This is a genomic window from Azospirillum melinis (assembly GCF_013340935.1).
In the GTDB taxonomy this organism is placed as follows: domain Bacteria; phylum Pseudomonadota; class Alphaproteobacteria; order Azospirillales; family Azospirillaceae; genus Azospirillum; species Azospirillum melinis.
This window is the reverse complement of the sequence record NZ_WHOS01000016.1, coordinates 1-111,022: the sequence shown is the minus strand read 5'-3', so window position 1 is coordinate 111,022 and position 111,022 is coordinate 1. Positions and strand designations below refer to the sequence as shown.

The following is a 111,022-nucleotide window of genomic DNA, read 5'->3' as shown; positions in this document are numbered from 1 at the left end:
GCCGCCCGATTCGCCGCTGGCGTTGCGCGCGCACCGCACCAACCTCGTCAATGTGCCGGCCGCCGCCCTGTGCGGCGAAGCCTACAATGACGAACCGCGGCGCCTGCGCATCGGCGCCACCCGCAGCGACCACGCTGCCCTGTTCGAAGCGCTGGACGAGTGCCGCGATGCGCCGACGGCCTCCGACATCTTCCAGCGCCATATGGCCGGAGTGTTCGGGGTGAATCCCGACTTCTCCGGGACCGAGGGGCGGGACGGCAAACGGCGCTTCCGTGCCAGCTACCTGCGCCTGCTGAAGGGCTGGATGTTCGACAGCAACCGGGCGGAGGGTGCGGTGCTGAAGGGCTGGGTGGAGAGCCGCTTCGGCCTGCTGCCGACCTTCCATGGCGAGCCGCTCCGCCGCTTCGCCTCCGATGCCTGGGCCGCCTATGGCGAGCAGAAGCAGTCGACCCGCTTCCACAACAACAACATCCACCTGCAGCTCGACCTTCTGTACGAGTTCTGCCAGTGGACGATCCGCCGCGGCTGGCCCGACGCGCCGATGCCCAACTGGGCCTCGCACATCCGCCTCTACCGCGGCGTCAACGATTTCGAGGAACACCACATCGTCGCCCGGCCGGACAAGCGCACCGCGGTGCTGCGGCTGAACAACCTGTGTTCCTTTTCCATCAACCGCGACATCGCCGGCCAGTTCGGCGACTACATCCTCGATGCGTGGGTGCCGCTGCCCAAGGTGATCTTCTTCCGCGACATCCTGCCGCGCTACCCTTTCCAGGGAGAAGGAGAATATCTGGTGATCGGCGGGGACTATCGCGTGGGTGTGTCGCTTCTCTGACAACCTCACGTCCGGCGGCGGCTTGCCTGCCGTTCGCGGGACGCACCAGGAAGGGACGGACCCTGTGCCCAACGGCATGACCGATCCGACGATACTGACGCCTGAAATCCGGTCCAGGGCGCTCGGCGCCTATCTCGGCCTCGCCTGCGGCGACGCGCTGGGAGCGACGGTGGAGTTCCTGACCAAGGGCGAGATCGCCCACCAGTATGGCGTCCACAAGCACATCAAGGGCGGCGGCTGGCTGAAGCTGGCGGCCGGACAGGTGACCGACGACACCGAGATGTCGCTCCATCTCGGCCGCGCCATCCTGTCCGGGCCGCAGTGGGAGGCCCGCCGCGCCGCCGAGGAGTTCGCCATCTGGCTGAAGTCGGTGCCGGTCGACGTCGGCGACACGACACGCCGCGGCATCCGCCGCTTCATCATGAATGGCACGCTGGAGGAGCCGGAGTCGGAATACCATGCCGGCAACGGGGCGGCGATGCGCAACCTGCCGGTGGCGCTGGCGACGCTGGGCGACGATGCCGCCTTTGAGCGCTGGTCGGTGGAACAGTCGCACATCACCCACTGCAACCAGCTGTCCGATTCCGCGGTGATCGCGCTGGGCCGGATGGTGCGGCGGCTGGTGCTGGGCGGTGGCATCGTCGCCGCGCGGGAGGAGGCGAACGCCCTGATCGCCAGGCATCGCCAGTTCAAGTTCGAACCCTACCGCGGCCTGTCGACCGCCTTCATCGTCGATACGGTGCAGACCGTCTTCCACTATTACTTCCAGACCGATTCGGTCGAATCCTGCGTGGTGGAGACGGTCAACCAGGGCGGCGACGCCGACACCACCGGCGCCATCGCCGGCATGCTGGCCGGCGCCACCTATGGCGTGGAGTCGATCCCGCCGCGCTGGCTGCGCAAGCTGGACCGCGAGGTCCATGACGAGATCTGTCAGCAAACCGACGCGCTGCTGGCCCGCGCGCCGCTGTTCGGAGGGAAATGACCATGGCCGACGTGATTTTCTTCGAAAAGCCCGGCTGCGGCGGCAATGCCCGGCAGAAGGCCCTGCTGGAGCAGGCCGGCCACCGCGTCATCGCCCGCGACCTGCTGAGCGAACCCTGGACGGCGGAGACGCTCCGCCCCTTTTTCGGCGACCGCCCGGTGGCCGACTGGTTCAACCGCGCCGCCCCGGCGGTGAAGAACGGCGAGGTGGCGCCGGAGAGCATGGACGAGGCCGAAGCGCTGGCCGCGATGGTCGAGCGTCCGCTGCTGATCCGCCGCCCGCTGATGCAGGTCGGCGACCGCCGCGACTGCGGGTTCGAGACCGACCTTGTCGATGCCTGGATCGGGCTGGGCGGCGGTGTTCCGGCACAGAAGATGGAGGGGTGCCTGCGCCCGGACATGCCGCCGTGCCCGAAACCATAAGGCCCGAAACCCTGACGTGCATGCCGCCTCCGGTCATGTCAGCGCGTGACCTTGCGCACGGCCTGTCGTAGCTTGTCGCTCCAAAAGGCGACGACAAGCGGCGGACGAGGACATCATGTGCGAACTCCTGGGCATGAGCGCCAACGTGCCCACGGATATCTGCTTCAGCTTCGCCGGCCTGATGCGCCGTGGCGGGCAGACCGGACCGCACCGCGACGGCTGGGGCATCGCCTTCTATGAGGGGAAGGGCTGCCGCACCTTCCACGACCCGGCCCCCAGCGCCGAGTCGGAGATCGCACGGCTGGTCAGCCGCTATTCGATCAAGTCCTGCACGGTGATCTCGCACATCCGCCGCGCCAACCGCGGCCGGGTGTCGCTGGAGAACACCCATCCCTTCACCCGCGAGCTGTGGGGGCGGATGTGGACCTTCGCCCACAATGGACAGTTGAAGGGTATCAAGGACCGCATCCTGACCTTCTACGAGCCGGTCGGCAGCACCGACAGCGAGCATGCCTTCTGCTGGCTGCTCGACCAGATCCGCATGCAGTATCCGGAGCCGCCGAAGACCACCGCCGGATTGATGAAGCTGATCCGCCATCTGGCCGCCGATCTGGGAACGCTCGGCGTCTTCAACATGCTGCTCAGCGACGGGCGGTATCTGTGGTGCCACTGCGCCACCAACCTCGCCTGGCTGACCCGCAAGGCGCCGTTCGGTGCCGCGACCCTGCTCGATGCCGACATGAGCGTCGATTTCTCCCAGGAGACGACGCCCAACGACGTGGTCACCGTCATCGCCACCCGTCCGCTGACCAGGGACGAGGCCTGGACGGTGATGCAGCCGGGCCAGATGGCGGTCTTCCGCAGCGGGGCGCTGGTGACGCGCTGATCCGGCCGGGCCCATTGTCGCTAGTCGGTCGATTGTTGCTTCGCCGGAGACGATCTATCGCGCAGAACCCGGCTTAACCGCTGGAAAAGTTAGGGGCATCTTGGGCGTCAGAACCCGGCCGGAGAAGACGGCCGCAACAACCAAGAGGCTCCTTCCGTCATGACCACGATCCTGCATGTCGACTCCAGCCCGCTCGGCACCTTCTCCGTCACCCGCCAGCTGACCGCCTCCATCGTCGAGGCTCTGGTGAAGGCCGACCCGGCCGCCACCGTCGTCACCCGCGACGTCGCCGCCAACCCGCCGGCCCATCTTGACGGCGAGCTGCTGCCGGTGCTCAAGCTCGGCGTTGTCGATGGGCTGAGCGAGCGTCAGCGCGAAGAGCTGGCCCTGACCAATGTCCTGCTCGACGAGTTCCTGGCGGCCGACGTCGTCGTGGTCGGCGCGCCGATGTACAACTTCTCCGTCCCGACGCAGCTGAAGGCCTGGATCGACCGCCTCGCCCAGGCCGGCCGCACCTTCCGCTACACCGAGAAGGGTCCCGAGGGTCTGGCCGGCGGCAAGCGCGTGATCGTGGCCTCGGGCCGTGGCGGCGTCTATTCGACCAACCCGGCGCTGGCCGGTCTGGACCACCAGGAGGCCTATCTGCGCTCGGTATTCGGCTTCTTCGGCATCACCGACGTGACCTTCATCCGCGCCGAGGGCGTGAGCATGGGTCAAGAAGCCAAGGACAAGGCGCTGGCCGCCGCGACTAAGGAAATCGAGAGCCTGCTGGCCGCTGCCTGAGGCTGGGTCCAAGACTGAGATGGGGGCGGGTATCGCACCCGCCCCCATGCGTTACTGGAACGCCACTTCCGCCAGGCTGCGCAGCTTGCGGGAGTGCAGCGTTTCCATCCCGTGCTCGCGCAGCAGTTCCATCGCCAGCACGCCGATCTTCAGATGCTGGTCGACCCGCTCGCGATAGAAGCGGTCGGCCATGCCCGGCAGCTTCAACTGCCCATGCATCGGCTTGTCCGACACGCACAGCAACGTCCCGTACGGCACGCGGAAGCGGAAGCCGTTGGCGGCGATCGTTGCGCTTTCCATGTCCAGCGCGATGGCGCGGCTCTGGCTGAACCGCATCAGCGGCTCGCGGTGGTCGCGCAGTTCCCAGTTCCGGTTGTCGATGGTCGCCACCGTGCCGGTGCGCATGATGCTCTTCAGGTCGAAACCCGACAGCCCGGTCACCCGCTCCACCGCCGTCTCCAGCGCGCGCTGAACCTCGGCCAGGGCCGGCACCGGCACCCACAAGGGCAGGTCGGCATCCAGCACATGGTCCTCGCGGACATAGCCGTGCGCCAGCACGTAATCGCCCAGCCGCTGGGTGTGCCGCAGCCCGGCGCAGTGGCCCAGCATCAGCCAGGCATGCGGGCGCAGCACCGCGATGTGGTCGGTGATCGTCTTGGCGTTCGACGGACCGACGCCGATGTTCACCAGCGTGATGCCGTTGCCGTCCGGCCGTTTCAGGTGGTAGGCCGGCATCTGCGGCATGCGCATCAGCCTGGCCGCCGGGGCATCCACCGTGCCGCCCAGATTCTGGTTGGTGGTGACGATGTCGCCCGGCTCGACGAAGCTGTCATACTGCGCACGGTAGGCCGCCAGATCGGCGTCGCCGGTCGGCTCCATGACCTCGCGCGACAGCCGGATGAACTCGTCGACATAGAACTGGTAGTTGGTGAACAGGACGAAGTTCTGGAAATGCTCCGGCGCGGTCGCCGTGTAATGGCGCAGCCGGTGCAGCGAGAAATCCACCCGGGGAGCGGTGAACAGAGCCAGCGGCTTCACCGCGTCCGGCCCGCCGTCAAAGGTGCCGTTGACGATGGTGTCGTCCATCCGCGCCAGATCGGGCAGGTCGAACAGGTCAGGCAGCTTGGTCAGCCGGTCGGGCGGCAGGTCGCCTTCCACATACATGCCGTTGGGAAAGGCGAAGTGGATCGGGATCGCCTCCTCGCTGACACCGACCTCCAGCGGGACGCCGTGGTTGCGCAGCAGAAGCGTGAACTGCTCCAGCAGATAGCGCTCGAACAGGTCGGGCCGCGTCACCGTGATGGAATGGACGCCGACCCCCTCGACGAAGCCGTAGGACAGCCGGGTATCGACTGCGGCCCCCGATACGGCGGTCAGCCGCACATAGGGGTAATAGGCCCGGTTCCGCCCGCCTTCCTCATCGCCCTGTGTATATGCGGCGAAACGGTCGCGCAGGTAGGCGGTGTTGCGCTCGTAAATGTCGCGCACGCAGGCCAGTGCTGCTTTGGCATCGGTGAAGCGCCCGGCCGAACCGGGCTGGAACGGGGCTTTATCAGTCATGTCGACAAAGATGGGGTACGAACGACCGGCTGGGAAGGCCGAATTTCGGCCAACCCCCGGTGCTTACCCATTCAGGCCGATGCAGAGCCATTCAGGCCCCGTCCGGAGAGGCCCCGCCGATCAGTCGGCGCTCAAGCCCATCAGCGATTTGGCGAAGGCATCGGCATCGAACGGGCGCAGGTCGTAGACGCCTTCGCCGACGCCGATGGCGTGGACGGGAATCTTGAACTTCTCGGCCAGCGAGACCAGGACGCCGCCGCGGGCGGAGCCGTCCAGCTTGGTCAGGATCAGGCCGTTGACGTTGACCATGTCGCGGAAGATCTCGACCTGGCTGTGCGCGTTCTGGCCGGTGGTGGCGTCCAGCGTCAGCAGGGTGGTGTGCGGTGCCGTCTCGTCCAGCTTCTTGATGACGCGGACGATCTTGCGCAGCTCCTCCATCAGGCCGGTCTTGTTCTGCAGCCGGCCGGCGGTGTCGATCAGCAGCACGTCGACGCCCTCGGCCTTCGCCCGCTCCAGCGCGTCATAGGCAAGTCCGGCGGCATCCGCCCCGGTGTCGCGGGCGACGACCGGGCAGCCGGTGCGCTCGCCCCAGATCTTCAACTGGCTGACCGCCGCGGCGCGGAAGGTGTCGCCGGCGGCCAGCATCACGCTCTTGCCTTCCGCCTTGAACTGGCGGGCCAGCTTGCCGATGGTCGTGGTCTTGCCGGTGCCGTTGACGCCGACGACCAGGATGACATGCGGCTTCAGCGCCGGGTCCAGCACCAGCGGCTTGGCGACGGGGGTGACGATCTTCGACACCTCGGCCGCCAGGGTGGTCTTGACCTCCTCCGGCGAGACCTCCTTGCCGAAACGGGTGCGCGCCAGCTCCGCCGTCACCTTCGCCGCGGTGGCCGGGCCGAGGTCGGCGGTGATCAGCAACTCCTCCAGCTCCTCCAGGGCCTCGTCGTCGAGCTTGCGCTTGGTGAAGATGCTGGTGATGCCGTCGGTCAGCTTGGACGAGGACTTGGACAGCCCTTCCTTCAGCTTGGCGAACCAGCCCTTCTTGGTCGGCGGCGCTTCCTCGGCGGCCACGACCGGGGTCGGGGTGGGAGCCGGTGCCGGCGGCAGTTCCGGAACGGGGTCCGGCTCCGGTGCCGGGGCAGGGGTGACCGGTGCCGGCGGTTCGACCGGTGCAGCGGGCGCCGTGACCGGCGGCGTCACCGGAATCGGTACGACCGGTACCGGCTGCGCGGGGCGCGGCTCGGCGGCCGGCGGGGCAGGCGCCAGTTCCGGCACCGGTTCGGTTTCCGGCCTGGGCGCAGGTGCGGCGGCAGGCGGCTCCGGCGTCTTTTCCGGCTCCGGCTCCGGCGCGGGGGTGGAAGACTCCAGAGCGACCGATTCGTTCTTTGCCGCCTCGTCCTTGGGCGCGGTCTCTTCGGGCTTCTTGCGGCCGAACCAGCGGAAAATCATGGAGTGTCCACTATAAGAGGGGTCAGAGCGGGGTGCCGGTCAGCACGCCGTCCTTGATGCCGGTGATGGCGGCGGGCACCAGCGAGCCGGGCGGGAGGATCCGGCCCAGGCGGATCGCGGCGAAATGCTCGGTGCGGCCCAGATCGTCCTTCTCCACCAGCACCGTGGCGGTACGGCCGACGAGGCCTGCCAGGGTGCGGGCCTCCGCCGCTTCGCCGACGGCGCGCAGGCGGGCGGCGCGTTCCTTGCGGACGGCGCCGTCGACCTGCGGCATGCGGGCGGCCGGCGTGCCGGGGCGCGGGCTGTAGGGGAAGACATGCAGCCAGGTCAGGCCGCATTCCTCCACCAGCCGCATGGTGTTCTCGAACATCTCCTCGGTCTCCGTCGGGAAACCGGCGATGAAGTCGGCGCCGAACACCACGTCGGGTCGGACCGAACGGACCCGCTCGCAGAAGGCGATTGAATCGGCGCGTCCGTGCCGGCGCTTCATCCGCTTCAGCACCATGTCGTCACCGGCCTGGAGCGACAGGTGCAGGTGCGGCATCAGGCGCGGCTCGTTCTCGATCAGGCGCCAGAGATCGTCGTCCATCTCGATGCAGTCGATGGAGGACAGGCGCAGCCGCGGCAGTTCCGGCACCAGCGCCAGCAGCCGACGCACCATCTGCCCCAACGACGGGGAGCCCGGCAGGTCGGGGCCATAGCTGGTGATGTCGACGCCCGACAGCACCACCTCGTTGTAGCCGGCCTTCACCAGCGCCTGGACCTGCTCGACGATGCCGCCGATGGGGACGGAGCGCGAGGGGCCGCGGCCATAGGGGATGATGCAGAAGGTGCAGCGGTGGTCGCAGCCCTGCTGGACCTGGACGAAGGCGCGGGCGCGGTCCTCGAACCCGCCGATCAGGTGGCCAGCGGTCTCCTTCACCGACATGATGTCGTTGACCAGAACCTTCTCGGCCGGCGGCAGGCCCCAGCTTTCCGGCTGGAGCTTTTCCTGGTTGCCCAGGACCTGATCGACCTCCGGCATCGCCGCGAAGCGCTGCGGGTCGATCTGCGCGGCACAGCCGGTGACGACGATGCGGGCGTCGGGCCGCTCGCGGCGCAGCTTGCGGATGGTCTGCCGCGCCTGCCGTTCGGCTTCCGACGTCACGGCGCAGGTGTTGACGATCACCACGTCGTCCAGCCCGGCGCTGCGCACATGGTTGCGCATCACCTCGGACTCGTAGGTGTTCAGGCGGCAGCCGAAGGTGACGATCTCAGGGCCATCGGTCTTCAGGACGACATCATCGGGCATGGCGAGTCCCTCCTACACCGGGCAGCGGCGCACCAGTAACCGACGAATATAGAACGGCAGGATCGAGATCGGCCCCGTTTGGCCAGACCACAGTCCCAAGCTCCGGGTCGACGCGAACCGCAGCGAAGGTCTCGGGTTCGCGCAGCACGGCAAACACTCCGGTGAAAGGAACCAGGGCGGACACGTCGACACTACCCTCCGCACCATCCTCGAATCGGAGGTGCAGGCGGTAGCCGTCGAGCGGCTTGGCGGCGACAATATCCTTCAGCATCGGTTCATTCCAGCGGAGCAATCTGAGTCAGAGGCGCATGCAGGCGTGCCAGTTCCCAGTCGTTCTTCAACTCTTCCCTATGTAGGGCAGCCCACTCCATGACAAGCCCCAAGGCTCTCGGGGAAAGTTCGCCTTCCATGATCCCAAGCGTTGTGATGTCGATTGCGGCTTTCTGGTTGCCATACCGCACATGGAAATGCGGAGGCGCGTGATCGTTGTAATACATGGCTATGATGATGCCGAAAAATCGGCAGATTTCAGGCATCGACCTGTCCGCCAGAAACCAGTTCAGCCGACAGGCGGCCGCTGAAGGCGAGCGCCACCGGGCCGGTCATCAGGACGCGGTCATCCTCGGTCCATTCGATGGTCAGGGTGCCGCCGTCCAGGATGATGTCGGCCTTGCGGTCGGTCAGGCCGCGGCGCACCGCGGCGACCAGCGTGGCGCAGGAGCCCGAGCCGCAGGCCTGGGTGATGCCGGCGCCGCGCTCCCACACCCGCATGCGGATGGCGGTGGGCGAGAGCACCTGGGCGAATTCGATGTTGGCCCGCTCGGGGAAGGCCGGGTGGTTCTCGAAAACCGGGCCGACCTCGTCCAGCGGCACCGCTTCGGCATCGTCGACGAAGAAGACGGCGTGCGGATTGCCCATGTTCACCGCAACCGGGGCAGCGAAACCGCCATGTTCGACCGTCTCGACCCGCAGCGTGTCGCTGGGTGCTGCCAGCGGTATCGCCGCCCAATCCAGGCGGGGCGCGCCCATGTCGACGGTGATGCGGCCATTGTCGGCACGGCTTGCATGCAGCAGACCCGCGGCGGTCTGGAAGCTGGCACGGTCGCGCCCGCTTTCCTCCATCAGCAGCCAGCCGACGCAGCGCGACGCGTTGCCGCAGGCCGCGGCCTCGCTGCCGTCGGCGTTGCGGATGCGCATGAAGGCGTCGGCGCCCGGCGCGTCGGTCTTCTCCAGTACAATAAACTGGTCGCACCCGACGCCCATCCGGCGGTCGGCGATGGCGCGCACCTCCGCGCCCGAGGGGCGGTAGGATTCGGAACGGGCGTCGATCACGACGAAGTCGTTGCCGAGGCCGTGCATCTTCAGGAATTCGCGGGTCATGGCCGCCGTTATATGGCGAGCCGCGGGGATAAGTCCATAAGGCGCCGCGCAAGGCAGAATCGCGGGCGCCGCCACAGGGCGAGGCTCTTTGCTACGCCCCCTTGAACACCAGATGCTTCGATGCCGCGAAGTTGAAGAACATGCCGGCGATGGACCCGGCGGCCACCGCCAGGAACGGGTGCTCGGCGACCGTCTGCACGCTCGATTCCAGCCCGACCGACACGCCGTAATTCACCACGCCGCCGATGGCGTTGGCGGCGATGAACTTGGCCCACTGGCGATGCAGCGGCTCGTCCACAGCACCGCGGAAGGTGAAGGCGCGGTTCAGCGCCCAGGTCGCCGTCGCCGCCGCGAAGAAGGACGGGACGCGGGCGGCGAAGAATTGCAGCCCCAGCGCCAGACCGGCGTAGAGCACGACCGTGTCTACGACCAGCCCGACGATGCCGACCGCGCCGAACTTGGCGAACTGCACCCCGAGCCGGCCGAGCCGGCTGTCCAGGAATTTCGCGACCGCTGCCATTACCGGCGCTCGTCTCCGCGCTCCGCCGCCAGCGGCCGGTGGTGGCCCGGTGCGCGCAGCGACAGGTAGCTCATGCGCTTGGCCTCGCGGCGGCCATGGGTGACGGTGTCGAGGATCAGGCCGCAGGTCAGGCTGAGGAATGCGAGCAGCATCAGCCCGGTGGCGAGCAGGGCGGTGGGGAAGCGCGGAACCAGCCCGGTCTGGAAATAGGTCGCGATCACCGGCACGCCCAGGATCACCGACAGAAGGGCCAGCAGCCCGAAGGCGGCGGAGAAGAAGGGCAGCGGCCGTTCCTCCTTCACCAGGATGATGATGGTGCGCAGGATGCGGATGCCGTCGCGGATGGTGTTCAGCTTGCTGTGCGATCCGGGCGGACGGTCCTTGTAGGGGGTCTTCACCTCGGCGATCGGCATGCGCAGCTCAAGCGCATGGACGGTCAGTTCCGTTTCGGTTTCGAAACCGCTGGCCAGCGCCGGGAATGATTTCACGAAGCGGCGGGAGAACACCCGGTAGCCGGACAGCATGTCGCCGATGCGGCTGCCGAAGATCTTGGCGACCATGCCGGTCAGCACGAGGTTGCCGAAGCGGTGGCCGGGGCGGTAGGCGGCGACGATCTCCGTCACCCGCGCGCCGTTGACCATGTCCAGCTGCTCGTCCCACAGGCGCTTGACCAGTTCCGGCGCACTGGCGGCGTGATAGGTGTCGTCGCCGTCGACAAGCACATAAACGTCCGCCTCGATGTCGGCGAACATGCGGCGCATGACGTTGCCCTTGCCCTGCAGCGGCTCGCTCCGGACCACGGCGCCCGCGGCCCGCGCGACCTCCACCGTCCTGTCCTTCGAGTTGTTGTCGTAGACATAGACGATGGCGTCCGGCAGGGCTGCGCGGAAGTCCTGCACCACCTTGCCGATCGCCGCCTCCTCGTTGTAGCAGGGGATCAGCACCGCGATGGTGGGAGCCGGGCCGACCGCCGCGGCCGCCGACGGCGTTCCGGAAGCGCCGGCATCCGGGGTAAGGGCGGGGCGGTCAATGGTCGATACGGTCATGGCGCTGGCTTCTGGCTGGAGGCGGGACAGATCGGGCTGTCAGCAGATCGGGCTGTCTGCGGCGATAAACAGCACAAACGCCGCGATTATTCCACTGTCTCCCTTTTGCCGCCCTCGCGGTCAACGGCGCATAGGTTCAGGGTCTCCCCCAGATTGTTGGGGATCGGCCGGCAGCGCTGCGGGTCGAGCCGCAGGCCGAGCAGCTCCGCGGCCTTCGCCGCGCCGGGCGTGTCGGGAATCGTGCTCAGCATCAGGAAGGGGCCGCGGTGGGAGGCCACCTTGTCCTTCAGGATGGCGAGATAGCCGTTGCCGACGGAATCCGGCTGCAGGAAGTTGGACTGGATGCGCACGAAGGTGACCCGCGCCGGGAAGGACGGGATGACGTGCGAAATGGCCCAATAGCCGGCCATCAGCACCATGGTGTCGTCCGGAGCCTCGATGGCCGGAACCTCGGCCTTGACCCAACTGTCCGCCCACGCGACCCGCCCCCAGTCTGCCGGCTGCACCGTCAGCTGCACCACGGCCAGCAGCGCCACCGCCAGCCCGATGCGCAGCCGGCGCGCCAGCGGCAGCAGCCCGACCGCCATCACCAGCGCCAGCGGCGCCAGCATCTCCAGCGGCACCAGATAGCGGTAGATGCAGAACATCACCACCCACAGCGCGTAGGTGACGGTTATCGCCGCCAGCAGGAACCGGGTCGCCGGCACGGCGGTCAGCCAGTCGTTCCGCTTCCCCAACATCCCCGTGGCGGCCGCGCAGACGCCTCCGACCGGGACCAGAACGAACAGCGCCAGCACCCGCAGGTCGAAGAACGGCACCTCTCCCACTGTCAGGGGAGAGACGGTGAAGACGAAGGGGAAGAACAGCCGCTGCCACAGGCCGGGCGGGAAGAAGCTGACATTGACATAGTCGGACAGCGCGGCGAAGGGCGACTTGAAGATGTGGTTCATGTGCGGGAAGACCGGGTTCCCATAATCGTGCCACAGATGCACCATCCAGACGCCGCCGCCCAGCGCCAGCCCGGCCAGCACGCCGATGCCGAAGAAGAAGGCCAGCCACAGCCGGCGCCACGGCCGGGCCGGCAGGGCCAGGAAGCCAAGGCACAGCCCGACCGCATAGATCACTGTCGGGTTCTTCAGCCCCATCGCCGCCCCGGCCAGCAGCCCGGCCGCCGCGACCCGCGCGAAGCTGGGGAGCGGCCGGCCATCGAGGATGCCGGGAAGGCTGCCGGCAATGACGGCCGCAGCACCCAGCACGCCGAGGCTGACCACATTGTCCTGGAAGGTGGTGCCGATCAGACCCAGCGTTCCGCCGCCCAGCCCGCCCGCGACAGCCAACGCCATGGCGATCAGCGTCCGTTTCAGGGCCGGAACGTTCCGGAGGGAAAATGATGCCAGCAGATACAGCAGCGACAGGTTGATGCCCTGAAGCGTCCCCCACAGAAATCCGGCCGCCCGCGCCGGCAGATGGGTCGCCAGCCAATAGAAGGGCACGTCCAGGAAGGGGCTGTAGAAGGTCGGCATCTGGGCTGCCAGCAGATCTCGCCCGATCCGCCCGGTCAGCATCGCATAGCCGTTGTACCAGTGGTAATTCCGCAGGTCCCAGTTCGCATCCATCCCGAAGGCCAGCGTCAGCAGCCCATAGGCCGGCGGCGCCAGCAGCAGGAAGGCGATGCCGATCAGGCGGGCGCTGCGGTCGTCGTCATGTGTCGGCATCGGATCGGGTGGGCCTTCGTTGGTTCGGGTGGGCGTTCGTTCAAGAGGGCAGGTCGGCTTGCCGGGAGATTTGGTAGGCGGGCGGGGCGTCCGCCGCAAGGGGTGGTCGACCATCCGCCGCCCGATGAACAGCAGGGGTCTCGGCGCTATTCCCGCCTTCGGCATCCCCCAGCGATCCGGGTGCCGGTTCCGGTGCTGCGTTCCGGTACCCGCAATCGGGCCTGACCGCGACAATCCGCAACCCTGCGCGCAACAATAGTGCGCGCCGATGCATTGGCGCATGCCTGTTCGCTCGTTGCGTGCCGGGAAAAGGGCAAGCTTCCTCTGGCAATGGCTTGTTCGGTCTGCTATTCACCACGCTCTGCATGCGCACGCTTGCGCTTTCTTGCGCGACAGGATTTCTGGCGATGGAAAAGTTCACGGTTCTCACCGGCGTTGCGGCGCCGCTGCCGATGATCAACGTCGATACCGACATGATCATCCCGAAGCAGTTCCTGAAGACCATCAAGCGGACGGGGCTTGGCAAGCATCTGTTCGACGAGATGCGTTACACCCCGGACGGGCAGGAGATCCCGGACTTCGTCCTGAACAAGCCGGCCTACCGCAAGTCCAGCATCATGGTGGCGGGCGACAATTTCGGCTGCGGCTCGTCGCGCGAGCATGCGCCGTGGGCGCTGGCCGATTTCGGCATCCGCTGCATCATCGCCCCCAGCTTCGCCGACATCTTCTACAACAACTGTTTCAAGAACGGCATCCTGCCGATCAAGTTGCCGAAGGAGCAGGTCGACCTGCTGCTCGACGACGCGTCGCGCGGGTCGAACGCCGTCATCACGGTCGACCTTGAGAAGCAGACCATCACCGGCCCGGATGGCGGCACCATCTCCTTCGAGCTGGACCCCTTCCGCAAGCATTGCCTGCTGAACGGCCTGGACGACATCGGCCTGACGCTTCAGCAGTCGGCCCATATCGACGGGTATGAGGGCAAGCAGCGCGCGGGCCAGCCGTGGATGTGGGGCTGAGCGCCTCCGTCTTCCCCCGATTCTCTTCAACTTCTGTCTTCTTGACGTCTGACATTTGGGAGTGCGCCCGCCATGGCCGCCAATAAGAAGCTTCTGTTCCTCCCCGGCGACGGTATCGGCCCGGAGGTGATGCGCCAGGTTCGCCGGGTCATCGACTGGATGGACCGCAAGCGCAAGATCACCTTCGACGTGTCCGAAGGGCTGGTCGGCGGCGCGGCCATCGACGCCCATGGCGTTCCGCTGTCCGATGCCACCCTGGCCGAGGCGCTGGCGGTGGACGCGGTGATGCTGGGTGCCGTCGGCGGTCCGAAGTGGGACAACCCGACCGACTACACCAAGCGTCCGGAAGCCGGCCTGCTGACCCTGCGCAAGGAACTGGGCCTGTTCGCCAACCTGCGCCCGGCGGTGGTGTTCGACGCGCTGGTCGACGCCTCGACCCTGAAGGCCGACGTCATCCGCGGGCTGGACATCCTGATCGTCCGCGAGCTGACCGGCGGCGTCTATTTCGGTGAGCCGCGCGGCATCACCGAGATCGGCGACGGCGAGCGCCGCGGCGTGAACACCCAGGTCTACACCACCTCGGAAATCCGCCGCGTCGCCCGCGTCGCGTTCGAACTGGCCCGCAAGCGTGGCAACAAGCTCTGCTCGATGGAAAAGGCGAACGTAATGGAGTCCGGCCTGCTGTGGCGGCAGGAAGTGACGAAGCTGCACGGGGAAGAGTTCCAGGATGTCGAGCTGAGCCACATGTATGCCGACAACGGCGCCATGCAGCTGCTGAAGAATCCGAAGCAGTTCGACGTGATCGTCACCGACAATCTGTTCGGCGACATCCTGTCGGACGAGGCGGCGATGATGACCGGTTCGCTCGGCATGCTGCCGTCGGCCTCGCTGGGTGCTCCGGATGCCAACGGCAACCGCAAGGCGCTCTACGAGCCGGTGCACGGGTCCGCCCCGGACATCGCCGGCCGCGATCTGGCCAACCCCTGCGCCACGCTGCTGTCCTTCGCGATGTGCCTGCGCTACTCGTTCAACCTGGACGAGGATGCCAAGCTGATCGAGCGGGCCATCCAGAACGTGCTGGGCGGCGGCATGCGCACGTCCGACATCATGGCTCCTGGCATGGCGCGCTGCTCCACCACCGTGATGGGCGACTCGATCCTGCGCGAGCTGGACAAGCTGGCCTCCTGATCAGTCACCCGGCAGCACTGCCGACAGCACTGAAAGAAAAAGCCCCCGTCCGCAAGGACGGGGGCTTTTTCGTCTGCACGATACCCAACTCTTCACTCTCCCCGGTCAGTCGCCTCCGGCCGGCCGGTCGGCCGTGCGGCCGCCATGGCTTGCCTGCCCGCCCTTGCGGCCGGCTTCGGCTGCCAGGGACGGGTTCTTGGAGAAGCTGCGCGAGGATGCGGGCACGCTGCGCCCGCCCTTGCGTCCCGCTTCCGCCGCGAGTTCCGGATTCTTTGAAAAGCTGCGTTTGTCGGCCGGTACGCTTTCACCGCCTTTGCTGGCGATCTGGCGTTGCCGATCCGGGTCCATCGACGCGAAGCCGCGGCCCGACGTACGATTGCTCTCTTTCGAGGCCATAACCAACCTCCGACTGTGCCTTGCTGAATCGACAACCAATCGGCCAGAGGGTGGTTCCCACTTCGACTTATAAAAACTGTCCTTATGGCCTGTAGAGTGAGGGCGCCGCTTTGCCGGAGCCTGCTTTCCGACCTATGGAAAGGTTGTGCTGAAGCATTCTTCCTGCACCTATGGACAGCGAATCAAGGAGTTTATCGCGCCTAAGATGATATGTGGCGAAACAATGCGGGCATAGGTGATGCAGAAAACAAGAAACAGCGCGAGATGTTATTTCCTAGTCTTGGAAATATAACTTTGAATCATGGAAGCCATTCTATGGCATTAAATTGCCGATTTGCGTGGATGGCACGTATATTTACGCAGAAATATCAAAATTTCTCCATCGCAATTATTTGGAAAATCCAAAAACTTGAAGAAATTTTTGGATTATCGATGACTATATTAAGAAAGTGGCAATGCATGCCGGAGCCTGATTAGGGATGCGACGGATTCGATGCCGGGCCGGCTCCATGTGGACAGGAGGGGAAAATGCCAACCGTGCTTGTGGTTGACGATGATCCCACTCTGCGTTTGACGTTGCGTCGCCTTCTCGAAAAAGCCGGGGTGGAGGTTGTCGAAGCCGAGGATGGACAGGAGGCCATGCGGCTGTTCCAGGCAAACCGGCCGGACCTGGTGATCTGCGATCTGGTGATGCCGTTTGCCGATGGTCTCCAGACCATCATGCGCATGCGGCGGCTGGCCCCTGCGGTTAAGATCATCGCCATTTCCGGTGGCGGACGCAGCAAGGCAATGGACCTGCTGGCGGTCGCCCGGCAAATGGGCGCCGATCATGCGTTGGCGAAGCCGATCGAACGCAGCCACATCGATCTTATCGTCGATTTCTGCGGCCGCGGGGCCGGTGGTCCCACGCCCCGCACCCTCTGACGCGCCGGGAGCGGCGGGAGGAGTTGCGATATCGTGTTGCGGACGATCGCCCCCATGCAGCGCCTGCTGCGCCGGTGGTTCAGCCAGGCCGGGGCATCCGGTTCTCCACCGACCGCTGCGGGCCGCCCCGGCGGTGCCGGCAAACCGTCACCGGCATCGCCGCTGGAGAACGGTGAGGAGCTGCGCGCTCTGGAACAGCGGCTGTGGCGGCTGCTGATGCAACCGGCGGTCGCCTCGACCGGCCGGGTTCACCTGCTCGATCTCGGCATGATGCGGGATCGCCTGGGATCCGGTTGGCTCGCTCTGCGCCCGCGGGTTCTGGTTGCCGCGGATGCGATCATCGACCGTTGTCTCGCCCGCAACGACATCCGCTTCAAAACAGCGAGCGACGATTTCATCCTTGTGTTCGCGACGCTCGACCGGCACGCCGCTGACCTGGTCTGCGCAAGGATCGCGCAGGAACTGCTGCAGCTTTTTCTCGGTGACGACCGGGCAGCCGACCTGCGGATCTCGACCGCCGTTGGTGTGGCGGATGGGCAAATTCAGTTCGAGCATGCTCTTGCCAAAGTTCTGCTGGCGGAAGCGCGGCCACGTCCGGATTCTGCGGCCGTCCGGTCGGCCGACGGTTCTCCGGTGATGTCCGGCCCAAACATTCACGCTGACGATGGTGACGGCAAGGTTCGGCCTGTCCTGCGCCAGTTGCAGCTCTCCCCCGAGGATGCCGGTCAGTTCAGCATCCGTTACCGGCCGGTCTGGGACATCGGCAAACTGGTCATCTCGACCTATATGGGCACGCCGGTACGCATCTTTCCGGACGGTTCCTTTCTGGAAGGGACGGCGGCGCTGAATTCCCTGACGGATCCCATGGAGCTGCTGCGGCTCGATGCGGATGCGCTGGTCGAATCCGTGGAAATCCTGAACGGGCTATTCCGCAACAGGTCGCGACTGATGATGTCGGTGCCTGTCTGCTTCGAAACGCTGGCGGCCCGCCGTACCCGGCTGCCCTTCCTGGAGATCTGCCAGTCGATTCCCGACTATCTGCGCCGCTTTCTCATCTTCGAGCTCCTGCGCTTCCCGCCTGGGGTGCCGACCGGGCGGCTCAACGAACTGCTGCATGAGGTCAGGCCCTATTGCCGTTGGACCTTCATGCGGATCGAGTTCAAGTCGCAGAGCCTTTCCGGACTTTCCGGCAACGGCCTGAGCGGGATCACCATGGCGATGCCGGCGGACCGCTCGGCCGAAGCCCGGCTGATGGAGGAGATGAACGGCATCGTCACCGCGGCGGAGCGCGCCGGCCTGATGATCTGCGTCGCCGGGTTGTCGACCACCAGCATGGTGGTGGCGGCGCGGGCATCGGGGGTCAGGCTGGTCGCCGGAAACCGCATCGGCCCGCTGCAAGACCGGCCGCGGTCGATGATCCGCTTCGACTGGCCCGACCTGTACCGCGATGGGGAGGACGGGTGAAACTGTCGGTCAGACGGTTCGGCCCGCCTCAGAGCGCGTCGATCGCCTCGGCAAGCGTCACCAGCCGGCGGGCGTTCTCGACATGCAGGTTCTCCACCAGCTTGCCGTCGACCAGCACCACGCCCTTGCCGGCGGCTGCCGCCTCCGCATGGGCGGCGATGATGCGGTGGGCCTGGGCGATCTCCTCGGCGTCAGGGGCGAAGGCGGCGTTGCAGGCGGCAATCGTCTTGGGATGGATCAGCGTCTTGCCGTCGAAGCCCAGCTCGCGCCCCTGCCGGCAGGAGGCGGCGAAGCCGTCGTCGTCGTTCAGGTCCAGATGCACGCCGTCCAGCACCGCCAGCCCATAAGCCCTGGCCGCCAGCAGGCACAGCCCCAGGCTGGTGATCATCGGCAGCCGCTGCGCCGTATGGGCGGCGTGCAGGTCTTTGGCGAGGTCCGATGTGCCGAGCACAAGCCCGCCGACGGTGGGGGACGCGCCGGCGATCTCCTTGGCGTTCAGGATGCCGAGCGGCGTTTCCATCATGCACCAGATGGTCTGTCCGGCCGGCGCCCCGGCTGCACGCAGCACCGCCTCGGCCTGCCGAACCGCGTCGGCGCTCTCCACCTTCGGCAGCAGCACAGCGTCGGCGCCGCTGGCCGCCGCCATGCGCAGATCGTCATAGCCCCAGGGCGTGTTCAGCCCGTTGACCCGCACGATCAGTTCCCGCCCGCCATAGCCGCCGGCGGCCAGCGCGCCGGCGATGGTGTCGCGCGCGGTCGCCTTGGCATCCGGGGCGACCGCATCCTCCAAATCCAGGATCAACCCGTCCGCCGGCAGGTTGCGCCCTTTCTCCAGGGCGCGGGCGTTCGAGCCCGGCATGTAGAGCACGCTGCGGCGGGGGCGGACTGTGGTGGCCATGGCGGTATCCCGGAAATGCGGATGATGGAATGGGCCAGCTTTAGCCGCGCGCCGTTCCCCTGTCCATGAGTCCTGTCCATGGGTCGACACCCGTGTGCCACACGGACGCAGCACTCCCGCTCGCGAGGTCCGGCGCATGGCAGCCATGCCGCGCCCCCCGCCCGTCGCCGCGGAGTCGGCGGCTTTACGCCCGGCGGAGCGTCGCTTACGCTTCTCCCATGAAAAGCGTCCTCACCATCCAATCGCACGTCGCCTATGGCTATGTCGGCAACCGCGCCGCGGTGTTTCCGCTGCAGCGGCTGGGGATCGATGCCACGGCGGTGAACACCGTCCAGTTCTCCAACCACACCGGCTACGGCGCCTGGACCGGGCAGGTCTTCACGGCGGAGCATATCGCCGACATCGTCGACGGCATCGCCGCCCGCGGCGTGCTGCCAGCGCAGGATGCGGTGTTGTCCGGCTATATGGGCGCCGTCGAGCTGGGGCAGGTCATCGTCGAGACGGCGGCGCGGGTGAAGGCCGCCAATCCCAAGGCGATCTACTGCTGCGATCCGGTGATGGGCGACGTCGGCCGCGGTTTCTTCGTGCGGCCCGGCCTGCCGGAGTTCATCCGCGACCATGCGGTTCCCGCCGCCGACCTGATGACGCCGAACCAGTTCGAGCTGGAATATCTGACCGACCGCAAGGTGGCGACGTTGGACGATGCGCTGGCTGCCACCGCGGCGTTGCGTGCCCGCGGGCCGCGGCTGGTCCTGGTCACCAGCCTGACCCGCAGCGATGCCGATCCCGACAGCATCGAGATGCTGGTGGACGGCGCCGACGGCGCCTGGCTGGTGTCGACGCCGCGCCTGACCTTCGACCCGCCGCCCAACGGGTCGGGCGACGCGGTGGCGGCGCTGTTCCTTGCCCATTACCTGACCGCCTTCGACCCGGCCGATGCGCTGGAAAAGGCGGCGGCGGCGATCTTCGCCATCTTCGAGACGACGCGGCGGATGGGCACGCGCGAGCTTCAGCTGATCGCGGCGCAGGACGAGTTCGTCAATCCGCCCCGGCGCTTCTCGGCAACGCGTTTGCGGTGAAACCGCCTCAGGCCGCGGGAACCGGGTTGCGGCTGCCGACTTGGCTGGGCTGTTCGATCACCCGCCCGGCCGGCAGCCGCACCGTCATCGTGGTGCCGGCGCCCGGCGTGCTGCGGCAGGTCAGCATGCCGCCATGCAGGTCGACGAAATTCTTCGAGATCGACAGGCCGAGCCCGGTGCCCTCGTACCGGCGGTTGGCGGCGTTCTCCGCCTGACGGAAGGGCTGGAACAGGTCGGCCATGAAGCCGGGCGGGATGCCGATCCCGGTGTCGGCGACCGCCAGCGCGAAGCCGCGATCCTGCTCCATCCCGGCCGTTATGGTGATGCTGCCGCCGCCGGGCGTGAATTTCACCGCATTGGACAGCAGGTTCAGGATCACCTGCTTGAAGGCACGGCGGTCGACCCACAGGGTGGCGATGGCGGCCGTCACCTCGTTGTGGATGGCGACTCCGCCGGAGGCCGCGCGGTCGCGCACCATCATCAGGCATTGGCCGACCGCCTCATGCACCTCCACCGCCTCCTCGCACAGCTCGAACTGGCCGGCTTCCAACTTCGACATGTCCAGCACGGCGTTGACGATGTCCAGCAGGTGCCGGCCGCTGTCGTGGATGTCGGTGATGCAGGACTTCTGCCGCTCGTTGACGGTGCCGAAGAACTCGCTGTCCAGCACCTCGGCAAAGCCGATGATGGCGTTCAGCGGGGTGCGCAGCTCATGGCTCATGTTGGCCAGGAATTCGCTCTTCGCCCGGTTCGCCAGTTCGGCTTGGGTCTTGGAGGCGATCAGTTCCGCCTCCTGCTGCTTGCGGCGCGTCATGTCGCGGATGACGCCGACATGGATGCGCGGTTCGTCCGGACGCACCGCACCGGTCCCGCCGCCCAGCCGCAGATCGCTGACGGTGAAGCCGACCGGAAAGGCATGGCCGTCGCGGCGCAGGGCGGTCAGGTCCCGGTCGTTGGCGCCGCCGCGCGCGTCGGGGATCAGTGCCTCGATCGGCTGGCCGATCATCTCCCGCTCGGGCACGGCGAACATCATCTCCGCCGCGCGGTTGAAGGTGACGATGCGCCCGGCGGTGTCGAAGGTCACCACGGCATCCAGCATGGAATCGAGGATGCCTCGGATCCGGCGCGAGGCGCGGGCCAGCCGGGCCTGATCCTCGTCCCGCCGGGCATGCTGGCGGACGACGAAGGCGGTCAGCAGGACGATGGCGATGGTCATCACCGTGCCGATGGAGGTCCAGGCCGCCGTGTCGCGCCGCCATTCGGCCAGCGCCGCCGCCACCGGCAGGGTCGCGACGATCACGAAGGGATAGCCCTGCACCCGCCGCACGCTGACCAGGCTGTCGGTGCTGCCCCCAGGTCCGGGTGCCGCGTTGCGTATGGTGGCCTCGTCATGGGTGGCAAGCGCAGTCCACACCGCCGGCCAGTCGGTCAGCCGGCCCGGTCCACCCTGACTTTCGCCCTGACTTTCGCTGCGGCCCTGCGGCCGCTCCAGCAGGATGGTTCCATCCCCCAGCGCCAGGATCACGCTGCCCTTGCGGTCGATATCCCGCGATTCCAGCGTCGCCGCCAGACGTGTCGGATCGACCATGGCGACCAGCACGCCGCGAAAGCCGCCGTCGGTATCCAGCCAGCGCCTGCTGAACGGGATGATCTGTGTGCCGGGCCGCACCCGGCTGGTGATGGCGGCGCTGACATGCAGGTCCTGGCCGCCGTCACGCGGCCCGGTGAAATAGGCGCGGTCGGACAACGGAACCGTCGGCAGCGGCAGTTCGGCCGAATGATGGAGGGCGAGGCCGTCGCCGTCGACCACCACCAGATCGGCCAATTCGGCGAAATTGTCGCGCCGCTGGCGCAAATGATCGTGGATCGCCGTGCTGCCGCGGCGGGGGCTGTCGGGAAGCGTGTCGAGCGCGAAGGACAGGTCGCGCAGCATCTGGTCCACCGCGAAGGCCGTCCGCAGCGTCTGCGATTCCAGCATGCGGGCAAGATCGCGGGTCGCACGCTCCCCGGCATCCAGCGCCTCGCGCCGGCCCTGGAGGATGCCGTAGCCGATCAGCATGTTCACCACCAGGATGAAGGCGAGGCCGGACGCGGTCATCAGGAAGCGGACCGATCCCAGCCGGCCACGCAACGCCCCCGCCAAACCGGCGGTGGAGCGGGGCGGCGGCGGGGAGGCGGACCCGGGAACAGGCATCGGCGTCGTGATTTCCAGTGGCGGTTGCGGCCGGACGGCCTGCCCTGCTTAGGGTCTGCCTGGTGCTTATTGAAGCGCCAGACAGACCCTAAGCTTTTGATTTTCCGTGTGATTCACGCTTCAAGCGATACCGCTTGAAACGATCACACTCTAATCGCGCCGACACCTTAAAGAAAGTGTAACCAGACGGAAATGCGGGGTTTTCCACTGCGCGCAGATGCCGCGCCGTTCATGCCCGGTGCTTTGAGCGTGGACGCCACTCTGCCATGCCCTGTTCGCCCTCCCGTCGGCGGTTGCCGTAGCCGGCGCCATCCGTTAGGTAAGGAGCCATCTTGGCAGCCGGATCGCGCATATCCCCATGACCGACGGACCGCTTTCGCTCTACCGCGTCCGCCGCGGCAGCGGCACTCTTCGCCCCGATCCCGACCAGGAACTGGCGGCGGAGAAGTTCCAAAGCCTGTATCAGGCGTTGAAGGGCTATCAGCCGCAGCCCGTCGGCGACGACAAGCCGGCAGGGGGTGGCTGGCTGGAGCGCTTCGGTCTGGGCCGCCGCCGCGCCGCGCCGCCGCCGCCGGACATCGCCTCCACCGCACCGCAGGGGCTGTACATCTACGGCAGCGTCGGCCGCGGCAAGTCGATGCTGATGGACCTGTTTTACGAGACCGCCCCGGTCGACAAGAAGCGGCGCGTCCATTTCCACGAATTCATGCTGGAGATCCACCAGCGCATCCACGACCACCGTCAATCCGGCAAAGGCAAGGGTGACGGCCCGGACGAGGCGCTGCCCGAACTGGCCCGCGCGCTGGCCGACGAGGCGTGGCTGCTCTGCTTCGACGAGTTCCACGTCACCAACATCGTCGACGCGATGATTTTGGGCCGGCTGTTCACCAACCTGTTCGATCTGGGCGTGGTGGTGGTGGCGACCTCCAACTGGCCGCCGGACATGCTGTACAAGGACGGTCTCCAGCGCGAGCTGTTCCTGCCCTTCATCGCCCTGCTGAAGGAAAAGCTCGACATCCTGTCGCTGGACGGCCCGACCGACTACCGGCTGGACCGGCTTAAGGGCGTGCCGATCTACCACCACCCGCTGGGTCCGGCCTCGGACGCCGCCCTTGCGAAAGCCTTCTCCGACCTGACCGGCGGTGCCGCGGGCGAGCCTTGCAGCCTCACGGTGCAGGGACGGCGGGTGGACATCGCGCGTGCCGCCAAATGCGTGGCCTGGGTCGATTTCTGGGACCTGTGCGGCAAGCCGCTGGGAGCGGCGGACTATCTGGCGATCGCCACCCATTTCCACACGGTGCTGATCGACCATGTGCCCACGATGAAGGACGAGCTGCGCAACGAGGCCAAGCGCTTCATGACGCTGATCGATGCGCTGTACGAGCACAAGGTCAACGTCGTCATCGCCGCGGAGGGGCCGCCCGAGCGCCTCTATCCGGAAGGTACCCACGCCTTCGAGTTCGAACGCACGGTCAGCCGCCTGATGGAGATGCAGAGCGAGGACTACCTACAAAGGCAGCATTTGACATAAGTGCGGGTTTCCATAAAGCCTGGAAGCTGTAGCCGACGGCTGCTTGTCCCGTGTTGGGCGGTCTGTTGCTGGGCTGGGCGCCGCCTTCGCGAAATAGGCCTATGACGTGGATTATTTTGGATCGGCGCCCTGTTCGTGTCGATTGAAAGTAATCCACGGCGGGGCATCCACGATGAAGACGCGTTTAGTTGTGCTCGGCTGCCTGCTGGCGGCCGGGTTGGCCGGTTGCACCCCAACTCCGAATTTACAGACAAGGACAACCACATTCATGCCGGCAACCGATGCCGGAAAACGCTGCGTCGCCCAATGCCAGCAGACGAAACAACTGTGCAACGCCGCGGTCGAATTGGGGTACCAGACCTGCATGGCCGAAGGGCTGACCCGTGCGCATGCGGCATATTACGAATACAAGAAAAATCTTCCCAAAGGCGCGAAGCATGAAAGGCGAATTGGGGACTTTGAAAGTGAAATTCATTGCTACCGATTGAGCAGCTGTTCCCAGGATTACGATGAGTGTTTTGTGAGCTGCGGCGGCCGCATGGAGATGCAGACCTACTGTGTCAGCAATTGCAAGCTGATGAAGCCGCCGCAGTCGGATGGGTCCAAGGTGGGGCCGGTCAGGGTGGTGCAATAGCCGCCGCCCGCCGCCGCAATTCTTCGAAGTCGCGCCCGGCGTGATGGGAGGAGCGGGTCAGCGGCGTCGCCGACACCATCAGGAACCCCTTCGCCCGCGCCACCGTGCCGTAGCGCTCGAACTCATCGGGGGTGACGTGGCGGGCGACAGGGTGATGGTTGGGGGTGGGGCGGAGATACTGGCCGATGGTCAGGAAATCGACGCCCGCCGCCCGCAAATCGTCCATCACCTGCAACACCTCCGCCGGCTCCTCGCCAAGCCCGACCATGATGCCGGACTTGGTGAAGATGCTTGGGTCGCGCTCCTTGACCCGCTCCAGCAGGCGGAGCGAGCCGTAATATCGGGCTCCCGGCCGCACATCCGCATAGAGCCGTGGCACGGTCTCCAGATTGTGGTTGTAGACGTCGGGGCGGGCATCGGCGACCGTCTCCACCGCCCCCGGCTTGTTGCGGAAATCGGGGGTCAGCACCTCCACCGTCGTGGTGGGGGCGGTCTCGCGCAGACGGCGGATGCAGCGGGCGAAATGCGCGGCCCCGCCGTCCGGCAGATCGTCGCGATCGACCGAGGTGATGACGACATGGGCGAGGCCAAGCTCGCCGACCGCCCCGGCCAACCGGTCGGGCTCGTGGGGATCGAGCGCGTCCGGCCGGCCGGTGGCGACGTTGCAGAAGGCGCAGGCCCGCGTGCACACGCTGCCCAGGATCATCACCGTCGCGTGCCGCTTGCTCCAGCATTCGCCGATGTTGGGGCAGGCGGCCTCCTCGCAGACCGTGTTCAGGCCGTGGCGGCGGACGAGCGACTGCGTGTCTCCGAAAGCCGTCCCGGCTGGCGCGCGGGCGCGGAGCCAGGCCGGCTTCTCGGCCCGGTGTTCCGGGCGAAGTGCATGCATCGCGGGAAGGGCCATCAGTGGACGAGCTCCGGCTGTTCGGCTGCCGCGTCGACCGCCTGCGGCTGCACGATGATCTTCACATTGCGGTCCTTGTGGGCGACCAGCTCCTCGAAGCCGCCGCTGACGATGTCGCTCAGGGTGATGCGGCCGGTGATCAGCGGCTGCACGTCGATGCGGCCGTCGGCGATGAAGCGGATGACGTCGGCGAACTCGCCATTGTAGGCCAGCGAGCCGATGACCTGCTTCTCGGTGGCGACGATCTCGAAGAAGTTGAAGGAACTCGGCTCCTCGAAGATGCCGACCAGCACCGCCTTGCCGGCCTTGCGGATCACGTCGATGGCGAGCTTGGCGGTGTCGCGATGGCCGATGCATTCGAACGACACGTCGGCGCCGTAGCCGCCGGTCAGCGCCTTGACCTCCGCCACCGCATCGCATTCCTTGGGGTCGAGCACGATGCTGGCGCCGACCTCCAGCGCCTTGGCCTTGCGGGCGGCGGACATCTCCAGCACGATGATCCGGCCGGCGCCCGCCGCCTTCGCGCACATGATGGTGCAGAGGCCGATGGTGCCGGCGCCGACCACCACCACCGTCTCGCCGACGACGCTGCCGGCCTTCTTCACCGCATGCATGCCGACCGCCAGCGGCTCGATCAAGGCGCCGGCCTCGGTCGGGAAGCCGTCGGGCAGCTTGTAGAGCAACTCGGCCGGGACGTTGACCAGACTGGCGAAGGCGCCGTTGTTCATCAGGCCGGTGAAGGCCAGCTTCTCGCAGATGTTGTACATGCCGTGCTTGCAGTAATAGCACTCGCCGCAATGCTGGCAGGCATCGGCCGCCACCCGGTCGCCGACGCTGAACCCGGTCACGCCCTCGCCGAGCGTCGCGATCTCGCCGCTGAATTCGTGGCCGAGGATGCACTGGCCCTTCAGGCCGGTCAGCGGGTGGGGGGTGTCGACGGGGATGAAGACCGGGCCGGCGACATACTCATGCAGGTCGGACCCGCAGATGCCGCACCAATGCACCTTGATCTGCACCCAGCCGGCGGGCGGGGCGCCCGGCAGCGGCACGTCCTCGACCCGGATGTCCTTGCGGCCATGCCAGACGGCGGCCTTCATCGAAGTGGCACTCATGGTGTTGTCCTCCGGTTTTATCGTTGTGGGCGAGCGGTCGGGACGGTCAGGCGAACACCATCCCGCCATCGACCAGAAGGGACTGGCCGGTCATGAAGTCGCTGTCGGACGAGGCGAGGAAGCGGGCGACACCGACCAGATCGTCGGGGCGCGACGGCCGGCCCAGCACGGCGCCGGCGGCGAACATGTCGAAGGCCTCGTTCTCCGACTTGGTGATGCCGGTGTCGCGGAAGCCCTGGTCGATGATCTTCCACATCTCGGTCGCCACCACGCCGGGGCAGATGGCGTTGGCGGTGATGCCGTCCTTGCCGAAGCCGCGGGCGGCGGCCTGGGTCAGGGCCACCACGGCGAATTTGCTGGCGGAGTAATGGGCCAGCGGCTCGTAGCCCTGCTTGCCGGCGATGGAGGCGGTGTTGACGATCTTGCCGCCGCCGCCCTGTTTCCGGAACGTCTTGATGGCTTCCTGCATGCCGATCAGCACGCCAAGCGCGTTGACGTCGTTGAGCGTGTGCCAGTCGTCCTCGGTGATGTCGAGGAAGGGCTTGGTCTGGGCGATGCCGGCATTGTTGAAGAGAACGTCGAGCCGGCCATGGGCCTTCACCGTCTCGTCGATCATGCGGCGGACGGCGGCGCGGTCGCGGACATCGACGGTGACGGCAATGGCGCTGCCACCGGCGGCACGGATGGCTTCGGCGACCTGTTGGGCGTCGGCCGCGTTGCGGTCGGCGATGGTCAGCTTGGCACCGTCGGCGGCCAGCGCGCGGGCGATGGTGGCGCCGATGCCGCGGCCGGCGCCGGTGACGATGATGCACTTGTCCTTGAGATCGGGCATGAACGGTCTCCTGCCGGCGCGCTGGCGGACAGCCTGCGCGCCGGTGGCGAAGGGTTCGGGAACCGGGGAAAGGGGCGGGGAGGGAGCTGGCCTCCTCAGTCCGCCTTGGCGATGTGGTCCTTCAGCAGCGCGTTCACTTTGCCGGCCGCCTCCATCTGCACCATGTGGCCGGCGCCGGGGATGACGGCGACCTGTGCCGTGTTCGCCAGCGCCTGGGCATGGTCGGCGGGGATGACGCGATCCTCCTCGCCCCACACCACCAGCGTCGGCGTCCTGGCATCGGCGATGCCGGAGGCGAGCACGCTGGCCTGCCGGCCCTCGGCGAACAGCGAGGCCGACAGCGCCCGCAGTGCCTCGTCCACGCCGTCCAGCCGCTTGTACTTCAGGAGGTCGTCAATCATCTGGCGGCTGACAAGGCCACGGTCGGCGAAGAGCGTCTCCAGGACCGGTTTCAGGTCGCGGCGCGATGTCGCACCGACGAAACCCTGGATGTAGCCGTGGTCGATCTGCTCGCCGAGACCGGCCGACGCGATCAGCGACAGCGACGCCACCCGCCCCGGCGCGTCGAGCGCCGTGCGCATCGACACCGCACCGCCCATCGAGTGGCCGACGAAATGGGCGCGCTCCACCCCGACCGTGTCGAGGAAGCCCAGCACCGCCTTCGACAGGCCGGACAGGCTGGGGTCGGCGATCTGCTTGTTCGACTGGCCGTGGCCGGGCAGGTCGAGCGCATAGACGGTGGCCTTCTCCGCCAGCGCGTCGATGGTGAACAGCCAGTTGTCGAGATCGCCGCCGAAGCCGTGGACCAGCAGGACGGTCGGCCCACTTTCACCCCGCTTGGCATAGCGGATGGTGCCGGCCGGGGTTTCGGCGGTGTGGTATTGCGGGCCGGCTTCGGCCTCGCCGTCGTCTTCGCTGGCCGGGACGGCATAGGAGTTGATGAAGGCGTCGATGTCGTCGTCCGGCACGTCGGGTTCGGCCAGCACGGCGATCAGCGCCTTGACCGGATAGACGGTGCCGGGTTCGCCCAGCACACGGCGCAGCACGCCGGTTTCGCCCGCCTCGACCACATTGGTGATCTTGTCGGTCTCGACCTCCAGCAGCTCATCGCCGATGGAGATGGTGGATCCCGGCCGCTTCAGCCAGCCGGTGACCTTGCCCTCCGACATGGACAGGCCCCATTTCGGCATGACGATGGGCTTGATGCGCTCGTTCAACATGGAACTCGGTCTCCTGGGAATGCTTTTTTGCTTGGCGCGCACCCCTCCCGTCACTCCCGCGCAGGCGGGAATGAGGGAGCGGGGCGGCTCGTGCGTGCTGTGTGGTGTGAAGCCGGTCTCTTACGCCGCGATCCGCGGCGATGCGCCCTTGGGCGACAGGGTGCGCTTGACGGCGCTGGCGATGCTGTCGGCGCTGGGGACATACAGATCCTCCAGCGACGGCGCGAAGGGCACCGGGGTGTGCGGCGCCGTCACCATCTGGATGCCGGCCTTCAGCGCGCCGAAGGCGTTCTGGCCGACGAAGGCTGCGATGTCGGTGGCGAGGTTGCAGCGCGGATGCGCCTCGTCCACCACCACCAGCCGGCCGGTGCGTTCCACGCTCTCGACGATGGTGTCCCAGTCGATGGGCGACAGGGTGCGCAGGTCGATGACTTCGGCCTCGGTGCCGTCCTTCGCCAGCGCCGCCGCCGCCTCCATCGCGCGGTGGACGGTCAGGCCGTAGCTGACGATGGTCACGTCGTCGCCGTCGCGCAGCACGTTCGCCTCGCCGAAGGGAATGGCGTAGCTCTCGGCCGGAACCTCGCATTCCAGGCCGTAGAGGTTCTTGTGCTCGCAGAAGATGACCGGATCGTTGTCGCGGATCGACTGGATCAGCAGGCCCTTGGCATCATAGGCGTTGCTGGGGCAGACCACCTTCAGCCCCGGAATGTGGGTGAACAGCGGGGTGAGCATCTGCGAATGCTGGGCGGCGGCGCGGAAGCCGGCGCCGACCATGCCGCGGATCACCACCGGCGTCTCCGCCTTGCCGCCGAACATGTAGCGGAACTTGGCGGCCTGGTTGAAGATCTGGTCGAAGCAGACGCCCATGAAGTCGAGGAACATCAGCTCGGCCACCGGGCGCAGCCCGCAGGCGGCAGCGCCGACGGCGGCACCGATATAGGCGGATTCCGACAGCGGCGTGTCCATCAGCCGGTCGCCATGCTTGGCGTACAGCCCCTTGGTGACGCCCAGCACGCCGCCCCAGGCGTCGTCCTCGCCCTGGGCGCCGGTGCCGCCGACGATGTCCTCGCCCATGACGATGACGGTGGGGTCGCGGCGCATCTCCAGGTCCAGGGCCTCGTTGATCGCCTGCTTCATGCTGATCTTGCGGGACATGTGTTTCCTCCGCGCGTTTCGCGTCTCTTGGATTGGGGTTGGCTCAGTAGGCGACGTAGACGTGGCCTCAGTAGGCGACGTAGACGTCGCGCAGCAGGTCGTCCGGCGTGGGCAGCGGGGCGGCCTTGGCGGCGCGCGTGGCGTCCTCGATCAGCGCGTTCACCTCGCGGTCGATGGCCTGCAGCTCGTCGCGGCCGATCACCCCGGCCTCGATCACGCGCTCCGACAGGATGGTCAGGCAGTCGCGGGACGCACGGATCGCCTCCAGCTCGCCCTTGGCGCGGTAGGTCTGGGCGTCGCCCTCGAAATGGCCGTAGAAACGGACCATGTTGCATTCCAGCAGGGCTGGGCCGCCGCCGTCGCGGGCGCGGCGGATGATCTCGCCGGCCGCCTCGTACACCGCGAAGAAGTCGGTGCCGTCCACCGTGACGCCCGGCATGCCGAAGCCGGTGGCGCGGTCGACATAGCTGTCGCAGGACACCGCCCATTCCATCGCGGTGGATTCGGCATAGCCGTTGTTCTCTACCACGAAGACCACCGGCAGGTTCCACACCGCGGCGAGGTTCAGGCTCTCCAGGAAGGTGCCCTGGTTGGAGGCGCCATCGCCGACGAAGGTGATGCCGACGCCGCGGTCGCCGCGCACCTTGGCCGCCAGTGCCGCCCCGCAGATCAACGGCGCGCCGGCGCCGAGGATGCCGTTGGCGCCCATCATGCCCTTGGACAGGTCGGCGATGTGCATCGACCCGCCCTTGCCCCGGCAGGCGCCGGTGCTGCGACCGTAGATCTCCGCCATCATCGCGTGGACATCGACGCCCTTGGCGATGCAGTGGCCGTGGCCGCGGTGGGTCGAGGCGATGCGGTCGTTGTCGTTCAGGTGCATCATGATGCCGGTGGCGCAGGCCTCCTCGCCGGCATAGAGGTGGACGAAGCCGGGGATGTCGCCCTTGGCGAAATCGACGTGCAGCCGCTCCTCGAACTCGCGGATCGTCCGCATGGTGCGGTAGGCCTTCAGCAGCTCGTCCTTGCCGAGGGGGAAGGGATTCTGGGCCATGAGGTGTTTTCTCCCTGATTGGTGTTTGATGATTAGAAGGCGGATGTGACGGGCACCGGGGTGCCGGTCAGCAGCCGGTTCTGGCCGGCGTGCCGCATCACTGCGGCGACGTTGACCGTGCGGAAGGCGTCGTCCCTGAGCGTCAGGGACAGACGGTCGCGTTCGGTGAAGGACAGCTCGCGTTCGCCATCCAGCGCGACCGAGCCGGCGGTGACCTCCGGCACGAAGGCCACGCCGGCCGGCATGCGGCGCCAGTCGGTGACGCCGACCCGGGCCATCATTCCCGGCGCGATGGGGGCGTTGAGGGTGGTGATGCCCTTGCGGCAGGTGCCATCCGGTGACAGCCGCACCATCAGACCGCCGCTCTCGTCGCGGTCGACGGGTTCCAGCAGGCCGGCGATGGCCGACATGCCGATCACCTCGGGGTCGGCGAAGGTGACGTAGAGTTCGCGGAAATTTTCGGTCCGCCACAGGGCGCGGGCGCCGATGTAGCGTTCCGTCACCAGGGCGACATCGACCAGAGCCATCTCGGTCACCGCGCCGCCGTTCGCCCCGCTGACGAGGGACACGTCGATGCGCTTGTTGGCGGCAAAGGCGATGTGCGGTGGCACCCGGCCGGTGACCGCCAGCCCGGTGGCGAGCCCGGTGATCGTCGGCTCACGGTGTTCGGGGAAGGCGTTGTTGGTCCCGGTGGAGATGCCGGCGATGGGCACCGTTCCGCATTCGGCCGCCACCGCCCGGTGGGTGCCGTCGCCGCCCAGCACCACCAGGGCCGACACGCCGGCCCGCCGCATCTCCGCGGTGGCGCGGTGGGTGTCGGCGACGGTGCCGGTGACCGGCATGGAGACGGTGTGGAGGGCGGGATAGATGTCCTCGCCGCGCGAGGCGCCACTCCCCCTGGCCCGCATCAGGCCGCGCTCGACATGGGCGCGGATGCCGCCATTCTCCGGCATCATCAGCACGTCGCGGACGCCGCAGGCGTGCAGCGCCGCCAGCACCCGCAGCAGGATGTTCGCCCGGTCGGCGATCTGCAGGCTGGTGGCGTTGGCGACGACCCGGCGGATGTCGCGGGCTGAAACCGGATTGGCGACGATGCCGACGACCGGAGCCAAGATGGCGTCTCCCCCTCAATGCGGCGCGCCGTTGATCGACACGCGGTTCGAGGGGGTAAAAGCAACCGCCGTGCCAGATGGTCAGTTCAGCGGATTTTCTTGATTTTCAACGGTTCAAGGCGATGCGGCGGGGTGGGGCGTTGCAACAGGTGTTGCAGGGACTGTTGCGCCGCCGGTGCAACAGGTGTGGCGCCTCTTGCGTGAGATCGCGGCCAACCTGTGGCGCCCTGGCATTCCACCCCTGCGCGGCGCCAGTCTTGCCAAGGGCTTGCCTGCCGCTTTAGCCTCCCTTGGTCATACCAATGAACCATCCGAATGACTCATCGACCGGGGAGGACAACACCCATGACCGTCATCGCCACCACCCAGCCGCGCGCGGCCCTGACCGAGGAGGCCCGGGCCGAGCTGTCGGCTCTGCTGGGCGACCGGTTCACCACCTCCCTGCCGGTGCGCGAGCATCACGGCAAGGACGAGTCCTATCACACGCCCTTCCCGCCGGACGGCGTCGCCTTCGCCAATTCGACCCAAGAGGTCAGCGCGATCGTGAAGATCTGCGCGAAGCACAAGCTGCCGATCATCCCCTTCGGCACCGGCACCTCGCTGGAGGGCGGCATCGCGGCGCTGGCCGGCGGCATCACCATCGACCTGTCGGGCATGCAGCAGATCCTGCGGGTCAGCCCGGAGGATCTGGACGTGACCGTCCAGGCCGGTGTGACCCGCAAGCAGCTGAACGAGCATCTGCGCGACACCGGCCTGTTCTTCCCCATCGATCCCGGTGCCAACGCCTCGCTGGGCGGCATGTCGGCGACCAGGGCCAGCGGCACCAACGCCGTGCGCTACGGCACGATGCGCGAGAATGTGCTGGGGCTGACCGTGGTGCTGGCCGACGGCCGCGTCATCAAGACCGGCGGGCGTGCGCGCAAGTCGGCGGCCGGCTATGACCTGACCCGGCTGTTCGTCGGCTCCGAAGGCACGCTCGGCATCATCACCGAGGTGACGCTGAAGCTCTACGGCATCCCGGAAGCCATTTCGTCCGCGGTCTGCGCCTTCCAGACCATCAAGGGCGCCGTCGACACGGTGATCCAGACCATCCAGGTCGGCGTGCCGGTCGCCCGCATCGAACTGCTGGACGAGGTGCAGATCGACGCCGTCAACAAATACTCCAAGCTCGACTACGCCGTCGCCCCGACCCTGTTCTTCGAATTCCACGGCACCGAGGCCGGGGTGAAGGAGCAGGCGGAGATGGTCGCCGCCATCGCCGCCGAGCATGGCGGGATGGAGTTTGCCTGGGCCACCCGGCCGGAGGACCGCTCGAAGCTGTGGCAGGCCCGGCACGACGCCTATTACGCGGCACTGGCCCTGCGTCCGGGGTCGAAGGGCTGGCCGACCGACGTCTGCGTGCCGATCTCGCGGCTTGCCGACTGCATTCTGGAGACCAAGCAGGATCTGGCGGTGTCCAACATGCTGGCCCCGATGGTCGGCCATGTCGGCGACGGCAACTTCCACCTCGTCTATGTCCTCGACCCGGAGAACCCGGCGGAGCTGGCGGAGGCGCAGCGCCTTGCCGACAAGATGGTGACCCGTGCGCTGGAGATGGGCGGCACCTGCACCGGCGAGCACGGCATCGGCTACGGCAAGATGGCCTTCCTGGAGCAGGAGACCGGCGAGGCCTTCGGCGTCATGGGCGACCTGAAGCGCGCCTTCGATCCGGACAATCTGCTGAACCCGGGCAAGGTGGTGCGGGTGTAAAAAACGAGGGAGGCCTCGAAAAGCGACGCCTCCCTTTAATACTACGCGGTCTGTTGAGCAATAAACAGGTCGCGAGCGACATTGCCGATGGTGTTGGTGGCAACGCCATCGACGGTGCCGCCTACAATTCCGCCAACCAGTGGTATGGCTTTTCCCAAATTTATGACGCCTGTGGAGCCGAATTTCGTAAGAAGGCGAAAGCCAACTGTTTTATTAATAGATATAATAACTTCCCTTGATATGCTTTGTATCATTTTCTGCGTTACTTTGGTCCCGACTTTAACGCCGATTTCTTTCAAAACCGGAAGTGCGGCATTCCCGCATAGTGCGGTGTAGACGAGCGTTTTGACCCGGTCGTCCTTGATATCGTGTCCGCCCAGATGAGCAAGAGCTGCGATCATTCTTACTTGAACATAGAGGACTGATGTAATATTGGCGGGAATTGCGACCGGGAGAGTCATCAATCCCCCAAGGCCGGTCACAAATCCGGATGTCGCGCATTTGGCTATCTGCCAGCGGATCAACGCATTGGCTTGATCATATAGAGTTCCATCCTGCTTGGCGTACTCCGCAGCCAATTCGACAGCGCTATCAAGTCCGGGAACACCGTTGACAGCTTTATCATAAGCCCAATCCAGGGCTTGATGGATCGTTGACTCAGTTAACGCCGCCATTCTCCATTCCTCTGTGTTCTGCCTTTCGGTTGTTAAAACAGATTGAACAGATATTCTTAACGAGTGGTTTCTGGGGTTGATGCACGAGAAAAGGGAAAACATCAGGCATGCCGCGAAGGTGCCGGGACAGCGCGGCGCCCGCCTACCGGAACTTCGGCCGCCGCCCCGCCTTCAGCGCCTGGACCGCCTGGTCCAGCGTCTGGAGGAACTGCGACTTGTCGCGCTGGCTCATCGGGGCGTTGCCGCCGCTGACCACGCCCATGTCGCGCAGATCCTGCATCAGGGCGCGGGTGGCGAGCGCCGAGCCGACGCTGTCGGGCGTGAAGGGGCGTCCGGTCGGGCCGATCACCACCGCGTTGCGTTTCACGCAGCGGTCGGCCAGCTGGATGTCCGCCGTCACCACGATGTCGGTCGGGCCTGCATGGTCGGCGATCCAGTTGTCGGCGGCGTCGAAGCCGTCGCTGACCACAACCAGTTCCGCCATGCACTCCGTCGGCAGGCGCAGCGGCGCATTGGCCACCAGCCAGACCTTGGAACCGGTGCGGCCGGCGACCTTGTAGACCTCGGCCTTGACCGGGCAGGCGTCGGCATCGACGTAGATTTCGACTTTGGGACTGACCAATCCTGTTCCTCCTGTCGCTGCCCGGCCCCCGCCGGGTGGCTCAACAAGGTTTCATGCAAGGCCCTTATGCGCTAAAACCAGTCCCTAGCGACAGGGTGCCGTAGAACCATCGGGATGGGGCGGCGCCAATTCTCACATTTTTTCGGAAGGTCGGAGCGGCGCATGGCGTCCTACCAGTATGTCTATGTCATGAAGGGCCTGACCAAGGTCTATCCTGGCGGCAAGAAGGTTCTCGACAACGTCTGGCTCTCGTTCCTGCCGGGTGTGAAGATCGGCGTGCTCGGCGTCAACGGTTCCGGTAAGTCGACCCTGATGAAGATCATGGCCGGGCTGGACAAGGACTACTCCGGCGAGGCTTGGTCGGCCGAGGGCGCCAAGGTCGGCTACCTGCCGCAGGAGCCGCAGCTCGACCCGACCAAGACCGTCCATGAGAACGTCATGGAGGCGCTGGGCGAGACCAAGGCGCTGCTCGACCGCTTCAACGAAGTGTCGAACCTGATGGCCGATCCGGACGCCGACTTCGACGCGCTGCTGGCCGAACAGGGCGAGTTGCAGGAGAAGATCGACGCCGCCGACGCCTGGGACATCGACCGCACGGTCGAGATCGCCATGGACGCGCTGCGCTGCCCGCCGGGCGACGCCGACGTGACCAAGCTGTCGGGCGGCGAGAAGCGCCGCATCGCGCTGTGCAAGCTGCTGCTGGAAAAGCCCGACCTGCTGCTGCTCGACGAACCGACCAACCATCTCGACGCCGAATCGGTCGCCTGGCTCCAGAAGCATCTGGAGGACTACAAGGGCACCGTCGTGCTGGTCACCCACGACCGCTACTTCCTCGACAGCGTCACCGGCTGGATCCTCGAACTCGACCGTGGGTCGGGGATTCCGTGGGAAGGCAACTACTCGTCCTGGCTGGAGCAGAAGCAGAAGCGTCTGGAGCAGGAAGGCCGCCAGGAGGAGTCGCGCCAGAAGCAGCTGGCCACCGAACTGGAGTGGATCCGACAGAGCCCGCGCGCCCGTCAGGCCAAGAGCAAGGCGCGCATCACCGCCTATGAGACCTTGCTGGCCGAAAGCGGCAAGGAACAGTCCGGCGAGACCCGGATCGTCATCCCGGTGCCGCCGCGCCTCGGCAACGTCGTCATCGAGGCGGAGAGCATCGCCAAGGGCTTCGGCGACCGCCTGCTGATCGACGGCCTGTCCTTCCGCCTGCCGCCGGGCGGCATCGTCGGCGTCATCGGCCCGAACGGCGCCGGCAAGACCACGCTGTTCCGCATGATCACCGGGCAGGACGGGCCGGATGCCGGCACCTTCCGCGTCGGCGACACGGTGAAGCTCGGCTATGTCGACCAGAGCCGCGACAGCCTCGACGCCAAGAAGACGGTGTGGGAGGAGATCTCCGACGGGCTGGATCTGGTCGAGCTGGGCAAGAAGACCATGCCCAGCCGCGCCTATGTCTCCAGCTTCAACTTCCGCGGTCCCGACCAGCAGAAGAAGGTCGGCCAGTTGTCGGGCGGTGAGCGCAACCGCGTCCACCTCGCCAAGATGCTGAAGTCCGGCGCCAACGTCCTGCTGCTCGACGAACCGACCAACGATCTGGACGTCGATACGCTGCGGGCGCTGGAAGACGCGTTGCAGAGCTTCGCCGGCTGCGCCGTGGTCATCAGCCACGACCGCTGGTTCCTTGACCGCATCGCCACCCACATCCTGGCCTTCGAGGGCGACAGCCACGTCGAATGGTTCGAAGGCAACTTCCAGGATTACGAGGTCGACAAGAAGCGCCGCCTGGGCGCCGATGCCGACCAGCCGCACCGCATCAAGTACAAGCCGCTGGTGCGCAGCTGACGGCTGGGAGGCTTCCTGCCGATTGAAAAAGGGCCGCCGGTCAGTCAGACCGGCGGCCCTTTTTTATCGATCCCGGTCAGGGTGGACTCAGTTGGCCCGTTTGACCGACAGCGGCGCTCCGACTTCGCCGGGATAAACGGCCAGCAGCCGCACCGGCTCGCTGCCCTCGTTGATGCCTTCGTGCCAGTCGGTGCGCTCCATATAGGCGTCGCCTTCCTTGTAGGTGGTGCTCTCGCCGTTCTCGCCGCGGATCGTCAGCTTGCCGCCGAGGATATAGACGAACAGCGGGATCTGGTGCGTATGCACGCCGGTCCGCACGCCGGGCGGGATTTCGGTGATCCTCGCGGTGATCTGCGGAGCCCCCTTCGGGTAGACGATCGGCGTGCCGTTGGAGTTCGTTTCCGTCTGCAACAGCGGGATCGAGCGTGGAGCTGCCAAAGCCGCCGGCTGGGCGGAAGCAGTCTGCGCCGCTGCCTGGGACGGCAATGCGAAGGACAGCAGGCAGGAACCGGTCAGAAGACCAGCGAACAAAATGACCGCCGGACGGCGGTGAGGATGGGCGAGGGACCGTGACATGCTGGTCAAGCTCTCCGGTGCGGGAAACGGGGGATGCCGAATGCCGGAATCCCATTGCCCATACACGATAGAGAGGTGCCGGATGTCACGAACTGCGCATTTGGTCGCATCCAATTTAAGAAAGACAACCTTTGCGCACCCTCGCCCGATTCGTGGCCGGAGCCGGCCGGATCAGCGGGTGATGTCGTCCGGCCGGTCGGTGCGGCGGTCGTGCCGCTTATCGTCTCGCGTGTCCTCGATCTCCACCTCGGTGCGGCGGACGGTGTCGCGGACGCTCTGGGCGCGTTCCTCGACATCCTTGCGGACCACGACGGTTTCGCGGACATGGGCGGTCTTGCTGACCACCGCTTCCTCGTCGGTCTCCGTCACCTCGATGGTGCGCTCGCGGAAGGCGTCGGCCGGAACCTCGCTGCTCCCCACCATGCCGCCGGGGCGGCGTTCGACGGTGACGGTCTCGTCGCGCAGGCGGACCTGCTCCTCGACCGGCGTCTCGACGACATAGCTGCGAACGCGGATGCCGCCGCGCTCGACACTGCGCTTGCCGATGTTGACCTGCTCCTCGACAATCGGGATCTGCTCTTCCCGCTCGGCGCTGCCGGTCCTGGTGCTGTCGGTGTTCACGTCGCGCATGGCGGCGGCGGCACCGGTCAGCCCGGACGCAGTGCCCGCTGTCGTGCCCGCTGTCGTGCTGCCGGTGGTGTCGATGGCGGTGCGGCCCGGCGAGTAACGCACACGCTCCTCCTCCGCCGACTGCTCGTCATAGTAATCGGCGGTCTCGTCGTAGCCGGTCCAGCCGGTTTCGCGATAGGCGCTGCCGCGCTCCTCGACATCCACCACATTGCCGCGCTCCAGCACGTCCATGGCGCGGTCGACATCCTCTTCCTCCAGCCGCAGCTTCAGCAGCGATCCGCCGCGGCGCACGCCTTCGGCATAGACCTGCGCATCCTGGTTCGGGATGCCCCAACTGGCCAGCCGGGTCAGCATGCCGCCGGATCCGGTGCCGGTCATGACGCCGCCGGACCCTATCGTGCCCATTCCCGCTCCGGCGCCCAGGCCGCTTTCCATGCCAAGCCCCGCGCCGGTGCCGGGCACCGTGTTGGGCGAGGCGACATAGCCGGTCGACAGGTCGCTGCGGGCCATGCCGCTCGCCGCGCCAATGGAACTGTCGCCGGTCAGGGTGCCGGCAGTGGTCCCGGTGGGGGAGCCGCTCAGATCTCTGTCGCCCCAGCCGCCGCTGGACAGGTCGCTGTGCGACAGGATTTCGATGACGCTGGACTCGAACCCGGCAGCCTGCAGATCGCGGGATGCCGTTTCCGCGTCGGATCGGTGGTCGTAGAGGGCAACGATGGTTTTGGTCATCGGTCTCACTCCTCGGGCGAAGTCTGATTGGGGGATCGGACGGGGGCGGGCGGGGTGGTCACACGCTCCACCACCGCGTCTTCGGAACGCAGGGTGACGGGCTGCTCGACCTCGACGGTCCGCCGGTTCTTGCGGATGTGCAGCTCTTCGCGGAGCACCAGGCGCCGCTCCACCACCAGCACCTCCTCCACCAGCGGGATCACCGTGACGTCTCCCTCCTGGCGGATGCCAGGGTGGGCGTCGATCTCGCGGTCGATGGGGACGCGGGTGACGGTGGCCTCCTCATGCTCCAACGCTTCGCGGACGATCTGCTCGCGTTCGGACACACGGGTGGTGACGCGGACGCGGCTTCGCTCCACCCGCTGCTTGCCGACGGTCACCGACTCGTCGTGCAGGGGAATGACCGCGTCGCCTTCATCGTTGAGCGGTCCGGTGAAGGGCGGTCTGTCGGCGGCCGTCATGGCGGCGGGCGCTACCCGGTCAGCGGAACAGGAGATAAAGGACGATCGCGACCACGATCAGGCCGATGATGATCCACATCCAGTTCATGCCCGAACTGCCGGCTGCACCGTCGGAGCCGTCATACACACCAACTTTCCTCGGCTTCTGCTCGTCTGCCATGGGAGCCTCCTTTCGGGTGTCGACCGGCGGGTTGTGCCCCCATCCGGCGTTGCTCCCTTCAAACAGGAGGTCCCTTGGATCGTTCCGCTCTCGTTTCGGGGAATCAACGATCCTGTGTAATCAAACTGTTTATCGGAGTGCCGGATGGCCGCCGGTTCAGCCCGCCATCTTCTGGTGTTCCAGGAAGGCGGTCTTCAGCAGTGCCTTCAGGTCGTCGCCATACTGGTGGAAGCGGACGGACAGCTGTCCGCGCTCCTCGTCGCGGTGCAGGACGACGAGGTTGGCGACGGCGGCGACCTCCTGCCGGTCGGCCAGCACGACGCGGGCCTGGAAGGTCTGGCCGCGCTGGTAGGGCTGGTTGACCGCCAGCAGGCACAGTCCGCCAACCGACCAGTTGCGGGCAGGGAAGCTGCCATGGTCGGTGTGGACGACCATGCCGGGGCGGACGAAGCGCTTCTGCCGCCGCCGTTCTTCCGGGGGAGGCGGGGGGAAGGGGCTGGAAGCGCCGGCGATATCGATGCCCGAGCGGTCGGTCAGCGCCTTGGTGAACACCGCGCCGCGCACGACCGCCGGTCCCATGGTGGAATCGCGCAGGTCGGCGTCGGAGAAGTCGGCGCCCTCGAAATTGGCCGGCCAGTCCCGGCCGCCGGCCAGCGGCACCGGCCGGGCATCGACCCCGTTCATCAGCGTGTGCGCCAGATAGGCGCGGCGCAGGGTGGCGCCGCGCAGCACGGCGTCGCGCAGGTCGGCCTCGTCGAGGTCGATGTAGGACAGCTCCGCCATCTCCAGGCTGGCCTTGGTCAGGCGGGCGCCGGGCAGGCGGCAGCGGCGCAGGCGGGCCGCCGCCAGCGTCCGTCCATGCAGGTCCGCCCCCGCCACCGACACGAGGTCGAGGTCGAGCCGAGCCCCCTCCGTCCCGCCGCTGTCGACCCAGCGCTCATGCCGTTCCACCAGCTCCAGGAACTCGGCGACCGGCATCGCGCTGTAGCTGGGGCGGACGATGGCGTCGGGCGGCAGGGCGAAGGGGATGAAGGTGCGGGTCAGGGTGGCGTGGTCCATCACCGTGTTGCCGAACACCGCCCCGTCCAGATTGGCGCCGCAGAAATCGGTGCCCATCAGCACGGCGGAGGTCAGCTCCGCGCCCGTCAGGTCGGCGTCGTTCAGATCGGCGCCGGTCAGGTCGCAGCCTGAGAAGTTGGCGCCGGCCAGGATCGACCGCTCCATCTTCGCTTCGGTCAGCCGGGTGGTGCCGGTGCCACGGGTGGAGGTCTGGCCGCCGTCCTGGCCGCCGCTGTCCACCAGCTCGCCGGCGCGGAAATCGGCACCGCGCAGGTTGGCATCGGTCAGCAGGGCACGGTGCAGGTTGGCGCCGCGCAGGTCGGCACCGGTCAGGACGGCACCGGTCAGGTTCACCGCCTCCATGTCGGCGCCGAACAGGTCGGCCTGCGACAGGTCCGACTTCACCATGCGGGTGTTGCTGAGGTTGGCCCCGGCCAGCTTGGCGCCGGCGAGCGACACGCGCTCCAGATTCAGCCGCGAGAGATCGCGGAAGCTGAGATCGGCGCGCCGACCGCTGGACGGCCGCTTCAGCCATGCCTGATGCGCCTGGATGATCGTCCGGAGTTCGTCGATCTCTTTCGGATCGCGTTCGGCCATGGCGTCGGGTTCCCGGGTCCAACCGTATGACGAAAGACAGCACTGTCGTCGCAACGATAGCCCGTTCGGACAGGCGCGTCACTGGTTCTGAAGGCTCTGGACCAAATCGCTCCAATGGACGTTCTGTTGCCGCAGCTCCATCCGGGGCGGACTCCCTGCAGGATGACCGACGTGGCCGGACCGAACCGTTCTCTCGATCTGCTGAACTTTTTCCTCGCCGACGTGCGGGATGGGCTTGGCCCTTATCTGGCAATCTATCTGCTGACCGTCCAGCATTGGAACGAGGCGGACATTGGGCTGGTGATGACGCTCGCCGGGCTGGCGGGGATCGCCGCACAGGTGCCGGCCGGGGCGCTGGTCGACGGCACCCGGTACAAGCGCGCGGTCGTCATCGTCGCAGCGCTCCTGGTGACGGTGGGGTCGCTGACCCTGCCCTGGCTGAACAGCTTCACCGTTGTCGCCGTGCTGCAATCGGCGGTGGGCGCCGCCGGGGCGGTCTTCCCGCCGGCCATCGCGGCGATCACGCTGGGGATGCTGGGGCCGCGCGCCTTCGTCCGCCGGGTCGGTCGCAACGAATCCTTCAACCATGCCGGCAACGCGGTGGCGGCCCTGCTGGCCGGTCTGGCGGCCTATGCCTTCGGACCCATCGCGGTGTTCTGGCTGATGACCGCGATGGCGCTGTGCAGCATCGCCGCGACGGCCGGCATCCCCGCCAACGCCATCGACCATGCCGTCGCCCGTGGACTTCATGGCGCGGACCATGGCGGCGACCGCGAGACGCCGTCCGGACTGCGCGTCATCCTGGGCTGCCGTCCGCTGCTGATCTTCGGCGGATGCGCCGCCCTCTTCCATTTCGCCAATGCGGCGATGCTGCCGCTGGTCGGCCAGAAGCTGGCGATGAAGGATCCGGCGCTGGGCACCAGCCTGATGTCGTTCTGCATCGTCGCCGCACAGCTGGTCATGGTGCCGATGGCGATGCTGGTGGGAGCCAGGGCCGACCGCTGGGGGCGCAAGCCGCTGCTGCTGGCCGCCTTCCTGGTCCTGCCCGTGCGCGGCATCCTCTACACCCTGTCGGACAACTCCGCCTGGCTGGTCGGCGTCCAGCTGCTGGACGGGGTCGGCGCCGGGCTGTTCGGCGCGCTGTTCCCGCTGGTGGTCGCCGACCTGACCGAGGGGACCGGGCGCTTCAATGTCAGCCAGGGCGCCATCGCCACCCTCCAGGGGATCGGCGCTTCGCTCAGCACCGCCGCCGCCGGACAGATGGTGGTGCGGGAGGGGTACAGTGCCGCCTTCCTGATGCTGGCCGGGGCCGCGGGCGTGGCCCTGCTGCTCGCGGCGCTGCTCCTGCCGGAAACCCGGAATGTCGGCACGGCGGAAGCCGGGGAGGACGACATGGCATCGGCCGACGCCGCGAAGGCCGCATCGGAGGCCTGACGCCCTGGCCTGAATCGGGAGCCTGAAACGACGAAACCCGGCTCCATGACGGGGCCGGGCTTCGCGGTAGCGGAGACTGCTGTGGACCGGTCAGCCGGTGCGGCCGACCTTCTGGCGCAGCGCCTGGATCAACCCGTCGACGCGGCCGCCATTCTGTTCGATCACGGAGGCGAATTCCTGCCGCTGGGTCACGCCCATGCTGACATTCTCCACCACCACGTCGATGATCTTGTAGTCGGCGCCGCCCTTGCGGACACGCCAGCTGACATTCACCGGCGGGCCGTTGGGCCGGACGATCTGCGTCGTCACCATGCTGTCGGCTTCACCGGCCGGGCTGACGCCGGTGATCTTGAACGTCTCGCCGGAATATTCGACGAAACGCTCGGCATAGGTGTTGACGATCAGCTGCTCGAACAGCTTCTGGTATTCGGCCCGCTGCGCCTCGTTGGCGCTGTTCCAGTAGCGGCCCAGCACCCAGCGGCCGATGTACGGCACGTCGAAGCCGGCGTACAGCAGCGTGCGGAAGCGCTGGATCGCCTGATCGCGCGACAGGCTCTTGTCCGAGAAGGTTGCGATGGCGTCGTTCCCCAGCTTCTGGATGAACGCGCTTGCCCCCTGGTCCGCGGTTTGCGCGGCTGCGGGAGAGATGAGAGAGTGCCCGGCCCAACCGCTCACCGCGAGCAGGGCAGCGGACGCGACAAACTGGCGGCGTGTCAGCATGATGGGGCGAAAAGTGGCTGTTGCTGGGGCTTTGTCAACGGTCATCTGGCCTTTGGGCTGCCGCCGGATGCTTTTGGAGGAGGCTTACGGTCCCGACTCCGACATCCATGGCGCCCGTCGGCCCGCCGCCGCGGCCGCCGCACCCGTCCCCGGAGGGCGGCGTGCGGCGGTCCCGATGGACGGGGCCAGGAGGCGTCAGAAACGGATCAGGGCTTCGGCGCGGTGGTGAAGTCCGGGAATTCCGGCGTCGTGCCGGCCTTGTTGTTGCTGATCGCCGCCCGGCGCTGCTGCTGGTACAGGCTGCGCACGGTGGCGTAGAAGTCCAGCGAGTTGCGGCGCAGGTCGTCGACCTCCTTCAGCACCTCCGACCGGCGGTCGACGGCGCTGACGATGCCGCGCGTCATATAGGCGCCCTTGTGGTCGTTGGCGTAGGCCCAGATGCGGATCGGGTCGCCCACGGTGTCGACGGCGTAGCCGGCGGTGTCGCGCAGGTTCGACGGACCCAGCAGCGGCAGGACCAGATACGGCCCGTCGCCAACACCCCACACCGCCAGCGTCTGGCCGAAATCCTCCGGCGCATTCGGGATGCCCGCCTGCGTCGCGACGTCGGCGATGCCGCCGGCGCCCAGGATGGTGTTGGTCAGGAAGCGGCCGGTGGCGTTGGTCGCCCCCTCCACATTGCCCTGCAGCAGGTTGTTGGCGATGTAGAGCGGCGACATCAGGTTGTCGATGAAGTTGTGGATGGCGTCGCGCACCGGATCGGGCACGACCCCCACATAGACCTCGGCCGCCGGGCGGATCACCAGCACGTCGGCCGCCTCGTTGGCGGCGAAGACGAAGCGGTTGGGAATCTCCAGCGGATCGCTGACCTGATAGGCCGCATCCGTAGCACCCGAGTCGCCCGGGTTGGTCGCGCAGGCCGTGGCCGTCAGGGCGAAGGCCACCACGGTGGCCGAACGGAGGAGGGAGCGGGAAAGGCTGGCCAGCTTCATGTGCGACGGCTCTTTATCTGTGGGCTCGACTCGGTGCGGATCGCCGCATTTCCTGTCCACAACCGAAGACCCCGATGGCTGGAGTCCTCAACCCTGGCAAGGTGGCTACGCGGTCGGGAGGAAGATTGGGCGAGATATCGCAGAATTTCCACCGTTTCCTGACCTAACACAGGCTTCGCCTTTTGACCAGCATGCGCCGGCATGTCGCCGGAGAGGCCGCGGCGACTGTGTCGGCTTTGCCGCAATGCGGCGGGAGAGCTTGCATCCTGCCGCTTTCCGCCGCGGACTGCCGGCACCTGGGCCGGCCGGCGTGGACCTGCCGCGGGCATTGGCCCAAGCGGCTGCGAAAAGCGGTTTACGACGCATAAAGATATCTTTATATCTGTATCCAGGCCGGCGAGGCGGGGTGTCCTAGCCGGCCGGCCCCTTTCCTGGCCCGAATCGGACGTGAGGCGATGGACGATCTGCTTGCGACGCTGAAGGCAGCGGCCGAAACGACGCGACTGCGGCTGCTGGCACTCTGCGCGCATGGTGAGCTGACGGTGACCGAACTGACCCAGATCCTGGGCCAGAGCCAGCCGCGTGTCTCGCGCCATCTGAAGCTTCTGTGCGACGCCGGCCTGCTCGACCGCTTCCGCGAGGGGACCTTCGCCTTCTACCGGCTGGCCGAGAAGGGGCAGTCGGCCGAACTGGCGCGCGTTCTGGTCGACGCCATCCCCGCGGACGACGTCACCCTCATCCTCGATCTGGAGCGGCTGGACGCCATCAAGCGGGCCCGCTCGGAAAGCGCCGCCGCCTATTTCCGTGAGAATGCCGCGCGCTGGCACGAAATCCGCTCCCTTCACGTTGCGGAAGGCGAGGTCGAGGCCGCTCTGCTGCGCCTGTTCCCGGACGAGGGGGTGGAGGAGCTGCTGGATATCGGCACCGGCACCGGACGGATGCTGGAGGTGCTCGCCGGGCGCGTCCATCGCGCGATCGGGGTAGACCAGTCGCGCGAGATGCTGGCCGTCGCCCGCAACCGGCTGGAGGAGGCTGGCCTGCGCCACTGCCATGTCCGGCAGGCCGATATGTACCAGCTGCCGTTCCCGTCCGGCTCCTTCGACGCCGCGGTGATCCATCAGGTGCTGCACTACACCGAATCGCCGGCCGGCGTGCTGGCCGAGGCGGCGCGGATCCTGCGCCCCGGCGGGCTGCTGCTGATCGTCGATTTCGCTCCCCACCATCTGGAAGCCCTGCGCGAGGAGCATGCGCACCGTCGCCTGGGCTTCTCCGACGCCGAGGTCGCCGGCTGGTGCCGCCAGTCAGGCCTCGACTGCGGCCCGGTGGTGCATCTGCCGGGCGACCCGCTCACCGTTTCCGTCTGGCCGGCCACCCGCCTCGCGGCCGGCGCCGCCATTTCCTTCCCGAAGACCGCCCACTCGCTCAGCGGAGTTCCGTCATGACCGCGCCCACCTCTGCGCTGCCGTCCATCAGCTTCGAGTTCTTCCCGCCCAAGTCGGAGAAGATGGAGCAGAGCCTGTGGCAGTCGATCCGGCGGCTGGCCCCGCTGTCGCCCAGCTTCGTGTCGGTGACCTACGGTGCCGGCGGATCGACGCGCGAGCGCACCCACGCCACCGTCTGCCGCATCCAGGACGAGACCGGCATACCGGCCGCCGCCCACTTCACCTGCGTCGGTGCCACCCGCGACGAGATCGACGCCATCGCCCGCACCTATTGGGATGCCGGCATCCGCCATCTGGTGGCGCTGCGCGGCGACCCGCCAGAGACCGCGGGCGGTGTCGGCGGGCGGTACGAGCCGTTCCCCGGCGGCTACGCCTATGCCGCCGATCTGGTGGCGGGGATGAAGCGCATCGCCGACTTCGAGATCTCGGTAGCGGCCTATCCGGAAAGCCATCCGGAGGCGCCGAATGCCCAGTTCGACCTGGACAACCTGAAGCGCAAGGTCGATGCCGGTGCCACCCGGGCCATCACTCAGTTCTTCTTCGACAATGACGCCTATTTCCGCTTCCTCGACCGCTGTGCGGCGGCCGGCATCCATGTGCCGATCGTCCCCGGCATCCTGCCGATCACCAACTTCGCCCGCGCGGTGGAGTTTGCCGGCAAGTGCGGTGCGTCGATGCCGGCGAAGCTGGCCGAGACCTTCGAGGGGCTGGACGACGATCCGGAAACCCGCCAGCTCGTCGCCGCGACGGTGGCGGCGGAACAGTGCCAGGCCTTGCAGGCGCAGGGCGTGAACGACTTCCATTTCTACACGCTGAACCGCTCCGACCTGACCATCGCCATCTGCCGCATGCTGGGCGTGAAGGCAAAGGCCGTTCCGGCTGCGGTGGCGGGGTAGGGCGCGACTGACACGGTTTCATGCTAGATTGGCCGCACATCCGCGGAAGAGGGGCATCGCGCCATGGACAGCCGGATCGGATACGACACGGACTTCCTCGCCTGGACCGAGGAGCAGGCGCGCCTGCTCCGCGAGGCGGCGCGCGAGCGCATCAACACGCCCATCGACTGGGAGAATGTCGCGGAGGAGATCGAAAGCATGGGCCGATCCGAATTGCGCGCGGTCGAAAGCGCGCTGGTCCGTGTGATCGAGCATCTGCTGAAGTTGGAATACTCCCCGGCGGCCGATCCGCGCAGCGACTGGAAGGTCTCCGTTCTCGAACACCGCGACCGCGTCGCACGTGACCTGTCGGCCAGTCCCAGCCTTCGCGGACGGATCGACACCGCCGACATCCACAAAACCGGCCGGAAGATCGCCGCTCTCGGTCTGGAGCGTGATGGCATGCGGCTGAGCGACCTTCCGATCGACTGCCCCTATTCGCTGGACCAGCTTCTCGACGAGGACTGGTGGCCTGCAAACCGCCACGACCTGACCTGACCCTGCCTTTTCTGCCCCGAACCCGCCAAATAACGGACAAGACGCATTCCCATGGCCCACATCCTCGACACCCTGCGTGACCGTGTTCTGCTTTGCGACGGCGGGTTCGGCAGCCGCATCCAGGCGCTCGACCTCGACGTCGAGAAGGATTACTGGGGGCACGAGAACTGCACCGACATCCTGCCCCTGTCGCGCCCGGACATCGTCCGCGACATCCACCGCGGCTATTTCGAAGCCGGCGCGGACATGGTGGAGACCGACACCTTCGGCGCCTCGCCGGTGACGCTGGGCGAGTTCGGCATCTCCGAGAAGGCCTTCGAGATCAACCAGCGCGCGGTCGAGCTGGCGCGCGAGGCGGCCGAAAGCTTCAAGGACGGCCAGCCGCGCTTCGTCATCGGCTCGATCGGGCCGGGCACCAAGCTGCCCAGCCTGGGCCACATCGCCTATCAGCCGGCGGAGGACAGCTTCTATGTCCAGGCCGCCGGCCTGATCGCCGGCGGTGCCGACGCCATCCTGGTCGAGACCTGCCAGGACCCCTTGCAGATCAAGGCCGCCGTCAACGGCATCAAGCGGGCCCGGCTGGAAGCGAATTCCGACACACCCGTCTTCGTCCAGGTGACGGTCGAGACCACCGGCACGCTGCTGGTCGGCACCGACATCGCGGCGGCGGCCACCGTCATCCAGGCGCTGGACGTGCCGCTGATGGGCCTCAACTGCGCCACCGGCCCGCTGGAGATGAGCGAACATGTGCGCTGGCTGTCGCAGAACTGGCCGGGCCTGATCTCGGTCCAGCCGAATGCCGGCCTGCCCGAACTGGTCGACGGCAAGACCCACTACCCGCTCCGCGCCGATGACTTCGCCCACTGGCTGGAGCGCTTCGTCGGCGAAGACGGGGTCAACCTCGTCGGCGGCTGCTGCGGCACCAACGTCCCGCACATCGCGGCGGCGAACCAGATGCTGCGCAAGCTGGCCCCGGCCGGCTCGTACCGTCCGGCGCCGAAGGGCCGCACCGTCCATTGGGTGCCGGCGGTGGCCTCGCTCTACTCCCAGGTGACACTGCGCCAGGAGAACGCCTTCTTTGCCATCGGCGAACGCTGCAACGCCAACGGCTCCAAGAAGTGGCGCGAGTTGCAGGAGAGGAACGACTGGGACGGCTGCGTCGAGATGGCGCGCGAGCAGGTCAAGGAGGGCAGCCACTCGCTCGACGTCTGCACCGCCTTCGTCGGCCGTGACGAGGTGGCGGAGATGAACGCGGTGATCTCCCGCTTTTCCGGTTCGGTGACGGCGCCGCTGGTGGTCGATTCGACCGAATACAAGGTGCTGGAACAGGCGCTGGCGCTCTATGGCGGCAAGGCGATCCTCAACTCCATCAACTTCGAGGATGGCGAGGAACCCGCGCGCAAGCGTCTGGCGCTCGCCAAGAAGTTCGGCGCCGCCGTCATCGCGCTGACCATCGATGAAGAGGGCATGGCGAAGACGCCGGACCGCAAGCTGGAGATCGCCAAGCGGCTCTACGATCTGGCGGTGAACGAGTACGGCCTCGCCCCGTCGGACCTGCTGTTCGACCCGCTCACCTTCACCATCGCCACCGGCAACGAGGATGACCGCAAGCTCGCCATCTGGACGCTGGAAGGCATCGAGGCGATTGCCCGCGAGATGCCCGGCTGCCAGATCATCCTCGGCCTGTCCAACGTCTCCTTCGGCCTGAACGCCGCGGCACGCCATGTGCTGAACTCGGTCTTCCTCGACCATGCGGTGAAGAAGGGGATGACGGGCGCCATCGTCCATGTCTCCAAGATCCTGCCGCTGCACCAGATCCCCGAGAAGGAGGTCAAGACCGCCGAGGATCTGATCTTCGACCGCCGCTCGGAAGGCTACGACCCGCTGCAGGCCTTCATCGCCCTGTTTGAAGGTCGAAAAGCGGCGGACGCGAAGAAGAAGGCCCGTGCCGAGACGGTCGAGGAGCGGCTGAAGGAGCGCATCGTCGACGGCGACCGCACCGGGCTGGAGGACGATCTGGCCGAGGCGATGAAGACCCACCCGCCGCTGGAGATCATCAACACCTACCTGCTCGACGGCATGAAGGTGGTGGGCGAGCTGTTCGGCGCCGGCAAGATGCAGCTTCCCTTCGTGCTGCAGTCGGCCGAGACGATGAAGGCCGCGGTGGCGTGGCTGGAGCCGCACATGGAGAAGATCGAGGGCCAGCAGAAGGGCACGCTGGTGCTCGCCACCGTCAAGGGCGACGTCCACGACATCGGCAAGAACCTTGTCGACATCATCCTGACCAACAACGGCTACAAGGTGGTCAATCTCGGCATCAAGCAGCCGGTGACCGCCATCATCCAGGCCGCCAAGGAGCACAAGGCGACCGCCATCGGCATGTCCGGCCTGCTGGTGAAGTCCACCGTGGTGATGCGCGAGAACCTGGAGGAGATGACCCGCGAGGGGCTGGAGGTTCCGGTCCTGCTCGGCGGCGCGGCGCTGACCCGCGCCTATGTCGAGGGCGACTGCGTGGCCTCCTACGGCTCGGGCCGCGTCGCCTATGCCGGCGACGCCTTCGACGGGCTGACCCTGATGGACAAGGTGGTGGAGGGCAGCTTCGACCAGCAGCTCGCCATCCAGCAGGCCAAGCGCGCCGGCAAGGCGACCAACCGCCGCCGCGTCCTGGGGCAGGCGACCAGTGCAGCCACCGGACCGGTGGACAAGGACGCCGTCCGCGCCCGCCGCCACCGGCTGGCCGAGGGCGTGCCGGTGCCGACCCCGCCCTTCTGGGGGCCGAAGCTGATCGACCATGTGCCGCTGAAGACTCTGGTCACCTACCTGAACGAGCGCATGCTCTATCAGCTGCAATGGGGCTACCGGAAGGACGGCAAGTCCTTCGAGGAGTTCAAGGAGTGGGCGAAGAAGGAGTTGCGGCCGGTGCTCGACCGCATTCTCCAGATCGCGGCGAAGGAGGAAATCCTGCGCCCGACCGCCGTCTACGGCTATTGGAAGGCGGCGGCCGACGGCAACGACGTCATCCTGTTCGAGGAGGACGGCACCACCGAGGCCGCGCGCTTCTCGCTGCCCCGCCAGGGCAAGGAGGATGGGGAGTGCATCGCCGACTTCCTGCGCGACGTGACCGATCCGGAGCGTGACGTGCTCGGCCTCCAGGTCGTCACCATGGGCCAGCATTGCGCCGAGGTGGCGCGCGAGTGGTTCGCCGAGAACCGCTACCAGGACTATCTCTACCTGCACGGCCTGTCGGTGGAGATGACCGAGGCGATGGCGGAATATGTCCACGCCCGCATCCGTGCGGAGCTGGGCTATGGCGCCGAGGACAGCCGCGACAAGGAGAAGCTGTTGCAGCAGTCCTACCGCGGCAGCCGCTACAGCTTCGGCTATCCGGCCTGCCCGAACCTGAAGGACCAGGAACAGCTGCTGAAGCTGCTCGGCGCCGACCGGATCGGTATCGAGATGTCGGACGAGGACCAGCTCCATCCGGAGCAGAGCACCTCGGCCATCGTCCTGCACCACCCGCGGGCCAAGTACTTCTCGGTGTAAGGCCCTCAGTTCATGGGATGATCCTCCGCCGCCCGTTCCGTGTTAGGATTGGCGGCGGAGGGTTCCAATGGCTGTGGTCGACACGCGGAACGACGAGAAGCTGCAAATCCTGCTCGACCGGATCGTCCCGGCCCTGGAGCCGGAAGCCGTCTACCTGTTCGGCAGTCGGGCGCGCGGCGACTTCGACGAGGACAGCGATTACGACCTGCTGGTGATCGTCCCGGACGATGCGCCGAAAGAACGGCGGTCGATCCGCTATGCCTATGCGTCCAAGATCGGCACCGGCATTCCCGCCGACATCATTCCTTGTACGCGCACCAATTACGAAGCGTCCAAGGACGTCGTGGGCACCTTGAGTTACGAGGTCAAGCGCTGGGGGCTCAGGGTCTATGGAGCGTAGGGAAGTCCAGGCATGGCTGGCTGTTGTGGAGCGCGACATGAAGGCGATCCGCAACAACCTCTATGGTCCCGAACCGGAATCTCAAATGGCGGCCTATCACTGCCAGCAGGCGGTCGAAAAGCTCGCCAAGACCCTGCTCGTGGCATCCGGCACGATGCCGCCGAAGTCCCACGACATCGATAGTCTGGTTGTCCGGCTTCCAACCGGGCATCCGATGGCACTGCGCATCGCCGCTCTGGCTCATCTCACCACCTTCATCAGCGCACCTCGTTATCCGGGAGCCGGCATCTTCGACGATCCTCTCCCGGACTTGCCGGTTTCGGAGGTCGCCGGTTGGCTGACGGAGATCGAGACGCTGCGAACCGACATCATCCGCTTTCTTGGAATGCCATGACCGCCGATGCCCCCGCCCCCCTGGCCCTCCACCGCGAAACCGTCCGCCCGGAGTGGATCGACTATAACGGGCACATGAACGTCGCCTATTACCTGCTGGCCTTCGACCATGCGACGGACGCCGTGCTGGACCGCTTCGGGATCGGCAAGGCTTATGTCACGGCGGAAAACCGGTCGGTCTTCGTCGTCGATGCCCACCTGACCTATGCCCGCGAAGTGACCGAAGGGACGCCGCTGCGGTTCGAATCGCTGCTGCTCGGCGCCGACGCCAAGCGGCTGCACCTGTTCCACGAAATGCGGCATGCCGAAGAGGGCTGGCTGGCGGCGACGGCCGAGTTCATGCTGCTGCACGTCGATCTCGGCACGCGGAAGACCGGCCCCTTCCCGCCGGCCGTCGCGGCGGCGCTGGCCGGACAGGCGGCTGCCCATACCGCCCTTCCCCGACCGCCGCAGGCGGGGCGTGCGGTTGCCCGGCTGGACGGTTCCCGAACCGCCGGATAACCGCAAGCCCTGCTTGCAGCGGCCCGGTGGTTGAGTTGAGCGGCGGTGCCCCCATCTATCGAGGGATGAGAACCGCACCCGTCCCACCGCTCCGCTTACGCGTCCGTTCCGGCAGTCTCGCCGCCGCTGCGGCCGTGCTGGCCGTCCTTTCCGTGGGCCCGGCGCTGGCCGATTGCACCGAGGCGGCGCAGCCGAAGGTCAATTGGCGCCGCTGCTCGCTGGAGGGGCAGACGCTGACCGGTGTCGATCTCAGCGGCGCCATGCTGCGCGATGCGACCTTTCAGCGCGCCAGCCTGGGCGAGGCGAAGCTGACCGATGCCGACGGTTACCGTGCCAAGTTCATCAGCGCCACCGCCCCCGGCGCGGTCTTCGACAAGGCCCGACTGATCGAGGCCGATTTCACCCGCGCCGACCTGACCGGCGCCAGCTTCCGCGAGGCCGACCTGCGCAATGCCAAGATGGTGGGGGCGTCGCTGGCGCGTGCCGACCTGACGGGAGCGAAGCTGTCCGGCACCGACCTGCGCCATGCCGACCTGTCGGGGGCACGCTGGACCGACGGCAAGCATATCTGCGCCGACAGCTCCGTCGGACAATGCAATTAATCGGATAGTGCACAACCAGAGCGGTTGTAACATCTCGTCTTGTTCCCAAAAACCTTCTTGCCGTAAGGGCTTGCGCCGCGTACCGTTCGAAACCGAATGATTTTTGGACGGACGGCGGTCGTGGCAACTGCGGAGGATTTCGAGCGTTCCAGCGGCCTTGCCGCGAAGGCCATGGAGCGGATGCTGTCCGACCGGCTGCCGGCCACCCCGGAGAACTTCACGCTTTGGTACGTCTATTACAGCGGCAACAACCCGGACCTGACCCGCGCCATCGATCTGGCGCGCCGCGATGGGCTGGCCGCCTCGCAGACGCTGTGCGATGAGCTGTACAAGCGCTTCTTCACCATGGACGCCGAAGCCCAGGCGATCCGTGAAACCTCCGACAAAGCCCGTTATGCCCTGGGGCGCATATTGGAGCAGCTGGGCAATGTCGGGTCAGAGACCGAGCGCTACGGCAACACCCTGTCCGGCTTCCGGGAGGAGCTGGACCAGCCGCTCAGCCTCCTGGAACTGCGCGCCATGGTCGCCGCCATCGCCGCGGAGACCAAGGAGATCGTCGACCGCCAGACGGCGCTCCAGCTGCAGCTTCAGGAATCGAGCCAGCAGCTGGCGGAGATGCGGGTCAGCCTGGACAGCGCGCGGCGCGAGGCGCTGACCGACGGGCTGACCGGCATCGGCAACCGCAAGGCCTTCGACCTGATGCTGGAGGAGGCGATGGAGGCGTCGGTGCGCGACGAGCAGCCGCTGTCGCTGCTGATGGTCGACATCGACCATTTCAAGAGCTTCAACGACACCCACGGCCATCTGGTCGGCGACCATGTGCTGAAGCTGGTCGCCCGCATGCTGACCGAATGCATCAAGGGCCGCGACACCGCCACCCGCTATGGCGGGGAGGAATTCGCGATCATCCTGCCGCGCACCAGCCTGGAGAACGCCACCAAGCTGGCGGAGCAGGTGAGGGCCTTCGTCGGTGGCCGCCAGATCGTGAACAAGGCGCGCAATGCCAATTACGGCACCGTCGCGTTGTCGGTCGGCGTCGCCCAGTTCCGCCCCGGCGAACCGGCCCTGACGCTGGTCCGCCGCGCCGATCAGGCGCTCTACGCTGCCAAGCGCAGCGGCCGCAACCGGGTGACGGCCGAGCCCGTCTGAGCAGGCCGGCCCGTTTACCCAGTCAGACGGCAAGCCTGCGCCGTACCTCCTCAGTCCCGCGCAGCAAATCCGCCACCAGTTCCCCCGCCGGTCGCCGCTGCGCCAGCGTCAGCCCCTGTCCGGCCCACAGCGACAGGAACTCCGCCCGGCCGGCCTTGCCGGCGGCGGTGCGCAGCGGGCGGGTCAGCGCGTTCTGCAAGGGGAAGGGCAGCACCGCCTCGGGCGCCCGCGGGTCCTCCACCGTCTCCATGAAGCGGTTGACGATGCCGCGTGCCGGCCGGCCGGAGAAGGCGCGGGTGATGCTGGTCTGGTCCTCGCGCGCCGCCAGGATGGCGGCCTTGTGCGCCTCGGGGATGCCGGCCTCCCCGGTGGTCAGGAACACCGTGCCCATCTGCACAGCGCAGGCGCCGAGCGCCAGCGCCGCGGCGATGCCACGCCCGTCCATGATGCCGCCCGACGCGATCACCGGCACGCCCACCGCATCGGCCACCTGCGGCACCAGCGCCATCGTGCCGACCAGATTGGCTGCCGGATCGCCGATGAAGCTGCCGCGATGTCCGCCGGCCTCGCTGCCCTGGGCGATCACCGCATCGACGCCGGCCCGCTCCAGGGCCACCGCCTCCGCCACCGTGGTCGCGGTGCCCAGCACCCGCATGCCGCGCGCCTTGGCCGCCGCCACGCTGTCGGCCGGCGGCAGCCCGAAGGTGACGCTGTAGAAGGCGGCTCCGCTGTCCAGCAGGGCGGCGACCTGCCGGTCGAACGTGTCGCCGCCGTAGGCGGGCTCCTCCGCCTCCGGCAGTCCGAGTTCGGCATGGAAGGGCCTTACGCGGGCCAACGCCTCGGCCATCATCGGAGCCGGTCCAGGGGCGGGCGTCGGCGCGAACAGGTTGATGCCGAAGGGCAGGGCGGTGCGCTGACGGATGGCGAGCGCCCGCTCGGCGATCTGCTCCCCGGTCAGATAGGCGGCGCCGACGAAGCCCAGCCCGCCGGCCTCGTTGACCGCCGCGACCAGGGCCGGCGTGTCGCCGCCTCCCGCCATCGGTGCCTGGATCACCGGCGACCGCAGCCCCAGCCGTTCAAGGGATTCCGTGAGAGAGGGCATGTCCGCCTCCGCTGTCTCGACAACGCAGGCGATGCTACGCCCCAGCGGACTTCACGACCAATGACTTGTTCTGAAGGAGGCATTCACTCCGGGTGATGGGTCGCTTGCGATCGGCCGGTGACCTGGACCGTATCAGTCCTTATCGTCTTCCGCCTTGTTCCATCCGACGATGCGGGCATTCCAGGCGTTGGCCGGAGTGGCCGTGCGCCCGAACTCCTGGCGGATGCGGCTGGCGTCTTCGACCACCTCCCGTGCCCGCTTCAGGAGGTCGTGATTCCGTCGCTTCAGCTGTTCGAAGTCCCACTTGTCCATTACCGAAGCCGTCATGTTGTCTATCGGTCATGTCCATAGGGTAGCGGCAGCATCCAACCCAGGTCTGTACGGTATCAGCCATAGGGGGAGGCCATGCCGTTGACGGCGATCCGTCTGTTGGACTCGGAATCGGCTGCATGCCGTACAGCCGGGGGCATCGCCATGGACAGTCGCAACTTCATCCTCCGCAGCCTCTCGCCGGCGGAAGAGGCTTTGGTTCGGCCTCATCTCGAGCCGATTACTCTGCCGCAGAAGATGACGGTTTTCCGGCCTGACGAGGATATCTCGCACGCCTATTTCATCGAGTGGGGATGTGCCTCGCTGATCAACATCCTGCCCGACGGCGACGCCGTCGAAGTCGGCACGATCGGCAACGAAGGGATGGTCGGCATCCCGGTCCTGCTGGAAGCGGACCGGATGCCATGCCATTGCGACATCCAGATTCCCGGCAACGGCTGGCGGATGCGGGCCGCGGCGTTGAGGAGCGCGGCAAACCAGAGCCAGAGCCTGCGCACCAAGCTCCTGCGCTTCACCCAGGCGCACTTCAATCAGGTCGCCCAGTCGGCGGCCTGCAACCGCCTTCACAGCATCGAGGAACGCTGCGCCCGCTGGCTGCTGATGTGCCGGGACCGGGTCGGCGACGAGTTCCCGCTGACCCAGGAGTATCTGGCCGTCATGCTCGGCGTCCGGCGGGCCGGCGTGACCGTCACGGCGCGACTGCTGCAGGGTGCCGGCCTGATTGCCTACACCCGTGGAAACATCAGGATCCTCGACCCGGCCGGGCTGGAGGAGGTCGCGTGCGACTGCTACCGGATCACCCGCGACGAATTCCGCCGTCTCATCCCCGGAGGGGACAGCTATCCCCTGGTCGACAGCAAGCCCCGTTCGCCCGGGTGAGGATGCTCCGGCGGTCCGCGCCGGGTCAGCTGTGCAGCCCCGGCGCCTCCTGCCCGGTGCGCTCGACATACTCGGTGTAGCCGCCGCCATACTGGTGGATGCCCTCCGGCGTCAGCTCCAGCACGCGGTTGGACAAGGCGGCCAGGAAATGACGGTCGTGCGACACGAACAGCATGGTGCCCTCATAGGCCGCCAGCGCCTGGATCAGCATCTGCTTGGTGTCGAGGTCCAGGTGGTTGGTGGGTTCGTCCAGCACCAGGAAGTTGGGCGGGTTGAACAGCATGATCGCCATCACCAGCCGGGCCTTCTCGCCGCCCGACAGCACCCGGCACCGCTTCTCCACATCGTCGCCGGAGAAGCCGAAGCAGCCGGCCAGCGCCCGCAGCGAGCCCTGGCTGGCCTGCGGGAAATGCGCCTCCAGCGATTCGAAGATGGTCTGGTCGCCGTCCAGCAGCTCCATGGCGTGCTGCGAGAAATAGCCCATCTTGACGCTGCCGCCGACGGTGACGGTGCCGCTGTCCGGCTCGGCCGCCCCGGCGATCAGCTTCAGCAGGGTCGATTTGCCGGCGCCGTTGACGCCCATGACGCACCAGCGCTCCTTGCGGCGGATGGTCAGGTCCAGCCCTTCATAGATGGACCGGCTGCCATAGCCCTTGTGGACGTTCTTCAGGACCGCCACGTCGTCGCCGGAGCGCGGGGCCGGCGGGAAATCGAAGGTCACGACCTGACGGCGCTTGGGCGGTTCGAAGCGTTCGATCTTGTCCAGCTTCTTCACCCGGCTCTGCACCTGGGAGGCGTGCGAGGCGCGGGCCTTGAAGCGCTCGATGAACTTCAGCTCCTTCGCCAGCATCGCCTGCTGGCGTTCGAACTGCGCCTCCTGCTGCTTCTCCTTCAGCGCCCGCTGCTTCTCGTAGAAGCCGTAGTCGCCGGAATAGCTGGTCAGCGTTCCGCCGTCGATCTCAATGATCTTGGTGACGATGCGGTTCATGAACTCGCGGTCGTGCGAGGTCATCAGCAGGGCGCCCTCGTAGCCCTTGAGGAAACCTTCCAGCCAGATCAGGCTTTCGATGTCCAGATGGTTGCTCGGCTCGTCAAGCAGCATGGCGTCGGGGCGCATCAGCAGGATGCGGGCCAGCGCCACGCGCATCTTCCAGCCGCCCGACAGGCCGCCGACGTCGCCGTCCATCATCTCCTGGCTGAAGCTGAGGCCCGCCAGCACCTCGCGCGCCCTGCCTTCCAGCTCATAGCCGCCCAGTTCGTCGAAGCGGGCCTGGACCTCGCCGTAGCGTTCGATGATGGCGTCCATCTCGTCGGCGCGGTCGGGGTCGGCCATGGCGGCTTCCAGCTCCGCCAGTTCGGCGGCGACGACGCTGACCGGCCCGGCGCCGTCCATCACCTCCGCCACGGCGGAGCGCCCGGACATCTCGCCGACATCCTGGTTGAAATAGCCGATGCTGACCTGCTTTTCGATCGCCACCTGACCGCCGTCCGGCTGCTCCTCGCCGGTGATCATGCGGAACAGGGTAGTCTTGCCGGCACCATTCGGACCGACCAGCCCGATCTTCTCCCCACGATTGAGCGCCGCGGAGGCCTCCAGGAACAGGATGCGGTGGCCGTTCTGCTTGCTGACGTTATCGAAGCGGATCATGGGGGGCAGGGGTCCTTGGGCGTGATGCGCGAAAGCGTGATGGCGGCCCCTTATGCCACAGGATCCGGAGAGGGGGGAGGGTTGATGGGGCAAGGTACGGCGTCGGCCGAAAAAGCGACGGGCGCGGTCTTTCCCCCGCGCCCGTCGTTTCACCCTATGGAGCCGACCCTCAGATCACGTAGGTCAGTTCCTTCTCCGACTTCAGGCTGTTCTTGCCCAAGGTCTCGTCGACATAGTCCAGCAGCTGGGCCAGCGCCTCGCTGCGGCTCAGCGCGTCGGTGTCGATCACCAGTTCGGGCTGGTCCGGCGCCTCGTAGGGAGCCGAGATGCCGGTGAACTCGGCGATCTCGCCGGCCCGCGCTTTCTTGTAGAGGCCCTTCGGGTCGCGCTCCTCGCAGGTGGCGAGGTTGGCGGCGACATGCACCTCGTGGAAGCGCTCGCCGCCGATCACCCGTGCCCGCGCCCGGTCAGCCTTCAGCGGCGAGATCAGCGAGGCGATCACCACCATGCCGGCGTCGGCGAACAGCTTGGCCGTCTCGGCCACCCGGCGGATGTTCTCCGCCCGGTCGTCGGCGGAGAAGCCCAGCCCGGCGTTCAGTCCGTTGCGGACATTGTCGCCGTCCAGCACGAAGGTCTGCCAGCCGCGGTCGAACAACGCCCGTTCCAGCGCCATCGCCAGCGTCGACTTGCCGGCGCCGGACAGGCCGGTCAGCCAGATGACGCCGCCCTTGTGGCCGTTGGCCTGGGCGCGCTCCTCCAGCGAGACGGTGTGCGACACCTCGGTGATGTTGGCCGCAGCACTGTCCTCGATCTCGACCACCAGGCAGCCGCCGACCACGTCGTTGCCGTCGATCAGCGCGCCGCGGCCGGTGCGCGGCAGGTCCGACGCCAGATCGAGCGCGATGGGCGAGCGGGAGCGCAGGACGACCTCCGCCACCTCGTTGCGGCGGACCGCCTTGCCGGGGGTGCTGGACAGATCCTCCACATTGATGACCGCCGTCACCTGCTCCACCGTCACCCGGTGCTCGGCGGTGGCGATCTTCAGCGTGTAGGTCTTGCCGACCACCAGCGGGTCCGATACCAGCCAGAACAGCCGCACGCTCAGCCGGTGGGCCAGGGTCGGGGCGTCGGACTGGTGGTGGGCGATGTGGCCGCGCTCCGCGAAGATGCGCTTGTCCAGCGTGATGCCGATGCTCTGCCCGGCCTGGGCCGACAGCACCGTCTCCGGATGGTTCCACGCCTCGATGCTGACCACCTTGGCGCTGGCGCCGGTGGGCGAGAAGTGCAGGGTGTCGCCGACGCGCAGGCGCCCACTCTCGATGCGGCCAGCCAGGATGCGTCGGTCGTCCGGCTTGTAGACGTCCTGGAGCGGGAAACGCAGCGGCTGGTCGGGCGAGGTCTGCTGCGGACGGAAGGCGTCCAGCTGCTCGATCACCGTCGGTCCCAGATACCAGTCGGCCTGCTTGCTGCGGGTGACGATGTTGTCGCCGTTGCGGGCGGACACCGGGATCACCGCCTTGGGCTGGAGGCCCAGCTCGGCCAGATAGTCCTTGATCTCCTGCGCCACCACCTCGTAGCGGCGGCTGGAGAACTCGACCTTGTCCATCTTGTTGACGACCACCGCGACCTGACGCACGCCCAGCAGGTGCAGCAGGAAGGCGTGGCGGCGCGACTGTTCCAGCGCGCCCTCGTCGGCGTCGATCACCAGCAATGCGGCGTCGGCCTGGGAGGCGCCGGTCACCATGTTCTTCAGGAACTCGGTGTGGCCCGGGGCGTCGATGATGACGTAGGGGCGCTGCTTCGTCTTGAAGTGGATCTGGGTGGTGTCGATGGTGATGCCCTGGTCGCGCTCGGCCTGCAGCGCGTCCATGACGAAGGCCCATTCGAACGGCATGCCGCGCTTGCGGCTCATCTCGCGGACCTGATCCACCTTGCCGTCCGGCAGGCTGCCGGTGTCGTTCAGCAGGCGGCCGATCAGCGTGGACTTGCCATGGTCGACATGGCCGACGATGACGATGCGGAGTTGAGAATGCGGCATCTTACATGTACCCCACGCTGCGCAGGCGCTCGAAGCTGTCTTCGGATTCGTTGTCCATCGCGCGGCCGGCGCGTTCCGGCACGCGGGTCACCTGAAGCTCGGCGATGATCTCGTCGATGGTCGACGCGGTGCTGTCGACCGGGAAGGTGATGTTCTTTTCGCCCAGCGAGCGGTAACGCTTGCCGTCCTTGGCGAAGTACAGCGGGACGATGGGAATCCCCTCGCGCTGGGAATAGCGCCAGATGTCCAGCTCGGTCCAGGCCAGCAGCGGGTGGATGCGGACATGGACGCCTTCGGGAAAGCGCGTCTTGTAATGGTCCCAGAATTCCGCCGGCTGGTCCTTCACGTCCCAGTCGCCTTCCAGCGAGCGCGGCGAGAACACGCGCTCCTTGGCGCGGGTCGCCTGCTCGTCGCGGCGGATGCCGACCATCACGCCTTGATAGGCATGGTCGCGCAGCAGGTTCTTGAGACCTTCCGTCTTGCGCGCGGCGGCACGGGTCAGCGGCGGCAGGGTCTGGTCCATCTCCTCCTCAGGCGGGCACTGCTCCACCTTGAGGTCGAGGTCCCATTCCTTGGTGATGCGGTCGCGGAACTCGTAGACCTCCGGCAGCTCCATGGCGGTGTCGAGCTGCACGACGGGGAAGGGGATGCGGCCGAAGAACGCCTTGCGGCAGAGCCACAGCAGCGCGTTGCTGTCCTTGCCGATCGACCAGAGCATCGCCAGCTTGTCGATGCGGTTGTAGGCTTCGCGCAGAATATAGATGCTCTGGTTTTCGAGCTGGTCGAGATCGGCGCTCATCGGGCGGTTCCAATCATGGTGTGTATGCCGCATTCGGTCTTGGCGCTGCCGGCCCAGCGGCCGGAACGCGGGTCGGCACCGGGCGCCACTCGCTCGGTGCAGGTGTAACAGCCGATGGACAGGTACCCGTCGGCTTCCAGCGGGTGGCGCGGCAGGTCGCGCCGGGTGAACTCTTCCTCCAGCCGGGCCTTGTCCCAGTTGGCCAGTGGGTTGACCTTCACGCGGCCGTTCTCCGCCTCGAACAGGGGCAGGGCGGCGCGGGTCGAGGACTGGAAGCGCTTGCGTCCCGTCACCCAGGCCTCCAGCCCGGCGGTGGCGAGCGCACGGTCCAGCGGCACCGTCTTGCGCAGATGGCAGCAGGCGTCGTAATCGCGGGTGAACAGCATGCCGTCCTTGTCGCCTGCGGCGAGGTCGTCGGCGGTCGGTCCGATCTCCCGCACATCCCTGAGGCCCAGCCGCTTCACCAGCTCGTCGCGGTAGCGCAGGGTCTCGCCGAACAGCTTGCCGGTATTCACAAACAGAACCGGGAAATCCGGCGTCGCCTCGGCGGCCAGCGCCAGCAGCACCGCGGACTCGGCCCCGAAGGACGACATCAACGCGATCCGCCCGCCGAACAGCTCATGCATGGCGGCCAGCAGCGGTGCGCCTTCCAGCGTGCCGTGGCTGTCGGTCAGATGCTTCACCCGTGTTTCCGCGTCCATCGTTGGCTGCCTTTCGCGGTGGCCTTTTAAGTCTACTAATTATGTAGGTTTAATGACTGTGTTTGCACATTAACACCGGCGGAAAACCCGTGCAACTTAAATACATTCTCTACTTGTTTAATAGGTTTGTGCTGCATTGCAAATCATTGTGTGAAATATGTTGATTGTCATGCGGCGGCCGGGCTAAATACCGCCATGCACAGGATCCCGGTCATAGGCGCCGCAGTCGCCAGCCCGATTTCGCCCGTTTCGGTGGGGCGGGCATGATTCCGCTGGCGCTCGACCCGGCGCGGGTGGCGATTGCGCTGGCCGGCGCCGGCCCGCTCGCGGTGCGCCGTCTGTCGCAGCTTCGCGAGGGCGGGGCGGATCCACAGGTCTTTTCACCGGAACCGGATGGGGAATTGGCGGCTCTCGCCGGCGACCGTCTGGTGCGGGCTCTGCCGGAGGCATCCGATCTCGACAGGGTCGGCGTGCTGTATGTGATGGGGCTGGGGGCGGAGACCGAGACGGCGCTGGCGGAGCTGGCGCGGCAGCGCCGGGTGCTGGTAAATGTCGAGGACGTCATCCCCTTGTGCGATTTCCACTCGCCCTCCGTGGTGCGGCGTGGCGATCTGGTGATGACGGTCTCCACCGGCGGCCGCAGCCCGACGCTCGCCAGCCTGCTGCGCCAGCGGCTGGAGGCCCTGTTCCCGGAGGACTGGGCGGAGCGGCTGCGCACCATCGCCGAGCTTCGCAACCGCCGCCGGGCGGAAGGGGCGTCGATGTCGGAGGTCGCCCGCGAAAGCCGCGAACTGATCGACCGGGAGAAGTGGCTGCCGTAACGGCCAGCCTCCCGCAGAACCTGTCGATGGCGAATTCACTGCCGGACCGCCGACGGTTCGGGTTAAGACACCAAACGCGTTCGAGAACGACCAGCCAGGAGAGCCAGATGTCGGCCAAGGATCGATCGAAGGAAGGATCGATGAAAGCCATCACCGCCAACCGCCTGCGCGACGGGGAAGTCGTGTTCCTGGGCGAGGGCGGCCGGTGGGTCGAGTCCTTCGCCGAGGCTGCGCTGTTCCAGCGCTCCGAGGCGGATGCCGTGCTGGCCGACGCCAAGGCGACGGCGGAGCGCGAGCAGTTCGGCGTCGACATCTACGCCTTCGAGGTGGTGGAGGAAGACGGCGTCCCGGTCCCGGCGACGATGCGCGAGCGCATCCGCACCGCCGGCCCGACCGTCCGTCTGGATCTGGGCAAGCAGGCCGCCTGAGTGGCTGTTCGAGTGAATGAACGTCGGCCGTTCCGGCGGCTCTGAGGGTTGATCGACATGAACCACATCGCGCCCGGCGCCCGTGCCGGCATCTACCATTACGACGAGATCGACCGGCAGTTCGTTGCCGAGCGCGTCGAGCAGTTCCGCAAACAGGTCGAGCGGCGGCTGTCCGGCGAGCTGACGGAGGAGGAGTTCAAGCCGGTCCGGCTGATGAACGGCCTCTATCTCCAGCTTCACGCCTACATGCTGCGCATCGCCGTGCCCTATGGCGTGATGTCGGCCACCCAGCTGCGCAAGCTGGCGGAGATCGGGCGCCGGTACGACCGCGGCTACGGCCACTTCACCACCCGCCAGAACCTGCAATACAACTGGATCAAGCTGGAGGACACCCCGGCCATCCTGCATGAGCTGGCCGAGGTCGACATGCACGCGCTGCAGACCAGCGGCAACTGCGTGCGCAACGTCACCACCGACCCCTTCGTCGGCGCCGCCAGGGACGAGGTGGTGGATGGCCGCGTCTATGCCGAGATCCTGCGGCAGTGGACGACGATGCACCCCGAGTTCACCTATCTGCCGCGCAAGTTCAAGATCGCCATCTCCGGCGCCGAGAGCGACCGCGCCGCGGTGCGCATCCACGACGTCGGCCTGCTGGCCCGTCGCAACGACAAGGGCGAAGCCGGCTTCTCCTTCTATGTCGGCGGCGGTCTCGGCCGTTCGCCCTTCGTCGGCAAGCTGGTGCGCGAGTGGGTGGCCGAGGAGGATTTCGTCGCCTATCTCGAAGCCATCCTGCGCGTTTACAACCAGTACGGACGCCGCGACAACATCTACAAGGCGCGCATCAAGATCCTGGTGCACGAGCTTGGGCTGGAGAAATTCACCCAGGAGGTCGAGGAGGAGTTCGCGCGGCTGCGCGGCCCCAAGTACCGCCTGGATCCGGAGATCGTCGAGGGTGTCCGCCAGCATTTCGCCCCGCCGCCCTTCGAGGAGCCGCCCGATCACTCCGAAGCGCTGGAGCGTGCCAAGGCGTCCGATCCGGCCTTCGCCAACTGGCTGGCGGTGAATGTCGCGGAGCACAAGGCGCCGGGCTATGCCATCGCCACCATCTCGCTGAAGCCGGCCGGCGGCATCCCCGGTGACGCCACCTGCGACCAGATGGACCTCGTCGCCGATCTGGCCGAGCGCCACAGCTTTGGCGAGCTGCGCGTCACCCATGTCCAGAACCTCGTCCTCGCCCATGTGAAGAAGGATGAGCTGTACGACCTGTGGAAGCAGCTCGACGCGGCGGAGCTGGGCAGCGCCAATGCCGGGCTGATCGGCGACATCATCGCCTGCCCGGGGCTGGATTACTGCGCGCTTGCCAATGCCCGCTCGATCCCGCTGGCGCAGGCGATCTCCGCCCGCTTTGCCGATCCGGTCCGCCAGCGCACCATCGGTGAACTGGGCATCAAGATCAGCGGCTGCATCAACGCCTGCGGCCATCACCATGTCGGCGCCATCGGCATCCTCGGCGTCGACAAGAAGGGCACCGAGTATTACCAGATCACCGTCGGCGGCGACCCGACGCTGACCACGGAAATCGGCGACATCCTCGGCCCGGCGGTGACCGAGACCGAAGCGGTGGACGCCATCGAGGCCATCGTCGACGTCTATCTCGCCAACCGCACGGGCGAGGGCGAGCGCTTCATCGACACGCTCCGCCGCGTCGGCCATGCCCCGTTCAAGGAGAGAATCTATGCCGCTGATTGAGAATGGGCGCATCGGCGAGGATGCCTGGAGCTTCATCCCCGATGGCGAGCCGGTCCCCAACGACCGCCCGGTCATCATCAGCTTCGAGCGCTGGCAGGCGGAGCGTGACAGCTTCGAGGGCCGCAACGCCCGGCTGGGCGTGCGGCTGAAGAGCGGCACGCTGGCGGGGGCCATCGCCGCCGACCTCGACCGCTTCTCCCTGGTGGCGCTGGAGTTCCCGAAGTTCCGCGACGGCCGCGGCTTCTCCACCGCGCGCGAGCTGCGGGAGCGCTACGGCTACACCGGCGAGATCCGCGCGGTCGGCCATGTCATTCCCGACCAGTATCTGTTCCTGGTCCGCACCGGCTTCACCTCGGTCGAGGCGCCGGAAGGCACCAACCCGGACAGCTGGGCCAATGCGCTGAAGGAGATCACCATCGCTTTCCAGCCCAGCCTGGACGACACCGCGCCGCTGTCGCTGCTGCGCCGCAAGCTGAAGGTGGGGTAGGGCGGCGGTTTTCATCCGCCCAGAACCGATGGAAAAGGCGCCGTCCCCGCCGGGACGGCGCCTTCCTGTTTTCAGAGGGGGGTGAACCAGGAACTCGACACGTCCTGGGCCATCACTCCGGAGAGGGTAACCGTCGACGCGTTGCCAAAGCCGGAAATGTTGAGAACAGCCTCGCCCTGGGCGTTGGCGCTCACCGTGTAGCTCTGGTAGTTGAGCAGTCCGATCCTGTCGCCCTCCGCGGCGTTGAAATCGCCCACGACGTCGTTGCCGCCGCTGCCGCCGAAGCTTACCGAGAAATCGAACAGGTCGGCGCCGGCCCCGCCTTGCAGCACGTCGTCACCGCCGCCGCCCCGCAGCCTGTCGTCACCGGTCCCACCGGACAGCGTGTCGTTGCCGGAACCGCCGGTCAGCACATCGTTGCCGTCCTCGCCGGCCATCGTCACTGCCGAGTAGGAGCTGGCCGCCGTCACGGTGTCATTGCCGACCCCGCCGATGACATGCTCGATCGAATTGGAGATATTCAGATCGACGCCCCCGGCATAGCGGACAATGACCGTGTCGTCGCCATCGCCGCCAAAAAGACGGGCCGCGGTCGGGGTATCGATATAGAAACTGTCGTTGCCGCCCTCGCCGAACAGCACATTGTCGCCGGCCCCGCCGATCAGGACATCATCCCCGTCACCGCCGTACAGACTGTCGTTGCCTGCTCCGCCGACCAGCACATCGTTCCCCGCACGGCCGAACAGAGTGTCGTTGCCGTCGCCGCCATCCAGCGTGTCGTCGCCATAATCTCCGAGCAGCGTGTCGTCGCCGAGTCCGCCAAACAGATATCCCATATGCTTGTCCCCCCACTTGCAAAACAGAGCGTTTCAAAAATTGTGACTGGTGGATGATAGACAATTTAACGGTCAGAGGAATCACAGATATCTACCACAGGGCGTGGTAACAAGTCGCAACCGGCCTTGTTAGAAAATTGCGGAAAGGGGTATTTGCCGGGAGGACCCCCACGGCAGGCGCAATGGGCCGGGCGAAAAGGGAATGACCCGAAAATGACTGTGGCGCCGAAGCCCGTCTGGACTTAGCGCCACATCGTACCGAACGTTCAAGCGATGGGGACGATTCTGCGTCCGCGGTCCGGCCGCTCACCAGTGGCGGAGCGGCCCGACGTCGACATGGACGAAGTTGCTGTCCGGATAGTAGCCGACCCCGCCGCCACGCAGGCTGAGCGCCGCCCGCTGGAGCTGGCGGGTCGACAGGCCCTGAACCCGCAGGTCGATTGCCATGCCGCGCATGTGATAGCTGTTCTGCGCCACGCCGCTGCCGTCGGCCTCGCGCAGCATCGCATTGGTCTCCGGCGAGCGGTAGCCCGAGACGATCTCGATCGGGCCGCGGCGGTTGATCTTGCGGCTCAGCGAGTGGACCAGATCGATCAGCTTCGGGTCCATCGCATGGACCGAATTGTTGTGGTGGTCGCGCAGAACGCGGTTCAGCGCCCGCATCGCGTCGCGGACATATTTGCCCCGCGACCAGTATTCGGCGCTGATGCGCTCGCCGGTGTGCAGGTTCACCAGGGACAGCACCCGCGGCGGAGCGCGGAGCGCCGCAGCTTCCGCCTCTTCGCTGGTGAGCAGCGTCCCGCCGGCTGAGGCGACCGCCGCCAGGCCGAGGCCGGCACGCAGAAGATGGCGGCGATCAAGATGACGGCGTTCGGTGGCGTGGCTCTCGCCGACGCTCGGGCGTGCGGTCGTGATCGACCGGGCGTCCGCATCCTTCATCATTCTTCCTTCATATCCCGTTTTTCCGCTCCGGCAGCCGGAATCCATCGTCTGGACCCGTCGTCCCGGTTACGGCCAAAGTCACACCCTGGCTAAGGTCAAGGCGTGCTGCGGTGCGTTTATCCGAAAGGTGGGACACTTTTAGGATGCCCGTGGCCTTTTCTGTCAAGCAACCATTGCTTAACCGATGCTGTTTTCTGGAGGAGTCGAGGGATTCCGCCGCCTCGCCCGGAACAGGGGCGGGAAGCCGAGTCGCGGCTGTTCGCGACCCGTTCGCAGCCGGTTCGATTACAGAACGGTAACCTGCACGACTCGGGACTGACGCGGTAAAGTCACGGCGGTGGACGTGTTGGGGCCTATGGCCGTTGCTATGGCCAAGCTTCCGTTTTTCCTATCCATCCCGGCTGGAATCCCCGTTTTTCCACCGATGCGCCATGTCGGCGGGCCGCCGAACCGCATCCTCCGAAAGAGGGTGCGCAAAAGGGGGATTCATTCAGCCTTCGGTAAGGAATGAACCGCATGATTGTCGCGATGTAACCATTTCACGGCGTCGAGTTGTCCGTGCCAACCGCCACCACCCCGACCGCTCAGTCCGTCTCCTTCTTTCGGCCCGACCAACTGGCCGAGGTGCTGGACCGGCATGCCCGCTGGATCAAGGGCCAGCCGGGCGGTGCCCGCGCCAACCTCGCCATGGCCGATCTGGAGGGGGTGGACCTGTCGCAGCGCGACCTGCGCGGCGCCCGTCTGGTCGGGGCGCGGCTGGCGCGCGGGCGGCTGAACGGAACCAATCTGGCCGGCGCCGACCTGTTCGGCGTCGATCTGCGCGATGCCGACATCAGCCGCGCCAACCTGATGCAGACCGACCTGCGCGGCGCCCGGCTGCGCGCGGCCGACTTCTCGAACGCCAATTTGAAGGGCGCCGACCTGCGCGCCGGCACGCTGGAACCGGGCGGCACCGCCCGTCGCGGCACCGGCCCCGATGCGCAGGACGCCGAAAGCGCCCGCCAGATCCACAAGGCGGCACTCGCCCGCCTCCAGAACGGCATGACGGCGGAGGGCGGCATTCCCACCGACCTCACCGGGGCGGTGCTGCGCGGCGCCAACCTGTCCGACGCCGACCTCAGCGGCGCCATGTTGCAGAACGCCGATCTGTCGGGGGCGGTGCTGACCGGGGCGGACCTGACCGGCGCCCGGCTGAACGGCGCCAACCTGTCGGGGGCGGCGCTGGACGGCACCCGCTTCGACAAGGCCGACATGGTCGGCACGCGGATGGCTGACTGCGACCTGTCCTCCACCCGCATCGCCACGGCGCAGATGACCCGCCCCATCGACAGCATGGGGTCGGAAATCCAGCGCGCCATCTTCGACCATGAGCGCTGGATCGACAGCTTCGGCCAGCGCGGCCAGCGGGCCGATCTGGACGGCGCCGACCTCAGCCGTGCCGATTTGCGCAATGTCAACCTCAGCGCCGCAAGCTTGCGCGGGGCCAACCTGTCGGCGGCGGCGCTGACCGGCGCGCGGCTGATGATGACCGATCTGTCGGGCGCCAATCTGGAGGGCGCCAACCTGATGGGCGCCGACCTGTCGGGCGCCAACCTCAGCTACGCCGTGCTGACCGGCGCCGACCTGACGCGGGTGCGGCTTGGGCCGGCAGCGATCAAGGACCCGTCTGGCCGCCCCACCGGCCGCTCCTGGGCCGCCAACCTGATGGGAGCCGACATGCGCGGCGCCCTGCTGGTCGGCACCTGTCTGGTGCAGGCGAACCTGTCCGACGCCAATCTCGACAGCGCCGACATGGACGGTGCCGACATGGCCGGCGCCAAGCTTCAGCGCGCCACGCTCCCCGGCCGTCCGCCCCGCCGGGGTTGAGGCGGAACTCCACATCCGATTAACCGTCCCGCTGCCTTTATCACGGCAGGATGATCGTCACCGTGGTGCCGGTGCCCGGCGTGCTGTCCAGCGTCAGGGTGCCGCCATGGGCCTCGACGAAGCGGCGGGCCAGCGGCAGGCCCAGGCCGGTGCCGGCCTCCGCCTTGGTCAGATAATTGTGGACCTGACGGAACGGCTCCATCGCGATCACCAGCTCATCCGCGGTCATGCCGACGCCGGTGTCAGCGATCACGATGACCGCACCGGTTCCGCCGGGTCCGGGCCTGGCCTCCACCCGCACCGCACCGCCCGACGGAGTGAATTTGATGGCATTGGACAGGACGTTCAGCACCGCCTGCCGCATGCGGACCCCATCCACGGTGACCTGAAGATCGGACGCGATGGCGCCGCTGGTCAGCACCACCCCCTTGCGCAGGGCCAGCGCCTCCATCAGCGACAGGCAATCCTCCAGCAGCTCGCCCAGCGCGACGCAGGCGGGGAACAGCTCCAGCCGTCCGGCCTCGATCTTCGCCATGTCCAGAAGCTCGTTCACCAGATCCAGCAGATGGCGGCCGGACTGGTGGATGGCGGTCAGATATTCGACATGCTTGGGCGGGGAGGGGCCGAAGATGCCGGACATCAGCGCCTCGGCGAAGCCGATGATCGCGTTCAGCGGGGTGCGCAGCTCGTGGCTCATGTTCGCCAGGAAATCGCTCTTGGCCCGGTTCGCCGCCTCGGCATGATCCTTTTCCGACTGCAGCCGGCGGCGCTGCTCGATCAGCACCGCCTCACGGGCGCGCCGCACCTCCTCCTCGGCACTGCGGCGGCGGCCGTAGGCGCGCGACACCAGCAGCGCCAGCATCAGCGTCGCCGCGCAGGCGGCAGCCGCTCCGCCGACCACCGTCATGCGGGTGGCGTTCAGCTTCTGCTGCACGATGGTCGACGGCACGCCCAGCACCACCGCCCAGCCGGTTTCGGATGAGCGGTGGATGACGGAGTGGACCTCGATCCCGTCCTTGGTCTGGCCGACGAACATGCGGTTGCTGCCGGTGCGGATCCGCGCCTCCAGCGACGCGTAGACCTTCTGGCCCAGATGGGCCGCCGCATCGCGTGAGCGGGCGGCGATCAGCATGGTCGGATCGATGACGGTGACCGTCCATTCCGGCGGGGTGTCGCGGGTCCTCAGGGCGCTGGACAGCCCCTCCAGCCCAAGTGCCAGGGACAGGACGTAGCGCACCCGGTCGTTCTGGCGGTCCGGGTCGAACTGGAGGATCGGTGCCCGCAGGATCAGCGACGGCCGGCCCGGCGGTCCGCCGGGCGGCAGCACGCCGCCGATGGTCGCGCGGCGGCTTTCGATGACATGGCGGGTGATCTCGTCCAGCCGGGGCGGCGGCAGCGGCTGGACGCCCAGCGGGTAATGGGTGTGGAAGACGAAGCGGCCGGTGTCGGCATCGACCATCCCCATCGCCAGCCAGCCGGGCTGGCTGTGGGTGGCGGTGGTGGTCTCCTGGTACAGGGTGGGCAGATCGTCGGCATTGGGCTGGAGCAGCGACGCCAGCAGTTCCAGCGGCCGCAGCTGGCTCGCCAGTTCACGGTCGACCGCCAACGACAACGACTGCGCCACCGATTGCAGCGCATCCTCCGTCTCCGCCCGGTCGCGGGCGTCGAGCTGCCAGACCATCACGGCGCCGAACAGCAGCAGCGGTGCCGTCACGGCCAAGCCGATGGCGAGGATGGAACTGGGTAACCGAAACCTCAACCGCTGATGCTCCAGTCCGCCGGGGAATACGACCACCGGAGTGGCGCGAACAGACTAGTACGGGACCGGCGGGGACTCCAGGCGCCTCCGTCGTCCCCTGGGTTTTCCCTTATCGGGAGAAGCAATCAGGCCGCACCCGTCAGCAGCCGCGTCAGCTCCACCGCCGTCTTCACCCGCATCTTCTCGAACACATGGCTGCGGTGGACCTCCACCGTGCGCATGCTGATGCCCAGCTCGTCGGCGATCACCTTGTTCAGGCGGCCGGCGACGACCAGCTCCATCACCTGCCGCTCGCGCTGGGTCAGGGTGGCCAGACGGGCGGCCAGCCCGGCCTGACCGGCTTCGCGCTCGCGCTGTTCGGCGTCGTAGGCCAGCGCGTCGATCACCCGGTCGACCAGCTCGTTGTCGTTGAAGGGCTTCTCCACGAAATCGCGGGCTCCCTTCTTCAGGGCGCCGACGGCGATGGGCACGTCGCCATGGCCGGTCAGGAAGATCACCGGCATGCGGCAGCCCTTGGACAGCAGCCGGTCGAACAGCTCCAGCCCGCTCATCCCCTCCATGCGGATGTCCAGCAGGAGGCAGCCGGCGGTGTCCGGCCGCCAGGACTCCAGGAAGGATTCGGCCGACGGCCAGCCCGCCACCGGGACGTTGCGCGACTGGAACAGCCAGCCGAGCGCGTCGCGGATGGCCTCGTCGTCGTCGACGATGTGGAGCGTGGTCATTCGGCAGCCTCGGCGGTGTGATCGGGATAGGGGCCGGCGGGATGTGGGCCGGTTGTCCGGTCCGGCGTGCGGGCATGGACGGGCAGGGTGAACAGGAAGCGCGTGCCGGCGGCGGTGGCCCCCGTTGTGTCTCCGTTTCCATCGTCCTCCGGCGCCACCGTCTCGAACCACAGCCGGCCGCGATGGTGCTCGACGATGGACCGGCAGATGTTCAGGCCCATGCCCATACCTTCGCGCTTGGTGGTGAAGAAAGGGGAAAACAGGCGGTCGGCCACGTCGGGGGCAACGCCGCAGCCATGGTCGCGGATCTCCGTCAGCAGCAGGCGGGCGCCATCCCTGCCCCCGTCCTTGCCGTCCCCGCCGCCGTCGCAATCGGTCTGGCGGACGGTGACCGTCAGGCGGCGGTCGGCGCGCGGGGTGCGGGCCATCGCCTCGATCCCGTTGCGCATCAGGTTCAGCACCACCTGTTGCAGCAGGATGCGGTCGCCGGTGACCGGCGGCAGATCGGCCGGGGCATCCAGTTCCACCCGCACGCCCAGCCTTGCGGCGTCGCTGCCGGCCAGCCCCACGCAATCCTCCAGCACCTCGGCCAGCGAACAGGGGGCGACCCTGGGATCGCGCTTGCGCACGAAGTCGTGGATGCGGCGCACCACCAGCCCGGCCCGCTTGGCCTGGGCGGCCAGCTTCTCCAGCGCCGCCGCCACCTCTTCCGTGTCGCAGCGGTCGGAGCGCAGCCGGTTCAGGCAGCCGGTGCAATAGCTGGCGATGGCCGACAGCGGCTGGTTCAGCTCATGCGCCAGGGTGGAGGCCATTTCACCCATGGTGATCAGGCGGGAGGTCTGTTGCAGCCGCTCCTGCTGCTGGCGTGCCAGTTCCTCGGCACGCTTGCGTTCGGTGATGTCGAGGACGGAGCCCATCCAGCCGGTCTGCCGCCCGTTGGCGTCGATCAGCGGCGCCTCGTAGATCAGCGCCTCGAACCGCTCGCCGTCGGCGCGCTGGAAGCGCATCTCCAGCCCGCTTTCCGGCGCCCGGCCGGCCAGCACGTCCTGGAAGGCGGCCTCGGCCCGGTCGATCTCCTCCGGCAGCCAATAGGGCGCCGGCGGGCCGCGCCCGATCAAATCTTCCGCGTCCAGCCCGACCATCCGGCAGAAGGCCGGGTTGACGTAGGTGATGCGCCCCTCCAGGTCGCGGGCGCGCATGCCAACGGTCAGGCTGTCCTCCATCGCCTTGCGGAAGGCATGCTCCTCGCGCAGCGCCTCCTCGGCGCGCAGGCGGCCGGCGATGTGCCGGCGCAGCGACCACAGGCTCCACAAGGCCGACCCGGTCAGCGCGAAGATCGCCGCCACCAGAACGGTGCGGGTGACGTTGGACTCGGTGGGGTAGGCGGTGGCGACCAGGGCCATCCCATGGCCGGGCGGATCGAACGGGATGAGGTGGCTGCGCGCTGGGTCGGGCGCCGGCCCTGCCATGGAGCCGGGCACCGACATGCGCGACTTCGATCCCAGCACCGTGCCGGTGGCGTCAATCACCTCCAGCTGGTAACGCTGGGCGAACCACCAGGGGACATGGTGGGTCAGCATCGCCTCGAAGGAGAAGACGCCGACCAGCGTGCCGGCGAAGGCGCCGTCGCGGAACAGCGGGAAGGCGGCGTCGAAGCCGCGGTCGGTGGCATCGATCCGGTAGGGCGCGCCATAGGCCCGCAGGCCGGAAGACCGCGCGATCCGCACCGCGTCGTCGCGGGCCATGCCCTCCGCGCCGGCCGGCTCCGATGTTGTGTCCGTTCCGCCGCTCCCCGGGAACGGCGGTTCTGCCAGCAGGGTACGGCCCTGGGGGTCGAGCCACAGCACCCGCTCGATCGCCGGATTGGTGTTCACCACCAGCCGGGCCATTGCGGCGAACTGCCGCAGGTCCAGCTCGGTCCGGCCTGCTTCGGTCCGGCTCAGCGTCTCCGCCAGCCTCTCCAGCTTGTCCTCGTCGGACGCAAGCTGGAAGTGCAGGTTCTGCTCCACCCACAGCGCATCCTTGATCAGCGCCAGCGCCTCCTCCTCCCGCTCGTTGCGCTGCAACAGCCACAGGAAGGCGCCCAGCAGCACCACGACCAGCGCCATCGCCACCACCGGCATGGCATGCGGCACCGCCCGCCCGATGCGGACGGCAGGACTGGAGTTGCGGGATGGCTTCGGCATCGGGGTGGACACGAAAGTATGGGGGCAGGGGATGGCTGGATCGCACGAAAGTGGAATAGGCCGACTCTGCGGATATCCACAATAGCCGCAATTCGTCCGATCATGAACAATGCGCAACAAGTACGGGGCCGAACAGTCAGCCCTGTCTACAATGAATACCAGAGGGGGACGCACCTATGAAACTCGTGAAGCTCCTGTGCGCGGCGGCGGTCGGCTGCATGATGTCGGCGCCGATGGCGATTTCGACGGCCTGGGCCCAGGACCAGATCGTGATCAAGTTCAGCCACGTCGTCGCGCCGGAGACGCCGAAGGGCAAGGGTGCCGAGAAGTTCAAGGAGCTGGCCGAGAAGCTGACCGCCGGCAAGGTGAAGATCGAGGTCTATCCCAACAGCCAGCTCTACAAGGACAAGGAAGAGCTTGAGGCGCTGCAGCTGGGTGCCGTGCAGATGCTGGCCCCGTCGCTGGCAAAGTTCGGCCCGCTGGGCGCCAAGGAATTCGAGGTCTTCGACCTGCCCTACATCTTCCCGAGCAAGGAAGTCCTCCAGCGCGTCACCAAGGGCGAGATCGGCAAGAGCCTGTTCAAGAAGCTGGAGTCCAAGGGCATCATCGGGCTGGCCTACTGGGACAACGGCTTCAAGATCATGAGCGCCAACAAGCCGCTCATCAAGCCGGAGGACGTGAAGGGCCTGAAGATGCGCATCCAGTCGTCCAAGGTGCTGGACGCCCAGATGCGTGCGCTGGGTGCCCTGCCGCAGGTGATGGCCTTCTCCGAAGTGTACCAGGCGCTGCAGACCGGCGTCGTCGACGGCACGGAGAACCCGCCGTCCAACATGTACACCCAGAAGATGCACGAGGTTCAGAAGAACGCCACCCTGACCGACCACGGCTATCTCGGCTATGCGGTCATCGTGAACAAGAAGTTCTGGGAAGGCCTGCCCGCCGACGTCCGCGGCAAGCTGGAAGAGGCGATGAAGGAGGCGACCGACTACGCCAACGACATCGCCCAGAACGAGAACGACGTGGCGCTGGCCCAGATGAAGGCGTCCGGCAAGACCGAGTTCCACACCCAGACCAAGGAAGAGCGCGAAGCCTGGATCAAGGCCCTGAAGCCGGTCCACAAGGACGCCGAATCCCGCGTCGGCAAGGACCTGATCGAAGCGATCTACAAGGAATCGGCCGCGGCCGGCTTCAAGATGTAATTTGAGGTCATCCATTCCCCTCTCCCGCCCCGGGAGAGGGGAGGGGCCCATGCAAAGCATGGGAAGGGTGAGGGGTGATCCAAGGATCAGGATCCATGTGCGGATCGCCCCTCACCCTCCCGCCTTCGGCGGGGCCCTCCCTCTCCCGGGACGGGAGAGGGTATCAAGTTACCGACCATCTCCGCCGACCGGGAGATTCCCCCGACATGCTTATGAAAATTCTCGACCGGCTTGAGGAGACGCTGATCGCGTCGCTCATGGCCGGGGCGACGCTCGTCATCTTCGCGTCCGTCGTCCACCGCTATTTCTCCGGCGTCCCCTACATCCAGGACTATGTGCTGCATTGGAACCTCGCCTGGGCGCAGGAGCTGTGCATCTACATGTTCGTGTGGATGGCCAAGTTCGGTGCCGCCTATGGCGTGCGCACCGGCATCCATGTGGGCGTCGACGTCATCATCAACCGGATGGAACCGCACCTGCGTGCCAAGTTCGTGCTGTTCGGGCTGGGCGCCGGCGCGCTGTTCACCTTCATCGTCGGGTCGCTCGGCGCGCGCTTCGTCTACCACATCTCCGAGACCGAGCAGGTGTCGGCCGATCTGGAATGGCCGATGTGGATCATCTATCTGGCGGTGCCGCTCGGCTCCTACCTGATGTGCTTCCGCTTCCTCCAGGTCGCCTGGACCTTCATCCGCACCGGTGAACTGCCCCACCACGACCATGCCCAGGTCGACGGCATCGACCCGGTCGAAGCCGCCAAGGAAGGAGGCCCGGCATGAACGCCGCCATCATCTTCGGGCTTCTGCTGGCCCTCATGCTCACCGGCATGCCGATCTCGATTTCGCTCGGCCTGACGGTTCTGTCCTTCCTGTTCTTCATGACCGACGTGCCGATCGACGCCGTCGCGCTCAAGCTGTTCACCGGCATCGAGAAGTTCGAGATCATGGCGATCCCGTTCTTCATCCTGGCCGGCAACTTCCTGACCCATGGCGGCGTCGCCCGCCGCATGATCAACTTCGCCACCTCGATGGTCGGCCACTGGCACGGCGGCCTCGGCCTTGCCGGCGTGATGGCCTGCGCGCTGTTCGCGGCGGTGTCGGGCTCCAGCCCGGCCACCGTGGTCGCCATCGGCTCGATCATCCTGCCGGCCATGGTGGCGCAGGGCTTCCCGAAGAATTTCGGCGCCGGCATCATCACCACCTCGGGCGCGCTCGGCATCCTGATCCCGCCGTCCATCGTGATGGTGATGTACTGCGTCGCCACCACCGGCCATCCGCAGGCCGCCTCCATCGGCCAGATGTTCATCGCCGGCGTGGTGCCCGGCATCCTGCTGGCCTGCTTCCTCGGCTTCACCACCTGGTACCGCGCCCGCAAGTTCGGCTATCCGCGCCTGCCCAAGGCCAGCTTTGCCCAGCGCATGCATGCCCTGCGCGAGAGCTTCTGGGGCCTGCTGCTGATCATCGTCGTTATGGGCGGCATCTACAGCGGCATCTTCACCCCGACCGAGGCGGCGGCGATGGCCGCGGTCTATGCCTTCTTCGTCGCGGTCTTCATCTACAAGGACATGCCGCTCCGCCGCGTGCCGAAGGTGCTGCTGGACAGCGCCAGCATGTCGGCGATGCTGCTCTACATCATCACCAACGCGGTGCTCTTCTCCTTCCTGATGACGTCGGAGCAGATCCCGCAGAACATGGCGGCCTGGATCCTCGACCAGAACATGGGCGTGTGGGTCTTCCTGCTGGTGGTGAACATCATCCTGCTGGCCGCCGGCAACTTCATGGAGCCGTCGTCCATCGTCCTGATCATGGCGCCGATCCTGTTCCCGGTCGCCATGAAGCTGGGCATCGACCCGGTGCATTTCGGCATCCTGATCATCGTGAACATGGAAGTCGGCATGTGCCACCCTCCGGTCGGCCTGAACCTCTACGTCGCCTCGGGCATCACCAAGATGGGCATCACCGAACTGACGGTGGCGGTGTGGCCGTGGTTGCTGACGATGCTGATCTTCCTCGGCCTCGTCACCTATGTCCCGGCGCTCACGCTGTGGTTCCCGCGCCTGCTCGGCTTCATGTAAAGCCGCAAGTCGTCAGGGGATTTCCTCGCTGAATCGGCAGGGGCCGCGAAGTCCGGACAAGGGACTTCGCGGCCCCGCTTTTTTGTACCCATACATTGTTGTGCGTTGAAGCGGGCGCGCGGCAGGGCCTAAACTTCCGTCCTCCCCCGCCGCCAGCCAGACCAGAGGTTAGCCTTGTCGGCCCAGTTCCTGCCCACCGCCTGTCCGCACGACTGCCCCAGCACCTGCGCGCTGGAGGTGGAACGCCTCGCCCCCGACCGCATCGGCAAGGTGCGCGGTGCCGCCGAGAACAGCTACACCGCCGGCGTCATCTGCGCCAAGGTCAGCCGCTATGCCGAGCGCGTGCATTCGCCGGACCGGCTGAAGACCCCGCTGCTGCGCACCGGTCCCAAGGGCTCCGGCCAGTGGACGGAAATTGGCTGGGACGAGGCGCTGGATCGCATCGCCGACGCCTTCCTGACCGCCGAGCGCACCTACGGCGCGGAAGCGGTCTGGCCCTATTTCTACGCCGGCACCATGGGTCTGGTGCAGCGCGGCGGCATCCAGCGCCTGCGCCATGCCAAGGGCTATTCGCGCCAGACCAGCACGGTGTGCGACACGCCGGCCAACATGGGCTGGCTCGCCGGCTATGGCGACATCCGCGGCGCCGACCCGCGCGAGATGGCGGAAAGCGACCTGATCGTCAACTGGGGCGGCAACCCGGTGGCGACCCAGGTCAATGTGATGACCCATGTCAGCCGCGCGCGCAAAGGCCGCGGCGCCAAGCTGGTCACCATCGACCCCTACCGCACCGGCACGGCCGAGGTCTCCGACCTGCACCTGATGCTGCGGCCGGGCACCGACGGGGCGCTGGCCTGCGCGGTGATGCATGTGCTGTTCCGAGACGGCCATGCCGACCGCGCCTATCTGGCCCGGCTGGCCGGCGACACCGCGGCGCTGGAGGCGCATCTCGCCACCCGCACGCCGGAATGGGCAGCATCCATCACCGGCCTGACCGTGGCCGAGATCGAGGAATTCGCCCGCCTCTACGGCACCACCAAGCGGTCCTATCTGCGCGTCGGCTACGGCCTGTCGCGCGCCCACAATGGGGCGGCGCAGGTCCATGCCGTGTCCTGCCTGCCGGTGGTCACCGGCGCCTGGCAGCACAAGGGCGGCGGCGCGCTCTATTGCTCGTCCGGCATCTACAAGCTTGACAAGACCCTGTCGGAGGGGCTGGACCGTCTCGACAAGTCGGTGCGCAGCTTCGACCAGTCGCGCATCGGCGCGGTGCTGACCGGCGACCCGCGCGACCTGACCAGCGGCCCGCCGGTGACGGCGATGCTGATCCAGAACACCAACCCGGTGACGATCTGCCCGGACTCCAACCGCGTCCGCCAGGGCTTCCTGCGCGAGGATCTGTTCGTCGCGGTGCACGAGCAGTTCATGACCGACACGGCCAAGCTGGCCGATCTGGTGATCCCCGCCACCACCTTCCTGGAGCATGACGACATCTACCGCGGCGGCGGCCAGATGCACATCCTGATCGGCCGCAAGGTGATCGAGCCGCAGTTCGAGGCGCGCGAGAACCATTGGGTCATTTCCGAACTCGCCCGCCGCGTCGGCGCCGAGCATCCCGGATTCGGCATGACCGCGCTGGAAATCATCGACGCCATGCTGAAGGCGTCCGACCTCGGCGACGCGGCGACGCTGAGCGAGCAGCGTTGGATCGATGCCCAGCCGGATTTCGAGACCTCGCATTTCCTCAACGGCTTCGCCCATCCCGACGGCAAGTTCCGCTTCGCCCCCGACTGGGCGGCGCTCGGCCCCTATGGCGGCATGCCGGCGATGCCCGACCACATGCCCCCGGCCCGCGACGCCGATGCCGAGCACCCGTTCCGCCTTGTCACCGCCCCGGCGCGCCAGTTCCTCAACACCTCCTTCACCGAGACGCTGACCGCGCAGAAGCGCGAAGGCCGTCCCACCGCGCTGATCCATCCGGACGATGCCGCCGGGCTGGCTCTGGCCGACGGCGACGCGGTGCGGCTGGGCAACCCGCAAGGCAGCGTGGTGGTCCATGCGAAGTCTTTCGCCGGTGTGCCGCGCGGCGTGGTGATCGTCGAAGGCATCTGGCCCAACGGCGCCTTCGTCGAGGGCATGGGTATCAACAGCCTGACCTCGCCGGAACCGGTGCCGCCGGCCGGCGGTGCGGCGTTCCACGACACGGCAGTGTGGATGCGGGCGGCTTAAGCCGCCCACTCCCGCATCCCGGCCCCACATCCCACCCCTGTCCATACCCACCCGTGCGCCGCGCGCCCATCTCTGCTATGGCTGTGCCCCCATCCCAGAGAGACCGTGCAGCACCGCCATGACCGAGCCCGCCGCCTTCCTCAACGTCGCCACCTCCCTGTCCGGCAAGCGCTGGCAGGCGCGGCCCTGCGACGAGCGGCAGGCGCAGGCGCTCACCCAGGGGCGCGGGCTGCCGGAGATCGTCGGCCGGGTGCTGGCCGCCCGCGGCGTCACCGAGGACAGCTGCGAGACCTTCCTCAACCCGACGCTCAAGGCCCTGCTGCCCGATCCGTCGCGCTTCCGCGACATGGACCCGGCGGCCGAGCGCATCGCGCGGGCCATCCGCGACGGCGAGCCGGTGGCCGTCTTCGGCGACTACGACGTCGACGGTGCCACCTCCGCCGCCCTGTTGCGCCGCTTCTTCCGCGCGCTCGGTGCCGACATCCGCGTCTATGTCCCCGACCGCATCACCGAGGGCTACGGCCCCAACGCTCCAGCGCTGCTTCGCCTGAAAGGGGAGGGGGTGCGGCTGGTGGTGACGGTCGATTGCGGCATTTCCGCCTTCGCGGCGCTGGAGGCGGCGGCCGAGGCCGGGCTGGATGTCGTCGTGCTCGACCACCACGCCGCCGAGCCGCGCCTTCCCCCCGCCGTAGCGCTGGTCAACCCCAACCGGCTGGACGAGGACGGCGCCTACCGCACGCTCTGCGCCGCCGGCGTCACCTTCATCACCATCGTCGCCGTCAACCGCGTGCTGCGGACTGCCGGCTTCTACCGCGACCGGGCGGAGCCCAACCTGATGGAATGGCTCGACATCGTGGCGCTTGGCACGGTGTGCGATGTGGTGCCGCTGACCGGGTTGAACCGCGCGCTGGTGGCGCAGGGGCTGAAGGTGATGGCGCGGCGCGCCAACCCCGGCCTCGCCGCCCTGTCCGACGTGGCGGGGGTGAAGGAGAAGCCGGACGCCTACCATGCCGGCTACGTCCTCGGGCCCCGTGTGAATGCCGGCGGCCGGGTGGGGGCGTCCGACCTCGGCGCCCGCCTGCTCTCCACCGACGATCCCATCGAGGCGATGGAACTGGCCCAGCGGCTGGAAGGCCACAACGCCGAACGCCGGACCATCGAGCAGGCGGTCCTCGACGAGGCGCTGGAACGCGTCGCCGCCGAGGCCGGGCGGGACACCGATCTGGTCTTCGTCACCGGCGCCGGCTGGCACCCCGGCGTCATCGGCATCGTCGCCGCCCGGTTGAAGGAGCGCTACAGCCGCCCGGCCTGCGTGGTGGCCCTGGAGGAAACCGCCGACGGCACCGTGATCGGCAAGGCGTCGGGCCGCTCGGTGCGCGGTGTCGATCTCGGTGCGGCGGTGATCGCCGCCCGGCAGGAGGGGCTGCTGCTGGCCGGCGGCGGCCACCGCATGGCGGCGGGCTTCACCGTGGCCGGCGACAGGATCGATGCGCTTCGCGACTTCCTGCACAGCCGCATCTCCGAACAGGTGGCATCCGCCCCGCTGGTGCCGACGCTGGAACTGGACGGTGCCCTGTCCGTCGGCGGCGCCAGCGTCGGTCTGGTGACGATGCTCGACAAGCTCGGCCCCTACGGCACCGGCAATTCCGAGCCGCGCTTCGCCATCGCCGACGCCCGAGTCGTGCGCGCCGACGTGGTGGGCGCCAACCATGTCCGCTGCATCCTGCAAGGCAACGACGGTGCCCGGCTGAAGGCCATCGCTTTCCGCGCGCTCGACAGCGACATGGGCCAGGCCCTGCTGACCGGCCGCGGCACCCCGTTCCACCTCGCCGGCGTGCTGCGCATCGACCGCTGGAACGGCTCGGAAGGGGTCCAGCTGCTGATCGACGACGCGGCGCCGGCGCGCTCGGCCTGAGCGTTGGCGGGGCGTCGGGCGGGCAGGGCGCAAAAAGTATCGGGGGATGCAAAAAAGCGCTTGCGCTCCGTGGCTCCGATCTTTAGAAAGCGCGTCACCGCGAACGACGTCCCCGTCGTCTAGAGGCCTAGGACACCGCCCTTTCACGGCGGCGACACGGGTTCGACTCCCGTCGGGGACGCCATCTCCTCGAAGATGCGCGACAAGCTTAGAAGGCCCGGCTTTATTGCCGGGCCTTTTGCTTTTGGCGGAATTTGTGCCCGGTGGTTGCCCGCCGATCCCGTTTCGCCCATCCTGATTTTTCCGGCCGCAGCAGAGCTGACCGCGATGACCGCTCCGAACCTCGTCACCCCTGGCACCCCCGTCATCCCCCTCAGCGTCGCCCCGATGATGGACTGGACCGACCGGCATTGCCGGTATTTCCACCGTCTGCTGTCGCGCTCGACCCTGCTCTACACCGAGATGGTGACCACAGGCGCCGTGCTGCATGGCGACCGCGAGCGGCTGCTGGGATTCGATGCGGCGGAACATCCGGTGGCGCTCCAGCTCGGCGGCTCCGACCCGACCGATCTCGCCACCTGCGCCCGCATCGCCGAGGAATGGGGGTATGACGAGGTCAATCTGAACGTCGGTTGCCCGAGCGACCGCGTGCAGTCCGGCCGCTTCGGTGCCTGCCTGATGGCGGAGCCCGATCTGGTGGCCCGGCTGGTCGGCGCCATGCGCGAGGCGGTGTCGATCCCGGTCACCGTCAAGTCGCGCATCGCCATCGACGAGATGGAGGAATGGCCGACGCTCGACCACTTCATCCGCACCGTCTCCGCCGCCGGCTGCACCCACTTCATCGTCCATGCCCGCAAGGCCTGGCTGAAGGGGCTGAGCCCCAAGGAGAACCGGGACATTCCGCCGCTGCGCTACGACCTCGTCCACCGGCTGAAGGCGGAATACCCCCATCTCACCATCGCCATCAACGGCGGTATCCGCACGCTGGACGAGGCCGAGGAGCATCTCGGCACGCTCGACAGCGTGATGATCGGCCGCGCCGCCTACGAGACGCCCTATCTGCTGGCCGACGCCGACCGTCGCCTGATGGGTGGGGAGCCCGGACCCGACCGCCATGCGGTGATCGAGGCGATGCTGCCCTATATCGAGGCACGCATGACGCGCGGCACGCCGCTGTCGTCGATCACCCGCCACATGCTGGGCCTGTTCCAGGGGCTGCCCGGCGCTCGTGCCTACCGCCGCCACATCGCCGAGAACGCCCACCGCCCCGGCGCCGGCCCGGAGGTGCTGGAACGCGCCGCTTCCCTGGTGCGTGGCCGCGGCACGGGTGAGGCGGTGGAGGAGGCGGCGTAAGAAGCGCCGGTCCGGATGGAACAGTGAACACCCACCGGAAAACTGTTTCACGCTGTTCCAAGCGTTCAGCCCAGAGCCGCGGAGCCGCCCCCACCATCGGGAATATGCGCCGTGCGTCCCGCACCGCTTGCGTGCGGGCGGGGTCCTCGCTAACTATGCCCACTTCATCGGACGGAGTGTAAGCGGTGCGGTACGTCAGCACGCGGGGCGCGGCCCCGGTCTTGGGTTTCGAAGACGTCCTTCTGGCCGGGCTGGCGCGCGACGGCGGCCTCTATGTGCCGGAAACCTGGCCGCAATTCACGGCCGACGACATCCGCGCCATGCGCGGACTGCCCTACAGCGAGATCGCCGTCCGGGTGATGCTGCCCTTCCTGGGCGGTTCGATTGCCGAGGACGAGTTCCGCGCCATCGTCCGTGACGCCTATGCCAGCTTCGACCACGCCGCGGTGACGCCACTGGTGCAGGTCGATCCCACCACCTGGGTGCTGGAGCTGTTCCACGGGCCCACGCTCGCCTTCAAGGACGTGGCGCTGCAACTGCTCGGCCGCCTGTTCGACCATGTGCTGACCAAGCGTGGGCAGCGGGTGACCATCGTCGGGGCCACCTCGGGCGACACCGGTTCGGCCGCCATCGAGGCCTGCCGCGACCGCCAGAACGTCGACATCTTCATCCTGCACCCCAAGGGTCGCACGTCAGAGGTGCAGCGCCGGCAGATGACCAGCGTGCTGTCGTCCAACGTCCACAACGTCGCGCTGGACGGCACATTCGACGATTGCCAGGATCTGGTGAAGGCGATGTTCAACGACGCCGCCTTCCGCGACCGGATGGGACTGTCGGCGGTGAACTCGATCAACTGGGCCCGCATCATGGCCCAGATCGTCTATTACTTCACCGCCGCGGTGGCGCTGGGCGCCCCGGACCGCAAGCTGGCCTTCACCGTGCCGACCGGCAATTTCGGCAACGTTTACGCCGCTTACGGCGCCCGCGCCATGGGGCTGCCGATTGAGACGCTGGTGGTGGGATCCAACAGCAACGACATCCTGGCGCGCTTTTTCGCCAGTGGGAGCATGGTCGCGGCGCCCGTCGTGCCTACCTTGTCTCCCAGCATGGACATCCAGATCTCTTCCAACTTCGAACGGCTGCTGTTCGACCTGCTCGACCGCGACGGCACCGCGGTGACGGAAGCGCTGAACCGCTTCCGCACCGAGGGCAGGTTCACGGTGACCGACGCGCAGCTCGCCCGCGCGCTGGCCATCTTCTCCGGCCACCGGGTGGACGAGGCCGCCACCATGGTGACCATCGCCGAGGTGTGGAAGGACAGCCTCTATCTGCTCGACCCGCACACGGCGGTCGGCATCGGGGCGGCCAAGGCGGCGGTTGCCGCCGGCCGGGTCGATCCGACCGTTCCCATGGTGGTTCTCGCCACCGCCCATCCCGCCAAGTTCCCCGACGCGGTGGAAAAGGCGACCGGCCGCCGGCCGGACCTGCCGCCGCGCCTGTCCGATCTTTATGTGCGCGAGGAGCGCCTGTCCGACCTGCCGAACGATCTGGCGGCGGTCCAGGACTTCGTCACCAAGCGCGCCCGCGCCGCCCAGGAGGCCGCATGAGTTCCATTCGTGTGACGACGTTGCCCAACGGGCTTCGCGTCGCGACCGACACCATGCCCGACGTGCAGTCCGTTTCGCTTGGCTGCTGGGTCGGGGTTGGTACCCGCAACGAGGCGGCGAGCGTCAACGGTGTCGCCCACCTCGTCGAGCATATGCTGTTCAAGGGCACCAGCCGCCGTTCGGCCTTCCGCATCTCCGAGGAGATCGAGAATGTCGGCGGCCAGCTGAACGCCTACACCACCCGCGAGCAGACCGCCTATTACGCCAAGGTCCTGCACGAGGATGCGCCGCTGGCGCTCGACATCCTGTCCGACATGATCCAGCACTCCACGCTGGACGCCGAGGAGCTGGTGCGCGAGCGCACGGTGGTGTTGCAGGAGATCGGCCAGAGCGCCGACACGCCCGACGACATCATCTTCGACCATTTCCAGTCCACCGCCTATCCGGGGCAGGCCATCGGCCGTCCGGTGCTGGGCTCGGCGGAGATCGTAGGATCCCTGCCGCGCGAGGCGCTGGTCGACTATATCGCCGGCCATTACGGCGCCCCCGGCATGGTGCTGAGCGCCGCCGGCCGGATCGAGCATGACCGGATGGTCGACCTTGCGTTCAAGGCGTTTGGCGACCTGCCGAGCGGCGCGCCGCCCAAGCCGGAAACCGCCCGCTACGCCGGCGGCGACTTCCGCGAGGACCGCGATCTGGAGCAGATGCACCTCGTGCTCGGCTTCGACGGGGTGGGGGTGCACGATCCGGACTTCTACGCCCACTCGGTGCTTTCCACCCTGCTCGGCGGCGGCATGTCGTCCCGCCTGTTCCAGGAGGTGCGGGAGAAGCGCGGGCTGGTCTATTCCATCTACACCTTCACCGGCGGCTACCATGACGGCGGCCTGTTCGGCGTCTATGCTGGCACCGGCGAGGACGAGGTGGCGGAGCTGGTCCCCGTCGTCTGCGACGAGATCGCCAAGGTCGGTGCCGACGTCACCGAGGACGAGGTCGCCCGCGCCCGCGCCCAGTTGAAGGCCGGGACGCTGATGGCGCTGGAAAGCACCATGTCGCGTTGCGAGCAGCTGGGTCAGCAGATCCTGATCTACGACCGTCCGGTTCCGGTGGAAGAGATCGTGGCGAAGATCGACGGCGTCGACCGCGAGTCCGTGGTCAAGGCGGCGTCCCGCCTGCGTGCCAGCCGTCCGACCGTGGCCGCCCTCGGCCCCATCGCCAAGCTGGAAAGCTACGACCGCATCGCGGAGCGTCTCGCCTGACGATGAAGACGGTGGCGGTCCCCACTTCCCACCCGCACTCATCTCCCTCTCCCCCCCGGGGAGAGGGTCGGGGTGAGGGGGATGCCTTGCGTGGATCGTTCGAGATGCCGATGCCTCTTCTCCTGGACGGGAGAGGAAGGGCGGTCGCCCAATGATCCGCCTCCTCGGCAGCGGCCTCATCGGCCCCCCGGCGATCCGGCTGGACGGACCGCATTGCTACATCCGGCCGCCGCTGCCCCGCGACTGGCGGGAGTGGGCAGATCTTCGTGCGACCTCGCGCGGATTCCTGACGCCGTGGGAACCCACATGGCCGGCCGATGCCCTGACGCGCACCGCCTTCGCCCGGCGGCTGCGGCGGCAGGCGCAGGAATGGCGGGACGACCTCGGCTACAGCTTCCTGATCTTCGATCGGGGGACCGACGCGCTGGTCGGCGGGCTCGGCCTCACCAACATCCGCCGCGGCGTGGCGCAGATGGGGACGCTCGGCTATTGGGCCGGGCAGCCCTACGCCCGCAACGGCTATGTCTCCGGCGGCACCCGGCTGGCCCTGGAATTCGCCTTCGGCCAGCTCGGCCTGCACCGGGTCGAGGCCGCCTGCCTGCCGACCAACCTGCCGAGCCGCGGCCTTCTGGAAAAGGTCGGGTTTTCCCACGAAGGCTATGCCCGCGGTTACCTGCGCATCGACGGCGCATGGCGCGACCATGTCCTCTACGCCATCCTGCGGGAGGAGTGGCAGGCCTAGACTGGGCCCGTAGCCGCTCCATCCCGCTTGGCCATCCCGCTCGGCAGCGCTCACTTCGGCGGCTGGTTGTTTCCGTGCTGGTCCTGCTGCTGGTCAGCCTGCTTCTTGGCGGCCTCGTCCTTCTTCTTGGCTTCGTGATGGCCGACCGCGCAGCCGAGCGCGGCGCCGGCAACCCCATGGCCCGACCCGACCATATGGCCGGCGACGCCGCCGACGGCCGCACCCTTCACGCATCCCTTCGCCTCGGCCGGGTGCGGCAGGGCGGCGATGCCGCCGGCCAGGACCGCGACCGAAAGGGCAGCAAAGACAGTCTTCATCATGGCTGATTCCTCATGTCGACAAGAGCGTCGATGGAAGGAAAACAGCCAGCCGCGCGGCGGGGTTCCGCTCAGCGCTGGTCCAACTTGATCTCGATGCGGCGGTTCTTCGCCAGCGCCTCGTCCGAGGTGCCGGGGTCGATGGGCTGGAACTCGCCGAAGGCGGCCGCAGCCAGCCGCTCCGCCGGGATGCCCTGGTCGATCAGGAACTTGACCACCGACAGCGCGCGGGCCGAGGACAGTTCCCAGTTGGAGGCGAACTGGAAACGCACCGGCTTGATGTCGGTATGGCCGTCCACCCGCAGGACCCAGTTGATGTCGGAAGGAATCGCCTTGCCGATTTCGATCAGGGTGCGGGCGAGATCGGCCAGCCGCTGTTTGCCGGCCTCCTCCAGCGTGGCGGACCCGGACGGGAACAGCAATTCCGATTGGAAGACGAAGCGGTCGCCGACGATCCGTACGTCCGGCCGGCTGCCCAGCGCCTCGCGGACGCGGCCGAAGAACTCCGACTTGTAGCGGGCGAGGTCCTGGACCTTGGCGGCGAGCGCCTGATTGAGCCGGGCGCCCAATTCGGCGATCTGCACCTTCTGTTCCGCCGACGCCTTCTCCGACGTCTCCAGCGCCGCCCCGATGCGGGCGAGCTGGTCGCGGAGCGCCAGCAGCTGCTGGTTCAGCAGGTCGATCTGCTGCTTGCTCTTGGTGCCCTCCGCCTGTTCGCCGGTCAGGGAGGCCATCAGATCGCGGATGCGCAGATCGCGCTGCTCCAGATCCTTTTGCGCCTGGGTGCGGCTGCCGGCCAACTGCGACTCCAGCCCCTTCAGGCGGATGTCGCGCTGGTCGATCTCCTTCTGTGCCAGCATCGTCTTCTCGGTGGCCGATGCCAGCTCCGATTCCAGGGCCTTGGCCCGGTCGCGGGTGGTGCCAAGCTCGGCCAACAGGGCCTGGCGCTGCTGTTCGGTCAGCTTGGTCGCGGCCATGGCGGCGGCCAGTTCGCCTTCCAGCTTCTGCCGGGCATCGCGCAGGGCCTTGATGTCGGCCTGGAGGCTGAGGATTTCCTTCAGCTTGAGATCCAGCGTCTCGCGGTCGACACGGACGTTGCGCTGGAGTTCCTCCAGCGTGCGGGCTGTGCGGTCGCGGTCCTCCTGAACCTGACTCAGCTTCAGGGTCATGTCGTCACGGGTGGTGACCGAGGTCTGAAGCTCGGTCGACAGCTGGGTGATGTTGACGCGCAGGTCGGCGTTGGCGTCGCGCTCCATCGCCAGCAGGTCGTTCATCTCCGCGATCTTGTGGTTCAGCGCGGTCAGCTGCTCGTCACGGCCGGTCAGGGCGGTGGCGAGATAGAACTGCGCCACGACGAAGACCATCAGCAGGAAGATGACGACCATCACCAGCGACGACAGGGCGTCGACCCAGCCGGGCCATGCGCTGGCGTCGCGGTGGCCGTTGCGGCGGCTGATGCTGGCCATGGGTGCTCCCGGCGTTGGCCTATGGTGGTCTGGGTATCAGCGCGGCTGCTGGTCGGCTTCTTCGGCAAGCGCGGCGATGGTGCGGGCCAGCAGCTTGATCTCGCTGCGGATCTCTTGCACCGCCTGGACCCGGCCGTTGGAGGATTCCTCGACGATACGGGCGAGGTAGATGTCCATGTTGCGCAGATGCTGGCGCGAGGCGTCGTCAAAGCCGGCGCCGGAATTCTCCGCCAGCCGGTCGAGCAGCCCCTTCACCTCCAGCTGGTTCTCGCCAAGGCGCAGGAGAAGCTGCTGTTCGGCCCGCATATGGTCGGTCAGGCTCGACAGCCGCTCGGTCAGCGCCATCAAATTGGCGTTGGCGGCGCGCCGGCCCTCTTCGGCGGTGGCGACGGTGCGCTGGAGCGAATCGAGGTTCTCGGCGGTCTGCTCCAGCAGGGCGGTCAGATAGGCCGACGCGGCATGGTCGCCCGACTCGAGCCCGCCGGCAGCCCCGCTCGAGAGGCGGGTGGCGCTGGAGAGCCAGTCCTCCAGATCCTGGAAGAAGCGGTTGTGGGCCTGGCTGGCCTGGAGTTCGAGGAAGCCCAGCACCAGCGACCCGGCCAGACCGAACAGCGAGGAGGAGAAGGCGGTGCCCATGCCGACCAGCGGCGCTTCCAGCCCCTGTTGCAGCCGGGAGAACATGCTGCCGACGTCGCCGCCCTGCACCGACAGGCTGCCGATGACGCCGCCCACCGACTGCACGGTGTGCAGCAGGCCCCAGAAGGTGCCGAGCAGGCCGAGGAAGATCAGCAGGCCGATCAGATAGCGCGACAGCTCCCGCGATTCGTCGAGGCGGGAGGCGATGCCATCCAGCATCGAGCGCATCGACAGGGCCGACAGGGTCAGCCGGCCGCGCCGCTCGCCCAGCATGCGTGCCATCGGCGCCAGCAGCACCGGCTCCTGCAGGGAGGCCGGAGCGACGCCGCTCTGGTACTGCTCCAGCCACGCCACTTCGGGGCGGAGCATCAGGACCTGCCGGAAGATGAAGGCGATACCGGCGAGCAAGGTCGCCAGGATCACGCCGTTCAGCGGCGCGTTGTTGAGGAAGGCCGAGCGCAAGGCGGGGAACAGCAGGCCGGTCACCGCGCAGACCACGACCAGGAACAGGATCATCCGGGTCAGGAACCGCTCCGGGCGTGTCATGAGGGCGGATACCTCCTGCGGTCGGGTCGTCGGGATTATGGCGGTCATGATGCTCCGAAGGGGTGTTCCGATCAGACCTCGCGCACGATGTGGGCGCTACTCGTTCAGAAAGACGGCGTCGATGCGGTCGGGAACCCCACCGCCCTCGTCCAGGCCCAGCGCACGGACATCGACGCGGGTGCTGCGGATCCCGAAAGCGGTCAGCCGCTCGCGCAATGCCAGCGCCCGGGCCAGCGCCCGCTGCCGCGCCTCGCGCGCCGTATCCGGCGTGCCGCTGGCATAGGAGCGAAGCTGGAGCCTTGCGGTGTCGCTGGCGCGCAACCGCTCGACGATCCGGTCGACCACGGCGTCCGCCGCATCCGGCAGATTGGTGGCATCGGCCGGGAACACAAGGCTCAAAACGCTCGAAGGTGGCAGGCTAGCCGCCGGAGGTGCCGCCTCTGGGGGAGGGGGTAGTGCCGCCGTGTCGGTCCGCGGCGTGACCGGAGCCGGAGTGACGGGAGCCGGAGCGGCGGGCGTCCCCTGCGCAGTGGGTTGTTGCGGCTGGGCAGGAACGGCGGCCGGAAGTTGGGTGCGGGCGGTGGTGGAGCGCGGAGCCGGCTGGGCCGGGCCTTCGGTCAATGCAGGCGGCGGCGGGGCTTCGAGCGGCTGCGGCAGGGTGAGGCGCGGCGGCGCCTTGACCGGCGGCGGCGTGCGCAGGCTGGGGCGCGGCGGGACCGACAGGGGAACCGCATTCTCCAGCGTCAGGCCGGCAGGCGTCGCGGCGGCGCTGGTGGCCGGGGCAGCCACCGACAGGGCAGCCGGAGAGAGCGTCCAGACCGCGCACAGAGCGGCGGCGGCAAGGTGCTTGCGGTCGGCGTGTCCCCAGCGGCGCAAAACGATGTGTCCCGTTAAACCTTTGTCCCGCAAACCATAGCCTATCGATCGCTCCAGCCACAACCGCTCATCCGCCGTCTCCGTTCGGGAGGGCGGCGGACGGGCGGGCCGGAGGTCAGCCCTTGGCGGACTTCAACAGGCGGGAAACCGGGACCTGGAGGTGGCTGTTGGCCGCCAGGACGTTGCCGGTGAAGACCGGGTTGCGGCCGCCCTCGATCTCGCCGACGAAACCGCCGGCCTCGGTGACCATCAGCACGCCGGCCGCGCAGTCCCAGGGAGCCAGGCCGCGTTCCCAGTAGGCGTCGAATCGGCCGGCGGCGGTGTAGGCGAGGTCGAGCGAGGCGGCGCCGAAGCGGCGGATGCCCGCGACCTCCTTCATCACCGCTTCCTGTTCCTTCAGGAAGGTGGCGTGGTCGCCGCGGCCCTTGAACGGGATGCCGGTGGCGATCACGCAATCCTCCAGCCGGCGGCGTTCGGACACGCGCAGGCGGGTGTGGTTGACGTAGGCGCCGACGCCCTTCTCGGCCCAGAACAGCTGGTCGCCGATGGGGGCGTAGATCACGCCGGCGACGATCTCGCCGTTGCGCTCGGCACCGATGGAGATCGCCCAGTGCGGCAGGCCGTGCAGGAAATTGGTGGTGCCGTCGAGCGGATCGACGATCCAGCGCGCCTCGGCATCGCTGCCCTTGGACGCGCCGCTCTCCTCCATCAGGAAACCGAATTCGGGCCGCGCCTTCTGCAATTCCTCGCGCAGGGTGCGTTCGGCCTTCAGGTCGGCGGCGGACACGAAGTCCGCGGGCCCCTTGCGCGACACCTGGAGGTGTTCGACCTCGCCGAAGTCGCGGACGAGACCCCGGGCGGCCTTTTCGGCGGCGCGGACCATGACGTTGATGAGAGCGGAGCGGGTGGCCATGGGTGTTGGTGTACCGTTTCGTGCAGCAGGAACCAGAAAACAATACACCGGCCTCCGCGCATGGCGAAGACCGGTGATGGCAGGACGGACCTTGGAAAGGATCAGTCCTTGGCGCGCTCGACGTATTCGCCGCTGGCGGTATCGACGACGACGCGGGTCCCGGCCTCGATGTGCGGCGGAACCAGGATCGACACGCCGTTCTCCAGCTTGGCCGGCTTGTAGGACGAAGAGGCCGTCTGGCCCTTCACCACCGGGTCGGACTCGGTGATCAGCAGCGTGACCTTGCCGGGGATCTCGACGCCCAGCGGCGAGCCTTCATGGCTCTGCACCGTGACTTCCATGCCGTCCTGCAGGAAGACGGCCGGGTCGCCGATGATGTCGCGCGGGATGGCGACCTGCTCGAACGTTTCCTTGTCCATGAAGGTGAAGCTGTCACCTTCGGCGAAGAGGAAGGTCATCTCATGCTCGTCCAGGCGAGCGCGCTCAACGGTCTCCTGGGTGCGGAACCGCTCGGTCGACTTGTTGCCGGTGCGAACGTCCTTCATTTCCAGCTGGATGAAGGCGCCGCCCTTGCCAGGCTGCACGATGGCGGTTTTGGTGATGACCCAGAGCTTACCGTTGTGCTCCAGCACATGGCCGGGGCGCATCGTGTTGGCATTGACCTTCATGGCTTACTCATGACTTCCAGAAATATGGGCGGCGCGGACCCTACCAGCTTGACCGCCCGTAGGCAACGGCGCGGAGCGGTAACAGCGCGCAATCCCGCCGATTGACGGGTGATTCTTCGCCAAACCGGCCCGCCGGGTTTAGAACGGCTCCAGCAATGGGACGTTTGGAACGTTTGAAACGCTTTTGCCGACCCTGTTCAGCGTTCCATCCGTCCCGCCCCTGCGGCTCGGCGACGATACATGGAGTTTATCACAGGCAGCGGCTGTGACCAATCCCAAGCCGGCTTGAGTACGCCGGCCGTGGATGCTCTGATGCGGCCGCACCCCTTTCGACTGTCCATCAAGAGCGCGCCGACATGTCCGCCCCCCTCCGATCCGCCGAACTCCCCCCCTGGCATCCCGAGGCGCTGGCCCGCCGCCGGCCCTATCTGGCGGCGCGCGGCCGGGTGCTGAACGCCGTCCGCCGCGTGTTCGAGGCGCTGGCCTTTATCGAGGTCGATACGCCGGCCCTTCAGGTGTCGCCGGGGATGGAGCCGCATCTCCAGGCCTTCGCCACCGAACTGCGCGGACCGCACCCCGACGACAGCCGGCCGCTCTACCTGCACACCAGCCCGGAATTCGCCATGAAGAAGCTGCTGGTCGCGGGCCTGCCGCGCCTGTGGCAGTTGGCGCATGTCTACCGCAACGGCGAACGGTCGGGGACGCACGCGCCGGAATTCTCGATGCTGGAATGGTATCGCGCGGGCGAGGGCTATCGCACGCTGATCGACGATTGCCGGGAACTGCTGTGCGCCGGGGCCGAGGCCGGCGGGCGGCGGAGTTTCAGCTTCCGCGGCATGACCTGCGATCCCTTCGCGCCCTGGCGTATTCTGACCGTGCCCGAGGCGTTTCACGAGTATGCCGGCATCGACCTGATGGCGACCTATGACGGCAGCCACGATCCCGACCCTGGCGCCCTGACAGCGGAGGCGGCGCGCATCGGCATCGCGCCGCATCATGGCGACCGCTGGGAGGACATCGTCTTCCGCATCATGTTCGACCGGATCGAGCCGCATCTGGGCGAGGGCGTGCCCTGCGTGCTGACCGACTATCCGCTGTGCATGGCGGCGCTGTCGCGGCCGAAGCCGGAGGACCCGCGGCTGGCGGAGCGCTTCGAGCTGTATGCCTGCGGGCTGGAACTGGCGAACGCCTTCGGGGAACTGACCGATCCGGCGGTGCAGCGCGCCCGCTTCGAAGCGGACATGGCGCTGAAGGAGCGGCTCTATGGCGAGCGCTTCCCGGTTGACGAGGATTTCCTGGCGGCGCTGGAGCATGGCATGCCGCAGAGCAGCGGGATCGCCATGGGCTTCGACCGGCTGGCAATGCTGTGCAGCGGCGCCGAGAGCATCGAGCAGGTGCTGTGGCTGCCGGTCGCGGGGGTGTGACATGAAAAAGCCCCTCTCCGGTGACAGGAGAGGGGCTTTGCGAGCGAGCGGGAAGAGTGAACGGGAAGTCGGGGCTGCTTAGAACGTGAACTTCGCCTGCAGACCGATCAGGTCGATGCTGCTCTTGTAGTCCACATTCAGGTTGCCGCGGCCGGCTTCGGGGCCGGTCAGGTCGTCGGTGAGGGCGACCGAGGTCTTCGGGATGAAGACGTGCGAATAGGCGGCATCGACGCGCAGATTGTCGGTGACCTGATAGCCGGCGCCGGCCGACAGCCAGTAGCGGTTCTGCTCCGGAATGCGCGGCGTGCGGTATTCGACGTCGACCGAACCCTGGTCGAAAGCGACGCCGGCGCGCAGCGTCAGCTTGTCGGTCACCTTGTAGGAGGTGCCGAGCGCGTAATACCAAGTGTCCTTCCAGTGCTCTTCCGTCACGGAGTTGAGCGCCGGATTGGCGATGTTCACGCGCAGTTCGCGGAAGCGCGACCAGTTGGTCCACTGCACGTCGGCCATCACCGCCCAGCGGTCGTTGACCTCGTGGTACAGGCCGATGGAGGCGATGTCCGGCGTGGTCAGGTCGGCGCTCGCGCTCTGGGCGGGCAGGGCACCGGCAAGCGGCGCCGGCAGGCCGGTGAAGGAGATGCTGCCGGTCAGCGTGTGCTTCACCGCCGAGCGGTAGGCGAGGCCGACGCGGGTGCCCTTCACCGGCTCGATCAGGGCGCCGAGCGTGAAGCCCCAGCCCCAGTCGTCGCCGGTCACGTCGCTCTTCACGTCGAGCGAACCGGGACGGCCGAGGCGGCTGGCGCCGAAGTCGGACGACTGCGACAGCTTGGCCTTCGCGTACTGGATCTGGACGCCGCCGCCCAGCGTGATCATCGGGTTGATGCGGTAGGACACCGACGGCGCGAAATTGTAGGTGCGCAGGTCGGAACGGATGCCGTGATAGCGGCCGATCCAGCTGTCGCCGTAATCGGTGACCAGACCCCAGGGCCCGTTGGCCGACAGGCCGACCTTCAGATCGTCATTGATCGAATAGACGAAGTAGCCGGCGGGAACCAGCGCGTCCTGGGCGATGTCGCCGGGCGAGGCGTTGCCGCTGATCGAGGTGCCGCCCAGCCGCCGGGCGCGGTTGGCACTGGCGCTGTCGACCTTCGACTTCACGATGACGCCGGTGGCGGTCTGCACCGCCTCGATCCCCGTCACCAGCCCCATGGTCGCCGGATTGTAGAACATCGAGCTGGCGTCGCCGTTGCCGCCGGCGGTCACGCCGGCATAGGCGGTGCCCTGGCCCGATACGCTCTGCTCCTTCAACGCAAAACCGGCGGCGAAGGCCGTGGAGGCGGTCGCCGCGGTGACCGCAATGGCGGCGGCGGCGGTCAGCAGGCGTGTCTTGAGCGTCGTCGGAGACATTCGTTCCTTCCCCAAATTGTGTTATTGACGCAATGATACACGAACTGACGCTTACGTAAAGGGGCTCCCACCACTTTTTGTTGGCCTCACGAACAGCTTTGCGGAGCCTGACGGAAATCGGAAGGAGAAAAGACGGGCGCGCATACGCGAACGCCGCCGGATGGGGGTTAACCCCTACGGCGGCGTTCGCAGAACAATCGAATATCGGCGGAGATACGCAAACTTGAGGAGCGGCGGAGGCCGCCCATCAGGCGAAGGTCAAGCGATGGTCAAGCGACCCAGGCGGCTGCGGCGCTGAACAGCTCGCGCAGGATGTTGTGCTCGTCGGTCCAGACCAGCTTGGCGGTGATGACGATGGAGGCGACGACCAGCATCGGACGCACGACACGGGCGCCGTTGCGGATCACCATATGGGCGCCGGCCTGGGCGCCGATATATTGCGCGACACCCATCAGCAGGCCGACCGTCCACAGCACATGGCCGCCGGCGATGAAGAACAGCAGCGAAGCGACATTGCTGGTCAGGTTCAGCACCTTGGTATGGGCGGTCGCCTTGCGCAGGTTGTAGCCGAGCAGGGAGACGAAGGCGATGGCGAAGAAGGTACCGGTCCCCGGCCCGAAGAAGCCGTCGTAGAAGCCGATGCCGGTGCCGATGCTGAGCGCGAAGGCATGCTCGCCGATGCGCTGGTGGGCATCCACGTCGCCCGCCTTGGGCGACAGCAGCAGATAGAGGGCGATGCCGATCAGCAGGATCGGGATGACGTCGCGCAGGAAGCTGGCATCCAGCATCTGCACCAGTGTGGCGCCGGCACCGGCGCCGACGAAGGTGCAGAGGATCATCGTCCGCATCGACGCCGGATGGACTTCGCCGCGGCGGACGAACTTGATGGTGGCGGACAGCGATCCGAAGCTGGATTGCAGCTTGCCGGTCGCCAGCGCCTCCGCCGGGGACAGGCCGGCGGCCAGCAGGGCCGGAATGGTCAGCAGGCCGCCGCCGCCGGCAATGGAATCGACGAAGCCGGCCAGCAGGCCGACGGCGAACAGGATGCCCAGCGACTCGGGCGTCAAAAGATCCATGATTGTGTGGAAACCCGCGTAGATGCACCGCCGGCGGAGCCGGCCTATCCGTAAATCGGCGGAGCCGGCATACTATGATTCGGCGGAGCCTGCATGCTGTGTTTCAGCATGGCCGGTACACACACACCCGGCTGGCCTCTCGATGTCAGCCGGCCGGACCGGCGAGGGCAGCCTCGATGGCGTCGTTCAGCGCCCGGACCCCGGCGCCCGGCCCCTGGGGATGGCCCCAGACGGCGTTGACCACGGCCAGGAAATCGGCGCCCGCGGTGACCAGCGGCGCGCAGTTTTCGGCGGTGATGCCGCCGATGGCGACGCAGGGAACCTCCATCAGCTCCGACCACCAGCTCAGCAGTTCCGGCTCGGCCTTGTATTCGGTCGTCTTGGTGGTGGTGGGGAAGAAGGCACCGAAGGCGACGTAATCCGCCCCTTCCTCGCCGGCGATCATGGCGAGATGGCGGCTGTCGTGGCAGGTGACGCCGACGATGGCGTCGTTGCCCATGATCTTGCGGGCGTCGCGATAGGGCGTGTCGGTCTGGCCGACATGCACGCCGTCGCAGCCGGCTTCCCGCGCCAGGCGCGGATGGTCGTTCAGGATGAAGGCGACGTCACGCTCCTGCGCGATGGGGCGCAGCACGTCGCAGGCGCGGCGGATGTCGTCCTCGGAGCAGTCCTTCAGGCGAAGCTGCACGCAGGCGACATCGCCCGCATCCAGCGCTTCCGCCAGAATCGGCGCGAACGCCGCCGGCTCCAGGGCCGGCGGCGTCACGAGGTACAGTCGGCAGGCAGGTTCCACCTGCGTCGGCTTTCCCTTGGCCAAGTGTTACTCCCGGCCCTGGTAGATCTTCATGATCCGGTCGAGCAGCTTGAGGGCGTCCTCGCGCGGGCGCTGGAAGGCGTTGCGGCCGATGATCGAGCCGTTGCCGCCGCCGTCACGGATGGCGCGGGCGTCCTCGAACACCGCATCCTCGCCCTTGGTGGCGCCGCCGGAGAAGACCACGATGCGGCGGCCGTTGAAGGCGCACTGCATGATGTGCTTCACCCGCTCCGCCTGGGTGGCGATTGGGATGTTCTTCGACTCGTAGATCTTCTTGGCTTCCGGCTGCTCCAGCGTGGCCGACGGCAGCTTCACCTTGATGATGTGGGCGCCCAGCAGAGCGGCCATGTGGGCGGCGTAGCCGATCACGTCGATGGCCAGCTCGCCGTCCTTGGTGACGGCGCCGCCGCGCGGGTAGGACCACAGCACGGTGGCGAGGCCGTAGGACTTGGCCTCCTTCGACAGCTCGCGGAACTCCTCGTACTGGGCGTACATGGCGTCCGAGCCGGGATAGATGGTGAAGCCGATGGCCGAGGCGCCGATGCGCAGCGCATCCTGGACCGAGGCGGTCACGGCCTGGTCGGCGGCTTCCTTCTGGGTGGACAGCGAGTTGGCGCTGTTCATCTTCAGGATCAGCGGGATGGACCCGGCAAAGGTGCCGGCGCCGGCTTCCAGCGAGCCCAGGGGGGCGGCGTAGGCGTTGCAGCCCGCGTCGATGGCCAGCTGGTAATGGTAGTGCGGGTCATAGCCGGCATCGTTCGGGCCGAAGCTGCGGGCGGGCCCGTGCTCGAAGCCCTGGTCGACCGGCAGGATCACCAGCTTGCCGGTGCCGCCGAGCTTGCCTTCCATCAGGATGCGGGCGAGGTTCGCCTTGGTGCCGGGATTGTCGCTCTCGTAGTTGGCGAGAATGTCTTTGACGCGGCGCGTGAGCTTCATTGTGGCTCTTCCCCTGGGGCATTCTTGGAAATGGCGCCGTCTTAGCCCGTATCGGGCCGCTTTGCAACGGCGGGAGGGGCATAAAGCGGCCATTTGCCACGCCTGAACGGCCTAGGGCCTGCGGTCGGGGAGGGCTCTTGCGAGTGGTCCGGACCCGTCCGAAGGGGTTAGGGCAGAAGGGACCCTGCCAGCGTGTAGAGCCCGTATCCGGCCCCGCCGAGCACCGCCCAGGACCCGACGGTCAGCCCGACCCAGATGGCGACCAGCTTGAGGCCGCGCATCTTCTCCGGTCCGGGTGCCGGTCTGTGTCCCATCCGGTCGGAGTGCCGGCCGCCGGCGGCCTGCCCCGGACGGTGAGGTTGCGCAATCGTCTGATCCGGCGTGGTGAGGGAGGTGATGCTCATGGGCGGGTCATCCGGCATCGGAGGGAGGGCGGCGTGTCACAAAAATATCCTAAGGTGACGTTACACCACCTTTGCGCGGAGAGGCTGTGCGAAAAAGCGGTAGTTGCGCCCTATCCTTCGGCCCGCGCCAGCCAGTCACGGCATAGGGCCTCCAGCCTTTCGGCGCGGTCGCTCCCCCGACTTTCGGCGGCCAGATCCAGCAGCGGCGGGCATCGGGTCAGCAGGACGGCACCGCGGACCGCGGCGACTGCCGCCAGGCGCTCCGCCGCCTGCGGATGACCGGTGAACAGCAAGGCCGGCACGCCGGCCGCAAGCGCCCCCTGCGCCTCGCCGGCCCGGTCGCCGCAGTCGAGCAAACCGGTCGACGACAGTCCGGGGTGGGATTTGCGCACCCGCTCCAGCACGCCGAGCAGCCAGAGCGCTCCCCCCGCCGGTGGCGCCATCAGGGTCAGCGCCGTGCCGGCCGACTCGGCCGCCCGCGCCGCGGCCAGCGCATCGCCAAGGCTGCGGATCAGGATGGGCCGGGCCGGAACCGGATGTGCGGGTGGGATTGCGGTCATGGTGCGCGCCGACGGGGAAGGGCCAGGCCGCCACTGTAGCCGGGCCTGCCGGACGGCTCAAACTCGACAGCCGATTCGCAGTCGTCCCGCGGCCGGTTGAGAGAATTGAGGCAGGTCAAACCCTGCGGTCGCCGTCCCGGGGTATGGTCAGTCACAGAGGGTGGGGGCCGGAGCGCCGGCGCCCGTTTCATTGGAATACCTCTCCCGGGAACGCCGCGATGATGGAATACAAGGGTTACAAGGCCCAGATCGACTTCGACAACGAAGCGGGCGTCTTCGTCGGCGAAGTCATCAACACACACGACGGCATTACCTTTTCCGGCCGGTCTGTGGACGAACTGCGGGAGTCTTTCCGGCGGGCGGTGGACGATTATCTCGATCTGTCCTGCGATATGGGCGGCGACGGCGAACAGCCCTTCTCCGGCCGTCTCGCCATCCGCATCAACCCGATCCTGCACCGCGCCGTCGCCGACTGCGCCGCGCGGGAGGGCAAGAGCCTGTCCGCCTGGATTGCCGAATGCCTGGGCCGCGCCGCCGGCGTCACCAACGTCAAGGCCGGGTGAGAATTCGCAAAATGCGATGCTGATTGCGCATGCTGCATATGCCGATTGGCAGAATGGCGAATGAATTGCGTTATGAACGGTTTGCCGCGTTCGCTGCCGACACACCCTTAACTGGCACCGTATTTGCTCAGCCTCCCTCGAACGATTTAGGGGGGATGCCTGATGAGCGGACCGAAGATGACCTTGCGTGCGAAGCTGTGGGCACTCGTCGCGCTGGCCGGCGCCGTGTCCATTGCGATTGCCGCCGCCGCCCTTTGGCTCGACCAGCGCAACATGCTGGAGGAGCGGAAGGAAACCTTGCGCTCCGTCGTGCAGACCGCCCATGGACTGGCCGCCGGATATGAAGCGGAAGTCAAGGCCGGGCGCCTGACGCGCGAACAGGCGTTCGAGCGGTTCAAGGCCAACCTCAACACCATGTTCTACAACGGCAAAGACTACATCTTTGTCCAGAACCTGAACTACCAGACCGTCATCCATCCGGTTCGGCCCGACGTCATCGGCAAGGACCAGCGCGACAACAAGGATTCGAACGGTGTGTTCTTCGTCCGGGCGCTGGTCGACACCGCGCGCACCAAGGGCGACGGTTTCGTGGAATACATGTATCCCAAGCCGAACACCGAAGTGCCACTGCCCAAGCTCAGCTATGTCAAGATGTTCGAGCCCTGGCAACTGCTGATCGGCACCGGTGTCTACATCGACGATCTGGATGCCCGTTTCACCAGCAGCCTGTGGACCATGGCCATCGTCGTCGGCGGGCTGGCCCTGCCGGTGGTGGCGCTGATCGCATTGGTCGGCAACTCGATCAGCCGGCGCATCCGCCGCCTGTCCGACAGCATGCGCAGCCTTGCCGACGGCAACCTGTCCACCGTCATTCCCGAAATCGACCGCGGCGACGAGTTGGGTGACATGGGCCGTGCGGTCCAGGTGTTCCGGGTCAATGCCGAGGCCAGCCGCCGGTTGGAGGCCGAACAGGCCGAAGCCGCCCGCCGGGCCGAGGAGGAGAAGCGTCAGTCGATGGACCGGCTGGCCGCAAAATTCGAGGGGACGGTGGGCGGCATGATCCGCTCCGTCTCCACCACCACCGACGCGCTGGGGCAGAAGGTGCGGGCGATGTCGCAGGCGGCGGAGCAGACCAGCCAGCTGGCCGGAATCGTCGCCAGTGCCAGCGACGGCACCGCCGCCAATGTGCAGACCGTCGCCGCCGCGTCGGAAGAGCTGACCGGCTCCATCGTCGAGATCGGCCGGCAGGTGTCGGAAGCCAGCCGCGTCGCCGGCGAGGCGGTCGGCATGGCGCAGGAGGCCACCGGCCGAATCAGCAGCCTGGCCGAGGCCGTCGAGCGAATCGGCACCGTGGTCGGGCTGATCAACTCCATCGCCGGACAGACCAATTTGCTGGCGCTGAATGCCACCATCGAGGCGGCGCGGGCAGGGGAGGCCGGCAAGGGCTTCGCCGTCGTCGCCAGCGAGGTGAAGGCGCTGGCCAACCAGACGGCGAAGGCCACCGACGAGATCGGCGGCCAGATGAGCGGCATCCAGACGGTGACCGGTCAGGCGGTGACGGAGATCCAGAAGGTGGCGGCGGTGATCGAGCGGCTGAGCGGCATCGCCACGGCGATTTCCGCCGCGGTCGAGCAGCAGAACGCCGCAACCGCGGAGATCACCCGCTCGGTCCAACAGGCAGCCGCCGGCACCGGGGAGGTGTCGACCAGCATCTCCGGCGTCACCGCGGCGTCCGACGAGAGCGGCCGCACCGCCCGCGAACTGGTCGACGCGCTCGGCAAGCTGACCAGCGAGGCGGCCGGACTGAACGCGCAAGTCGGCGACTTCCTGGCGACGGTGCGGGCGGCCTGAGGGCGGCCTGAGACCGGGTTGTCTCAAAGAAAAAAGGCGCCTTCCGCGAGGAAGGCGCCTTTTCCTTGCCGAAGCGAGGCTTACTTGGCGTTCGCCATGGCGACGGCGGTGTCGCTCATGCGATTGGAGAAGCCCCACTCGTTATCGTACCAGGTCATGATGCGGACGAAGTTGCCGTCGATGACCTTGGTCTCGTTCAGCGCGAAGATCGAGCTGTGCGGGTCGTGGTTGAAGTCGGTCGACACCAGATCCTCGGTGTAGGCTTCCAGCACGCCCTTCAGCGGGCCGTTGGCGGCGTCGGAGATCGCCTTGGTGATCTCCTCGACCGAGGTGGCGCGCTTGGACGTGAACTTGAAGTCGACGACCGACACGTTCGGCGTGGGCACGCGCATGGCGGTGCCGTCCAGCTTGCCCTTCAGCTCCGGCAGGACCTTGCCGACCGCCTTGGCCGCACCGGTCGAGGTCGGGATCATGTTCAGGGCCGCGGCGCGGGCGCGGTGCAGGTCCTTGTGGTTGGTGTCGACGATCCGCTGGTCACCCGTGTAGGAGTGGATCGTCGTCATGAAGCCCTTTTCGATGCCGACGAGGTTGTTCAGCACGAAGGCCACCGGCGCCAGGCAGTTGGTGGTGCAGGAGGCGTTGGAGACGATTCGGTGCTCGGCGGTCAGCTTGTCGTGGTTGACGCCGTAGACGACGGTGATGTCCTCGTCGGTGGCCGGGGCCGAGATCAGCACCTTCTCGGCGCCGGCTTCCAGATGCTTGGCGGCATCGGCGCGCTTGGTGAAGATGCCCGAGCATTCCATGGCGATCTCGATGCCGAGATCCTTCCACGGCAGCTTGGCCGGGTCACGCTCCTGCACGACCTTGATGGAGTGGCCGTTGACGATGAGGACGCCGTCGCCGGTCTCGATGGTGCCGGGGAAGCGGCCGTGGACGCTGTCGTACTTCAGCAGGTGCGCATTGGCCTTCAGATCGGCGAGGTCGTTGATCGCCACGACCTCCACGTCCTTGCGGCCGCTCTCGTAGATGGCGCGCAGAACCAGACGGCCGATGCGGCCAAAACCGTTGATCGCTACCCGTACAGCCATGACTTCCTCCAGTTGGATATGGGGCGTCCGAATTCGGCTGGACGCCCCTTCGGCTTCTCTCAGAGACGCGCCTTAACGGCGTCCACGACCGCTTCGGCGGTGATGCCGAAGTGCTTGTACAGTTCCTGGTAGGGGGCCGATTCGCCGAAGCCGGCCATGCCGACGAAGGCGCCCTTGTCGCCCAGCCAGCGGTCCCAGCCCAGACGGATCGCCGCCTCGACGCCGACGCGCACGCCAGTGCCGAGCACGGAAGCCTTGTAAGCGTCGTCCTGGCGCTCGAACAGTTCCCAACTCGGCATAGACACAACGGCGGTGCCGATACCCTGGGCCTGCAGGGCCTTGCGGGCCTCCACCGCCAGCGACACTTCCGAGCCGGTGGCGAGGATGGTGGCCTTGCGCTCGCCCTCGGCCTCGGCCAGGACGTAGGCGCCGCGGGCCGACAGGTTGTCGGCGGTGTGCTCGGTGCGCAGCGTCGGCACGTTCTGGCGGGTCAGCGCCAGCACCGACGGGGCACCGGTCGCTTCCAGCGCGATCTGCCAGCATTCGGCGGTCTCGACCGCGTCGGCCGGGCGCAGAACCAGCAGGTTCGGGATGGCGCGCAGCGCCGCCAGATGCTCGACCGGCTGGTGGGTCGGGCCGTCCTCGCCGAGACCGATCGAGTCGTGGGTCATCACGAACACGGTGCGCTGCTTCATCAGCGCGGCCAGACGGATGGCCGGACGGCAATAGTCGGCGAACTGCATGAAGGTGCCGCCGTAGGGGATGATGCCGCCATGCAGCGTCATGCCGTTCATCAGCGTCGCCATGCCGTGCTCGCGCACGCCGTAGCGGACGTAGCGGCCGGCGAACTCGCCCTTGCCCTTCACGTCGGCGGTGTTCTTGACCTTGGTGTTGTTCGACGGGGTCAGGTCGGCGGAGCCGCCGACCATCTCCGGAATCGCCGGCACCAGCACTTCCAGCGTGTTGCCGGAGGCGACGCGGGTTGCCCAGCTCGGCTTCTCGGCGCTGATCTTCTGCTTGAAGGCGACGATGGTGTCGGTCAGCGCGCTCGGCACGCCGTGGCTGAACGCCTCGTCGAAGGCCTTGCCGGCCTCGGCGCTCAGGGTGGCGCGGCGGCTGCTCCAGGCGTTGTAGGCGTCGGCGCTGCGGGTGCCGGCGGCCCGCCAGGCGGACAGCACCTCGTCGGGAACGACGAAGGGCTCATGGGTCCAGCCGATGGCGGTGCGGGTCGCGGCGATCTCATCGGCGCCCAGCGGCGAGCCGTGGCAGGCGTGGCTGTTGGCCTTGTTCGGCGCACCCTTGCCGATGATGGTGCGGCAGGCGATCAGCGTCGGCTTGTCGGTGGAGGTCCGCGCCTGGGCGATGGCCTTCGACACCGCGTCGGTGTCGTGGCCGTCGACGGCGATGGTGTTCCAGCCATAGGAGCGGAAGCGCGCCTGGGTGTCGTCGGTGAAGCTGAGGTCGGTCGTGCCGTCGATGGAGATGTGGTTGTCGTCCCACAGCACGATCAGCCGGTTCAGCCCGAGATGTCCGGCCAGCGAGCAGGCCTCGTGGCTGACGCCCTCCATCAGGTCGCCGTCGGACGCGATGACGTAGGTATAGTGGTCGATCAGCTCGTCGCCGAAGCGGGCGTTGGTGATCCGCTCCGCCAGCGCCATGCCGACGGCGGTGGAGACGCCCTGGCCCAGCGGGCCGGTGGTCATCTCGATGCCGAGGCTGGGGTCGACTTCCGGGTGGCCGGGGGTCAGGCTGTGCAGCTGCCGGAAGCGCTTGATCTCGTCGATGGTCATGCGCTCGTAGCCGGTCAGGTAGGCCAGCGAGTAGAGCAGCATCGAGCCGTGGCCGGCCGACAGCACGAAGCGGTCGCGGTCGGCCCAGGTCGGGTTCTTCGGATCGAACTTCAGGAACTGCGTGAACAGGACCGTGGCGACGTCGGCCATGCCCATCGGCATGCCGGGGTGGCCGGACTTCGCGGCCTCGACCGCGTCCATGGAGAGCGCGCGGATCGCGCTGGCCATCGTGTGGAGGGAGGGCTGGGCGGAGTCAGCGGACATCTGGCGTTTCCTGCGGGTCGGGCGCGGTTGCGGCGTCGGCAACGGTGGTTGCGCGGTCGCCTTGATAAGGCGCCGCGAAACGGGCGCACCATGCAGAACCGCCGTCCGCAGGTCAACATGGGATTGGGGTAGGGAAGGGCATGGCAGAGGCCCCTCGTCCGTGCGGGAAGCCCCGCAGCCGTTATGGGTTCGACACTGATGCATCGGTTGCGGCGTTCCGTCACGCCCCGGTATTCAGTATGGGCATTCGGTGGAAGAGTCCCTCGGGACGGTTGACGCGGTCAGCGTGCCGGCCCAACTCTAAGCGCTCCGATAAGGCAGCGGTTCGGCTTGGCGGAAAGCCGGTCCGGATCCGCCGCCCATCGAACATGACGTGCCCACAGGTCGAGGTTGACGTCCATGGATTCCCTGAAAGCTGCTCTCGACCGTCTCGGCCGTGCCGTGGAACGTCTCGACCATGCCGCTGCCGCCCGCGAGGAGCGGGTCGTCCGGCGGGAGCAGGATCTGTCGCAGGCGCTGGAAACCGCGCGGGCCGACCGGGCGACCGCCCAGGCCACCGCGGAGGCGGTGTCGCAGCGGCTTGAGGTCGCCATCGCCCGCCTGCAACACGTGCTGGAGAGCTGACGCCATGGCGCAGGTCGACATCGAAGTGAATGGCCGCTTCTATCGCATGCTGTGCGAGGACGGGCAGGAGGGCCGGCTGCGCGAGCTGGCGGCCTATGTGGACGACCGCCTGCGCCGGCTGACCGGTGGCGGACGCAGCGGGTCGGAGGCGCAGATGATGCTGATGACCTGTCTGGTGCTGGCCGACGAGCTGCAGGACGTGATGTCCGGCAAGGGCATCGCCCCTGCGATCGACGAGGCGGCGGTGGCCGGCGAACTCGATCGTGTCGCAAAACGCATCGAAGAGGTTGCCGCGCGGCTCGAGCGCGCCTAGATTGGTGCATGGAAGGACCGCTGCCTGGTTCGACAGGCTGCAATAATCCCCAGGGCCGATAACCTTGAACTCTAGGGAGCTGTCCCTGTCCGGCCCATCGGGCCGGGTACACGGCGCCCACCTGCTCATGCAGGCCATGGAGGATAGGCATATGGCCACCGGCCGAGGCGGCACCTTCCACCCTCTTTCCGGGCCTCCCTGTTCCATGGGTTCCCCGTTCCCTCCCTCCGCACGCAGTCCGCGATGACCGATCCGCAAGCCAAGGACGCCGCCCGACGCGAGGCGCGCGCCCGGCGCGACGCCATCGCCGACTCCGACCGCTCCACCGCCTCCGCCGCCGTGCGCGACCGCATCGCCGAACTGGCGTGCGACGGCCATCTGCCGCGCGGTGCCGCCGGGGGATATTGGCCGCTGGGGTCGGAACTCGACGCGCGGCCGGCTTTGCTCCATCTTAAAGACCTCGGCCATGCGGTCGGGCTGCCTGTCTCGGGGCCGCGCGGCACTGCCCTGCTGTTCCGCGACTGGGACCCGCAGGCGCCGATGACAGCCGGGCGATACGGCATCCAGGAACCGGCGGAGGGGCGCGCGGTCCTGCTGCCCTCGCTGCTGCTGGTGCCGCTGCTGGCCTTCGACCGCTCCGGCCATCGGCTGGGCTATGGCGCCGGCTATTACGACCGGACGCTGGACGGCCTGCGGGCAGGCGGGGCGGGAGCGGGCGTGGTGGTTGCGGTCGGCGTGGCCTTCGCCGCGCAGGAGATGCCGGCGGTTCCGGTGGACGGCCATGACGAGCGGCTGGACTGGATCGTGACGGAGCGCGAGACGCTCCGCATTCATAAGTGAGTTATAGCTCCGTGCGTTTAACATGAAACGCACGGAGCTATAGTTTTGTATTTGACGATCGGATTCACGCTTCAAATCGATGCCGATTTTACGCGATCCGATCTAATCGGGAAGGTTGGGGCGATGCGGATTCTGTTCTTCGGCGATGTGGTGGGCCGGTCCGGGCGCGAGGCTGTGCTGGCGCATATGCCGATGCTGCGCGAGAAGCTGGACCCCGACCTGACGGTGGTGAACGGCGAGAATTCGGCCGGCGGCTACGGCGTCACGGTCAAGATCGCCGAGGAGTTCTTCGAGGCCGGCATCGACGTGGTGACGCTGGGCAACCATACGTGGGACCAGAAGGAACTGGTTTCCACCATCGAGCAGCAGCCGCGCATCGTCCGTCCAGTGAACTATCCGGAGGGCACGCCAGGCCGCGGCTATGTGCTGTTGCAGGCGCGCGGCGGGCGCAAGGTTCTGGTCGTCAACGTGCTGCTGCGCCTGTTCATGGAGCCGATGGACGACCCCTTCGCCGCGGTGGACCGGGTGCTGAAGGCCCATCGCCTCGGCCCGGGCGGCGTCGATGCCGTTCTGATCGACATGCACGGCGAGGCGACCAGCGAGAAGATGATCATGGGCCATTTCTGCGACGGCCGCGCCTCGCTGGTGGTGGGCACCCACAGCCATGTGCCGACCGCCGACCACATGGTCCTGCCGAAGGGCACCGCCTATCAGTCCGATGCCGGCATGTGCGGCGATTACGACAGCGCCATCGGCATGAAGAAGGAGGTGGCGCTCGCCAAGATGGTGCGGAAGCTGCCGACCGAGCGGCTGTCCCCGGCGGAAGGCGAGGGCACCGTCTGCGGCTGCTATGTCGAGACCGACGACCGCACCGGGCTGGCGGTCCGCATCGAGCCGTTGCGCATCGGCGGGCGGCTGAGCCAGACCTTGCCGGAACGGACGCAGTAAGGCCGTCACGGCTGCGGCCACGCCGCGCCGCAATCTCGCCATATTGACTTTCTAATCCCGTGGGTGTCGTCTCCCGCGCCGAAAAGGTGCGGTGGGGCGGCAGACCTGTTACATGTGTCGTGCGCTTAACCCCGCCCGATTGACCAATTCCGTTTCGAGGCTCGTTCGACCCATGGCCGGTCATTCCCAGTTCAAGAACATCATGCACCGCAAGGGCGCGCAGGACGCCAAGCGGTCCAAGATCTTCAACAAGCTCGCCCGCGAGATCACCGTCGCCGCCAAGAGCGGCCTGCCGGACCCGGCGGCCAACCCGCGCCTGCGTGCCGCCATCCTGGCCGGACGCGCGCAGAACATGCCGCGCGACCGCATCGACCGCGCCATCAAGCAGGGCACGCCCGGCGGCGGCGACGACGCGAACTACGAAGAGGTGCGGTACGAGGGCTACGGCCCCGGCGGCGTCGCCCTGATCGTCGAGGCGCTGACCGACAACCGCAACCGCACTGCCGCGGAAGTGCGCTCCAGCTTCACCAAGTATGGCGGCAGCCTGGGCGAGACCAACTCGGTCAGCTTCATGTTCAGCCGCATCGGCGCGATCTTCTACCCGGCCGCCGCCGCTGACGCCGACGCCGTGTTCGAGGTGGCGCTGGAGGCCGGCGCCGACAACGTCGAATCCGACGAGAACGGCCACGAGGTCACCACCACGGTGGAGAATTTCGGCGTCGTGCGCGATGCGCTGGAGGCCAAGTTCGGCGGTGCGGAGAGCGCGCGCCTGACCTGGCGTCCGCTGAACACCGTCGCCCCGTCCGAAGATGCCGCGGCCAGCCTGCTGAAGCTGCTGGACGTGCTGGAGGACAACGACGACGTCCAGGTGGTCGAAGGCAACTTCGACATCTCCGACGAGCTGATGCAGAAGCTGACCGCGTAAGCAGAACGCGGGTCTTGCAGGCGGAGAGCGGGTGCCGTGTTTGCGCGGGCAGGACGAAGTGAGGCGACGGTGCCTTCGCCGGTGCGGCTGCTGGGGATCGACCCCGGCCTGCGCCACACCGGCTGGGGCATCATCGACGTGGCGGGCAACCGCCTGAGCCACGTCGCCGACGGCGCGGTGCATTCCGACGACCGCTGTCCGCTGGCCGAGCGTCTGGTGCAGCTCCACGACGCCCTGTCGGCGGTGGTGGAGCGCTACCACCCCGACGAGGCGGCGGTGGAGGAGACCTTCGTCAACAACAACGCGGTCTCGACGCTCAAGCTGGGGCAGGCTCGCGCCGTGGCCCTGCTGGTGCCGGCCCAGGCCGGGCTGGCCGTGGCGGAATACGCCAACAACATGGTCAAGAAGGCGGTCGTCGGCCAGGGCCGCGCCGAGAAGGCACAGGTCCAGACGATGGTGCGGCTGCTGCTGCCCGGCTGCGAGATCGCCTCGCCGGACGCCGCCGATGCCCTCGCCATAGCGATCTGCCACGCGCACCACCGCGCCAGCTGGACGATGTGGCGGCGGGGCGGCGAAGTGCCGCGTCAAACCCTCTCCCCCCCGGGGAGAGGGCAGGGTGAGGGGGATGCACAGCGTTCCTCTCCCAAGAGTCCACGCAGCGCTTCCCCCTCACCCCGACCCTCTCCCCGGGGGGGAGAGGGAGACGCTCCCATGAGGCGAGTGGGGGACATGGCGCTGGTTGCGAAAACCAAGCCCACTGACTACATAACCGGGCGCGCGCGCGATCTGCGGATGAATGCCACGGATGTGGAAAAGATCGTCTGGCAGAAGCTGCGCAATGCGCAGCTTGGCGCGAAATTCCGGCGGCAGGAGCCGATCCTGGGCTTCGTCGCCGACTTCGTCGCCCACGACCATCGCCTGATCATCGAACTGGACGGCGGCCAGCATGCCGAGCAGCGCGCCGCACATGACGAGCGGCGGTCTCGCATGCTGGAGCAGGCCGGCTTCCGGATCCTGCGCTTCTGGAACACCGACGTGATCGATAACCTTGACGGCGTGCTGGAGACCATCCGCGCGCGTCTCGAAGAGACCTCCATTCTTCGCAGCCAGCCCTCGGGCCGGGAGTTCCCATGATCGCCAAGCTGACCGGCATCGTCGATTCCACCGGCACCGACTGGGTCGTGCTCGACGTGAACGGCGTCGGTTACCTGCTGTCCTGCTCCAACCGCACGCTGTCACGCCTGTCGGTGGGCGAGCGGGCGTCGCTGGTGGTCGAGACCTTCATCCGCGAGGAACGCATCGTCCTGCACGGCTTCGGCGACCAGGCGGACCGGGAGTGGTTCAAGCTGCTGACCACCATCCAGGGTGTCGGCGCCCGGCTGGCGCTGTCGATCCTGGGCGTGCTCGACCCCGACCAGCTGACCCGCGCCATTGCCTCCCAGGACAAGACCGCGCTGGTGCGCGCCGACGGCGTCGGGCCGAAGGTGGCGGCGCGCATCCTCAACGAACTCAAGGACAAGGTCGGCAATCTGGCGCTCGGTCCCGCGGCGACCGCGGGCGCGCCGGCCGGCAAGGGCGCCCCCGCCGCCGTGCCGGGCGCCACCCCGGCGCTGGCCGATGCGGTGTCGGCGCTGGTCAATCTCGGCTATGGCCGGTCGGAGGCCTTCGGCGCGGTCGTCGCCGCCGGGCGCGTGCTGGGCGATGATGCCGGCGTGTCCGATCTGATCCGCCAGGGCCTCAAGGAACTGAGCCAATGAGCGACCCCAATCAAGATCGTCTGGTCCAGCCGGGCCAGGGCCACGGCGATTCGGCCGAGGCGTCGATCCGTCCGCTGTCGCTCGCCGAGTTCATCGGCCAGCGACAGGCGCGCGAGAACCTGTCGATCTTCATCCAGGCCGCCCGCTCCCGCAACGAGGCGCTCGACCATGTGCTGCTGTTCGGGCCCCCCGGCCTGGGCAAGACCACGCTGGCGCAGATCGTGGCGCGCGAGCTGGGCGTCGGCTTCCGCGCCACCTCCGGCCCGGTCATCGCACGGGCCGGCGATCTGGCGGCGCTGCTGACCAACCTGCAGCCGCACGACGTCCTCTTCATCGACGAGATTCATCGCCTTAATCCCGCCGTGGAAGAGGTGCTCTATCCCGCCATGGAGGATTTCCAGCTCGACCTCATCATCGGCGAAGGCCCGTCGGCGCGGTCCATCCGGATCGACCTGCCGCCCTTCACCCTTGTCGGCGCGACGACGCGCAGCGGCCTGATCACGCGCCCCTTGCGCGAACGCTTCGGCATTCCCGTGCGCCTGCAATTCTATGAACCGGACGAGCTGGAGCTGATCGTGCGCCGCGCCGCCGGCGTGCTCGGCATGGGCATCACGCCCGAGGGCGCGCGCGAGATCGCCAACCGGGCGCGTGGCACGCCGCGCGTGTCGGGGCGCCTGCTGCGCCGGGTGCGTGATTTCGCCGCGGTCGCCGGGGTGGAGGAGGTCGACAAGCGCGTCGCCGATGCCGCGCTGACCCGGCTGGAGGTCGACCGGCTCGGGTTGGACAGCATGGACCGCCGTTACCTTGGGCTGGTCGCCAACAACTATGGCGGTGGCCCGGTCGGTGTCGAGACGCTGGGCGCGGCGCTGGGCGAGCAGCGCGACGTGCTGGAGGAGGTGGTCGAGCCCTACCTGATCCAGCAGGGCTTCCTTCAGCGCACTCCGCGCGGGCGCATGCTGACCGACCAGGGCTTCCGCTATCTCGGGCTCAACCCGCCGAACGCGCCGCTCCGGCAGCTCGACCTGCTGGACCGCGTCCCCGACCCGACGGACGAGGGCGACGATGAGTGACGCCGCGTCTTCCTTGTCGGGCCGGTTCGCGGAGGATGGCACGCACCGGTATCCGTTGCGGGTCTATTACGAGGACACCGATGCCGGCGGCATCGTCTATCACGCCAATTACCTGCGGTTCGCGGAGCGGGCGCGCACGGAGATGCTCTACCTGATGGGCTTCCGTCAGAGGGAGATGGCCGGGGGTTTGGGCGATGTCACAGGTGTGTCATTTGCGGTACGGCGCCTGACCATCGATTTTGACGCCCCTGCCAAGCTGGAGGACACGCTTGAAGTGGAAACCCGAATCGTCGATATCCGCGGTGCCTCCTTCGCACTTGCACAAGTCATCCGCCGCGACGGTCGCGTGCTGGCGCGCGCCGACCTGCAGCTGGTGACGATCAACCGGGCCGGGCGGGCCGTGCGCCTTCCCGAACCGGTGAAAGCGGCGATGGAGACGCTGCATGCAAAGCAAAACGCCTCTTCTCCCGCCTGACCCGCCTGCCTGATCCTATCGACCGTTTCCTTCCACTCCCCGTGCCAACAGCGCAAACGCGAGACTGACTGCGATGGACGCCCTGCAAACCGCCCAACTGGCCGGCAATGCCGCCGCCACGACGGCACATGAGATCACGATCCTCGGCCTGTTCTGGCAGGCCGACGCGGTCGTCAAGATCGTGATGATGATGCTCGTCGTCGCCTCGATCTGGTGCTGGGCGATCATCATCGAGAAGCTGATGCGCATCCGCCGGCTGAACGCCCAGGCCGACTCCTTCGAAGAGGCCTTCTGGTCCGGCGGGTCGCTGGACGCGCTGTACGACCGCATCGGCCAGACCCCGGCCGACCCGATGGCGGCGACCTTCGCCGCCGGCATGCGCGAGTGGCGCCACGCCGCCGACCGCGGCATCGGCGGCACCATGAAAAGCTCGCTGCAGCAGCGGGTCGAGCGGGTGATGGCGGTGACCATCGGCCGCGAGATGGCGCGGGCCGAACGCTACATGACCTTCCTGGCCTCGGTCGGGTCGACCGCCCCCTTCATCGGCCTGTTCGGCACGGTGTGGGGCATCATGAACTCCTTCACCTCGATCGCCGGTTCGGGCAACACCAGCCTCGCCGTGGTGGCGCCGGGCATCGCCGAGGCGCTGTTCGCCACCGCCATGGGCCTGCTGGCCGCCATTCCGGCGGTGCTCTCCTACAACAAGTTCTCCACCGACCTCGGCCGCTACGCCGACCGGCTGGACACCTTCTCGGGCGAGTTCTCGGCGATCCTGTCCCGCCACCTCGAGGAGCGGGGAGCCGCCTGAACCATGGCCGGACAACTCGCAGGCAAATCCCACGGGCGCGGCAAGCGCCGGGGCTATCGCGCGATGGCCGAGATCAACATGACGCCCTTCATCGACGTCATGCTGGTCCTGCTGATCGTCTTCATGGTCGCCGCCCCGATGCTGACCGTCGGCGTGCCGGTCGACCTGCCCAAGACCAATGCCGCTCCGCTGGAGCAGCAGAAGGACCCGCTGTTCGTCACCGTGCAGACCGACGGCCGCGTCTTCGTCCAGGAGACGCCGGTCGAGCTGACCAACATGGTGCCGCTGCTGATCGCGGTGACCAACAACAACCCCGAGGCCCGCATCCTGGTCCGCGGCGACGCCAAGATCGCCTACGGCAAGATGCTGGAGGTGATGGGCACCATGAGCGCCGCCGGCTTCAAGAAGGTCGGGCTGGTCGCCGAGATGCCGAACGGCCCGACCGCGTCCAGCGCGCGGGTCGGCGCGCCCAAGCCGGCGCGTTGAGGCGGGCGGAACTCCCATGCGCAAGCCCCTGATCGCCTCGGCGGTGCTGCACGTCGCGCTGGTCGCGCTGATGGTGCTCGGCATGCCGCCCAGCGATCGCAAGCTCGAGATCGCCTCCTCGATCCCGATCGAGATCGTCGACGTCGGCGAGATCACCCAGGCTGCCCGCGTCGAGAAGGGCGAGCCGAAGCCGGCCACCGCCGCCCGTCCGCCGATGCCCGAGGC

The 111,022-nt window shown here is 67.4% G+C and carries 106 protein-coding genes, 1 tRNA gene, 1 other RNA gene and 2 pseudogenes (1 of these 110 cut by a window edge); 57 read left to right on the top strand and 53 right to left on the bottom strand.

All coding sequences use genetic code 11. From position 1 onward, the window contains the following. The 5 genes from GBZ48_RS14630 to GBZ48_RS14610 form a co-directional block, all read left to right on the top strand. Positions 1–835: the 3' portion of an NAD(+)--dinitrogen-reductase ADP-D-ribosyltransferase gene (locus GBZ48_RS14630; protein WP_174471703.1), read on the top strand. It extends 56 nt beyond the left edge of the window; the window shows 835 of its 891 coding nt (coding positions 57–891); its start codon lies beyond the left edge, outside the window; its stop codon occupies positions 833–835. A gap of 76 nt (positions 836–911) precedes the next feature. Then, the gene (draG, locus tag GBZ48_RS14625) at positions 912–1,820 is read left to right on the top strand and encodes an ADP-ribosyl-[dinitrogen reductase] hydrolase (protein WP_174471702.1); all 909 of its coding nucleotides are present in this window, start codon (positions 912–914) and stop codon (positions 1,818–1,820) included. 2 nt (positions 1,821–1,822) lie between these two features. After that, positions 1,823–2,242: an ArsC/Spx/MgsR family protein gene (locus GBZ48_RS14620; RefSeq protein WP_174471701.1), complete on the top strand. Its 420-nt coding sequence runs from the start codon at positions 1,823–1,825 to the stop codon at positions 2,240–2,242. Positions 2,243–2,357: 115 nt separating this feature from the next. Next, a complete protein-coding gene (locus GBZ48_RS14615; protein ID WP_174471700.1) occupies positions 2,358–3,128 on the top strand; it encodes a class II glutamine amidotransferase in 771 nt (256 codons plus the stop codon). 159 nt (positions 3,129–3,287) lie between these two features. Then, complete coding sequence (locus GBZ48_RS14610) at positions 3,288–3,911, top strand: FMN-dependent NADH-azoreductase (RefSeq protein ID WP_174471699.1); 624 nt, start codon at positions 3,288–3,290, stop codon at positions 3,909–3,911. 51 nt (positions 3,912–3,962) lie between these two features. Here GBZ48_RS14610 and GBZ48_RS14605 read toward each other — a convergent pair whose 3' ends face one another. The 9 genes from GBZ48_RS14605 to GBZ48_RS14565 all read right to left on the bottom strand — a co-directional run bounded on the left by GBZ48_RS14605 (position 3,963) and on the right by GBZ48_RS14565 (position 12,872). Next, complete coding sequence (locus GBZ48_RS14605) at positions 3,963–5,471, bottom strand: AMP nucleosidase (RefSeq protein WP_174471698.1); 1,509 nt, start codon at positions 5,469–5,471, stop codon at positions 3,963–3,965. Between the two features lie 120 nt (positions 5,472–5,591). Beyond that, positions 5,592–6,920 carry a signal recognition particle-docking protein FtsY gene (gene ftsY, locus GBZ48_RS14600; protein ID WP_174471697.1) on the bottom strand — a complete coding sequence of 443 codons (1,329 nt, stop codon included), beginning with the start codon at positions 6,918–6,920 and terminating at the stop codon, positions 5,592–5,594. A 22-nt stretch (positions 6,921–6,942) separates the two neighbouring features. Then, positions 6,943–8,211, bottom strand: coding sequence for a tRNA (N(6)-L-threonylcarbamoyladenosine(37)-C(2))-methylthiotransferase MtaB (mtaB, locus tag GBZ48_RS14595; RefSeq protein WP_174471696.1), 1,269 nt, complete (start codon positions 8,209–8,211; stop codon positions 6,943–6,945). Next, complete coding sequence (locus tag GBZ48_RS14590; protein ID WP_174471695.1) at positions 8,201–8,482, bottom strand: DUF2442 domain-containing protein; 282 nt, start codon at positions 8,480–8,482, stop codon at positions 8,201–8,203. Before GBZ48_RS14590 ends, mtaB begins: the two co-directional genes overlap by 11 nt. A 4-nt stretch (positions 8,483–8,486) precedes the next feature. Next, positions 8,487–8,747 carry a DUF4160 domain-containing protein gene (locus tag GBZ48_RS14585; RefSeq protein WP_174471694.1) on the bottom strand — a complete coding sequence of 87 codons (261 nt, stop codon included), beginning with the start codon at positions 8,745–8,747 and terminating at the stop codon, positions 8,487–8,489. Continuing rightward, positions 8,740–9,591, bottom strand: a complete 852-nt coding sequence (dapF, locus tag GBZ48_RS14580) for a diaminopimelate epimerase (RefSeq protein WP_174471693.1) — start codon at positions 9,589–9,591, stop codon at positions 8,740–8,742. The genes GBZ48_RS14585 and dapF overlap by 8 nt, the downstream gene beginning before the upstream one ends. Positions 9,592–9,682: 91 nt before the next feature. Continuing rightward, positions 9,683–10,111, bottom strand: a complete 429-nt coding sequence (locus tag GBZ48_RS14575; RefSeq protein ID WP_174471692.1) for a GtrA family protein — start codon at positions 10,109–10,111, stop codon at positions 9,683–9,685. Further along, complete coding sequence (locus tag GBZ48_RS14570; RefSeq protein WP_174471691.1) at positions 10,111–11,157, bottom strand: glycosyltransferase family 2 protein; 1,047 nt, start codon at positions 11,155–11,157, stop codon at positions 10,111–10,113. The genes GBZ48_RS14575 and GBZ48_RS14570 overlap by 1 nt, the downstream gene beginning before the upstream one ends. 86 nt (positions 11,158–11,243) lie before the next feature. Further along, on the bottom strand, positions 11,244–12,872 hold the full coding sequence (locus GBZ48_RS14565; protein ID WP_174471690.1) for a hypothetical protein: 1,629 nt from the start codon (positions 12,870–12,872) through the stop codon (positions 11,244–11,246). 407 nt (positions 12,873–13,279) lie between these two features. Here GBZ48_RS14565 and leuD point away from each other — a divergent pair, with 407 nt between their 5' ends. Together leuD and leuB are read left to right on the top strand one after the other, a co-directional pair. After that, positions 13,280–13,891 (top strand): 3-isopropylmalate dehydratase small subunit, encoded by a 612-nt coding sequence (leuD, locus tag GBZ48_RS14560; RefSeq protein WP_174471689.1) that lies wholly within the window; start codon positions 13,280–13,282, stop codon positions 13,889–13,891. Positions 13,892–13,963: 72 nt separating this feature from the next. Next, positions 13,964–15,079: a 3-isopropylmalate dehydrogenase gene (gene leuB / locus GBZ48_RS14555; protein WP_174471688.1), complete on the top strand. Its 1,116-nt coding sequence runs from the start codon at positions 13,964–13,966 to the stop codon at positions 15,077–15,079. Between the two features lie 105 nt (positions 15,080–15,184). Here leuB and GBZ48_RS14550 read toward each other — a convergent pair whose 3' ends face one another. Then, a complete protein-coding gene (locus tag GBZ48_RS14550) occupies positions 15,185–15,475 on the bottom strand; it encodes a con-10 family general stress protein (RefSeq protein ID WP_109050568.1) in 291 nt (96 codons plus the stop codon). Positions 15,476–16,003: 528 nt separating this feature from the next. On the opposite strand from GBZ48_RS14550, the gene GBZ48_RS14545 reads away from it, so the two are divergent. Together GBZ48_RS14545 and GBZ48_RS14540 are read left to right on the top strand one after the other, a co-directional pair. Next, positions 16,004–16,399 (top strand): response regulator, encoded by a 396-nt coding sequence (locus tag GBZ48_RS14545; protein ID WP_174471687.1) that lies wholly within the window; start codon positions 16,004–16,006, stop codon positions 16,397–16,399. A gap of 54 nt (positions 16,400–16,453) precedes the next feature. Then, positions 16,454–17,863, top strand: coding sequence for a BAR domain-containing protein (locus tag GBZ48_RS14540; protein WP_211105752.1), 1,410 nt, complete (start codon positions 16,454–16,456; stop codon positions 17,861–17,863). A gap of 28 nt (positions 17,864–17,891) precedes the next feature. Here GBZ48_RS14540 and GBZ48_RS14535 read toward each other — a convergent pair whose 3' ends face one another. Next, positions 17,892–18,761 carry an HpcH/HpaI aldolase/citrate lyase family protein gene (locus tag GBZ48_RS14535; protein WP_174471685.1) on the bottom strand — a complete coding sequence of 290 codons (870 nt, stop codon included), beginning with the start codon at positions 18,759–18,761 and terminating at the stop codon, positions 17,892–17,894. Positions 18,762–18,979: 218 nt separating this feature from the next. Between GBZ48_RS14535 and pdxY the strand changes: the two genes are divergently transcribed. Then, on the top strand, positions 18,980–19,840 hold the full coding sequence (gene pdxY / locus GBZ48_RS14530; protein WP_174471684.1) for a pyridoxal kinase PdxY: 861 nt from the start codon (positions 18,980–18,982) through the stop codon (positions 19,838–19,840). Between the two features lie 7 nt (positions 19,841–19,847). On the opposite strand, the gene GBZ48_RS14525 is transcribed toward pdxY, so the two are convergent. Further along, positions 19,848–22,034: an ATP-binding protein gene (locus GBZ48_RS14525; RefSeq protein WP_174471683.1), complete on the bottom strand. Its 2,187-nt coding sequence runs from the start codon at positions 22,032–22,034 to the stop codon at positions 19,848–19,850. 358 nt (positions 22,035–22,392) lie between these two features. Between GBZ48_RS14525 and zapE the strand changes: the two genes are divergently transcribed. Both zapE and GBZ48_RS14515 read left to right on the top strand, forming a co-directional pair. Next, positions 22,393–23,565 carry a cell division protein ZapE gene (gene zapE, locus GBZ48_RS14520; protein ID WP_174471682.1) on the top strand — a complete coding sequence of 391 codons (1,173 nt, stop codon included), beginning with the start codon at positions 22,393–22,395 and terminating at the stop codon, positions 23,563–23,565. A 172-nt stretch (positions 23,566–23,737) separates the two neighbouring features. Then, positions 23,738–24,199, top strand: a complete 462-nt coding sequence (locus tag GBZ48_RS14515) for a hypothetical protein (RefSeq protein ID WP_174471681.1) — start codon at positions 23,738–23,740, stop codon at positions 24,197–24,199. Here the strand turns inward: GBZ48_RS14515 and lipA are convergent. From lipA to GBZ48_RS14480, 7 genes are all read right to left on the bottom strand, one after another. After that, positions 24,183–25,103: a lipoyl synthase gene (gene lipA / locus GBZ48_RS14510; RefSeq protein ID WP_174471680.1), complete on the bottom strand. Its 921-nt coding sequence runs from the start codon at positions 25,101–25,103 to the stop codon at positions 24,183–24,185. The two genes, GBZ48_RS14515 and lipA, sit on opposite strands and share 17 nt — an antisense overlap. Continuing rightward, the gene (locus tag GBZ48_RS14505; RefSeq protein ID WP_246307187.1) at positions 25,103–26,215 is read right to left on the bottom strand and encodes a 2,3-butanediol dehydrogenase; all 1,113 of its coding nucleotides are present in this window, start codon (positions 26,213–26,215) and stop codon (positions 25,103–25,105) included. The genes lipA and GBZ48_RS14505 overlap by 1 nt, the downstream gene beginning before the upstream one ends. A gap of 46 nt (positions 26,216–26,261) precedes the next feature. Beyond that, complete coding sequence (locus GBZ48_RS14500; protein WP_174471679.1) at positions 26,262–27,047, bottom strand: SDR family NAD(P)-dependent oxidoreductase; 786 nt, start codon at positions 27,045–27,047, stop codon at positions 26,262–26,264. Positions 27,048–27,142: 95 nt separating this feature from the next. Further along, positions 27,143–28,267, bottom strand: coding sequence for an acetoin dehydrogenase dihydrolipoyllysine-residue acetyltransferase subunit (locus GBZ48_RS14495; RefSeq protein ID WP_174471678.1), 1,125 nt, complete (start codon positions 28,265–28,267; stop codon positions 27,143–27,145). Between the two features lie 120 nt (positions 28,268–28,387). Further along, positions 28,388–29,422 carry an alpha-ketoacid dehydrogenase subunit beta gene (locus GBZ48_RS14490; protein ID WP_174471677.1) on the bottom strand — a complete coding sequence of 345 codons (1,035 nt, stop codon included), beginning with the start codon at positions 29,420–29,422 and terminating at the stop codon, positions 28,388–28,390. Positions 29,423–29,489: 67 nt separating this feature from the next. Next, on the bottom strand, positions 29,490–30,473 hold the full coding sequence (locus GBZ48_RS14485; RefSeq protein ID WP_174471676.1) for a thiamine pyrophosphate-dependent dehydrogenase E1 component subunit alpha: 984 nt from the start codon (positions 30,471–30,473) through the stop codon (positions 29,490–29,492). Between the two features lie 32 nt (positions 30,474–30,505). Further along, complete coding sequence (locus GBZ48_RS14480; RefSeq protein WP_174471675.1) at positions 30,506–31,585, bottom strand: ATP-NAD kinase family protein; 1,080 nt, start codon at positions 31,583–31,585, stop codon at positions 30,506–30,508. A 345-nt stretch (positions 31,586–31,930) separates the two neighbouring features. Between GBZ48_RS14480 and GBZ48_RS14475 the strand changes: the two genes are divergently transcribed. Beyond that, positions 31,931–33,334 carry an FAD-linked oxidase C-terminal domain-containing protein gene (locus GBZ48_RS14475; RefSeq protein ID WP_174471674.1) on the top strand — a complete coding sequence of 468 codons (1,404 nt, stop codon included), beginning with the start codon at positions 31,931–31,933 and terminating at the stop codon, positions 33,332–33,334. A 41-nt stretch (positions 33,335–33,375) separates the two neighbouring features. Here GBZ48_RS14475 and GBZ48_RS14470 read toward each other — a convergent pair whose 3' ends face one another. Together GBZ48_RS14470 and GBZ48_RS14465 are read right to left on the bottom strand one after the other, a co-directional pair. Next, positions 33,376–34,008 (bottom strand): EcsC family protein, encoded by a 633-nt coding sequence (locus GBZ48_RS14470; RefSeq protein WP_174471673.1) that lies wholly within the window; start codon positions 34,006–34,008, stop codon positions 33,376–33,378. A 142-nt stretch (positions 34,009–34,150) separates the two neighbouring features. Next, entirely contained in the window at positions 34,151–34,630 is a 480-nt protein-coding gene (locus GBZ48_RS14465; RefSeq protein ID WP_174471672.1) for a YaiI/YqxD family protein, read from the bottom strand. Between the two features lie 162 nt (positions 34,631–34,792). Here GBZ48_RS14465 and ettA point away from each other — a divergent pair, with 162 nt between their 5' ends. After that, positions 34,793–36,469: an energy-dependent translational throttle protein EttA gene (gene ettA, locus GBZ48_RS14460; RefSeq protein WP_174471671.1), complete on the top strand. Its 1,677-nt coding sequence runs from the start codon at positions 34,793–34,795 to the stop codon at positions 36,467–36,469. A gap of 87 nt (positions 36,470–36,556) precedes the next feature. On the opposite strand, the gene GBZ48_RS14455 is transcribed toward ettA, so the two are convergent. From GBZ48_RS14455 to GBZ48_RS14435, 5 genes are all read right to left on the bottom strand, one after another. After that, a complete protein-coding gene (locus tag GBZ48_RS14455) occupies positions 36,557–37,000 on the bottom strand; it encodes a cupin domain-containing protein (protein ID WP_246307186.1) in 444 nt (147 codons plus the stop codon). Between the two features lie 216 nt (positions 37,001–37,216). Next, positions 37,217–38,404, bottom strand: coding sequence for a YsnF/AvaK domain-containing protein (locus tag GBZ48_RS14450; RefSeq protein ID WP_174471669.1), 1,188 nt, complete (start codon positions 38,402–38,404; stop codon positions 37,217–37,219). A 5-nt stretch (positions 38,405–38,409) separates the two neighbouring features. Further along, positions 38,410–38,865, bottom strand: coding sequence for a YsnF/AvaK domain-containing protein (locus GBZ48_RS14445; protein ID WP_174471668.1), 456 nt, complete (start codon positions 38,863–38,865; stop codon positions 38,410–38,412). 19 nt (positions 38,866–38,884) lie between these two features. After that, positions 38,885–39,025, bottom strand: coding sequence for a hypothetical protein (locus GBZ48_RS14440; protein WP_174471667.1), 141 nt, complete (start codon positions 39,023–39,025; stop codon positions 38,885–38,887). Between the two features lie 156 nt (positions 39,026–39,181). Beyond that, complete coding sequence (locus GBZ48_RS14435) at positions 39,182–40,681, bottom strand: pentapeptide repeat-containing protein (RefSeq protein WP_174471666.1); 1,500 nt, start codon at positions 40,679–40,681, stop codon at positions 39,182–39,184. A 162-nt stretch (positions 40,682–40,843) separates the two neighbouring features. Here GBZ48_RS14435 and GBZ48_RS14430 point away from each other — a divergent pair, with 162 nt between their 5' ends. Further along, entirely contained in the window at positions 40,844–42,115 is a 1,272-nt protein-coding gene (locus GBZ48_RS14430) for an MFS transporter (RefSeq protein ID WP_174471665.1), read from the top strand. A gap of 90 nt (positions 42,116–42,205) precedes the next feature. Here the strand turns inward: GBZ48_RS14430 and GBZ48_RS14425 are convergent, their stop codons facing one another. Together GBZ48_RS14425 and GBZ48_RS14420 are read right to left on the bottom strand one after the other, a co-directional pair. Continuing rightward, positions 42,206–42,835, bottom strand: a complete 630-nt coding sequence (locus GBZ48_RS14425; RefSeq protein WP_174471664.1) for an MlaC/ttg2D family ABC transporter substrate-binding protein — start codon at positions 42,833–42,835, stop codon at positions 42,206–42,208. 206 nt (positions 42,836–43,041) lie between these two features. Then, positions 43,042–43,827: an MlaA family lipoprotein gene (locus GBZ48_RS14420; RefSeq protein WP_174471663.1), complete on the bottom strand. Its 786-nt coding sequence runs from the start codon at positions 43,825–43,827 to the stop codon at positions 43,042–43,044. A 455-nt stretch (positions 43,828–44,282) separates the two neighbouring features. Here GBZ48_RS14420 and GBZ48_RS14415 point away from each other — a divergent pair, with 455 nt between their 5' ends. From GBZ48_RS14415 to GBZ48_RS14375, 9 genes are all read left to right on the top strand, one after another. Next, positions 44,283–45,269 (top strand): ArsR/SmtB family transcription factor, encoded by a 987-nt coding sequence (locus GBZ48_RS14415; RefSeq protein WP_174471662.1) that lies wholly within the window; start codon positions 44,283–44,285, stop codon positions 45,267–45,269. Continuing rightward, positions 45,266–46,165, top strand: coding sequence for a methylenetetrahydrofolate reductase [NAD(P)H] (gene metF, locus GBZ48_RS14410; RefSeq protein ID WP_174471661.1), 900 nt, complete (start codon positions 45,266–45,268; stop codon positions 46,163–46,165). Before GBZ48_RS14415 ends, metF begins: the two co-directional genes overlap by 4 nt. Before the next feature lie 63 nt (positions 46,166–46,228). Beyond that, a complete protein-coding gene (locus GBZ48_RS14405) occupies positions 46,229–46,702 on the top strand; it encodes a DUF29 domain-containing protein (RefSeq protein ID WP_174471660.1) in 474 nt (157 codons plus the stop codon). Positions 46,703–46,753: 51 nt separating this feature from the next. Beyond that, entirely contained in the window at positions 46,754–50,245 is a 3,492-nt protein-coding gene (gene metH / locus GBZ48_RS14400; RefSeq protein WP_174471659.1) for a methionine synthase, read from the top strand. 67 nt (positions 50,246–50,312) lie between these two features. Then, a complete protein-coding gene (locus GBZ48_RS14395; protein WP_174471658.1) occupies positions 50,313–50,645 on the top strand; it encodes a nucleotidyltransferase domain-containing protein in 333 nt (110 codons plus the stop codon). Further along, the gene (locus GBZ48_RS14390; RefSeq protein ID WP_174471657.1) at positions 50,635–51,039 is read left to right on the top strand and encodes a HEPN domain-containing protein; all 405 of its coding nucleotides are present in this window, start codon (positions 50,635–50,637) and stop codon (positions 51,037–51,039) included. Before GBZ48_RS14395 ends, GBZ48_RS14390 begins: the two co-directional genes overlap by 11 nt. Beyond that, complete coding sequence (locus GBZ48_RS14385; RefSeq protein WP_174471656.1) at positions 51,036–51,539, top strand: thioesterase family protein; 504 nt, start codon at positions 51,036–51,038, stop codon at positions 51,537–51,539. The genes GBZ48_RS14390 and GBZ48_RS14385 overlap by 4 nt, the downstream gene beginning before the upstream one ends. A 65-nt stretch (positions 51,540–51,604) precedes the next feature. Next, positions 51,605–52,141 (top strand): pentapeptide repeat-containing protein, encoded by a 537-nt coding sequence (locus GBZ48_RS14380; protein WP_174471655.1) that lies wholly within the window; start codon positions 51,605–51,607, stop codon positions 52,139–52,141. Positions 52,142–52,261: 120 nt separating this feature from the next. Continuing rightward, a complete protein-coding gene (locus GBZ48_RS14375; RefSeq protein WP_174471654.1) occupies positions 52,262–53,290 on the top strand; it encodes a diguanylate cyclase in 1,029 nt (342 codons plus the stop codon). Positions 53,291–53,312: 22 nt separating this feature from the next. Here the strand turns inward: GBZ48_RS14375 and GBZ48_RS14370 are convergent, their stop codons facing one another. Continuing rightward, positions 53,313–54,392 (bottom strand): NAD(P)H-dependent flavin oxidoreductase, encoded by a 1,080-nt coding sequence (locus tag GBZ48_RS14370; protein WP_174471653.1) that lies wholly within the window; start codon positions 54,390–54,392, stop codon positions 53,313–53,315. Between the two features lie 132 nt (positions 54,393–54,524). After that, a complete protein-coding gene (locus tag GBZ48_RS14365; RefSeq protein WP_174471652.1) occupies positions 54,525–54,719 on the bottom strand; it encodes a hypothetical protein in 195 nt (64 codons plus the stop codon). A 147-nt stretch (positions 54,720–54,866) separates the two neighbouring features. Here GBZ48_RS14365 and GBZ48_RS14360 point away from each other — a divergent pair, with 147 nt between their 5' ends. Continuing rightward, complete coding sequence (locus GBZ48_RS14360) at positions 54,867–55,601, top strand: Crp/Fnr family transcriptional regulator (protein ID WP_174471651.1); 735 nt, start codon at positions 54,867–54,869, stop codon at positions 55,599–55,601. 25 nt (positions 55,602–55,626) lie between these two features. Here GBZ48_RS14360 and GBZ48_RS14355 read toward each other — a convergent pair whose 3' ends face one another. The 4 genes from GBZ48_RS14355 to GBZ48_RS14340 all read right to left on the bottom strand — a co-directional run bounded on the left by GBZ48_RS14355 (position 55,627) and on the right by GBZ48_RS14340 (position 60,769). After that, a complete protein-coding gene (locus GBZ48_RS14355; RefSeq protein WP_174471650.1) occupies positions 55,627–57,249 on the bottom strand; it encodes an ABC-F family ATP-binding cassette domain-containing protein in 1,623 nt (540 codons plus the stop codon). A 169-nt stretch (positions 57,250–57,418) separates the two neighbouring features. Beyond that, complete coding sequence (gene cysC, locus GBZ48_RS14350) at positions 57,419–59,287, bottom strand: adenylyl-sulfate kinase (RefSeq protein ID WP_174471649.1); 1,869 nt, start codon at positions 59,285–59,287, stop codon at positions 57,419–57,421. 1 nt (position 59,288) lies between these two features. Continuing rightward, positions 59,289–60,086: a sulfate adenylyltransferase subunit CysD gene (gene cysD / locus GBZ48_RS14345; RefSeq protein WP_149268357.1), complete on the bottom strand. Its 798-nt coding sequence runs from the start codon at positions 60,084–60,086 to the stop codon at positions 59,289–59,291. Then, positions 60,083–60,769, bottom strand: coding sequence for a phosphoadenylyl-sulfate reductase (locus GBZ48_RS14340; protein WP_425485994.1), 687 nt, complete (start codon positions 60,767–60,769; stop codon positions 60,083–60,085). The genes cysD and GBZ48_RS14340 overlap by 4 nt, the downstream gene beginning before the upstream one ends. 281 nt (positions 60,770–61,050) lie before the next feature. On the opposite strand from GBZ48_RS14340, the gene GBZ48_RS14335 reads away from it, so the two are divergent. The 4 genes from GBZ48_RS14335 (at position 61,051) to GBZ48_RS14320 (ending at position 64,272) form a co-directional block, all read left to right on the top strand. Continuing rightward, positions 61,051–61,608 (top strand): precorrin-2 dehydrogenase/sirohydrochlorin ferrochelatase family protein, encoded by a 558-nt coding sequence (locus GBZ48_RS14335; protein WP_174471647.1) that lies wholly within the window; start codon positions 61,051–61,053, stop codon positions 61,606–61,608. Between the two features lie 140 nt (positions 61,609–61,748). Then, complete coding sequence (locus GBZ48_RS36265; protein WP_109491023.1) at positions 61,749–62,036, top strand: DUF2849 domain-containing protein; 288 nt, start codon at positions 61,749–61,751, stop codon at positions 62,034–62,036. Positions 62,037–62,093: 57 nt separating this feature from the next. Further along, on the top strand, positions 62,094–63,785 hold the full coding sequence (locus tag GBZ48_RS14325) for a nitrite/sulfite reductase (RefSeq protein ID WP_174471646.1): 1,692 nt from the start codon (positions 62,094–62,096) through the stop codon (positions 63,783–63,785). Next, a complete protein-coding gene (locus GBZ48_RS14320; protein WP_174471645.1) occupies positions 63,772–64,272 on the top strand; it encodes a DUF934 domain-containing protein in 501 nt (166 codons plus the stop codon). Before GBZ48_RS14325 ends, GBZ48_RS14320 begins: the two co-directional genes overlap by 14 nt. Positions 64,273–64,343: 71 nt before the next feature. Here the strand turns inward: GBZ48_RS14320 and GBZ48_RS14315 are convergent, their stop codons facing one another. After that, positions 64,344–65,108, bottom strand: coding sequence for a calcium-binding protein (locus GBZ48_RS14315; protein WP_174471644.1), 765 nt, complete (start codon positions 65,106–65,108; stop codon positions 64,344–64,346). A 306-nt stretch (positions 65,109–65,414) separates the two neighbouring features. Then, complete coding sequence (mepK, locus tag GBZ48_RS14310) at positions 65,415–66,050, bottom strand: peptidoglycan L,D-endopeptidase MepK (RefSeq protein WP_246307184.1); 636 nt, start codon at positions 66,048–66,050, stop codon at positions 65,415–65,417. A gap of 558 nt (positions 66,051–66,608) precedes the next feature. On the opposite strand from mepK, the gene GBZ48_RS14305 reads away from it, so the two are divergent. After that, positions 66,609–67,916 carry a pentapeptide repeat-containing protein gene (locus tag GBZ48_RS14305; protein ID WP_109491025.1) on the top strand — a complete coding sequence of 436 codons (1,308 nt, stop codon included), beginning with the start codon at positions 66,609–66,611 and terminating at the stop codon, positions 67,914–67,916. Between the two features lie 40 nt (positions 67,917–67,956). On the opposite strand, the gene GBZ48_RS14300 is transcribed toward GBZ48_RS14305, so the two are convergent. From GBZ48_RS14300 to GBZ48_RS14290, 3 genes are all read right to left on the bottom strand, one after another. Beyond that, positions 67,957–69,675 carry an ATP-binding protein gene (locus GBZ48_RS14300; protein WP_174471643.1) on the bottom strand — a complete coding sequence of 573 codons (1,719 nt, stop codon included), beginning with the start codon at positions 69,673–69,675 and terminating at the stop codon, positions 67,957–67,959. 125 nt (positions 69,676–69,800) lie between these two features. Continuing rightward, complete coding sequence (locus GBZ48_RS14295) at positions 69,801–70,397, bottom strand: response regulator transcription factor (protein WP_174471642.1); 597 nt, start codon at positions 70,395–70,397, stop codon at positions 69,801–69,803. After that, positions 70,394–72,583: a sensor histidine kinase gene (locus tag GBZ48_RS14290; protein WP_174471641.1), complete on the bottom strand. Its 2,190-nt coding sequence runs from the start codon at positions 72,581–72,583 to the stop codon at positions 70,394–70,396. Before GBZ48_RS14290 ends, GBZ48_RS14295 begins: the two co-directional genes overlap by 4 nt. Before the next feature lie 176 nt (positions 72,584–72,759). Here GBZ48_RS14290 and GBZ48_RS14285 point away from each other — a divergent pair, with 176 nt between their 5' ends. The 10 genes from GBZ48_RS14285 (at position 72,760) to GBZ48_RS14240 (ending at position 84,952) form a co-directional block, all read left to right on the top strand. Continuing rightward, the gene (locus tag GBZ48_RS14285; RefSeq protein ID WP_149230675.1) at positions 72,760–73,782 is read left to right on the top strand and encodes a TRAP transporter substrate-binding protein; all 1,023 of its coding nucleotides are present in this window, start codon (positions 72,760–72,762) and stop codon (positions 73,780–73,782) included. Positions 73,783–73,988: 206 nt separating this feature from the next. Continuing rightward, positions 73,989–74,558 (top strand): TRAP transporter small permease, encoded by a 570-nt coding sequence (locus GBZ48_RS14280; RefSeq protein WP_209798124.1) that lies wholly within the window; start codon positions 73,989–73,991, stop codon positions 74,556–74,558. Continuing rightward, positions 74,555–75,853, top strand: coding sequence for a TRAP transporter large permease (locus GBZ48_RS14275; RefSeq protein ID WP_174471640.1), 1,299 nt, complete (start codon positions 74,555–74,557; stop codon positions 75,851–75,853). Before GBZ48_RS14280 ends, GBZ48_RS14275 begins: the two co-directional genes overlap by 4 nt. A 174-nt stretch (positions 75,854–76,027) precedes the next feature. Continuing rightward, a complete protein-coding gene (locus tag GBZ48_RS14270) occupies positions 76,028–78,079 on the top strand; it encodes a molybdopterin oxidoreductase family protein (protein ID WP_174471639.1) in 2,052 nt (683 codons plus the stop codon). A 118-nt stretch (positions 78,080–78,197) separates the two neighbouring features. Continuing rightward, positions 78,198–79,994, top strand: a complete 1,797-nt coding sequence (gene recJ, locus GBZ48_RS14265; protein ID WP_174471638.1) for a single-stranded-DNA-specific exonuclease RecJ — start codon at positions 78,198–78,200, stop codon at positions 79,992–79,994. 108 nt (positions 79,995–80,102) lie between these two features. Further along, positions 80,103–80,178, top strand: a tRNA-Glu gene (locus tag GBZ48_RS14260). Between the two features lie 143 nt (positions 80,179–80,321). Then, the gene (gene dusA / locus GBZ48_RS14255) at positions 80,322–81,347 is read left to right on the top strand and encodes a tRNA dihydrouridine(20/20a) synthase DusA (RefSeq protein WP_174471637.1); all 1,026 of its coding nucleotides are present in this window, start codon (positions 80,322–80,324) and stop codon (positions 81,345–81,347) included. A gap of 185 nt (positions 81,348–81,532) precedes the next feature. Further along, positions 81,533–82,954, top strand: coding sequence for a threonine synthase (thrC, locus tag GBZ48_RS14250; RefSeq protein ID WP_174471636.1), 1,422 nt, complete (start codon positions 81,533–81,535; stop codon positions 82,952–82,954). Then, on the top strand, positions 82,951–84,210 hold the full coding sequence (locus GBZ48_RS14245) for a M16 family metallopeptidase (RefSeq protein WP_174471635.1): 1,260 nt from the start codon (positions 82,951–82,953) through the stop codon (positions 84,208–84,210). Before thrC ends, GBZ48_RS14245 begins: the two co-directional genes overlap by 4 nt. A 151-nt stretch (positions 84,211–84,361) precedes the next feature. Further along, positions 84,362–84,952, top strand: a complete 591-nt coding sequence (locus GBZ48_RS14240; protein ID WP_174471634.1) for a GNAT family N-acetyltransferase — start codon at positions 84,362–84,364, stop codon at positions 84,950–84,952. A 50-nt stretch (positions 84,953–85,002) separates the two neighbouring features. Here GBZ48_RS14240 and GBZ48_RS14235 read toward each other — a convergent pair whose 3' ends face one another. The 6 genes from GBZ48_RS14235 to efp all read right to left on the bottom strand — a co-directional run bounded on the left by GBZ48_RS14235 (position 85,003) and on the right by efp (position 90,374). Further along, on the bottom strand, positions 85,003–85,272 hold the full coding sequence (locus GBZ48_RS14235; protein ID WP_209798159.1) for a hypothetical protein: 270 nt from the start codon (positions 85,270–85,272) through the stop codon (positions 85,003–85,005). A 68-nt stretch (positions 85,273–85,340) separates the two neighbouring features. Then, the gene (locus GBZ48_RS14230) at positions 85,341–86,735 is read right to left on the bottom strand and encodes a peptidoglycan -binding protein (RefSeq protein WP_109048868.1); all 1,395 of its coding nucleotides are present in this window, start codon (positions 86,733–86,735) and stop codon (positions 85,341–85,343) included. Between the two features lie 36 nt (positions 86,736–86,771). After that, entirely contained in the window at positions 86,772–87,965 is a 1,194-nt protein-coding gene (locus GBZ48_RS14225; RefSeq protein WP_098740267.1) for a DNA repair protein RecN, read from the bottom strand. A 48-nt stretch (positions 87,966–88,013) separates the two neighbouring features. Beyond that, positions 88,014–88,793, bottom strand: coding sequence for an OmpA family protein (locus GBZ48_RS14220; RefSeq protein WP_174471633.1), 780 nt, complete (start codon positions 88,791–88,793; stop codon positions 88,014–88,016). A gap of 115 nt (positions 88,794–88,908) precedes the next feature. Next, the gene (locus GBZ48_RS14215) at positions 88,909–89,706 is read right to left on the bottom strand and encodes an inositol monophosphatase family protein (RefSeq protein ID WP_109450350.1); all 798 of its coding nucleotides are present in this window, start codon (positions 89,704–89,706) and stop codon (positions 88,909–88,911) included. 101 nt (positions 89,707–89,807) lie between these two features. Beyond that, positions 89,808–90,374 (bottom strand): elongation factor P, encoded by a 567-nt coding sequence (gene efp / locus GBZ48_RS14210; RefSeq protein WP_174471632.1) that lies wholly within the window; start codon positions 90,372–90,374, stop codon positions 89,808–89,810. A gap of 356 nt (positions 90,375–90,730) precedes the next feature. Here efp and epmA point away from each other — a divergent pair, with 356 nt between their 5' ends. Next, positions 90,731–91,798, top strand: coding sequence for an EF-P lysine aminoacylase EpmA (gene epmA / locus GBZ48_RS14205; RefSeq protein ID WP_174471631.1), 1,068 nt, complete (start codon positions 90,731–90,733; stop codon positions 91,796–91,798). A gap of 78 nt (positions 91,799–91,876) precedes the next feature. Here epmA and GBZ48_RS14200 read toward each other — a convergent pair whose 3' ends face one another. The 6 genes from GBZ48_RS14200 to GBZ48_RS14175 all read right to left on the bottom strand — a co-directional run bounded on the left by GBZ48_RS14200 (position 91,877) and on the right by GBZ48_RS14175 (position 96,995). Continuing rightward, positions 91,877–93,205 (bottom strand): OmpP1/FadL family transporter, encoded by a 1,329-nt coding sequence (locus GBZ48_RS14200; RefSeq protein WP_174471630.1) that lies wholly within the window; start codon positions 93,203–93,205, stop codon positions 91,877–91,879. A 269-nt stretch (positions 93,206–93,474) separates the two neighbouring features. Then, positions 93,475–94,281, bottom strand: coding sequence for a TSUP family transporter (locus GBZ48_RS14195; RefSeq protein WP_109048861.1), 807 nt, complete (start codon positions 94,279–94,281; stop codon positions 93,475–93,477). A gap of 145 nt (positions 94,282–94,426) precedes the next feature. After that, positions 94,427–95,098 carry a thiamine phosphate synthase gene (gene thiE, locus GBZ48_RS14190; protein WP_174471629.1) on the bottom strand — a complete coding sequence of 224 codons (672 nt, stop codon included), beginning with the start codon at positions 95,096–95,098 and terminating at the stop codon, positions 94,427–94,429. 3 nt (positions 95,099–95,101) lie between these two features. After that, a complete protein-coding gene (locus GBZ48_RS14185) occupies positions 95,102–96,031 on the bottom strand; it encodes a class I fructose-bisphosphate aldolase (RefSeq protein WP_174471628.1) in 930 nt (309 codons plus the stop codon). A gap of 167 nt (positions 96,032–96,198) precedes the next feature. After that, complete coding sequence (locus GBZ48_RS14180; RefSeq protein WP_246307183.1) at positions 96,199–96,435, bottom strand: hypothetical protein; 237 nt, start codon at positions 96,433–96,435, stop codon at positions 96,199–96,201. A gap of 110 nt (positions 96,436–96,545) precedes the next feature. Beyond that, on the bottom strand, positions 96,546–96,995 hold the full coding sequence (locus GBZ48_RS14175; RefSeq protein WP_174471626.1) for a hypothetical protein: 450 nt from the start codon (positions 96,993–96,995) through the stop codon (positions 96,546–96,548). A 218-nt stretch (positions 96,996–97,213) separates the two neighbouring features. Between GBZ48_RS14175 and GBZ48_RS14170 the strand changes: the two genes are divergently transcribed. Next, positions 97,214–97,558, top strand: coding sequence for a type II toxin-antitoxin system HicB family antitoxin (locus GBZ48_RS14170; protein WP_109048858.1), 345 nt, complete (start codon positions 97,214–97,216; stop codon positions 97,556–97,558). Positions 97,559–97,720: 162 nt separating this feature from the next. Beyond that, positions 97,721–99,409 (top strand): methyl-accepting chemotaxis protein, encoded by a 1,689-nt coding sequence (locus tag GBZ48_RS14165; RefSeq protein WP_174471625.1) that lies wholly within the window; start codon positions 97,721–97,723, stop codon positions 99,407–99,409. A gap of 80 nt (positions 99,410–99,489) precedes the next feature. Here GBZ48_RS14165 and gap read toward each other — a convergent pair whose 3' ends face one another. Both gap and tkt read right to left on the bottom strand, forming a co-directional pair. Next, a complete protein-coding gene (gene gap / locus GBZ48_RS14160; protein WP_174471624.1) occupies positions 99,490–100,497 on the bottom strand; it encodes a type I glyceraldehyde-3-phosphate dehydrogenase in 1,008 nt (335 codons plus the stop codon). Between the two features lie 59 nt (positions 100,498–100,556). Further along, positions 100,557–102,551 carry a transketolase gene (gene tkt, locus GBZ48_RS14155; RefSeq protein ID WP_174471623.1) on the bottom strand — a complete coding sequence of 665 codons (1,995 nt, stop codon included), beginning with the start codon at positions 102,549–102,551 and terminating at the stop codon, positions 100,557–100,559. Positions 102,552–102,950: 399 nt separating this feature from the next. Here tkt and GBZ48_RS14150 point away from each other — a divergent pair, with 399 nt between their 5' ends. From GBZ48_RS14150 to GBZ48_RS14090, 14 genes and pseudogenes are all read left to right on the top strand, one after another. Next, positions 102,951–103,175: a hypothetical protein gene (locus tag GBZ48_RS14150; protein WP_109448310.1), complete on the top strand. Its 225-nt coding sequence runs from the start codon at positions 102,951–102,953 to the stop codon at positions 103,173–103,175. Positions 103,176–103,179: 4 nt separating this feature from the next. Then, positions 103,180–103,488, top strand: a complete 309-nt coding sequence (locus GBZ48_RS14145; RefSeq protein WP_098740243.1) for a cell division protein ZapA — start codon at positions 103,180–103,182, stop codon at positions 103,486–103,488. A 14-nt stretch (positions 103,489–103,502) separates the two neighbouring features. Further along, positions 103,503–103,666: non-coding RNA, 6S RNA (gene ssrS / locus GBZ48_RS14140), on the top strand. A gap of 65 nt (positions 103,667–103,731) precedes the next feature. Then, a complete protein-coding gene (locus GBZ48_RS14135; protein ID WP_174471622.1) occupies positions 103,732–104,328 on the top strand; it encodes a 5-formyltetrahydrofolate cyclo-ligase in 597 nt (198 codons plus the stop codon). Positions 104,329–104,451: 123 nt separating this feature from the next. Then, positions 104,452–105,276 carry a TIGR00282 family metallophosphoesterase gene (locus tag GBZ48_RS14130; protein ID WP_174471621.1) on the top strand — a complete coding sequence of 275 codons (825 nt, stop codon included), beginning with the start codon at positions 104,452–104,454 and terminating at the stop codon, positions 105,274–105,276. A 172-nt stretch (positions 105,277–105,448) separates the two neighbouring features. Continuing rightward, complete coding sequence (locus GBZ48_RS14125; RefSeq protein WP_174471620.1) at positions 105,449–106,201, top strand: YebC/PmpR family DNA-binding transcriptional regulator; 753 nt, start codon at positions 105,449–105,451, stop codon at positions 106,199–106,201. An 81-nt stretch (positions 106,202–106,282) separates the two neighbouring features. Beyond that, positions 106,283–106,774, top strand: a pseudogene (gene ruvC / locus GBZ48_RS36260) (crossover junction endodeoxyribonuclease RuvC); the annotation flags it as partial. Then, positions 106,757–107,335, top strand: a complete 579-nt coding sequence (locus tag GBZ48_RS36255; RefSeq protein ID WP_343049546.1) for an endonuclease domain-containing protein — start codon at positions 106,757–106,759, stop codon at positions 107,333–107,335. The pseudogene ruvC and the gene GBZ48_RS36255, both read left to right, overlap by 18 nt. Next, on the top strand, positions 107,332–107,958 hold the full coding sequence (ruvA, locus tag GBZ48_RS14115; RefSeq protein WP_174471619.1) for a Holliday junction branch migration protein RuvA: 627 nt from the start codon (positions 107,332–107,334) through the stop codon (positions 107,956–107,958). Before GBZ48_RS36255 ends, ruvA begins: the two co-directional genes overlap by 4 nt. Beyond that, on the top strand, positions 107,955–109,028 hold the full coding sequence (gene ruvB / locus GBZ48_RS14110; RefSeq protein ID WP_174471618.1) for a Holliday junction branch migration DNA helicase RuvB: 1,074 nt from the start codon (positions 107,955–107,957) through the stop codon (positions 109,026–109,028). Before ruvA ends, ruvB begins: the two co-directional genes overlap by 4 nt. Next, positions 109,021–109,503: a tol-pal system-associated acyl-CoA thioesterase gene (ybgC, locus tag GBZ48_RS14105; protein WP_174471617.1), complete on the top strand. Its 483-nt coding sequence runs from the start codon at positions 109,021–109,023 to the stop codon at positions 109,501–109,503. Before ruvB ends, ybgC begins: the two co-directional genes overlap by 8 nt. Before the next feature lie 73 nt (positions 109,504–109,576). Then, on the top strand, positions 109,577–110,311 hold the full coding sequence (gene tolQ, locus GBZ48_RS14100; RefSeq protein WP_109448300.1) for a protein TolQ: 735 nt from the start codon (positions 109,577–109,579) through the stop codon (positions 110,309–110,311). A gap of 3 nt (positions 110,312–110,314) precedes the next feature. Continuing rightward, the gene (locus tag GBZ48_RS14095) at positions 110,315–110,797 is read left to right on the top strand and encodes an ExbD/TolR family protein (RefSeq protein WP_085088826.1); all 483 of its coding nucleotides are present in this window, start codon (positions 110,315–110,317) and stop codon (positions 110,795–110,797) included. Between the two features lie 16 nt (positions 110,798–110,813). Further along, positions 110,814–111,022 (top strand): annotated as a pseudogene (locus GBZ48_RS14090) (hypothetical protein); the annotation flags it as partial.

What these genes read in the sequence shown, in the direction of transcription:
- draG (WP_174471702.1), top strand. Translation starts at nt 912, where the DNA reads ATGACCGATCCGACGATACTGACGCCTGAAATCCGGTCCAGGGCGCTC.
- GBZ48_RS14620 (WP_174471701.1), top strand. Translation starts at nt 1,823, where the DNA reads ATGGCCGACGTGATTTTCTTCGAAAAGCCCGGCTGCGGCGGCAATGCC.
- GBZ48_RS14615 (WP_174471700.1), top strand. Translation starts at nt 2,358, where the DNA reads ATGTGCGAACTCCTGGGCATGAGCGCCAACGTGCCCACGGATATCTGC.
- GBZ48_RS14610 (WP_174471699.1), top strand. Translation starts at nt 3,288, where the DNA reads ATGACCACGATCCTGCATGTCGACTCCAGCCCGCTCGGCACCTTCTCC.
- GBZ48_RS14605 (WP_174471698.1), bottom strand. Translation starts at nt 5,471, where the DNA reads ATGACTGATAAAGCCCCGTTCCAGCCCGGTTCGGCCGGGCGCTTCACC.
- ftsY (WP_174471697.1), bottom strand. Translation starts at nt 6,920, where the DNA reads ATGATTTTCCGCTGGTTCGGCCGCAAGAAGCCCGAAGAGACCGCGCCC.
- mtaB (WP_174471696.1), bottom strand. Translation starts at nt 8,211, where the DNA reads ATGCCCGATGATGTCGTCCTGAAGACCGATGGCCCTGAGATCGTCACC.
- GBZ48_RS14590 (WP_174471695.1), bottom strand. Translation starts at nt 8,482, where the DNA reads ATGCTGAAGGATATTGTCGCCGCCAAGCCGCTCGACGGCTACCGCCTG.
- GBZ48_RS14585 (WP_174471694.1), bottom strand. Translation starts at nt 8,747, where the DNA reads ATGCCTGAAATCTGCCGATTTTTCGGCATCATCATAGCCATGTATTAC.
- dapF (WP_174471693.1), bottom strand. Translation starts at nt 9,591, where the DNA reads ATGACCCGCGAATTCCTGAAGATGCACGGCCTCGGCAACGACTTCGTC.
- GBZ48_RS14575 (WP_174471692.1), bottom strand. Translation starts at nt 10,111, where the DNA reads ATGGCAGCGGTCGCGAAATTCCTGGACAGCCGGCTCGGCCGGCTCGGG.
- GBZ48_RS14570 (WP_174471691.1), bottom strand. Translation starts at nt 11,157, where the DNA reads ATGACCGTATCGACCATTGACCGCCCCGCCCTTACCCCGGATGCCGGC.
- GBZ48_RS14565 (WP_174471690.1), bottom strand. Translation starts at nt 12,872, where the DNA reads ATGCCGACACATGACGACGACCGCAGCGCCCGCCTGATCGGCATCGCC.
- leuD (WP_174471689.1), top strand. Translation starts at nt 13,280, where the DNA reads ATGGAAAAGTTCACGGTTCTCACCGGCGTTGCGGCGCCGCTGCCGATG.
- leuB (WP_174471688.1), top strand. Translation starts at nt 13,964, where the DNA reads ATGGCCGCCAATAAGAAGCTTCTGTTCCTCCCCGGCGACGGTATCGGC.
- GBZ48_RS14550 (WP_109050568.1), bottom strand. Translation starts at nt 15,475, where the DNA reads ATGGCCTCGAAAGAGAGCAATCGTACGTCGGGCCGCGGCTTCGCGTCG.
- GBZ48_RS14545 (WP_174471687.1), top strand. Translation starts at nt 16,004, where the DNA reads ATGCCAACCGTGCTTGTGGTTGACGATGATCCCACTCTGCGTTTGACG.
- GBZ48_RS14540 (WP_211105752.1), top strand. Translation starts at nt 16,454, where the DNA reads ATGCAGCGCCTGCTGCGCCGGTGGTTCAGCCAGGCCGGGGCATCCGGT.
- GBZ48_RS14535 (WP_174471685.1), bottom strand. Translation starts at nt 18,761, where the DNA reads ATGGCCACCACAGTCCGCCCCCGCCGCAGCGTGCTCTACATGCCGGGC.
- pdxY (WP_174471684.1), top strand. Translation starts at nt 18,980, where the DNA reads ATGAAAAGCGTCCTCACCATCCAATCGCACGTCGCCTATGGCTATGTC.
- GBZ48_RS14525 (WP_174471683.1), bottom strand. Translation starts at nt 22,034, where the DNA reads ATGCCTGTTCCCGGGTCCGCCTCCCCGCCGCCGCCCCGCTCCACCGCC.
- zapE (WP_174471682.1), top strand. Translation starts at nt 22,393, where the DNA reads ATGACCGACGGACCGCTTTCGCTCTACCGCGTCCGCCGCGGCAGCGGC.
- GBZ48_RS14515 (WP_174471681.1), top strand. Translation starts at nt 23,738, where the DNA reads ATGAAGACGCGTTTAGTTGTGCTCGGCTGCCTGCTGGCGGCCGGGTTG.
- lipA (WP_174471680.1), bottom strand. Translation starts at nt 25,103, where the DNA reads ATGGCCCTTCCCGCGATGCATGCACTTCGCCCGGAACACCGGGCCGAG.
- GBZ48_RS14505 (WP_246307187.1), bottom strand. Translation starts at nt 26,215, where the DNA reads ATGAGTGCCACTTCGATGAAGGCCGCCGTCTGGCATGGCCGCAAGGAC.
- GBZ48_RS14500 (WP_174471679.1), bottom strand. Translation starts at nt 27,047, where the DNA reads ATGCCCGATCTCAAGGACAAGTGCATCATCGTCACCGGCGCCGGCCGC.
- GBZ48_RS14495 (WP_174471678.1), bottom strand. Translation starts at nt 28,267, where the DNA reads ATGTTGAACGAGCGCATCAAGCCCATCGTCATGCCGAAATGGGGCCTG.
- GBZ48_RS14490 (WP_174471677.1), bottom strand. Translation starts at nt 29,422, where the DNA reads ATGTCCCGCAAGATCAGCATGAAGCAGGCGATCAACGAGGCCCTGGAC.
- GBZ48_RS14485 (WP_174471676.1), bottom strand. Translation starts at nt 30,473, where the DNA reads ATGGCCCAGAATCCCTTCCCCCTCGGCAAGGACGAGCTGCTGAAGGCC.
- GBZ48_RS14475 (WP_174471674.1), top strand. Translation starts at nt 31,931, where the DNA reads ATGACCGTCATCGCCACCACCCAGCCGCGCGCGGCCCTGACCGAGGAG.
- GBZ48_RS14470 (WP_174471673.1), bottom strand. Translation starts at nt 34,008, where the DNA reads ATGGCGGCGTTAACTGAGTCAACGATCCATCAAGCCCTGGATTGGGCT.
- ettA (WP_174471671.1), top strand. Translation starts at nt 34,793, where the DNA reads ATGGCGTCCTACCAGTATGTCTATGTCATGAAGGGCCTGACCAAGGTC.
- GBZ48_RS14450 (WP_174471669.1), bottom strand. Translation starts at nt 38,404, where the DNA reads ATGACCAAAACCATCGTTGCCCTCTACGACCACCGATCCGACGCGGAA.
- GBZ48_RS14445 (WP_174471668.1), bottom strand. Translation starts at nt 38,865, where the DNA reads ATGACGGCCGCCGACAGACCGCCCTTCACCGGACCGCTCAACGATGAA.
- GBZ48_RS14440 (WP_174471667.1), bottom strand. Translation starts at nt 39,025, where the DNA reads ATGGCAGACGAGCAGAAGCCGAGGAAAGTTGGTGTGTATGACGGCTCC.
- GBZ48_RS14435 (WP_174471666.1), bottom strand. Translation starts at nt 40,681, where the DNA reads ATGGCCGAACGCGATCCGAAAGAGATCGACGAACTCCGGACGATCATC.
- GBZ48_RS14430 (WP_174471665.1), top strand. Translation starts at nt 40,844, where the DNA reads ATGACCGACGTGGCCGGACCGAACCGTTCTCTCGATCTGCTGAACTTT.
- GBZ48_RS14425 (WP_174471664.1), bottom strand. Translation starts at nt 42,835, where the DNA reads ATGCTGACACGCCGCCAGTTTGTCGCGTCCGCTGCCCTGCTCGCGGTG.
- GBZ48_RS14420 (WP_174471663.1), bottom strand. Translation starts at nt 43,827, where the DNA reads ATGAAGCTGGCCAGCCTTTCCCGCTCCCTCCTCCGTTCGGCCACCGTG.
- GBZ48_RS14415 (WP_174471662.1), top strand. Translation starts at nt 44,283, where the DNA reads ATGGACGATCTGCTTGCGACGCTGAAGGCAGCGGCCGAAACGACGCGA.
- metF (WP_174471661.1), top strand. Translation starts at nt 45,266, where the DNA reads ATGACCGCGCCCACCTCTGCGCTGCCGTCCATCAGCTTCGAGTTCTTC.
- GBZ48_RS14405 (WP_174471660.1), top strand. Translation starts at nt 46,229, where the DNA reads ATGGACAGCCGGATCGGATACGACACGGACTTCCTCGCCTGGACCGAG.
- metH (WP_174471659.1), top strand. Translation starts at nt 46,754, where the DNA reads ATGGCCCACATCCTCGACACCCTGCGTGACCGTGTTCTGCTTTGCGAC.
- GBZ48_RS14395 (WP_174471658.1), top strand. Translation starts at nt 50,313, where the DNA reads ATGGCTGTGGTCGACACGCGGAACGACGAGAAGCTGCAAATCCTGCTC.
- GBZ48_RS14390 (WP_174471657.1), top strand. Translation starts at nt 50,635, where the DNA reads ATGGAGCGTAGGGAAGTCCAGGCATGGCTGGCTGTTGTGGAGCGCGAC.
- GBZ48_RS14385 (WP_174471656.1), top strand. Translation starts at nt 51,036, where the DNA reads ATGACCGCCGATGCCCCCGCCCCCCTGGCCCTCCACCGCGAAACCGTC.
- GBZ48_RS14380 (WP_174471655.1), top strand. Translation starts at nt 51,605, where the DNA reads ATGAGAACCGCACCCGTCCCACCGCTCCGCTTACGCGTCCGTTCCGGC.
- GBZ48_RS14370 (WP_174471653.1), bottom strand. Translation starts at nt 54,392, where the DNA reads ATGCCCTCTCTCACGGAATCCCTTGAACGGCTGGGGCTGCGGTCGCCG.
- GBZ48_RS14365 (WP_174471652.1), bottom strand. Translation starts at nt 54,719, where the DNA reads ATGACGGCTTCGGTAATGGACAAGTGGGACTTCGAACAGCTGAAGCGA.
- GBZ48_RS14360 (WP_174471651.1), top strand. Translation starts at nt 54,867, where the DNA reads ATGGACAGTCGCAACTTCATCCTCCGCAGCCTCTCGCCGGCGGAAGAG.
- GBZ48_RS14355 (WP_174471650.1), bottom strand. Translation starts at nt 57,249, where the DNA reads ATGATCCGCTTCGATAACGTCAGCAAGCAGAACGGCCACCGCATCCTG.
- cysC (WP_174471649.1), bottom strand. Translation starts at nt 59,287, where the DNA reads ATGCCGCATTCTCAACTCCGCATCGTCATCGTCGGCCATGTCGACCAT.
- cysD (WP_149268357.1), bottom strand. Translation starts at nt 60,086, where the DNA reads ATGAGCGCCGATCTCGACCAGCTCGAAAACCAGAGCATCTATATTCTG.
- GBZ48_RS14335 (WP_174471647.1), top strand. Translation starts at nt 61,051, where the DNA reads ATGATTCCGCTGGCGCTCGACCCGGCGCGGGTGGCGATTGCGCTGGCC.
- GBZ48_RS36265 (WP_109491023.1), top strand. Translation starts at nt 61,749, where the DNA reads ATGAAAGCCATCACCGCCAACCGCCTGCGCGACGGGGAAGTCGTGTTC.
- GBZ48_RS14325 (WP_174471646.1), top strand. Translation starts at nt 62,094, where the DNA reads ATGAACCACATCGCGCCCGGCGCCCGTGCCGGCATCTACCATTACGAC.
- GBZ48_RS14320 (WP_174471645.1), top strand. Translation starts at nt 63,772, where the DNA reads ATGCCGCTGATTGAGAATGGGCGCATCGGCGAGGATGCCTGGAGCTTC.
- GBZ48_RS14315 (WP_174471644.1), bottom strand. Translation starts at nt 65,108, where the DNA reads ATGGGATATCTGTTTGGCGGACTCGGCGACGACACGCTGCTCGGAGAT.
- mepK (WP_246307184.1), bottom strand. Translation starts at nt 66,050, where the DNA reads ATGATGAAGGATGCGGACGCCCGGTCGATCACGACCGCACGCCCGAGC.
- GBZ48_RS14295 (WP_174471642.1), bottom strand. Translation starts at nt 70,397, where the DNA reads ATGACCACGCTCCACATCGTCGACGACGACGAGGCCATCCGCGACGCG.
- GBZ48_RS14290 (WP_174471641.1), bottom strand. Translation starts at nt 72,583, where the DNA reads ATGCCGAAGCCATCCCGCAACTCCAGTCCTGCCGTCCGCATCGGGCGG.
- GBZ48_RS14285 (WP_149230675.1), top strand. Translation starts at nt 72,760, where the DNA reads ATGAAACTCGTGAAGCTCCTGTGCGCGGCGGCGGTCGGCTGCATGATG.
- GBZ48_RS14280 (WP_209798124.1), top strand. Translation starts at nt 73,989, where the DNA reads ATGCTTATGAAAATTCTCGACCGGCTTGAGGAGACGCTGATCGCGTCG.
- GBZ48_RS14275 (WP_174471640.1), top strand. Translation starts at nt 74,555, where the DNA reads ATGAACGCCGCCATCATCTTCGGGCTTCTGCTGGCCCTCATGCTCACC.
- recJ (WP_174471638.1), top strand. Translation starts at nt 78,198, where the DNA reads ATGACCGAGCCCGCCGCCTTCCTCAACGTCGCCACCTCCCTGTCCGGC.
- dusA (WP_174471637.1), top strand. Translation starts at nt 80,322, where the DNA reads ATGACCGCTCCGAACCTCGTCACCCCTGGCACCCCCGTCATCCCCCTC.
- GBZ48_RS14245 (WP_174471635.1), top strand. Translation starts at nt 82,951, where the DNA reads ATGAGTTCCATTCGTGTGACGACGTTGCCCAACGGGCTTCGCGTCGCG.
- GBZ48_RS14240 (WP_174471634.1), top strand. Translation starts at nt 84,362, where the DNA reads ATGATCCGCCTCCTCGGCAGCGGCCTCATCGGCCCCCCGGCGATCCGG.
- GBZ48_RS14235 (WP_209798159.1), bottom strand. Translation starts at nt 85,272, where the DNA reads ATGATGAAGACTGTCTTTGCTGCCCTTTCGGTCGCGGTCCTGGCCGGC.
- GBZ48_RS14230 (WP_109048868.1), bottom strand. Translation starts at nt 86,735, where the DNA reads ATGGCCAGCATCAGCCGCCGCAACGGCCACCGCGACGCCAGCGCATGG.
- GBZ48_RS14225 (WP_098740267.1), bottom strand. Translation starts at nt 87,965, where the DNA reads ATGACCGCCATAATCCCGACGACCCGACCGCAGGAGGTATCCGCCCTC.
- GBZ48_RS14215 (WP_109450350.1), bottom strand. Translation starts at nt 89,706, where the DNA reads ATGGCCACCCGCTCCGCTCTCATCAACGTCATGGTCCGCGCCGCCGAA.
- efp (WP_174471632.1), bottom strand. Translation starts at nt 90,374, where the DNA reads ATGAAGGTCAATGCCAACACGATGCGCCCCGGCCATGTGCTGGAGCAC.
- epmA (WP_174471631.1), top strand. Translation starts at nt 90,731, where the DNA reads ATGTCCGCCCCCCTCCGATCCGCCGAACTCCCCCCCTGGCATCCCGAG.
- GBZ48_RS14200 (WP_174471630.1), bottom strand. Translation starts at nt 93,205, where the DNA reads ATGTCTCCGACGACGCTCAAGACACGCCTGCTGACCGCCGCCGCCGCC.
- GBZ48_RS14195 (WP_109048861.1), bottom strand. Translation starts at nt 94,281, where the DNA reads ATGGATCTTTTGACGCCCGAGTCGCTGGGCATCCTGTTCGCCGTCGGC.
- GBZ48_RS14185 (WP_174471628.1), bottom strand. Translation starts at nt 96,031, where the DNA reads ATGAAGCTCACGCGCCGCGTCAAAGACATTCTCGCCAACTACGAGAGC.
- GBZ48_RS14180 (WP_246307183.1), bottom strand. Translation starts at nt 96,435, where the DNA reads ATGAGCATCACCTCCCTCACCACGCCGGATCAGACGATTGCGCAACCT.
- GBZ48_RS14175 (WP_174471626.1), bottom strand. Translation starts at nt 96,995, where the DNA reads ATGACCGCAATCCCACCCGCACATCCGGTTCCGGCCCGGCCCATCCTG.
- GBZ48_RS14170 (WP_109048858.1), top strand. Translation starts at nt 97,214, where the DNA reads ATGATGGAATACAAGGGTTACAAGGCCCAGATCGACTTCGACAACGAA.
- GBZ48_RS14165 (WP_174471625.1), top strand. Translation starts at nt 97,721, where the DNA reads ATGAGCGGACCGAAGATGACCTTGCGTGCGAAGCTGTGGGCACTCGTC.
- gap (WP_174471624.1), bottom strand. Translation starts at nt 100,497, where the DNA reads ATGGCTGTACGGGTAGCGATCAACGGTTTTGGCCGCATCGGCCGTCTG.
- tkt (WP_174471623.1), bottom strand. Translation starts at nt 102,551, where the DNA reads ATGTCCGCTGACTCCGCCCAGCCCTCCCTCCACACGATGGCCAGCGCG.
- GBZ48_RS14150 (WP_109448310.1), top strand. Translation starts at nt 102,951, where the DNA reads ATGGATTCCCTGAAAGCTGCTCTCGACCGTCTCGGCCGTGCCGTGGAA.
- GBZ48_RS14145 (WP_098740243.1), top strand. Translation starts at nt 103,180, where the DNA reads ATGGCGCAGGTCGACATCGAAGTGAATGGCCGCTTCTATCGCATGCTG.
- GBZ48_RS14135 (WP_174471622.1), top strand. Translation starts at nt 103,732, where the DNA reads ATGACCGATCCGCAAGCCAAGGACGCCGCCCGACGCGAGGCGCGCGCC.
- GBZ48_RS14130 (WP_174471621.1), top strand. Translation starts at nt 104,452, where the DNA reads ATGCGGATTCTGTTCTTCGGCGATGTGGTGGGCCGGTCCGGGCGCGAG.
- GBZ48_RS14125 (WP_174471620.1), top strand. Translation starts at nt 105,449, where the DNA reads ATGGCCGGTCATTCCCAGTTCAAGAACATCATGCACCGCAAGGGCGCG.
- GBZ48_RS36255 (WP_343049546.1), top strand. Translation starts at nt 106,757, where the DNA reads ATGTGGCGGCGGGGCGGCGAAGTGCCGCGTCAAACCCTCTCCCCCCCG.
- ruvA (WP_174471619.1), top strand. Translation starts at nt 107,332, where the DNA reads ATGATCGCCAAGCTGACCGGCATCGTCGATTCCACCGGCACCGACTGG.
- ruvB (WP_174471618.1), top strand. Translation starts at nt 107,955, where the DNA reads ATGAGCGACCCCAATCAAGATCGTCTGGTCCAGCCGGGCCAGGGCCAC.
- ybgC (WP_174471617.1), top strand. Translation starts at nt 109,021, where the DNA reads ATGAGTGACGCCGCGTCTTCCTTGTCGGGCCGGTTCGCGGAGGATGGC.
- tolQ (WP_109448300.1), top strand. Translation starts at nt 109,577, where the DNA reads ATGGACGCCCTGCAAACCGCCCAACTGGCCGGCAATGCCGCCGCCACG.
- GBZ48_RS14095 (WP_085088826.1), top strand. Translation starts at nt 110,315, where the DNA reads ATGGCCGGACAACTCGCAGGCAAATCCCACGGGCGCGGCAAGCGCCGG.